Raw genomic sequence first — 89,022 nt, 5'->3', positions numbered from 1 at the left:
ACATCAGCGAGGACGCCGCCGGCCTGCTGAACAAGACCTTCGGCACCGACGCCGTCAAGCGCGGCCTGCTCGTCGGCACCGCCACCATCACCGCCCAGATCAAGTAACACCTGCCGCAACACCGCTCGACACGAAGAGTCGCTCCGCCGATCAGGGCGGAGCGGCTCTTCGTCGTTCGCGGTTCCGCCGGTGGTGCTGCTTCTCCCAGTGGCCGAGCCTACGATCGAGCGAATGCCCGCTCCTCGCTCGACCCCCACCGACGACCGACCCGGGCCGGACGACTTCATCCGCGTCCGTGGCGCCCGCGAGAACAACCTGCGCGACGTCGACGTGGACATCCCCCGCGACCGGATCGTCGCGTTCACCGGCGTCTCCGGCTCCGGCAAGTCCTCGCTCGCCTTCGGCACCGTCTTCGCCGAGGCCCAGCGGCGGTTCCTCGAGTCCGTCGCGCCGTACGCGCGCCGGCTGATCGCGCAGGGGTCCACCCCGCACGTCGACTCGATCACCGGACTGCCGCCCGCCGTCGCCCTGCAGCAGCGCCGCGGCGCCCCGAGCTCCCGCTCCACCGTCGGCACCATGACCACGCTGTCGAACTCGATGCGCATGCTCTACTCGCGCGCCGGCACCTACCCGTCCGGCGCCGACCGGCTCGAGTCGGACTCCTTCTCGCCGAACACCGTCGCCGGCGCCTGCCCCCGGTGCCACGGCATCGGGACCGCGCACGAGGTCACCGAGGCATCGGCCGTGCACGATCCGTCGCTGAGCATCCGCGACGGCGCGATCACCGCCTGGCCCGGTGCGTGGCAGGGCAAGAACCTGCGCGACGTCACCGCCGTGCTCGGCTACGACATCGACCGCCCGTGGCGCGAGCTGTCGCGCAAGGACCGCGACTGGCTGCTCTTCACCGAGGAACAACCCGTCGTGCAGGTGCAGCCGAAGCGCGACCGTGTGGCCAAGCCCTACAAGGGCCGGTTCTGGAGTGCCCGCCAGTTCGTGCTGCACACCCTCGCCGACTCGCAGAGCGAGACCCAGCGCAAGAAGGTGCTGCAGTTCGTCGAGTCCGGCCCGTGCGGGCTGTGCGGCGGCACCGGTCTGACCCGAGCCGCCCTCGCCGTCACGATCGGCGGCCACTCGATCGCCGAGCTGAACGCCCTGCCGTTGTCCGGCCTTGCCGACGTCCTGCGCCCGATCGCGGCGATCACCGACGCGGCAGCGGCGACGTCACGAGCATCGTCCGGCGAGCACACCGAGGTCGCCGTGGCGATCTCCCGCGACCTGCTCACCCGCGTCGAGGTCCTGGTCGGCCTGGGTCTCGGCTACCTCGCGCTCGACCGCGCCACCCCGACGCTCTCCCCCGGTGAGAGCCAGCGGCTGCGGATCGCGACGCAGCTGCGCTCCGGCCTGTTCGGCGTCGTCTACGTGCTCGACGAACCGAGCGCCGGGCTGCACCCCGCCGATGCCGAGTCCCTCGTCGACGTCCTCGACGACCTGCGCGCCGGCGGCAACAGCGTCTTCGTCGTCGAGCACGACATGAGCATCGTGCGGCGAGCCGACTGGATCGTCGACGTCGGCCCCCGCGCGGGCACCGGCGGCGGCACCGTCCTGTACAGCGGCCCGGTCGCCGGCCTGGCCGAGGTCGAGGCCTCGGTCACCCGGCGCTTCCTGGAACCCCGGCAGCCGACCGCCGACCGCGCCGTCCGGTCCCCGATCGGCACCCTCGAACTCCGCGACCTCACCCTGCACAACCTGCGGGGGCTCGACGTCGACCTGCCGCTCGGTGTGCTCACCGCGGTCACCGGGGTCAGCGGCTCCGGCAAGTCGTCGCTCGTCGGTGGCGTGCTGCCCGGCGTCGCGACGTCGCACCCGCTCATCGACCGCGTCGTGCAGGTCGACCAGAAGCCGATCGGCCGGACGCCCCGCTCGAACCTCGCCACCTACACCGGCCTGTTCGACGCGGTCCGGGCCGCCTTCGCCCAGACCGACGAGGCGAAGGCCCGGGGCTGGACCGCCGGACGGTTCTCGTTCAACGTCGCCGGCGGCCGGTGCGAGGTCTGCCAGGGCGAGGGGTCGGTGTCCGTCGAACTCCTCTTCCTGCCGGGCAGCTGGGCACCGTGCCCCGAGTGCCACGGCTCCCGCTACACCGCCGAGACGCTCGAGGTCCGGTGGAACGGAGCGTCCATCGCCGACGTCCTCGGCATGACCGTCGACGAAGCGGCGCCGTTCCTGGCGTCCCTGCCCGCAGCCGGGCGCGGACTCGAGACCCTCCGCGAGGTCGGCCTCGGCTACCTGCGGCTCGGCCAGCCCGCTCCGGAGCTCTCCGGCGGCGAAGCGCAGCGCATCAAGCTCGCCACGGAACTGCAGCGTGCGCGGACCGGCCACACCCTGTACCTGCTCGACGAGCCCACCACCGGCCTGCACCCGGCCGACGTCGAGCTGCTCACCGCCCAGCTCGCCCGCCTGACCGACGCGGGCAACACGGTCGTCGTGGTGGAGCACGCCATGGACGTCGTCGCGAGCGCCGACCACGTCATCGACATGGGCCCGTCGGGCGGCGACGACGGCGGTCGGGTCGTCGCCTCCGGCACGCCCGCCGAGGTCGCCGCGTCGACCACCAGCCGGACCGCGCCCTACCTGCGGGACCAGCTCGGTCGCTGACGCAGAAGTGCCCGCCAGGATCGCTCCTGGCGGGCACTTCGTGGCTGCCGCTGGTTACCGCTGGACCGCTTCCGGGGCGTCGTCGCGGAAGAAGTCGCTGCCACTGTGCGTGTAGCCGACCTCACCCGTCCGACGCCACTGCTTGCGGACGCGCTTGAAGGTGGTGATGCGTGCAGGTTCGACGTTCTCGTCGCTCGTGTAGGCGCTCATGGCTGATCTCCCTGTGTGATTGGCCGTGGTTCCTTGGCCCCCCCCGAAATGGAGGCTAGCGAGCGCCTCGGAGCCGAGTTCGCAATCCGTCCCGGAACGTCCGTGGAACGCAATTCCGGCCGTGCTGAGAGCCCGATCGCGCCCCTCCGGCACCGGGGTGCTCGTCCACGCCGAACGAGGATCCCCGCATGACCTGCTGCGATCATGGTGGCTTCGACCGGATCAGGAGGACGAGCGTGACCGCTGCGAACCGAGCCGTGATCATCGACGCAGGGGGCGACGTCACCGCCGACCTCGGCGATCGCTACGAAGCGAGCGCGCTGGTGGAATGGGCGAGTGTCACGAAGACCGTGACCGCCGCCGCCGTGCTCGTCCTCCTCGCTGAACGGGACATCCCACGGGACACCCCTGCCCGGGACCTGTTGCCGGACGTCCCCGACGACGCCACCTACACGGTCGACGACTTGATCCGACACCGCTCGGGCCTGCCCCGTGTGCACCAGGGCATGTCGGCCGGGATCGTCGGCGACCCGTACGCGGACGTGTCCGAGGCGGACGTCACGCGTGTGCTGCGCCAGACCCCGACGACGCCGGGTGAGCGGGACTACTCCAACCTCGGCTACGCGGTGCTCGGTCGGCTGCTCGAGCACGTCGCGCAGGAGGCATGGTCCACGGTCGCCGAGCGGACGGTCCTGGCTCCGCTCGGCATCACCAGCGCCACCCTCGACCCGGCACCCGAGCGACGAACGCTGCTCCGATCGTGGCGGGGCCGCCCCCGTGAACCCTGGACCATCGGATCAGGTCCCTACGCACCGGCCGGCGGGATCTGGTCGACCATGTCCGACCTCCTGCGGTTCGGCGTGGGGATCGGACGCATCGAGCCGGACTTCCTGGCGTGGGAGCACCGCGACGGGCTGATCTGGCATAGCGGGCAGACACGGGACGCCGGCGTCTGTCTGCTCCGTCACGGCGACGTCACGATCGCGTCGCACGCCCTCGGCGCAGCGCCCGGAGCCGCTGACCGGCTCGCCGTCCGACGCCTCCGTGCCGTGGGAGTCGTCGCGTGAGCGGCGGCACGCGAGCTGGAGATGTCCTGCAGGTGGCCCTGGACGACTCCCGGCAGAGCTCGTTCAAGCGTCTGGCCCGGACGACGGCGGCATTGGCCCTGGCCGCGATGGGCGGTGCCGGTGAGGACTTCCTGCCGAGCTTCGACCTGGTCGTCCGCCGTCGTGACGACGGCGCGGAGGTCCTCCGGACGCGAGCCGGAGACGCGGATCAGGCCGAACGGCTCCTCGAGACCGTGGAACGAGACCTGGACGAGAAGGACGTCACGACGTTCGTCAGCGAGTGGCGCGTCATCGAGCGCTGAGGGAGCGCGCGGGCGGACTCAGGAACGCAGGCCGAGCACCAGGTCGTGGACCACGCGCGCTGCGCGTGCCGCGGCGTCGTCCAGGTGCTCGCGGAACTCGGAGCCGTCCGGCGCGCAGAGGTCGCTGATGCACCGGACGGACACGAACGGCATGTCGTGTACGTGGGCGAACTGCGCGATGGCTGCCGACTCCATGTCGACTGCGGCCACGTCGGGGAACGCGACCCGGAGTGCGCGGGCACGGCCCTCGGTCACGAAGACCTCGCTCGAGCCGATCGTCGCCGATCGCAGCGGCCACGCGATGTCGGCGCCCATCGCGAGCTCGACGAGCCGGGCATCCGGCGCGTAGCCGGTCGGCATGCCGGGGACCTGGCCCAGGGCGTAGCCGAACGCGGTGGCGTCGGCGTTGAGGTTGACGTACCGGTCACCGACCACGACGTCACCGATGGCGACACCGTGCATGAGCCCGCCGGCGGTCCCGACGCTGATCACCGGGATGCCCGGGCCGAAGTCGTGGAAGCCGTGGGCGACCGCGGCCGTGGCGTTCGTGAAGCCGATGCCGCTGCGGCGCACGACGACCGTGGCGCCGCCGATGTCGAGCAGCTGGTGCGGGTCGTGGCCACCGACGGGGCCGTCGAGGACGGGGACGCCGCCGAAGAGGTCGGCGAAGGCCGAGACCTCTTCGCTCATGGCCGCGATGATGATCGCGACGGGTTGCTGCTGCACTGATCGATCCTCCCACGCCGGGCGCTCGCGGACGTGCAGGTCGGATCGTCGCGGTCGCTACTGGCGGGGGTCCTGGCGGGCCAGCTCGTCGGCGACGAAGGCGGCGAGTGCGTCGGCGCCGAAGTGGTCGTCGGCGGTGATCGTGACGACGGTGCCGGTGCCGGTGTCGGTGTCGGTGTCGGTGTCGGTGTCGGTCTGGTCGAACAGGAGCATCTGCCCGTACGCACCGTGCAGCCGCCAGAGCCGCCCGGGGCCACCCCACCCCGCCATCGCGTACCGCTCGTAGCCGGGGCCGGTGCCCTCGCGCTCCACCCAGCCGGTGTGCATCGCATCGCACCACCGCGCGCTGACGATCCGCTGTCCGTCGACGACCCCGCGGTCGCGGATCAGGTGCCCGATGCGGGCGAGTTCCTCGGTGCTGAGCGACAGCCCCTCGCCCGCGGCGACGAACCCGTTCGGGCAGCGCTGCCACTCGACGTCCCGGATGCCGAGCGGCGCGAACAGCCGCTCCGCGACGAACGCGCCGACGTCGCCGACCCGGGTCTCGAGCACGCGCATCGCGGTGTAGGTGCTGGCGTTCGCGTACTGGAACACCCGGCCGCGGGACGGGCGCCGCAGGAACTCGGCCGCCAGGTCCGGCCAGTCCGTCAGCTCGGTCGCCGACCAGGGCATGTCGATCCCGCTGGTCATGGTGAGCAGGTGGCGGAGGGTGACCCGGTCGACGCCGTCGCCGAGGACGAGGCCGGTCTCCGCCCCGAGGCCGGTGCCGACCAGGTACGTCGCGATCGGTTCGTCGAGGTCGACCAGGCCATCGTCGGCCGCGATGCCGGTGGCCAGGACGCAGACTCCCTTGGCGGCGGAGTGGACCTCGCGTCGGACGTCGGGGGTCCAGTGGTGCTCGGCGACGTCGTCCACGGTGCCGTTGGTGCCCGGCGCCGAAGTCCGCGTGCGCACGTGGATGCCGTGTGCGGCGAACCCCGTCGCGTCGATGTGCCGGACGACGGCGTCGAGGATGGTCGCGGCGGTGTGCACACCCCATCTTCTCGTGGCCGGGCGGCTGCGGGGACGGGCAGGGGCCGCCGCGTACCGTCCGGCTCGTGTCCGACGAACAGCCCCGCCGCCCCGATCCCACCCGCGTCGGCGACCAGCCCGCACTCCGGACGGCGTCGGGCTCGAACTGGCTCGTGTGGGGAGCCGTCACGGCCGTCATCGTCGCCGCGGTGATGGTGCTCATGGCGATCCGAGCGCCGGCGATCGGCTGGCCGGCGCTGGTGCTCGTCGTCGCGTTGTTCGTGGCGATGGTCGTGGTGCGGACGGCCGTCCGGCCGCAGCGGGCCCGACTCGTCACCCTGGCCGTGCTCGACCTCGCCATCGTGGTCGTCGGGTTGGTGGCGACCCTGGCGGTCCTGTACTCGACCCCGGTGGGCTGATGCTGCGGTAGCTTGTTGATAACGCTTCTCACTAAGATGGGGCCCAGCGACCACACGACAGTGGCCGTTCCATCGACGCAGCCGCAGCTGCTGGGAAGACCGACCCCATGCCACCACCACACCCCACCGAGACCCTCGACGCCCTCGTGGTCGGAGCCGGACCGGCCGGCGTCGGCACCGGCTTGGCACTCCACGCCGTCGACGGCCTGCTGTTCGGCGTCGTCGAACGCGGCGTCGTCGGGGACACGTTCCGGCGGTGGCCCGAGCACCAGCGGTTCCTGACGCCGTCCTTCACCGGGAACGGGTTCGGGGCCACCGACCTCAACGCGGTCCACCCGCGCACCTCACCCGCCTACAGCCTGGGGACCGACTACCCCTCGGGGCCGGAGTACGCCCGGTACCTGCGCGGCGTCGTCGCGGCCTTCCACCTGCCGACCCTGCTCGACACCGAGGTCGAGCGCATCGAGCCGGACGACGACGGCTTCCGCGTGACCACGAGCCGCGGCCCCGTCATCACCCGCAACGTGGTCTGGGCCGGCGGCGAGTTCTCCGACCCGATCCTGCCCCGTTGCGCGGGCACCTCGCTCGGGGTGCACGCGTCCGCCGAGGCAGCCTGGGTGGCGCAGTCCGGACACGTGGTGGTCGTGGGTGGCTTCGAGTCCGGCATCGACCTGGCGTGCCACCACGTCGAGCAGGGGGCGACGGTGACGGTCGTCGACCCGTCCCACCCCTGGGACGCCGGCAGCGGGTCCGACCCGTCGTTCCGCCTCGCCCCGCGGACCCGTCAGCGGCTCGCGGCCGCGCGGGCCAGCGGACGCCTCGCCGTGGTCGACGACGGACAGGTCACCGGCATCAAACGGTCCGGAGAGGGGTTCACCGTCGGCGTCGCCGGACGGACCGCCTTGGTGTCGGACGCGCCACCGATCCTCGCCACCGGGTACGGCCCGGGGCTCGGGCCGGCCGCGAGCCTGTTCGACACCCGCGCGGACGGCTGGCCGCTGCTCACCGAGGACGACGAGTCGACCACCACGCCCGGGCTGTTCCTGGCCGGCACGGCGCTCCGGCACGGTGGGCTGCAGTTCTGCTTCGTGTACAAGTTCCGGCAGCGGTTCGCCCACGTCGCCCGCGTCATCGGCGAACGAGCCGGGCGCGACTGCGGCGCCCTGCAGGAGTGGGACGACGCCGGGATGCTCACCGACGACCTGAGCTGCTGCGGTGTCGAATGCGCGTGCTGATCCCGGCACAGCGGCCCGCCCACCCCGCCGGTGCACGGCTCTGGGCCACCCCCGCGATCGTCGGCGGCGCCATCCTGGTCGGGTCGGTGATCGGCGGGGCCTCCCCCGCGAGCGGCGACGCCATGGGCTCCGTGGTGGACCCGTTGGTGATCACCCTGGTCGTCGCCCTGTTCGTCGACGTCCCGCTGCGCCGCCTCCCACGGACGACGGGCGCGTGGAAGGTCATCGGCATCGCCTGGAGCATGAACTTCCTGCTCGCCCCGCTCGTCGCCTTCCTGCTCACCCGCGTGGCCCTGCCCGGGCACCCCGCCGTCCAGCTCGGCGTGATGCTGTACTTCCTGGCACCCTGCACCGACTGGTTCCTGGCGTTCACCCGCCTGAGCGACGGGGACACCGCTGTCGGGGCCACCCTGCTGCCGATCAACATGGTCACCCAGCTGCTGCTGTTCCCGGTGTGGATCACGGTCCTGGGCGGCAACGCCGGCGTCGATGCCGTGGGGACCGTCGGCACCCTGCTGCAGTGGTTCGTCCTGCCCGCCGCGATCGCCGTGGTGATCCGCCTCGGGATCTCACTGCTGCCGGACGGCGCTCGAGCCCGCGCCGCCGCCCTGCCCGGCCGCGCGGTTCCCTGGATCGTGGGCGCGATGGTCGCCGGGCTCTTCGCCTCGCACATCGCGCTGCTGCTGGCGAACCTGCCGGTGTTCGTCGCCGTGCTGGGGTGCGCGGTGGTCTTCTTCGCCGTCATGTTCATCGCAGCCGAGTGGGCGTCACGCCTCGCCGCCCTGTCGTACCCGCGGTCGGCGCTGCTCGCGATGACGACGGCGGCCCGCAACGCGCCCCTGATGATCGGGCTGACGAGTGCCGCACTCCCCCACCAGCCACTGGTCACCACGGCGATCGTCGTCGGCATGCTCGTCGAGTTCCCGCACCTGCTCGCGGTCCGCCACCTGCTGCTGCGTCGGCGACGTGGTCAGCACGCCGAGCGACGCCTGCGCGGCACCGCAGCGTGGGGGCACCCGTGACACATCGGGTCCGACTCGTCGTCGTGCCCACCGAGCGGCGGGTGATCGAGACCGAGCACGACGACCGGCGGACGGCGCTCCTGCTCGCGCTCGGCCAGGTGCCGCTCGGGTACACGGTCACCGACGTCGACGTGCTGCCGGAACACGAGGACACAGAGGGCTGCCCGGCGGAGCCGGACGCGGTCTGAACGGGGCGCTCCGACGGCGCTGGTGCGGCCCGAGACGGTCGCGACGCCGGACCGGAGGCCCGTGACAGCCCGCACCGCGCCTCCAGTCCGGTGCAGGTCGCGACCAGTGCACGTGGCCGGCTACGCGCTGTCGGTCACCGTCGGCTGCGCCTGCCGCAGCCCGGTGACCAGGAGGGTCACGATCGTCCGGACGTCGTAGTCGGGGTCCTGGGGACTCCACGCCACCAGGTCACCCACGGCCCGGAGCAGCTGGTACGGCGGGGTCGGTGCGGCCACCTCGCCGGACGCCCGCGCGGCGTCGAGCAGCCGGCCGAGCACGGGCACGAGCTCGTCGACGAACAGCGTGTGCAGCGCCGTGAAGCCGTCGGCGTCGCCCTCCCAGACACGCGCCAGGCCGTGCTTGGTGCCGAGGAAGTCGACGAACTGGTGCACCCAGCGCAGCAGGGCGGCGAACGGCGTCGGTTCAGAGTCGAGCAGCGCCGGCCCCGCGTCGACCAGGGCCTCGATCTGGTGCCGGTAGACAGCGACGACCAGGTCCGAACGGGTCGGGAAGTGCCGGTAGAGCGTGCCCACCCCGACACCGGCGGCGGTGGCGACCTCGCGGACCGGTGCGCCGACGCCCGAGGCCGTGAAGACCGCGGCAGCGGCGTCGAGGATCGTGCGCTCGTTGCGCTCGACGTCGCGACGGCGACGCGGCACGGGGTCGGTCGACGGGCTGCTCATGCGTCGATCATCGCACGACACCGACGTGATGCGGAACAATGCTCCGCTTCCTCTTGCAATCCGGATCGCTGTTCCGTATCGTTCCGGAACGTCGCTCCGTTTCGGACGACGATCGCTCCGACCACGGGCGACACCGCATCCCGGAAAGGCCCACATGGCACCCACAGCACCTCGACCGCAGGTCATCAGCGTGCGCCCCGTCACGCTTCCCGCACCCTCGCGCGGTCCGGACCTCGAGGTCCGGATCACCGCACCGACGACCGGCACGGACCTGCCCGTCATCGTCTTCGCCCACGGCTTCGGCCAGTCCATGACCGGCGGCGACCCCCTGGTCGACCACTGGACCGCGAACGGCTTCGTCGTCGTCCAACCGACCTTCCTCGACGCGAAGGCCTACGGGCTGACGCTCGAGGACCCGCGCTACCCGACCATCTGGCAGACGCGCGTCGACGACCTCGAGCGGGTACTCGACGACCTCGACCAGATCATCGACGCGGTCCCCGGCCTGAGCGGGCGCGTCGACACCGCACGCCTCGCCGCGGTCGGACACTCGTGGGGCGGACAGTCCGTGGGCATGCTGCTCGGGGCCCGCGTCCTGGACGCCGACGGGCGGCCGGGCGAGGACCGCACCGACCACCGCGTGCGCGCCGGGGTCCTGCTGTCCACCACCGGGATCGCGCGCGGCGACCTCGCACCGTTCGCGCAGGAGCACTTCGCGTTCATGAGCCCCGACTTCAGCCAGCTGCACACCCCGTCACTGGTCGTCGCCGGCGACCACGACCAGTCCCAGCTCTCGACGCGAGGTCCGGACTGGTTCACCGACGTCTACCACCTGAGCCCCGGCGCGCGGCACCTGGTGACCGTCCACGGCGGCGAGCACCTGCTCGGCGGGATCCAGGACTACGAGTCGACCGCCACCACGGACGAGAGCCCCGAGCGTGTGGACCTCGTCCGCCACACCACGACGGCGTTCCTCCGGACCGAGCTCGGGCTCGACCCCGACGCGTGGTCGGCGATCGCCGACGCCGTCGGCACTGCCACCGCCGACGCGGCGGGCCCTGCTGCCTCAGTCGCGGCCGACCCTGCTGCCGCCGTCGGCCACATTGAATCGAAGGAGCACCAGTCGTGATCACCGACCAGCACCCCCTGCCCAGCGGTTTCACCGCCGCGTCCACCGCCGCCGACGTCCTGCACGGCGTCGACCTGACCGGCCGGAACGTCGTCGTGACCGGCGGACACAGCCGCCTCGGCCGTGAGACCAGCCGCGCCCTCGCGGCGGCCGGCGCCGACGTCACCGTCGCCTCCCGTGACGTCGACCGGGCATCCGCAGCCGTCGCCGACATCCCGGGGATCCACGTCGAGGCCCTCGACCTCACCGACCCGTCGTCGGTCGATGCCTTCGCCGCGCGCTGGTCGGCCTCCGGCCGCCCGCTGCACATGCTCGTGAACAGTGCCGCGATGCTCTTCACCCCGGACCGCCGGCTCGACGACCGCGGCAACGAACTGGCGTTCTCGACGACGCACCTCGGGCACTTCCAGCTCACGCGGGCGCTCCTCCCCGCCCTCCTGGAGGCCCGTGGTGCGCGGGTCCTGACCGTCACCTCCGGCGCGGCGCGGTTCGGGCAGATCCGGTGGGACGACCTGACGTTCGCGCACGGGTACGACCCGGTCACCGCGTACGGGCAGTCGAAGCGGGCGAACGTCCTGTTCACGGTGGAGCTCGACCGGCGGTACGCCGACCAGGGCATCCGAGCCTTCGCCGCGCACCCGGGCGTCATCATCGGACCCGGCCCGCACGACCCGGCGGTGCTCGCGTCGTACCGCGAGCAGGGACTGGTCGACGACCACGGGGTGACCGTCATCGATCCCGAGGTCGGCAAGAAGACCGTCGAGCAGGGCGCAGCGACGCTCGTGTTCGGTGCCGCGAGCCCGCTGCTCGACGGCGTCGGCGGGGTCTACCTGAAGGACAGCGACGTCGCCGTGATCGACGACCGGGTCCTGCCCCTCACCGCGGACCGGATCCCGTCGGACGCGAACTCGGCGATGCTCGACGCCGACGATGCCCGGCGCCTGTGGGAGGTCAGCGAGGGACTCCTGGCCTGATCACCGTCGGCCGGGGGCCTCGTCTGCCCACTGTTCTCGTCGTCCTCGCTACTGTGTGACGGTGCTGACCGTGCGGATCGAGAGCCCCCGGCAGGACGACGTCCTGCACCTGCTGCAGCAGGGCGACGACTACGGACTGAGCCTCTACCCGGCCGAGAACTACCACGCCCTCGACGTCGACGACCTGGACCAGCCCGACGTCACGTTCCTGGTGGCGCGCGAGGACGGCACCGCCCTCGGCACGGTGGCGCTCGTCGACGCCGGCGACGGCACCGGCGAGGTCAAGCGCATGTTCGTGAGCGACGCCGCGCGTGGGCTCGGCGTGGGGACGCGGTTGCTCGACGCCCTGCACGACCGGGCACGCGCGGTCGGCATCGGGACCGTCCGGCTCGAGACCGGTCTGCCGCAGGCCGCGGCGATCGCGCTCTACCGGAAGGCCGGGTACGCGGACATCCCCCGGTTCGGCCCGTACGTCGACGACCCGACGAGCGTGTGCATGGAGCAGCAGCTCGCCTGATCGGTGCTCGGTCCCGACGTAGGATCGCGTGTGAGCTCCGAGCACCCCGAACCCAGCGGCATCGACCCCGACGACCTGACCGTCGCGCTCCGGGTGCTCGAGCAGCTGCCGTCGATCGACGAGACGCACCCGGACTTCATCCGGGTCCGCCAGGCAACCGCGAAGATGTTCAAGGCCGTCAAGCGCGCGCACCGTCTCGAGAAGCGCGGCGTCATCGCTGAGGCCGACCGCCGTGTGATCGCCGCCACCGCCACCGGGGCCGCCGACCGGATCGACGACGAGACCCGCGGCGTCCTGATCAGCGCCTCGACCGCGTCGACCACCGCGGGCACGCTGCTGAAGTCACGGCCCTGCTACATGTGCAAGCAGCACTACACGGTCGTCGACGCGTTCTACCACCAGCTCTGCCCGGCGTGCGCGCGCATGAGCCACGCGAAGCGCGACGCCCGGACGGACCTGACCGGCAAGCGGGCGCTGCTCACCGGCGGTCGCGCGAAGATCGGCATGTACATCGCCCTCCGGCTGCTGCGCGACGGGGCCCACACCACCATCACCACGCGGTTCCCCCGCGACGCGGTGCGCCGGTTCGCGAGCCTGCCCGACTCCGCCGACTGGATGGACCGTCTGAAGGTCGTCGGCATCGACCTGCGCGACCCCGGCCAGGTGATCGGGCTCGCCGAGGACGTCGCCGCGTCCGGCCCCCTCGACATCCTGATCAACAACGCCACGCAGACCGTGCGCCGGTCGACCGGGGCCTACCAGCCGCTGGTCGACGCGGAACTCGCGCCGCTGCCCGACGGACCGTTGCCCGAACTCGTGACCTTCGGGCACACGAACGACCAGCACCCGCTGGCGCTCGCCCGCTCGGTGGCCGCGCACCCGATCCTCGCGGCCGCCGCAGCCCGAGCCGACGAGCTGACCGAACAGGCGATGGCGCCGGGGTCGAGCTCGCTCGAACGACTCGCCCTCGGCACCGCGATCGACGCCGGTGGACTGGTCCCCGACCTGCACGACGAGAACTCGTGGACCCAGCAGGTCGACGAGGTCGACCCGCTCGAGATGCTCGAGGTCCAGCTGGCCAACACCACGGCGCCGTTCATCCTCATCTCGAAGCTCCGCCCCGCGATGGCCGCGAGCACAGGACGCCGCACCTACGTGGTGAACGTCAGCGCCATGGAAGGGGTGTTCGGCCGCGCGTACAAGGGACCGGGTCACCCGCACACGAACATGGCGAAGGCCGCCGTGAACATGCTCACCCGCACGAGCGCGCAGGAGATGTTCGAGACGGACAACATCCTGATGACGAGCGTCGACACCGGGTGGATCACCGACGAACGGCCCCACCCCACGAAGGTCCGGCTCGCCGAAGAGGGCTTCCACGCGCCGCTCGACCTGGTCGACGGGGCAGCCCGTGTCTACGACCCGATCGTCCGGGGCGAAGCCGGCGAGGACGTGTTCGGCGTCTTCCTGAAGGACTACGCGCCGAGTTCGTGGTGACGAGCGGCTGACCGTTGGATCCGTCACCATCCGCACAGGATCGACATCGGATCAATCCGTTCAGTCAACGTCAGCGGAGCCAACCCCGGAGTTCTGAAATGCTGGAAGTCTTCTTCCTCTCGTCCATGGACAGCAAGCGGTTCTCGTCCGTCTTCCGGTGCGAAGTGGAACGACCGATCGAGCTACCGAACGGTCACCATGCGCTGATGGTGAGCTGCGATCCGCCGCTGAACGGTCAGGAACTCGGCCACCCGCTCGGCGTCGGAGAGTTGTTGCTCTGGAGTCGGTTCGAGGACGAAGACCTCTGGACCTTCCCCACCTTCCCGCACTTCGTGCAGATCTGTCTCCCTGACGTCGATCTGCCTGTCCATGTCATGCCTCCGAGCATCGCATGGGGCGAGATCTACAAGACCGAAGCAGACGCGCACGCCCACGAGATGAGCGCTCGCCCGCGCTCCTCGCCCGAGTGATCGAGTTGCTCGGCAAGCGCCACCAGTCACGCGAACCTCGCGACGAGGCAGCAGGAGGCGATCCGATCGAGGTCACGACCATGCCCCTGGACATGCCCGTGGCGGCCTGACCCCGGGCCCGCTCCGAACTGAACAAGCCGGCCGCAGTCGCTCGGCGCTGAAGATGCCACGGGAGGTCCGAGCACGTCCGGAGGCTCCACGGCGCGAACGCACCGAACCGATTCCGTCGATAGGCCGATCACCCTGTCGTCCGCTCCGCCTCCAGGATTCGAACCCGGACCTAACGGCACCAAAGGCCGTCGTGCTGCCATTACACCAAGGCGGAACGCACCGAGGGGTGCTCCTCCATCCTCCCACGACCGACGAGGCTGGCTGTCCGCTCCGGGTTCGGCCAAGATGGAGGGATGCCGCATGAGGACGAGGTCGATCGCATCGTCGCGGCGTGGGGTCGTGAGCGTGCCGACCTCGACTTCGGCCCGCTCGAGGTCCTGTCCCGGGTGGACCGACTCGCCCGGCACCTGGACCGTGCCAGGCGGACGGCCTTCGACGCGAGCGACATGGAACCGTGGGAGTTCGACGTCCTGTCGGCCCTGCGGCGGGCCGGTGAGCCCTACGAGCTGAGCCCGAAGACCCTGCTGCAGCAGACCCTGGTGTCGAGCGGCACGATGACGAACCGGGTGGACCGCCTGGCGGCCCGCGGCTTCGTGGGGCGACGGACCGACCCGAAGGACGGCCGCGGCATCCTCGTCTCGCTGACGAGCAAGGGCCGGGTGGCGGTGGACGCGGCGATCGCGGACCTGCTGGCCGCCGAGCGGGACATCCTGTCCGGGGTCTCCGCCGACGAGCAGGGCCAGTTGGCCGGGCTGCTCCGCCGGCTCATCCTGGGCCTCGGGGACTGACCGACAGCGTGACACGGGCCGAGTAGCCCTGGCGTAGCGTGCGGCGCATGCACGCCATCACCCTCGCCGTCGCCGACGTCGCTCGATCGGCCGAGTTCTACCGCGCCCTGCTCGGCATCGAGGGCAGCGGCGTCATCGGGACCGAGTACCCCGCCACCGAGACGCAGGCCGGCGGCACCACGGCGATGTTCACCCTCGACGACGGGCTGATCGTCAGCGTCTACGGCCGTGACGACATGGCGAAGGACTCCGGCGTGCAGCTGGCCACGGCACCGAGCAGCACGATCGGGCACTTCACGGGCAGTCAGGCCGAGGCGGAGGCGTTCCTCGAGCGGGCGCAGGCAGCGGGTGCCACGATGCTCGAACCGCCCTACACACGCCCGTGGGGCATGTGGTCCGGCTTCTTCCAGGACCCGGACGGGCACCTGTGGGAGGTCGTGGCGAACCCCGGTGGTGGGGCCCCCGAGGACGCCACACCGGCGGACAGCAGCCAGGACGCGGTCGACCCCGCGTCCGTCGAGTAGACCGGCTCAGACCCCGAGCAGCTCCGCGACCTCGAGCCAGCGCTCCTCGAGCTGCTCGACCTCGGCCTCGAGCGCACCGAGCTTCGCCTGCAGTTCGCCGAGTCCGGCGTAGTCGGACTGGTCGTGCGTCGCGAACTGGTCGAGCAGCTTCTTGCGGTCCGCGCCGACCTTCGCGATCTTGCGGTCGAGCGCCGACATCTCCTTCTCGGCCGTCCGCCGGTCCGCTCCCGACAGGGCGGACGCACCGGCGGCCTTGGACCCGGCCACGGCACCGGCCGAGCCGGTCCCGCCGACGGTGTCGGGCCTCCCGGCAGACGCGGCGGCAGCCGCAGAGGCGGTCCCGCCCCCGGTTCCGGCCTCGCGCAGACGCATGTACTCGTCGACGCCGCCGGGCAGGTGGCGCAGGTGACCGCCGAGCACGGCGTACTGCTGGTCGGTGACGCGCTCGAGCAGGTACCGGTCGTGGCTGACGACCAGCAGGGTGCCGGGCCAGGTGTCGAGCAGGTCCTCCATGGCGGCGAGCATGTCGGTGTCGAGGTCGTTGGTGGGCTCGTCGAGGATGAGCACGTTCGGCTCGTCGAGCAGGATGAGCATGAGCTGCAGGCGCCGCTTCTGCCCACCGGACAGGTCCTTGACCGGCGTGGAGAGCTGCTCCGAGGTGAAGCCGAGCCGCTCGAGCAGCTGCGACGGCGTCATCTCCTTGCCGTCGGCGACGTAGCTCGTCTTCTTGCGGGCCACCACCTCGCGCACGCGGTCGTCGGCGAACTGCTGCAGGTCGGCGAGCTGCTGGTCGAGCACCGCGACCTGCACCGTCTTGCCGGTCTTCACCCGCCCGCTCGTCGGCTGCAGCCGGCCGGAGACCAGGTTGAGGAGCGTGGACTTGCCGGCGCCGTTCGGGCCGAGGATGCCGGTCCGCTCCCCCGGAGCGATGCGCCACTCGATGCGGTCGAGGATCTGCGTGCCGTCGAACGAGACGCTCACGTCGAGCAGGTCGACGACGTCCTTGCCGAGGCGCGCGGTCGCCGTCCGGGACAGCGCGACGGTGTCGCGGATCGGCGGGACGTCGTCGATCAGGGCGTTCGCCGCGTCGATGCGGAACTTCGGCTTGCTCGTGCGGGCCGGGGCACCGCGGCGGAGCCACGCGAGCTCCTTGCGGGCCAGGTTCTGGCGGCGCTGCTCGATCGTGGCCGCCTGCCGGTCACGCTCGACGCGCTGCAGGATGTACGCGGCGTAGCCACCTTCGAAGGGATCGACGACGCCGTCGTGGACCTCCCACGTGTCGGTCGACACCGCGTCGAGGAACCACCGGTCGTGCGTCACGACGACCATGCCGCCCTGGTTCGACGACCAGCGGCGGTTGATGTGCCCGGCGAGCCACTCGATGCCCTCGACGTCCAGGTGGTTGGTCGGCTCGTCCAGGAACAGGACGTCCCAGTCGCCGACCAGCAGCCGCGCGAGGGCCACACGGCGACGCTGCCCACCGGACAGCTCGTCGACGCTGACGTCCCACGGGATGTCCGAGACCAGACCGCCGATGATGTCGCGGATCTTCGGGTCACCGGCCCACTCGTGCTCCTCGAGGTCGCCGACGACGGTGCTGCCGACGGTCGCGCCCTCGGGCAGGATGTCGCGCTGGTCCAGGTAGCCGATGGTCAGCCCTCGGCGGTGCGTGACGCGGCCGCCGTCCGGCTCGAGGCGCTGGGACAGCAGTGCGAGGAGGGTCGACTTGCCGTCGCCGTTCCGGCCGACGACGCCGATCCGGTCACCCTCGTCGATGCCGAGGGTGACGTTGTCGAAGACGACCTTGGTGGGGAACTCGAGATGCAGGTTCTCGGCGCCGAGGAGATGTGCCACGCGTCAAGGGTAGGTGGCGCGGCGGGGTGGTGGGTGCGGGGCGGGTGGTTCGGGTGTTCGGCCAGCTCTGGTCGCACGGTGCGCGCTTGTTCGAGTGGTGCGAGGTTGCCCACTCGGTGCGAGCCTGTGGCGGCACACGGAACGCGCAACCTCGCACCAGCCGACAGACCGCGCACGGTGCGTCGACGAGGCGGCGCTCCGCTCGTCGGCGCGTCGGCCTGGAGGCCCGGGTCAGCTCGCGGGGGCCGCGTCACCTTCGCCCGCGGCCTCCTTCGCACGCTTCAAGCGGGCCTGCGCCTCCCAGTACTCGATCTCGCGCTCGAGCTCGGCGAGCTCCTGCTCGGTACCGGTGACGCGCTTGGCGCCGTGGGCACTGCGGGCGTCGCCGAGGGTGGCGTACCGGTCCTCGTGGCGGGTCGGCTCGATGTAGCGACCGTGGTTCCGTTCGCCCGGAGCCCAGTCGTGGCCGATGGCGAACCAGACGATGCTGCCGACGACGGGGACCAGGATCACGAGGATCACCCACGCGATCTTCGGCAGGCCGCGGATCTGGTCATCAGTCTTCGTCAGGATGTCGATCAGGGCGAAGACCAGCAGGATGACGGTGATCCCGGGCAGCAAGACGCTCATGTTCGCGATTCTATGGATCCGCTTGGAGTCTCACCATGCCCCGAACGAGCGTCCCGGTTGCGAAGGTGCACAGGGTGGGGCCGGTCACAGCGCCGCGACCCACTCGTCCGTCCCGTCGGTGAACCGCTGGTGCTTCCAGATCGGCACGCGCTCCTTCACCAGGTTGACCAGGGCACCGCACGCGGCGAACGCCTGAGCCCGGTGCGACGACGACACCGCTGCGGCGAGCGCGACGTCCCCGATGCCGAGCGCCCCGACGCGGTGCAGCACGGCGATCCGGACGTCGGGGTGGTCCTCGGCGATGGTCCGGGCGACCTCGGTGATGACGTCGCCGGCGCTGGGGTGCCGCTCGTAGTCGAGCGCCGTGACGCCCTTGCCACCGTCGTGGTCACGGACGATGCCGGCGAAGGTCACCACGGCGCCGTCCTGCTCGGTGGCCACCACGGCTGCGACCTCGTCGACGCTGACGTCGCGGTCGACGACGTCGGCCAGCACGACCCGTGCGGCGGCCTCGGTGCTGCTCACGAGGCGCTCCGCGGGGCGTGGCCCTCGCCGTGCACCTGGGCGACGACGTGGTCGAGCACACCGTCGAGCACGGCGAGCCCGTCGGACACCCCGCCGCGCGACCCGGGCAGGGTGACGAGCAGGCACCCGGCGTTCGTGACCCCGGCGACGCCGCGGGTGAGCAGCGCGGTGGGGCCGGCACCCGCGAGTCCGCGTCGACGGATCTCCTCGGTGATGCCGGGCAGTTCGAGGTCGATCAGCCCCGCCACCGCCTCGGGGGTCCGGTCCGTCGGGGTGACCCCGGTGCCGCCGGTGGTGATCACGACCCGTGCGTCGGCCAGCAGTTCGGCGGTGACGGTCTCGGTGATCGCGCCGCCGTCGGGGACGATGATCGGGTCGCTCGTCGTGAACCCGCGGTCGCGTAGCCAGTCGACGATGACGGGTCCGGTGCGGTCGAGTGCGGGGTCGGCGGCGGCCTGCGTGGACACCACGACGACGGCGGCCCGGCCCCTGGTCGGCTCGGCGGTCATCGGTTGCTCCAGTCCCCGGAGCGCCCGCCGTGCTTCTCGAGCACGCGCACGTCCGTGATCACGGCCGCTCGGTCGACGGCCTTCACCATGTCGTACACCGTCAGGGCGGCGACGCTCGCCCCGGTCAGGGCTTCCATCTCGACGCCGGTGCGCGAGGTCGTGCGGACCGACACCTCGATCAGCACGCGGTCGTCGGTACCGGTGATGTCGACCTGCACGCCGGCGATCGGCAGCGGGTGACACAGCGGGATCAGGTCGGAGGTCTTCTTCACCGCCATGATCGCGGCGATCCGGGCGGTGCCGACGACCTCGCCCTTGGGCAGCGAGCCGTCGAGGATGCGTGCGACGACGTCGGGACGGGTGACGACGGTGGCGGTGGCGGTGGCCGACCGGTCGGTGACGTCCTTCGCGGAGACGTCGACCATGTGCGCGCTGCCGTCGGCGCGGACGTGCGACAGCTGGTCGGAGGCGGACGGGTCGGTCATCGGAGGCTCCAGACGGTCAGGGGGTCGCCGACCTCGACGGTGTCGACCCCCACGGGGACGTGCACCAGGTGGGTGGCGGCGGCGTAGTGCACGAGCAGGTGTGAACTCGGCCCTCCGACGAAGTGCACGGCCCCGTCCTGCACCCGGCCGCGACGGACCTGGTGCTTGCCGACGGGTGAGCCGGCAGCGGACGCCGCCGGCAGGACCTGCGCGGGGCGGTCCGGCACGAGTCCGACGGCGGCGGCGAGCAGGGGGCGCAGGAACACCTCGAACGAGACGAGCGCCGACACCGGGTTGCCGGGGAAGGACACGACCGGTACGGCGCGACCTTCTCCGAACACGACGCTGCCGAACGCCTGCGGCCCACCGGGTTGCATCGCGACCGGCGTCACCGCGAGCCCGCGGGGCTCGAGCGCCTGCCGGACGACCTCGTACGCCCCGGCGCTGATGCCCCCGGTGGTCAGCACGAGGTCGGCCCAGTCCCCCACGGCTGCATCGAGCGCGCGGTCGAAGGCAGCGACGTCGTCGGGCACCCGGACGGCCCGCGAGTCCGCACCGACCTGGGCGAGGGCTGCCCGCAGCGCGATGCCGTTCGCGTCGCCGATGGTCGCCGCGTCCGTGTCGGCGCCCTGCAGCTCCGAGCCGGTCGACACGACGAGGACCCGCAGCGGTCGGCGCACCGACACGGTCGTCACCCCCGCAGCAGCCAGGGCCCCGAGCAGCGCCGGCGTGACCGCGGAACCGGCCGGAGCGAGCTCGGCACCGGCGGGCAGGTCGCTGCCGGTGACCCGCACGAACGTGCCGGCGGTCAGGTCAGCGGGCACCGTCACCCGGGGCAGCTCGAGCGCCGCCGGGAACGCCCCGGGCTCGGTCGCCTCGACCGGGAACACCGCGTCGGCGCCGGTCGGGATCCGTGCACCGGTCATGATCGGCGCGGCCGTGCCGGGCTCGAGCGGTTCGGGCACCACGCCTGCGGGGATCGGTTCGACGACCCGGATCTGCTGCCCCGCCTCGGCGACCCGCACCGCGAACCCGTCCATCTGGCTGTTGTCGAAGGGCGGCAGCGGAACGGGCGACAGGACGGCGGCCGCGAGCACGCGGTGTGCGAACCCGGCACCGGCGAGCTCGTCGATCGGCAGTTCTTCTGCTCCGAGGCCCGCCACCACCGGCGCGAGCAACGCCGCCAGGTCGTCGCGGTGCTGACCGATCGTTCGCACAGGTGCCTCCGAACAGGGGGTTGGTGGCGCCGTTCCCGGTTCGCCCGGTGGCGCCGTCAGTAGCGTATCCAGCGCGCAGCCCGCGCCGACGACCAACCGGAGGACCTGTGGAGAACGACGAAGCCGTGACGATCGGTGTCATCGGAGGCTCCGGCCTCTACCAGCTGTTCGAGGAGGGCACCGCCGACGAGCTCGACGTCCCGACCCCGTTCGGCCCGACGTCGAGCCCGATCAGCATCGGCACGATGGCCGGACGACGGGTCGCGTTCCTGACCCGCCACGGCCGTGAGCACTCCGTCGCCCCGCACCGCATCAACCACCGTGCGAACGTCTGGGCGCTCCGTTCGCTCGGCGTCCGCGCGATCGTGTCCTCGAGCGCCGTCGGCGGCCTGCACCCCGACTACGCCCCGGGCACCTTCGTCGTGACGGACCAGCTCATCGACCGCACCTGGGGCCGCGCCGACACGTTCTTCGAGGACGACGTGCAGCACCTGTCCTTCGCCGACCCGTTCGACCCGACGCTCCGCCGCGCGGCGATCGACGCCGTCGCCGGACTCGACGTGCCGTTCCGTCCGACCGGCACCTGCGTCGTCATCCAGGGTCCCCGGTTCTCCACCCGCGCCGAGTCCGTCTGGCTCCGCCAGGCCGGCGGCCACACCATCAACATGACGATGACGCCCGAGGTCCCCCTGGCCGCCGAACTCGGCATCGCCACGGTGAACCTGTCGTTCGTCACCGACGCCGACGCCGGACTGGCCCCGACCGAGGACGAGGCCGCAGCTGCCGCCGCATCCGCAGCCGCCGCCAGCGGCCCCGACGTCGACGACGCCGGTGCCGTCGTCACCCACGCCCTCGTCATGGAACGTCTCGCCCGCGCCAACGAGGTCATCGTCCGCGCCATCGGCCAGATCGTCGCCGCCATCCCCGCCGACTTCACCCCGCGCGAACTCGTGCCGACCAGCGCGAGCGCCAGCATCATGCAGGCCCAGCCCACAGGCCCCACCGCCACGCAGGCCCAGCCCGCCGCCACCGCCACCACGGGCGCCACCGCATGAGCCGCCTCCTCGTCACCGGCGGCGCCGGCTTCATCGGCTCCGCGATCGTCCGCCGCGCCCTGGCCGACGGCCACGAGGTCCGCGTCCTCGACTCCCTGCGCGACGACGTGCACGGCGACCCCGCCGAGGTCGTCCGCGCCCACCAGCAGCAGGGCATCGCGTTCGTGCACGGCGACGTCCGTGACCGGGTCGCCCTCGACGCCGCCCTCGACGGCATCGACGTCGTGTGCCACCAGGCAGCCAAGGTCGGCCTCGGCGTGGACTTCCAGGACGCCCCCGACTACGTCTCGTCGAACGACGCCGGCACCGCCCACGTCCTCGCCGGCATGGACCGGCACGACATCGGCCGGCTCGTCGTCGCCAGCTCGATGGTCGTCTACGGCGAGGGCGCGTACACCACCGCCTCCGGCGAGCCGACCCGTCCGCCGGCCCGCCGCCGCGAGGACCTCGACGCCGGCCGCTTCGACCCCATCGGCCCCGACGGTCAGCCCCTGCTGCCCGGCCTGATCGACGAGTCCGCCGCGCTCGACCCCCGCAACGTGTACGCGCAGACGAAGGTCGCGCAGGAGCACCTCGCCTCCAGTTGGGCCCGTGCCACGGGCGGCCGCGCGATCGCGCTCCGGTACCACAACGTCTACGGACCGGGCATGCCGGCGAACACCCCCTACGCCGGTGTCGCGTCCCTGTTCCGCTCGGCGCTGGCCCGCGGCGAGGCACCCCGGGTCTTCGAGGACGGCGCCCAGCGACGCGACTTCGTGCACGTCGACGACGTCGCCGGCGCGAACGCCGCCTCCATCGCGGCGACCGCCGACCAGCCGTCGGACACGTTCCGCGCGTACAACGTCGGCACCGGCACCGTGCACACCATCGGCGACATGGCCGCCGCGATCGCCGGACCCGACGGCCCGCAGCCGGTCGTCACGGGCGAGTACCGCCTGGGCGACGTCCGCCACGTCACCGCGAGTTCGGCACGCATCGCCGCCGAGCTCGGCTGGCACGCCGAGGTCGACTTCGAGGCCGGCATGCGCGACTTCGCGACGGCACCGCTCCGCAGCGCCGTCCGCTAGCCGGAACGCGTGAGCGGGCCGGTCGCCGCGAGCGACGCCTGAGAGCACGGCCAGCCACCGGACGGGAGGCCCGGGACGGCCCCGCCCCGCGCCTCCCGTCCGGGGTCCCCGCCCCCACGGCCCCGCAGGACGCCGTCGTGTCGGCACCACGCCCCCTGCTGCGTGAGACGCCGCCGCATCCGGCGGCGTCTCGACGACACGACGGCGTCTTGGGCAACCACTCGCGGCACCCACGCGCGCACCCTGTCCCCCGTTCTGGGGACCGGACGCGCGCCGAGCGCGCTGAACGACCAGGACCCGGCAGTTTCCTGTACCCCGCAGCGCGTCGTCGTGTTGTGTCGAGTGCATGCCAGGACAGACCCGTCGATCCGACCGACCGCACCGAATGACGGACATGACTGTCGACGTGATCCTGCCGTGCCTCGACGAGGCGGACGCCCTGCCGAAGGTCATCGCGCGCCTCCCCACGGGTTACCGGGCCATCGTCGTCGACAACGGATCGACCGACGGATCGGCCGACGTCGCCCGTGCCCACGGTGCCCTCGTGGTGACGGAACCCGTCAAGGGGTTCGGTTCGGCCTGCGCCGCCGGGGTCGCCGCGGCGACCGCCGACTTCGTCGCCTTCTGCGACGCCGATGCCTCGATGGACCCGGCCGAGCTCCCGCCCCTGGTCGACCGCGTGGCCAGTGGCCGCGTCGACCTGGCACTCGGCCGTCGCGTCCCGACCGGCCGCGGTGCGTGGGCCCCGCACGCGCGCTTCGCGAACCGCGTCCTCGCCGTCCTCATGCACCGCGCGACCGGCTACCGACTGCGCGACCTCGGCCCGATGCGTGTGATGCGCCGCGAGGACCTCGTCTCCCTCGACCTGCGCGACCGCCGCAGCGGCTACCCGCTCGAGATGGTGCTGGCCGCGCACGCCGCCGGCTGGCGCGTCGACGAGTCCGACATCGGGTACGCGCAGCGCATCGGCGACAGCAAGGTCACCGGCACGCTCCGCGGCACGATCAACGCGGTGCGGGACATGTCCCGTCTGCTCCGTGCGTACCGCCGGGAGGCCCGTGTCCGGGTCGTCGCACCGGGGCCGCTCCGCCAGGCGGCCGAGTCCACCCCCGTGGTCGAGGAGGCCCGCTCGTGACCGCCACCCACGCCAGCGACGCTGCTCGCGCCGACGTCACCGTCGCCGTCGTGGCGAAGGAGTGCCTGCCCGGCAAGGTGAAGACCCGGCTGACGCCGGCGCTCTCCCCCGAGGGCGCCGCACGCGTCGCGTCCGCGAGCCTCGCCGACACTCTGGCCACCGTCCGCGCACTGCCCGCGGCCCGCCGGGTCCTGTTCTTCGACGGCGACGTCGTGCCCGCGTCGGCCGAGGGGTTCGAGGTGCTGCACCAGCCCGGCGGCGGCCTCGACGAGCGCCTCGGGTTCCTGTTCGACGCCGTCGACGGTCCACTGCTGCTCGTCGGCATGGACACCCCACAGGTGTCCACCGCGGACCTCGCACCGGTGTTCGACGACGCCGCCCGCGACGCCTGGTTCGGCCCGGCCGAGGACGGCGGCTTCTGGTCGCTGTACCTGCGACAGCCCACCGGCGACCTGCTGCGCGGCGTCCCGATGTCGCGCGACGACACCGGAGCCGTCCAGCTCGCACGCCTGACCGACGCCGGACTCGACGTGGGCGTGCTCGGGGAGCTGCTCGACGTCGACACGATCCCGGACGCCGAGCGGGTCGCCGACCTCGCTCCCGAGTCCGACTTCACCCGGGCACTCCGTGCCGAGACCGTGGGGAGCACCCGATGACCATGCACGCACCCGTCTCGTTCGGCGCCGGCGGCGGCGAACCGTACGCCCGTGCCCTGCGCACCGACGGCCACCTGCGCCTGACCGATGCCGACCGCCCCGACGCCGTCACCACGATGGACGTCGGCCGTTGGAGCGCCGCCGCCGACCGCGTCGACCGCTCGCTCCTCGACGACGTCGACGGCGGGGTTATCGACATCGGTTGTGGTCCGGGCCGGATGCTCGTCGCCGCACGGTCCCTGGGCATCCCGGCGCTCGGCGTCGACGTCTCCGCCGAGGCCGTGGCCATCGCGCAGCGCGCCGGCGGCACCGCTCTGCAGGGTTCCGTGTTCGACGCCGTGCCCGACGAGGGTCACTGGGACACCGCGCTGGTGATCGACGGCAACATCGGCATCGGTGGCGACCCGACGGCCCTGCTCGCCCGCTGCCGCGAGATCGTACGAGCCGGCGGCCGGGTCATCGTCGAGACGAACCCCGAAGCCTCGGCCGACCGCGTGTACACCGCGCGGGTGGTGGACGCCGACGGCAACGAGAGCGCCGGGTTCCCGTGGGCCGAGGTCGGCCTCGACGCCCTGCACCGGCACGCGGCGGACGCCGGGATGGTCCCGCGGCAGAGCTGGACGGCCGAGGGCCGGAACTTCTGCGAGCTGCTCGCCTGACCGGCCCGCGGCACGATCGACCGTGACATCCGTCACGGTCGATCGTGACACCGGGGCACATCCGCTCCGCGCCCCACGCCGTTTGACTGATCGGACCCGCCGCGCGGACCCCGCGCGGCCCGATCGAGACGAGCACCGTGCGGAAGTCCCTGCGCATCACCCTGATCACCCTCGGCGCACTGGTTGCGGTCCCGGTCCTCGCCCTGGCGACGACGACGGTCGTCAACGTCGTCGCGACCCACGTCGAAGCGTCCGAGATCGACGACTACGGCGAGCGCGTGCCCGTGGACGGCAAGCGGATGAACGTGGTCGTCCGCGGCACCGGCAACTCCGACACCGGGACGATCGTGCTCCTGCCGGGCCTCGGCACCGCCGCTCCCGGGCTCGACTTCGGGCCGCTCACCGACCAGCTCGCCCGGACGCACCGGGTCGTCGCCGTCGAACCGTTCGGCACCGGGCTCAGCGACCAGACCGACGTCCCGCGGACCGCCGCGAACATCACCCGCGAGGTCCACGAGGCCCTGCAGCACCTGCACGTCGACCGGTACGTGTTGATGGGCCACTCGGTCGCGGGCATCTACGCCCTGCCCTACACGAAGGCGTACCGCGACGAGGTGACCGCCTTCGTCGGCATCGACAGCAGTGTGCCGCGACAGTCGAGCTGGGACGAGCCGATCCCGACCGGCGCGATCGTCGCCCTCGACCGACTCGGTCTGCTGCGCGCTCTCGGTGGAGCGTCCTCGGACACGTACGGCGATGCCTACGACGACGCGACGAGGCGCCAGATGCAGCTGCTCTCGGCGAAGAACGGTGCCGCCCCGACGATCATCGACGAGATGCGGCACGCGCCGGAGAACTTCCGGTCCGTCGAGGACTCGCGGTTCCCCGCGGACCTGCCGGTGCTGTTGTTCGTGCGGACGAACGACAACGACGTGCCGAACTGGGTCCGGTTGCACGAGCGCCAGGCCGCGAGCGTGGACCACGGCCGGGTGATCGGGCTGGTCGGCGACCACTACCTGCACCACACGCTGTCCGAACGGATCGCCAGGGACACCGACGCGACCCTCGCTACCCTGGGCGCGTGACGCAACCCGGGCAGGAACAGCCCCGCGCCGACGCCGACGTCCGGGTGGTCCGCTGGTCCTCGGTCGCGTCGCTCTGGCTCGTGGTGCTGGTGGGCGGCGGCGTGCAAGTGCTCATCGGGACCGACGGCCCGACGACGGCACGAACCCCCGTACTCGTCGTGCTCACCGCCGCCGCGTCGGTGGCGGCGCTCGCATCGATCCCGCTGCTGCTCCGCCCCGCCGGCGAGGCGTCGGCACGCCACCCGGCCGTCCTCGCCCTGCTGGTGCTCGCGGCCGCCACGTGGGTGGTCGCGCTCGTCCCGTCGGCGACCGGCTCCGCGTGGTCGTTCACCCTGGCGATCGCGGGCGGCACGGTCGGCTGCCTGCTGCGCGGGTGGGCCCGGGTCACCGTGCTCGCCGGCACCGTCGTCCTGCTCGTCGCGGCGGCCGACGCCCGCGCCGAGCCCGCCGAACTGGTCCTGGTCGGGACACTCGCGCTCTTCGCCCTGATGCCGCTCAGCGTCGTCTGGATCCACCGCGTCGTGCTCCGGCTCGAAGCCGCTCGTCGCACCGCATCCGACCTCGCTGTCACCGAGGAACGACTCCGGTTCGCCACCGATCTGCACGACATCCAGGGCCATCACCTGCAGGTCATCGCGCTGAAGAGCGAGCTCGCCGAACGGCTGCTTCCCGGCGACCCCGAGCGCGCCCGAGCGGAGCTGTCGGACATCCGCATGGTGGCCCAGGCGGCGCTCGAGGACACCCGGGCGCTCGTCGGCGGCTACCGCACGGTCACCGTGGCGGTCGAGGTCCGGAACGCCGCCGCCGTCCTCCGGTCGGCGGGGATCGACTGCACGGTGCGCATCGAGACCGCCGGCATGCCCGACCCGGTCGGCGCCCTGTTCGCCGTCGCCATCCGCGAGGCCGCGACGAACACCATCCGGCACAGTCGCGCGAACACCGCGTCGATCGAGTTGCTGCGGGACGGCGACGCCTGGCGACTGACGGTGTGGAACGACGTGCCACGGCCGTCCGAGCGTCCCGGCACCGGCACCGGCACCGGCGCCGGCACCGGCACCGGCATCGACGGACTCCGACAGCGCGTCGCGCCGAACGGCGGGACGGTCGACGCCGATCGGAGCGAGGACCGTTTCACCCTCCTCGTGCGCATCCCGGTTCCCGAACGAACGGCGGTGCGCCCGTGATCAGGATCGTCGTCGCCGACGACGAGGAACTCATCCGTGGAGCACTCGTCGCACTGCTCGGCCTGGAAACCGACCTCGAGGTCGTCGCCGACGTCGCCGACGGGGCAGCAGCCGTGACCGCGGCCCGGACGCATCGGCCGGACGTCGTCCTGCTCGACCTCGAGATGCCCGTCCTCGACGGCATCGAGGCCGCCCGCGCACTGTCGGACGCGATGCCCACGGTGATCGTCACCCGCCACGCGCGGCCCGGCACCCTCCGACGTGCGCTGGCCGCCGGTGTCCGGGGCTTCGTCCCGAAGTCCACACCGGCGGCGCGGCTGGCCGAGATCATCCGCGACGTGGCGGCGGGCGAGCGGTACATCGACGCCGGTCTCGCGGCGGCCGCGCTCACCGAGGACGAGAGCCCGCTCACCCCGCGGGAGGCCGACGTCCTGCGCTGCACCCGCGACGGGCTCGCGACGAAGCAGATCGCCCGGGAGCTCTCGCTCGCACACGGCACGGTCCGGAACCACCTGTCGTCGGCGATCGCGAAACTGCACGTCGACAACCGCGTCGCAGCCGCCGCCGTGGCCTGGGACCGAGGGTGGATCTGACCGCAGAACGCACTCTTGTTTTGCACGATGCAAGACAAGTGCGTAGAGTGGTGGTCATCCAGCCGACGGCGTCGCGGTCGCCGGCTCGGTGACCTGCGGACCTCGGCACGACGACGAGGAGCACCCATGCAGAACCGTCAGAACCCCCTGGGCGGCGCCTACGTGACCGGCCTCGAGACCCGCACCGAACTCGGCGCCTTCACGGGCGACGCGACCCGCAGCCCGGTCGGCAGCTACACCGGCACCGGCATCGGCCGAGCACTCGGCCGCTTCGTCGACACGCAGTTCCGCCGTCCCGGCACCGCGACGTCCTCGACGCGCACCGTGACCGGCTCGTTCCGCACGGCGACGGGTTCGTTCCGCACCGCCTGAGGCACCTGCCTCCACAGACCGCGAGCGGTCGTCCGCCCCGGGTGTCCCCCCTCAACCCGGGTGGGGCGGCCGCTCGCTCGCGTTCCCCCGACCTCCGGTGCACTTCCCCCGAACGCGCCAGGGCGGCCGATGCCAGGATGGACGCATGAACGACCGCGCCGGCACCCCAGCGACCGCAGACGACCTCGTCGACCTCGACGAGCTCCTCGCCGCCTACCACGACCGAGTGCCCGACGTCTCGGTCCCCGAGCAGAAGGTCGTGTTCGGCACGTCCGGACACCGCGGGTCGTCGCTCGACACCGCCTTCAACGACACCCACATCGCCGCGATCACGCAGGCGATCGTGGAGTACCGCCGCGAGCAGGGCACCGACGGGCCGCTCTTCATCGGCCGCGACACCCACGCGCTCTCGGCCCCCGCCGAGCAGACGGCTCTGCAGGTCCTCGCCGCCAACGGCGTGCGCGTGCTCGCTGACAGCCAGGACGGTTTCGTGCCGACGCCCGCGCTGAGCCACGCGATCATCCGCTACAACCGCGCCGGCAACCCGGACACGGCCGACGGCATCGTCATCACGCCGAGCCACAACCCGCCCCGCGACGGCGGCTTCAAGTACAACCCGCCGCACGGTGGTCCCGCCGACAGCGACGCCACGAGCTGGATCGCGAACCGGGCGAACGCGATCATCGAGGGCGGCAACGCCGAGGTGCAGCGCACCGAGGACGCCGCGCCCGAGCGCTACGACTTCCTGAACACGTACGTCGCCGACCTCGAGAACATCATCGACATCGCCGCGATCAAGCGTGCCGGCGTGAAGATCGGTGCCGACCCGCTCGGTGGCGCCTCGCTGCCGTACTGGAACGCCATCCGCGACCACTACGGCCTCGACCTGACCGTCGTGAACCCCGAGGTCGACCCCACGTGGGCGTTCATGACGCTCGACTGGGACGGCAAGATCCGGATGGATCCGTCGAGCCCCTCGGCGATGGCCTCGGTGCTCGCGCGCAAGGACGACTTCGACGTGCTGACGGGCAACGACGCCGACTCCGACCGGCACGGCATCGTCACGCCCGACGGCGGACTGATGAACCCGAACCACTACCTCGCGGTCGCGATCGAGTACCTCTACGCGCACCGGCCCGAGTGGCGCGACGACGCCGCGATCGGCAAGACCCTGGTGTCGTCGAGCATCATCGACCGCGTCGCCGAGTCCCTGGGCCGTCGCCTGTGGGAGGTCCCGGTCGGCTTCAAGTGGTTCGTCCCCGGCCTGATCGACGGCTCCGTGGCCTTCGGCGGCGAGGAATCCGCGGGTGCGTCGTTCCTGCGCACCGACGGCACCGCGTGGACCACCGACAAGGACGGCATCATCCTGGCGCTCCTGGCGTCCGAGATCGTCGCCGTCACCGGCAAGACCCCGTCGCAGCTCTACGCCGAGCTGACCGAACGCTTCGGCGCCCCGGTCTACCAGCGCGTCGACGCCGCGGCCTCGAAGGAGCAGAAGGCCCGCCTCGGCAAGCTCGACGGCGACGCCATCACCGCGGACACCCTGGCCGGTGACCCGATCACCGCGAAGCTGTCGAAGGCCCCGGGCAACGACGCAGCCGTCGGCGGCGTGAAGGTCGTCACCGACAAGGCATGGTTCGCAGCGCGCCCGTCGGGCACCGAGGACGTCTACAAGATCTACGCGGAGAGCTTCGTCGGGCAGGAGCACCTCGAGCAGGTGCAGCGCGAGGCCAAGGAGATCGTCGACGCAGCCCTGGGCGCGTAGCGCCCTCGTCGGACGGGCTGCGGGTCTCGGACACCGCAGCCCGTCCGCCGGAACCGAGCCGGGCCTCCAGGCCGTGTGCAACCTGGGCCCACTGGGCGTACCGTGACTGCCGATCCACTCAGGAAGCCGTCTCGGTGCGACCGAGCACTTGCGGCAGTTGTAACTTTGCAGGCAGCGCAAAAATCGTTCTGCCAGCGCATCGGTACCCCGGGAGACCCTGCTCATGACCCAGACGGCGACCGCCCCCGCGGCCCCCACCACGGCGTCCAACGTCGTGATGAACCACCGACAGATCCTGTTGGTGATCTACGGCCTGATGGCCGGCATGTTCCTCGGTGCCCTCGACCAGACGATCGTCGGCACCGCGATCCGCACCATCGGTGACGACCTGCACGGACTCGACCAGCAGGCCTGGGTCACCACCGGGTACCTCATCGCGTCGACGGTGACGACCCCGATCTACGGCAAGCTCTCCGACATCTTCGGTCGCCGGCCGCTCTTCATCACCGCGATCGGCATCTTCATCGTCGGTTCGTTCGCGGCGTCGTTCTCCGACTCGATGCTCATGCTCGCCGGGTTCCGCGCGCTGCAGGGCCTGGGTGCCGGCGGTCTGATGTCCCTGCCGCTGGCGATCATGGGCGACATGCTCGCCCCACGCGAGCGGGCGAAGTACCAGGGCTACTTCCTGGCGGTCTTCGGCATCTCGTCCGTCATCGGGCCGCTCGTCGGCGGCGTCTTCGCCGGCGCGGACCAGCTGCTGTTCATCGCCGGCTGGCGCTGGGTGTTCCTGATCAACGTGCCGATCGGCATCATCGCCCTGTTCATGGTGCTGACGTTCCTGCACCTGCCGAAGTTCGGCGACCGGGGCAAGCCCCGCATCGACTGGTGGGGTGCGACGCTCGTCATCGTCACGCTCGTGCCGCTGCTGCTCATCGCCGAGCAGGGCCGCGAGTGGGGCTGGGACTCCCCCGCCGCCTTCGCCTGCTACGCCATCGGCGCCCTCGGCCTGATCGCGTTCATCATCGTCGAGCGGGCCATGGGCGACGACGCGATCCTGCCGATGAAGCTCTTCGGATCGCGGGTGTTCTCGATGTCCGCGATCCTGTCCGTGCTCGTCGGCTTCGGCATGTTCGGCGCGATGCTGACGATCCCGCTCTACCTGCAGATCGTCAAGGGCGTGACCCCGACCGAGTCCGGCTTCGCCATGCTGCCGATGGTGCTCGGCCTGATGATCTCGTCGATCGCCTCCGGCCAGATCATCTCCCGGACCGGCAACTACCAGGTCTTCCCGATCACCGGAACGGCGTTCACGGCGATCGGCTTCACGGTCCTGACGTTCCTGACCGCCGACCGGCCCCTGTGGTTCCTGATGCTCGGCATGTTCGGCATCGGGCTCGGACTCGGACAGCTCATGCAGACGCTGACCCTGGCCGCGCAGAACTCGGTGTCACCGCGGGACATCGGCGTCGCCACGAGCGCCGCGACGTTCTTCCGCCAGATCGGCGGCACGATGGGCACCGCTGTCCTGCTCTCCGTGCTGTTCACCCTAATGCCGACGAACATCAGCGCCGCGATGCAGAACGAGTCCGACTTGAAGAGCGCGCTCAACGCCGCGATGACGCCCTCGGTCGCGAACGCGTCGAAGAACCAGGGCGTGATGGACGAGATCTGGACGAAGATCGTCGACCCGGTGCAGAAGAACGTGCAGGACGGTCTCGACCAGGGCACCGCGCAGGCGAAGCAGGCCGCCGACGCCGCCGTGACCAAGCAGGTGACGGCAGCGGTGCAGCAGCAGGTCGCCGCGGGGACCGTCCCGGCCGCAGCAGCGGACACGATCATCGCCCAGCAGGTCGACGACGCCAAGCCCGCAGCCGAACAGCAGGCGCTCGAGACGGCGGCCACGAAGGCGAACGCCTCGGTCGTCGACGGCACGCTGCAGATTGACTACTCCGACAAGGGGCAGCGGGAGAACGTCGTCGACCAGGTCGCCCCGACGCTCATCAAGCAGCTCAAGAGCGGCGACTCGGCCGCGAGCTCGTCCACCGACTCGGCGACGAGCGACACGTCGTTCCTGAACGGGGCGGACCCCCGGCTCAGCCGTCCGTTCCTGGTCGGGTTCAGCGACTCGGCCGTCCGCGTCTACTACGTCGGCCTCGCGGTGATCCTGCTCGCGTTCGTGCTGACGTGGTTCTTCCGGGTGCCGCCGCTCCGCAAGACCTCGGCGCTGCAGGAGCAGGCCGATGCCGCACGCACGGCTGCCGGAGCGGGGTCGGACGGGAGCGCCGCTGCAGCCGCTGCCGCCGCCGCACCTGGAGCTGCCCCGGTGCCGACGGGGTCGTCCTCCGCCGAAGTCCCGACCTCGCCCGACGTGCCGACGTCGCCGGACGTGCAGCCTCGGTCCGCCCGGGCCACCGGGGCGTCGGACGTCTCGGTGCTGCCGCACGGGGTCGACGACACCCGCGCGCCGCTGCCGAACGCCACGACGCACGGTGCACACTCGGCGGCTGCGCCGGTCGACGAGCCCCCGACGACGACCGGTGCCATCCGGACCCGGGCTGCCCACGCCGCCCCGGTCGTGGAGCCGGACGCCCACGGGGCCGGAGCCGATGCGGCGGAGGCGAGCCGGGCCTCCCGGCCGGACGCTGACGACGCGCACGCACACGGGCGGCACTCCGCGGAGTAGTCGGCGCTGGCGCTCGCTCGCTGATGCCGAACGACGAGGTCGCTGTCGTACGACAGCGACCTCGTCGCATCTGCGCGCGTGCAACTGTTGCGGCCGCGCGGGAGCGACACCGTCGACGTCGTACGACATCGACATCGACATCGACATCGACATCGACATCGACATCGACGCTCCCGTGCGGAGGCTACGAGCGCTCTCGCTCGCGCATCTCGACGTAGTCCCCGGCAGCGCACGCCGAGGTACCACTGACCGTGTCGCCCCCGCCGAGGTCGGAGGACTGGAACCCGATGTTCGCCACGCCGTCCCCGCTGCCGTCGACGCCGCTGGAGGACGCGTCGGCATCGGAGAACCGCTTCGTGTCGAGTCCGCGCTCGCCCCACAGCTTCTCGAGCGTCCGGATCCCCTGCTCGATGTCGCCGCGATCAGCACGGGACTTGATGTACGTGTAGTTCACACCCTCACCGACGCCGCGCTCGTCCTCGCACGTGCCGAGCCGCGGCCCTTCCTGGGCCGTCCACGTCCCTCCGAGCGCATCGGTCGTGTCGTCGACGAGCTGCTGGATGCTGCGCTTCGCATCGGCCGGCTCCTGGGTCGGTCGGTTCTCCATCTGTCCTCCAGAACAGCCGGCAGTCGTGCCGACGATCGCGATCGTGGTCACAGTGACTGCGATCCACTGCCTCAGGGCGGTCATCGGTGTCGGTTCTCCGTTGGGTCGTCGGGTCGTCGGGTCGTCGGGTCGAGGGAGCCGTTGCCGTTCTCGGTGCCGCGCCTCAGACCGCCGGCGCCGCGTCCCCCGCCGCTGCCTCCGGTGCTCCAGCCACCTCGAACGACGCACCCGGCAACCGCTTCCGCATCACGTCGATCGCCGCAGGGTTGTCGTCCACCAGTACGTACCGCCGCCCCAACGCCTGTGCCACGGCGCCCGTGGTCCCACTGCCCGCGAAGAAGTCGAGCACCCAGTCCCCCTCGCGTGAGGACGCCTGCACGATCCGCCGCAACACCCCCTCGGGCTTCTGCGTGGGGTAGCCGGTCTTCTCGCGGCCGGTCGGCGAGACGATCGTGTGCCACCAGACGTCGGTGGGCAGCTTGCCGCGCTCGCGCTTCTCGGGGGTGACGAGACCCGGCGCCATGTACGGCTCGCGGTCGACGGCCTCGGAGTCGAACCAGTACCGCGACGGGTCCTTCACGTAGACCAGGATCGTGTCGTGTTTCGTGGGCCAGCGCGTCTTGGACTTGGCACCGAAGTCGTAGGCCCACACGATCTCGTTCAGGAACGACTCGCGGCCGAAGAGCGCGTCGAGCAGCACCTTGGCGTAGTGCGACTCGCGGTAGTCGAGGTGCAGGTACAGCGTGCCGTCGGCGGCGAGCAGCCGCCAGGCCTCGATGAGTCGGGGTTCGAGGAACGACCAGTAGTCCTCGAACCGGTCGTCGAAGCGCATCAGGTCGCCGCGCACCCGCTCGTAGGTCCGGCCGTGGAATCCCATCACGGGACCGTCGGCCTTCGGCACGGCGGACGTCGCGTGCCGCCGCTGGTACCGGCCGGTGTTGAACGGCGGGTCGAGGTACACCAGCGTGAAGGACCCGTCCGGGTAGGCGGGGACCACGTCGAGGGCGTCGCCGAGGACGACGCGGTCCGGGCCTCGGTCGTCTCCCCTGCGCACGGACCCATTGTCGCGCACCGAGCGAGCACGCTCGACGCGCACCGCACCGCACCGCACCGCACCGCACCGCACCGCACCGAGCGAACACGCACCGCACGCCCAGGCCCCGGCGTACGGTCGAGTGCATGGCAGCAGCACCCGAGGTCCGCAACGACACCGACAAGCAGCAGTACTCCCTGATCGAGGACGGCGAGGTCATCGGCCTCGCGGCGTACGAGATCGACGGCGACGAGATCCGCTTCGTGCACACCGAGGTCGATCCCGAGCACCGCGGGGGTGGGCACGCGTCGATCCTGGTGCAGCACGCCCTCGACGACGTGCGTGCGAGTTCGTCACGCCGGGTCGTCGCGCAGTGCAGCTACGTGCACGCGTGGATCGAGCGGCACCCGGACTACCAGGAGCTCACGACGCGCTGACGCGGGCGACGCACAGACGAGCGCGGCGCCCGTCCGCTCAGTACGAGCGGTCGTGCGTCCCCACGCGGGCCTCGTGCCGCCCGGCGCTCCGCACCGTCGGCACCCGGATGAGCACGCTGCCGCTGAGCAGGTCGTGGTCGTCGTCCGCCGGTGACGGGGCCTGTTTCGGCAGGCGCGCCTGCCGTTCGTACTCGGCTTGCGTCTCGTGCCGGGTCGGTGCGAACACCTCGTCCAGCATCCCGACCATGCCTCCGGATCCACCGCTCCGCTGGGATTTGTTCGACAGGTCGATCCACCCCATGCGATCGGCGATCCACACCACGACGGCCACGGCGGCCACCGCCCCCAGGAAGATCAACCAGTTCACGGCAGCGACGCTACGTGGGCTGCGCGGCGAGCGGATCAGCCGCGCGGGGGATTCTCATCATCCACACGTCTGGTTCATGAGGTCGAGGCGCACACTCGAGGAAGCGGCGGCCGGGACGTCCCCCCTCAGCTCCGGCCGTCGCGTCCACCGTCGATCGGAACAGGGCTCACGGCACCCGCTCGAGCCACTCCTTCGTCGCGAACTTCGTCCGCACCAGCTCCTGCGCCCGCTCGCGCTCGGCCTCGGTCACGTGCCCCTCGGTCGCCCCGTACAGGCGGGTGAAGGTGCCGATCAGCCGCTCGATGATCTCGGCGCGGGACAGCCCCGTCTGCGAGCGGAGCGGGTCGACGCGCTTCGCGGCGCTGGTGGTGCCCTTGTCGCTCATCTTCTCGCGCCCGATGCGCAGCACCTGCACCATCTTCTCGCCGTCCATGTCGTAACTCATGGTGGCGTGGTGCAGCAGCGAACCGGTACCGAGGCGCTTCTGGGCGGCACCGCCGATCTTGCCCTTGGTCGAGGTGATGTCGTTGAGCGGCTGGTAGTACGCCTCGATGCCGAGCGACTTGAGCGCCTCGATCACCCATTCGTCGAGGAACGCGTACGAGTCGGCGAAGGTCATGCCCTGCACCAGGTCGGACGGCACGTAGAGCGAGTACGAGATCACGGCGCCGGCGTCCATGAACATGGCACCGCCGCCGGAGATGCGTCGGACCACCTGCACGCCGTACTTCTCGGCGCCGGCGGGGTCGACCTCGTTCTTGAGCGATTGGAACGACCCGATCACGACGGCCGGCTGGTCCCACTCCCAGATGCGCAGCGTGGGACCGCGACGGCCTGCACCGACCTCTTCGGTCAGCACCTGGTCGAGCGCGAGGTGCTCGTTCGGGCTGATCGGCCCCTCGTGCACGATCTGCCAGTCGTGGTCGCGCCAGGTCGAGGCCCGCGACAGCGCGCGGCGCACCGCGACGCCGACGGACTCGGGCGTGAAGCCGAGCAGCACCGCATCGGTCGGCAGCGCCGCCCGCACGGCTGCGGCGATGCCCGCGGCGTCGGTGGTGGCGGGGAGCCCGTTCACGGCCGCGTCGATGAGCGGCAGCGCGTCGTCGGGTTCCAGGAAGAAGTCACCCGCCAGGCGGAACTGCTGGATCGTGCCGTCGACGACCTCGAGGTCGACGACGACCAGCTTGCCTCCGGGGACCTTGTACTCACCGTGCATGCCGCAACCCTATTCCGGACGGCCGACTACCCGGCAGTGGGCCGGCCTGGTGACGGACTGGAGGCCCGTGGCGGCGTCGCCACGGGCCTCCCGTCCGTCACCGGTCGCGTCGCAGGACGCGGCGAGCGCCGTCAGCGCGCGGTCACACGGTCGAGCCACGCGACCAGGTCGCCGATGACCTCTGCGCGGTTCGTCTCGTTGTAGACCTCGTGGCGTGCGCCCTCGTACACCTGCACGGTCACGTCGGACAGCCGGCCGCGTCGACGGTACGCCTGCGCCAGACGCTCGATCGAGCGCGGACCCCCGAGGGTGTCGTCCGAGCCGACCTGCAGCAGCATCGGCAGGTCGTGCGGGATCCCCCGCCGCGGCACCCCGAGCAGCCGGAGGGTGTCGGCGAGCCCGAACAGCCCGATGACGTCGGCCTCGACCGCCAGGGGGTCGAGCGCCATCGCGTCGATGATCGTGCGGTCGCGGGTGAGCCACTCGTACTTGGTGGGTCCCGACCCCGCGTGCCGTGCGTTGAGGTCGCCGCTGTTCATCCAGCCGGGCAGCCGGTAGGCACTCGCGGACAGGACGACGCCGTCGTAGCGGTCCGACGAGGTGTTCACGATCCGCTGCGCCATGAGCGACCCCCACGAGTGCCCGAGCAGCACGAGCGGCAGCCCGGGTTCGTCGGCCCGCGCGACCGCGCTCATCTGCTCCACCGCGGCGATCGCCGCGCGCAGCCCGCCGGGGCCGAGCCGCCCGAGCTTGGCGTGGTCGCCGTCCCACTGGGTCAAGCCGGTGCGTCCGTGCCCGCGGTGGTCGTTCGCGTGCACGGTGTAGCCGGCGCGCACCAGGTCCTGCGCGAGCGGTTCGTACCGGAGCCCGTGCTCCCCGACCCCGTGCGCGATCTGCACGACACCCTTCGGCCGTGCCGCACGCCAGGTCGAGTAGACGATCTCGACGCCGTGGGCGTCGGTGAACGAGGCGTCGCCGCGAGCGGCGGAGAAGGTGGGCACACTCGCATCCTTTCAGACACTGCCATCCTCGCAGACGCGCTCCATCCCGGACCTGTTCACCCGGCGTTCACGCAGGGGGTTCCGGGCGGGCCTAGCGTCCTGCGCATGGACGTCATCGTCATCGTCACGCTGGTGATCGTCGTGGCCCTCGTGTTCGACTTCACGAACGGCTTCCACGACACCGCGAACGCCATGGCCACGTCGGTCGCCACGGGAGCTCTCAAGCCCCGGACCGCCGTGCTCATCTCCGCCGTGCTCAACGTGGTCGGCGCGTTCCTGTCCACCGAGGTCGCCAAGACCGTCTCGCAGGGCATCATCCGTGAGGGGCAGGACGGCATCCACATCTCCCCCACGATGATCTTCGCGGGGCTCGTCGGCGCGGTGCTCTGGAACCTCGCGACCTGGTACCTCGGGCTGCCGTCGTCCTCCACGCACGCGCTCTTCGGCGGGCTCATCGGCGCCTCGATCATCGGGGCCGGTCTGAACTCCATCAGCTGGGCGACGGTGGTGTCGAAGGTCGTGCTGCCGGCGCTGCTCTCCCCGGTCATCGCCGGGGTGATCGCCCTGGTCGCGACGTACCTGGCGTACGTGCTCACGAAGAACGCGACGACGCACGGTGCGGCGACGGGGTTCCGGCACGGGCAGACGATCTCGGCGTCGCTGGTGTCGCTCGCACACGGCACGAACGACGCGCAGAAGACGATGGGCGTCATCACGCTGACCCTCATCGCCGCGAACTACCAGGCCGCCGGCACCGGTCCGGCGCTCTGGGTGATCCTGGCCTGCGGGCTCGCGATCGGCCTCGGCACGTACATGGGCGGCTGGCGGATCATGCAGACCGTCGGCAAGAAGATCTCCGACGTGCAGTCGCCGCAGGGCTTCGCCGCCGAGACGAGCTCCGCCGCGACGATCCTCATCTCGTCGCACCTGGGCTTCGCGCTCTCGACGACCCACGTGACGAGCGGCGCGGTCGTCGGTTCGGGGCTCGGCAAGAAGCTCGCCGACGTGCACTGGTCGGTCGTCGGCCGCATCGTCGTCGCGTGGGTGATCACGCTGCCCGCCGCTGCGGTGGTCGGAGCGCTCGCGACCTGGCTCGCGTCGACCTCGGCCTTCGGGCTGGTGCTCGTCGCGGTCCTCGCCCTGGCCGGCGGGCTCACCTTCTACGTCCTCGCCAAGCGCAAGCCGATCTCGCACGAGGACATCACCACCGAGTCCGGGCCGGCCGAGCAGGCCGAGCCGCAGCCGACCGGCGCGACGAACTGAGGGGAACGACGATGGACATCGACTTCACCGCGATCGGCACGGTCGCCGGCGTCGGCTTCGTGGCCGCCGTGGGCCTGGTGCTCGTGTACACGCTCGGCCTCCGACTGCTCGGCACGGGGCAGCCGGACGACGCGGGCGGCGAGCGCACGCAGTACTCCGACGAGACCCCGCGCTCCGGGCACACCCCGCCGGCGGCACTGGCGGGAGCCGTGTTGTGCTTCGCGCTGTGCATCGCCGCGGTGCTGGCGGGCATCTGGTTGACGATCCCCCAGTTCCACTGAGGACGTTCCTTCCCAGAACACCCGCGATGCCTGGTCGAATCGGGCGTGCCTGGTCAGAACTTCCGACCAGGTACGCCCGATCCGACCAGGCACGCCCGATCCGACCAGGTACGCCCGTTCCGACCAGGCACGCCCGGAACACCCGCCTGGGATGATCGACGGGTGACCACCCACCACCACCTCGACGCCACGGTCGACTCCGCCGTCGACGTCTTCACTGCCGAACGCCAGCCGGTCCTGACCGTGGAACCGGGCGACACGGTGACGGTCCGAACCCTGAGCGCCGCGGGCTACACGGAACGCCAGCCGGGCCCGGGTCTCGACGCCCCGACCCTGATCGACCCGCGCCGGGGCCACTGCCTGGTCGGGCCGATCGCCGTCGCGAGAGCACGTCCGGGGATGGTCCTGGCGGTGCACTTCGACGACCTCGTGCCCGACGACTGGGGCTACACGGCCTCGGGCGGGGTCGACTCCCCGGTGAACCGCGCACTCGGCCTGACCGATCCGGCGTCGCGCGGCCCGCTGCTCTGGGACATCGACGTGCCCGCCGGAGTCGCCGTGAACCAGCTCGGCCTCGGGGTGCGGACGGCACCGTTCCTCGGCGTCGTCGGCGTCCCACCCGAGCCCACCGGGGAGCACTCGACGATCCCGCCCCGCACGGTCGGCGGCGGCAACGTCGACTGCCGCGAGCTGATCGCCGGCTCGACCCTGTACCTGCCCGTGACGGTGCCGGACGCCCTGCTCCACGTCGGCGACGGGCACGCGGCCCAGGGCGACGGCGAGGTCTCCGGAACGGCGGTCGAGTGCGGCATGACCACGACGATGACCCTGACGCTCCTCGACCGGGCCCCGGTCGAGGGTGTGCACGCCGACACCCCCGCCGGACGCATCACCTTCGGCTTCGACGCCGATCTCAACGTCGCGACGGCCACGGCGCTCGATCGGATGGTCGACTGGATCGCCGGGCTGCACGGGATCGGCCGCGCCGAGGCACTCGCGATGGCGAGCGTGGCGGTGAGCATGCGCATCACGCAGGTCGCGAACCGCACGTGGGGCGTGCACGCGCTGCTCCCGCACGACGCGATCCTGACGGACGCGCGGCACTGAAGGACGGGAGGCCCGCCCACCGCGAGCCGACCGGCGCACGCTGGGCGGGCCTCCCGTCCGACGTTCCTTCCCATCGCACCCGCGCTGGAAAGCGGAAACGGGCGTACCTGGTCGAAAGAATCGACCAGGTACGCCCGTTTCGACCAGGCACGCCCGGAACCACCAGGTACGCCGAGGCGTCAGTGGGCGGAGTAGCCGCCGTCCACCAGGTGGTAGCTGCCCGTGATGAACGAGGCCTTGTCGCTCAGCAGGAACAGCACGAGCGCGGCGACCTCGGCGTCGGTGCCGAGCCGCTTCGAGGCGTGCTCGTCCTCGAGTGCCGCGATCGCCTCGGGCGAGAGCGACTTGCGGAGCAGCGGGGTGTCGATGAAGCCGGGGCCCACGGCGTTCGTGCGGACGCCCTGCGACGAGTACTCGAGCGCGGCGACCTTGGTCAGTCCGGCGAGCGCGTGCTTCGAGGCGACGTAGGCCGCGTTCTGCGCCATGCCGACCGTACCGAGCACCGACGCCATGTTCACGATCGCGCCACCGCCGGCAGCCACCATCGCGGGGATCTCGTAGCGCAGCCCGTAGAAGACGCCGTCCAGGTCGACCGCACGGACGCGGTCCCAGGCGGCGATGTCGTACTCGCCGATCGGCTGCGGTGCTGCGCCGATGCCGGCGTTGTTCACGGCGAGGTGCAGCGCGCCGAACGTGTCGACCGCGAACTGCACCATGCGCTCGTTGTCCGCGGCGACCGCGGAGTTCGCCTCGAACGCGCGAGCGGTGCCACCGGCCTCCGCGATCGACGCGGCGACGCGCTCGGCGCCCGCCAGGTTGATGTCGGCGACGACCACCGTGGCGCCCGCCGCTGCGAGCTCCTTCGCGACGGACTCGCCGATGCCGCTGCCACCACCGGTGACGACGGCGACCTTGCCCTCGAACTCGGACATGTTCTCCTTCTCTCTCGGCAACACATGTTGTCTAAGAGCACGGTACACCCGAAATCCAGTTCGTTCGCTGAACTAATGAGCTAGGCTAACGACCGATGACCGACGCCACCGACCTCCGCATCGCGGTGAACCGGCTGTCCCGCACACTCCGAGCCCAGAAGGCCGACTCGAGCGTCACGGACGCGCAGTTCTCCGCCCTCGCCCGACTGCACCGCGACGGCGCCATGACCCTGGCCGACCTGAGCCGACAGGACGGCGTCACCCCGCCGTCGATGACGAAGACCGTCGCGGTGCTGGTGGAGCGGGGCCTGGTGTCCAAGTGCGGGCACGGCGACGACCGCCGCAAGGTGCTGCTCGGTGCGACACCCGCCGGAGCCGCCTTCGTCGAGGAGACCCGACGCCGCCGCGACGGCTGGCTCTCCCCGCGACTCGCAGCACTCACCGCCGACGAGCGGAGCACCCTCGCCGACGCCACCGAGATCATGAGGAGGCTGGCCCAGCAGTGACCGCCATGTTCCGCTCCCTCGCCGGACGCAACTACCGCATCTGGTTCGCCGGGGCCCTGGTGTCGAACGTCGGCACGTGGATGCAGCGCACCGCCCAGGACTGGATCGTGCTGACCCAGCTCTCGGACAACAACGCCGTCGCGGTGGGCATCACGATGGCCCTGCAGTTCGGCCCCCAGCTGCTGCTCCTGCCGCTCACCGGGCTCGCCGCCGACCGGTTCGACCGCCGGAAGATGCTCATGCTCACCCAGGGCCTGATGGGACTGCTCGGGCTGGGACTCGGCGTCATGGTCCTCACGCACACCGCCACCCTGCTCGCGCTGTACGGCTTCGCCCTGGCACTCGGCGTCGTCGCCGCGTTCGACGCCCCGATCCGGCAGGCCTTCGTCTCCGACGTCGTGCAGGGCGAGGACGTCTCGAACGCCGTCGCCCTGAACTCCGCGTCGTTCAACGCCGCACGCCTGATCGGCCCCGCGGTCGCCGGTGTGCTCATCGCGGCGATCGGCTCCGGATGGGTGTTCGTCATCAACGCCGGGTCGTTCCTGGCCGTCCTGCTCGCACTCCGGTTCGTCGACCCCGCCCAGCTCGCCGAACGGGTCCGGGCGGGCCGCGGCAAGGGGCAGATCGTCGCCGGCTTCCGGTACGTCCGCACCCGACCGGACATCGTCGTCGTGCTCTGCATGATCTTCGTCGTCGGCACGTTCGGCGTGAACTTCCCGATCTTCACCTCGACGATGGCGCGGGTCGAGTTCCACCAGGGCGCCGGCGAGTTCGGGCTGCTCAACTCGGTGATGGCGATCGGCTCGGTGCTCGGCGCGCTGCTGTCCGCCCGCCGGGACAAGCCGCGGATGCGCACCCTCGTCCTCGCCGCCGGCGGGTTCGGGCTCGCGTGCACGGCCGCGGCCCTCGCTCCGACGTACTGGACCTTCGCGATCGTGCTGGTGTTCGTCGGGCTCGCGTCCCTGACCTTCATGACCACGGCGAACGCCCTGGTGCAGACCACGACGAAGCCCGCGATGCGCGGTCGCGTGATGGCGCTCTACATGGCGATCTTCGCGGGCGGCACCCCCATCGGCGCCCCGCTCGTCGGTGCCGTCGCCGACGCCTTCGGCCCGCGCTGGGCGATCGTCGTCGGCGCGGCCTCGGGCTTCGTCGCACTCGCGATCGCGCTCGTCTGGCTCGTCCGGTACCAGCGGGTCCGGCTGCGCTACGACGCCGACTCGCGGCTGCACCTGGCGATCACGCACGCCGTGCCGGTGGTCGGCTCACGCGCGGCGCTCCGCCGCGAGCTGGAACGCGACGAGGCGCTCGCCGACCGCTCCAGCGCCGTCTGACGGACCGGCGGGGCACCCTGCCCGTCGGCCGACGGCCGTGACCCACCGACCGCCGGACGGGAGGCCCGCACCGGCGCCGCCACGGGTCTCCCGTCCCACGCCACCCGGGCCCACGGCCGTGGTCACGACGCGCGGACCAGCCGCCTTCCGCCACACGCCCCCGGTCGGCTCAGAGGACGGGAGCGGACGACGCGAAGACGCGCTCGTCGAGGGCCGCGGCGACGCGGTCGGCAGCCACCGCCAGCCGTTGCCCGACGTCACCCGCCACCGCGAGCGCCGACTCCTCGGGGATGCCGTCGAGCAGGGCACGGACCTCGTCGAACCCGGCGACCTCGTCCGCGATGCAGGACGGGGCGACGTCGGCCAGGCACTCGGCTGCGCGGTGCACGGTGAAGCGCAACGACCGCGGGCTGTGGGCGTCGAGGAGCAGGAAGGCGGCGGCGGCGGACGGCACCGGTGGGTGGTCGCGTCCGCGCAGGAAGGCCTCGCCCGCGCCGCACGCCCGGAGCGCCGCCGTCCACGAGGTGACGGCGTCCGGCTCGAGCAGCCGCGACGCCAGCAGCCGTGCAGTGGAGGCGCAGCGGGTGAGTGATCGCCCGAGGGTGAAGAACTCCCACACCTCGTCACGGCTGGCGTCGCCCTCGACCACCCCGATGGCGAGGGCACTGCGCTCCCGCACCCAGCCGAGGAACTCGTGCGCACGGTCTGGGGCGATCTTCCGGGGCATCCGCGACCGCGTGACGTCGAGGCAGTCCCAGAGCTCGCTCGAGACGACCTCGCGGGCACGGCGTGCGTGGTCGCGGGCGACGGCGACCGCGGCGGCGATGGACGCGGGTTCGTGCCGGTCGAGCGCGAGGGCGTCGACGGTGGCGGCGCGGTCCGGGTCGTTCGCGGGGCCGGTGGTCCCGATGACGCTGCGGAGCTCGGTGGACACGAGCCGGTCGTCGTCGAGGGTGCCTGGTTCGCGGCGGGCGACGTAGACGTCGAGCAACCGTGCGACGACGTCGGTGCGCTCCACCGCGCTCCCCACGTGGAAGACGTTCCCCGCGAGGCGGCTCAGCACGGCTGCTCCTGCATGTCCAGAACCTAACGAGCCGGCGTTGCCGGGGTGTTACAGAACCGCGTCACGGGTGTTGCAGGTGTCCCGTCTCCGCGCTCGCTAGACAATCTAACTAGAGCGTCTAGCATTGGGGGCATGACGTCCGAGGTGGTGACCAGCACCGCGGGGTACTGGTACGAGGACTCCGCGGTCTCCGCCGTGGACGTCCTCAACGCCCTGCGGCGGTACCGAACGGCCGAGAGCGCCGCCCAGCGCCGAGCGCGCGAGGCACTGGGGATCGGCGAGAACGCACTGCTGGCGCTCCGGTTCCTGATCGACGCCGAGCACGACGGCCGCACCGTCAACGCGAAGGACCTCGCCGAGCGGCTCGAGATCACGGCGGCGTCGACGTCGGCGCTCGTCGACCGGCTCGTCCGCAGCGGTCACGTCGAACGGCACGCCGACCCGAACGACCGCCGCGGCGTGATCCTCACCGCCACCGGCACCTCGATGCGGCACGCGCTCCGGGTCATCGAGGAGCTCGACGCCCGCGCGCTCGAGGTCACCGAGCACCTGCCGAGCAACGAGATGGCCGTCGTCGTGGACTTCCTGGACGAGATGGTCCGCGTCGTGGACGAGCTCGACGGCGGGTCGGACCACCTCCGTCGCGCGTAACCTGGACCGCATGGACCCTCGCGGCGAGCACCACCCCGAGGACGACATGCCGTTCGCCGAGCTCGACTCGCGGGCCCGTGCCGACGCAGCACTCCGACGCATCCAGGCCGGGTCCGATCCGGCTCGTGAGGCGTTCGACCTCGCCAACACCATGAACGACGAGGCCGTGGGGCGGCTCACGAAGCGCCTGCGGCGGTTGTTCCGTCGGGGCTGACCGGTCGGCCATCCGTGCGTGTGCGTGTGCGTCAGAACGCGGTGCCGACCGCGGCGATGTCGTCGCCCCCGTGCCCGGCTGCGCTGGCATCGGCGTAGACGCGCCCGAGTGCCTCGAGCAGCGTGGTGGACACCCCGGCGGTCCGGGCGGCATCGGTGATGAGTCCGATGTCCTTCCGCAGCCCGTCGAGTGCGAACTGGGCGGGGAACTCGTGGGCGATCATCGCGGCACCCTTGGTGTGGGCGTAGGCGGAGTCGCTCGCGCTGCCCTCGATGGCCTGCAGGAACAGCGCGGGGTCGAGCCCGAGTGCCGCCGCCAGGGCCAGGGACTGCCCGGTCGCCGCGGTGATCGACGCGATCCAGGCGTTGGCGGCGAGCTTGAGTGCGGTGCCGTCGCCGACGTGGTCGCCGGCACGGACGGTCTTCGCGCCGATCGCGTCGAGCACGGGGTCGACACGGTCGAGCAGGTCCGCGGGGCCTGCTGCGAGCATCGTGAGCTTGCCCTGTTCGGCGGGGGCCTTCGTGCCGAGCATCATGGCCTCGACCAGGGTGATGCCGTACTTCTCGGCCAGTTGCACGACCGTCGCGGTGCCGTCGACCCCGATCGTCGAGGCCTGCACCCACACGGCGTCGGTCGGGGCGTCACCAGCGGCCTGCTCGAGGACGTCGACGACCGCATCGGTGTCGAACAGGGTGAGCAGGACGACCTCGGCGTGCTCGACGGCACTGCCCTGGTCACTCGCCACCGTTGCGCCGCGGTCCCCCAGGGGTGCGGCCTTGTCGGCACTCCGGTTCCAGACCGTCACCTGGTGGCCGTCGCGGAGCAGTGATCCAGCCACGCCGGCGCCCATCGCGCCCGTCCCCAACACCGTCACTCGCACGTGCGTCTCCGTCCTGGCGCGACTCCGTGCCGCGACCGTCCCGACGCTACGCCCGCCGCCGTCAGAGGAGGCCGCGAGCCTGCAGCCAGGCGGCCGGGTCGATCGGTGTGCCGGCCACGATGACCTCGAAGTGCAGGTGGGCGCCGGTCGAGACGCCCGTGTTGCCGACGGCCCCGAGGCGCTCCCCCGCGCGGAGGACCTGGCCGGGGCGGACGTCGATCGCCGACAGGTGCCCGTACCGGGTCGCGGTGCCGTCGGCGTGCTGCAGGAGGACCTGGTTGCCGTAGCCACCGAGCACACCCGCCGAGACGACCCGGCCGGGCAGCGCGGCGACGACCGGGGTCCCGATGGCCGCGGCGAAGTCGACCCCCTGGTGGTTCGACGAGCAGGCCGCGCAGCCGACGACCCAGCGGGAGCCGAAGCCACCGGCGTCGGGGACCGCACCGACCGTGGGGCGGACGGCTCCACCGGTCGGGCCCGAGCCACCGGGGACCCGGAGGGCTGCCGCGGCACGACCCACCGAGAAGTCGTCGCGGCCGGCGGTCGGCCCGGTCGAACCGTCGGCGACGAAGTGCTGCATGCCGGCCGATGCCGACGTGGATTCCGGAGTGGTCGGAGCGGCGACGGCGGTCTGCGGGGAGCCGACCGCGACGAACAGGCACGTGACGGCGGTCACCGCCGCGGCGGGCAGTGTCCGCCGGGCGGGGATCCGGAACGACGCGAGGCGGCGGCGCGCGGGAGCGGCGGCCTGCGTGGGCCGGGTCGGCCGCGCGGCCAGCGTGGACCGGGTCGGCCGTGCGGACTGCGCGGGCCGGGTGGAAGCCGGGGTGGCGGGAGGGGGCACCGCCACCCCGGCGGCTCGGAGGGGCCCGGGCTGTGCAGCGTGCCGTGCACGGCGCAGCGGGGGCTCGGTCGGTCGGTCGGCCGTACGGCGCTCGGCACCGCGCGGGCGCCGGGGCAGACCGTCATCGAGGGTCGTCATCTTGCGGTGACCGGCCCGGTCAGACGCGGACGACGCCGTCACGGGCGATCCGGTCGAGCTCGCACACGACGGCGTCGACGACCGCTCGGGTGATCGCGTCGGCGACGGTCTCGACCAGGACGAGGTGCTCGGGACGGATCGTGACCTCGGTCACGAGGGCCGATGCCACCCGCACCGGGATCTCGTCGATCGCGGCGACGAGGGCGGCCGGGACCAGCGTGGAGTCACCCGGGCGGACGGGCGCGGACATCGGCGAGGTCGGCACCGGGGTCACGACGGCGAGCGCCGGCGACGGGGTGGAGTGCACGGTGGAGTGTGGAGCGTCGGCCTGATCGCGACGCTGGGCGATGGAGTCGAAGAGCGGGGTGGAGGACATGCTGCGGACGGTCCGATCTGGATGTCGTGGCTGGTCGTTCTCGGGCGACCGGCGATGGCGGCGTGCCGAGCGGCACGTCCGCCATTCAACCATCGATATTTCAGATGTGCAATAGTGACCGGACAGTCGCAGCGATCAGTCCGGGTCGACGGCGGCCGCGGTCGGGTCGTCCGGCTGCAGCGCACGACGGACCCGTTCCACGATCGTCGCGGGCGGGTTGTTGTAGGCGTTCGCCGGCTCCTGGCCGCTGAGCTCCTGGATCGCCGCCATCACCGCATCGGTCGCGTGGCGCCGAGCACGACCGGACGACGCCTCGCCGAAGGACGACAGGTCGATCGGCTGCCCGAACTCGATCGTCACGCGGGCGAGCTTCGGCAGCCGGGACCCGACCGGCTGCACGTCCTCGGTGCCGGTGAGCGCGACGGGCACCACGGGGGCACCGCTCGTCAACGCCAGCCACGCCACTCCAGTTCGGCCCTTGTAGATCCGGCCGTCGAGCGAGCGCGTGCCCTCCGGGTAGATCGCGAACGCCTCGCCCTCCTGCAGGCGTGCCAGCCCGAGGTCGAGGGCCTGCTGGGCCGCCGCACCCGCGCCACGCTCGACCCCGATGGCGCCGATGCCACCGAAGAACGCCCGCGAGACGGCTCCCTTGAGACCCGAACCCGTGAAGTACTCCTGCTTCGCCAGGAACGACACCTTGCGCGGCGCCATGAGCGTGATCGCGGGCGAGTCGATGAAGGATCGGTGGTTGCTCGCGAGGATCACCGGGCCACGCTTCGGGACGTTCCGACGACCGATGATCTTCGGCCGCCACAGCAACCGGGCGAGCGGGGTCACCACCGCGCGACTGAGCACGGTGGCGAACTTCGTCGAACCGGACACCGGACCTCCTCGTGGTGACGAGCTACCGAGTGTAATGAGGCGCGCGGAGGGCACATGCCCGGAACGGCATGCAGTGGTGGCCGGGCGTCAGTCGGCAGCGGCGACGACGTCGAGGACCGCTCGCCCGTACCGCTCGAGCTTCGCTGCGCCGACGCCGGAGATCTCGCCGAGCTGGTCGACGTCGGCCGGGCGGACGGCGGAGATGCCCCGGAGCGTCGCGTCGTTGAACACCACGTACGCGGGGACGCCCTGCTCGCGGGCCTCGGCAGCACGCCAGGCACGCAGGGCCTCGAACAGGCCGACGGCTTCCTGCGGCATGTCGGTGACGACCGTTCGTCGACTGCTGCGGCCGGCCCGCGGCGCCTTGACCGGGTCGCGACGCATCCGCACCTGCACCTTGCCGGTCAGGACCTCGGCGCTCGTGGGACTGAGGACGACCGTGCCGAAGCCGTCGCCCGACACCGCCGCGTAGCCCTGGGCCAGCACCTGTCGTGCGACCGCGCGCCACTCGCCCTCGGACAGGTCGGCACCGATGCCGAAGGTCGCCAGGGTGTCGTGCTGGAGTTCCTGCACGCGGGGCGACCGCTTGCCGATCAGGATGTCGACGAGGTGCGAGACGCCGTACCGCTGGCGGCGCTCACGCTCGAGCCGCACGACGGTGGACAGCAGCTTCTGCGCGGGGACGGTGCCGTCCCACGACTCCGGCGGCGCGATGCAGGTGTCGCAGTTGCCGCACGCCGTGCTCTCCTGCCCGAAGTACGCGAGCAGCCGCACCCGGCGGCACTCGATCGTCTCGCACAGGCTGAGCATGGCGTCGAGGTGGGCGCTGAGCTGCCGCCGGTGTGCGGCGTCGCCCTCGGACTGGTCGATCATCCGCCGCTGCTGCACGACGTCGTTCAGGCCGTACGCGAGCCACGCGGTGGCCGGCAGCCCGTCACGACCCGCACGGCCGGTCTCCTGGTAGTAGCCCTCGACCGACTTCGGCAGGTCGAGGTGCGCCACGAACCGGACGTCGGGCTTGTCGATGCCCATGCCGAACGCGATGGTCGCCACCATGACGACGCCGTCCTCGCGCAGGAACGTCGACTGGTTGCGGGCACGCACCCGGGCGTCGAGTCCTGCGTGGTACGGCAGGGCGTTGATCCCCTGCTCGGCCAGGGCGGTGGCGGTGCGCTCGACGGAGTTGCGGGACAGGCAGTACACGATGCCGGCATCGCCGCTGTGCTCCGTGCGGATGAAGGTGAGCAGCTGCTGCAGCGCGCCGGTCTTCGGTTCGATGCGGTACTGGATGTTCGGCCGGTCGAAGTCGGCGACGAAGTGCGCGGCGTCGTCGAGGCCGAGCCGGGCGGAGATCTCGCGGTGGGTCTGCGGCGTCGCGGTGGCGGTGAGGGCGATGCGCGGCACCGTCGGCCACCGCTCGTGCAGGACGCTCAGCTCCAGGTAGTCCGGGCGGAAGTCGTGCCCCCACTGGGCGACGCAGTGTGCCTCGTCGATGGCGAACAGCGAGACGCGCGCCCGGTCGAGGAGCGCTCGGGTGGACTCGAGCCGGAGCCGCTCGGGCGCGAGGTAGAGCATGTCGACCTCGCCCTGCACGACCGCACGCTCGACCCGTGACCGTTCGTCGGGGCCCTGCGTGGAGTTGAGGAACGCGGCCCGGACGCCGTTCGCCGCCAGGGCGTCGACCTGGTCCTGCATGAGGGCGATGAGCGGCGACACCACGACCCCGACGCCGTCGCGGACGAGCGAGGGCACCTGGTAGCAGAGGGACTTGCCACCACCGGTCGGCATGAGCACCAGGGCGTCACCACCGGCCACCACCTGGTCGATGATGGCCGCCTGCTCACCGCGGAAGTCGTCGTAGCCCCACACGCGGTGCAGCACGTCGAGCGCAGCGGCACGGGGTGCGGACACGGCAGCGGGAGCAGGCACGGCAGCGGGCGCGGGCGTGGTGCTCATGCCACGAGCCTACGGGCGACCGGCGACACCCACCGCACTGTCCACAGCACCGTCCGTGCCGGAGTCGGCACGGTGGTCGGAACCGGCCACGTCGTCGGCGCGGGCCGGCGTGGTCGCCCAGCCTGTGCCTCCAGGCCGGATCCAGCGGACGCCGCCCGCCCAGGCCGGGGTCACACCCCGGAACCGGGGTGCCTCGTGCCCGGCGAAGCGGCGGTCCAGCCCCCGCCACGACGCCAGGAACTCGACCATGCCCCAGAACGCGAGCGACGTGACGAGGGTGACGAGGGTCCCCTGCCAGGTGCCGTTCGCGTCGGACGAGGTCAGGTCGACCTTCGACCAGCCGGGCGCCTGCAGCACGAAGATCATGATGTTGTTGAAGGCGTGCTGCAGGACCGTGGCCTCGAGCCCGCCGGTCCGGAGGACGATGATCGCCGCGATCAGGCCGAACGAGCCGACGTCGAGGATGCCCCAGACGTTGTAGCCGTTCGGGATGTGCAGCACCGCGAAGACGACCGTCGAGACCGCCACGGCGATGACCGTGCCGACGCGACGCGGGATCCACGACGCGACGGTCTGCATCAGGAAGCCGCGGAAGATGTACTCCTCGGCCGCGCCCTGGAACGGGACGAGCAGGACGACGAGGGCGATCGTCAGGGTGAGGGTGCCGAGGGAGACCGTCGACTGGCCGATCGCGTCGTGGTTCCAGGCGAAGCCGCCGTCGGTCGTGATCATCCCCCCGTCCCAGAACAGGCCGGTCTGGACGACGAACATGACCGCGGCGATGACGAGCGTCGGCAGCAGGCACCACGCTGTCCAGGCCCACCGGACCCGGAACCGCGTCGACGACAGGATGCCGGCCGGTCCGATCCGCGCGATCTTCACGGCGAGCAGGACCCCCGGCAGCAGGACCACGAGCGACACCAGGGTCAGCGAGAGGGTCAACGGATCGGTCGGGTCCAGAGCACCGCTCTGCAGGTCATCCAGCAGGCCGTAGAGCCCGGACGCACCCCCGACCGCGGCGACCGGGATGAAGTAGGCGACGGTGATCAGCACCTGCGACACGAGGTACCACCCCGCCAGGAACGCGAGGGCGACGAGCGGCCGCCACCACCTCCAGCGCGCGTCGATCCGGGGCAGGCGCTGGTAGGGAACACTCACGCACCGCAGGGTACCGGGCCGGGCAGGATGGGAGCCGTGCTCACCGTCCTGTTCGGCCTGTCCGGCGCGATCGTCTACGGGTTCGCCGACTTCCTGGGCGGACTCGCCTCGCGCCGGGTCCGCCCGGTCGTCGTCACGGCGGTGGCCGCCGCGATCGGGATCGTGCCGCTGCTCGTCGGACTGGTGGTCCTCGGCGGCGTGTTCTCGTGGCCGGCCGCGGTCTGGGGTGCGGTTGCCGGCCTCTCGGGCGGCATCGGGGTGCTGCTGCTCTACGCGGCACTCGCGATCGGCCCGATGAGCGTGCTCTCCCCCGTCACCGCCGTCTTCGCGGCCGTCGTGCCGGTACTCGTCGCGGTGTTCCGTGGCACGGTGCTGTCACCCGTGGCCACCGGCGCGCTCGTGGTCGCGGTCGTCGCGGTGGTCCTGGTCGCGGTGGTCCGGGACGCCTCGGGCGCACGGCTCACCGCCCGGGGCGTGGTCGCGGCCGCCGTCGCCGGGTGCGGCTTCGGCGGGATCGTGCTGGCCTACGACATGACGCCGTCCGACTCGGGCGCCGCACCCCTCGTGGTCGCGCGGGTGCTGCAGGCGGTGCTGCTGGGTGCGGCGGCGATCGTCGTCGTGCTCCGGACGGGAGGCCCGGTGTCCGCCCCGACGTCGGCCCGCCCCGTCAGGGCTGCCGCCGTCCGCGATCCTCGGTCGGGTCGCGCATGGGGTCCGCGGCTGCTGGTCACCGTGGCCGTGTGCGGCGTCTTCGACGCGATGGCGAACGTGTTCATCCAGGCGGGACTGCACAGCAGCGACGATCCGGCGACCCTGCCCGTCGTGAGTGTGCTCAACGCGCTCTACCCGATCGGCACGGTGGTGCTGGCCGGGGTGGTGCTGCGGGAGCGGTTGACCGCGCAGCAGTGGATCGGCATCGTGCTGGCGTTCGTCGCGTCGGTGGCGCTGGCGTTGGCGTAGCGCGCGGTCAGGCGTCGGGGATGAGGCGCTTCCCGAGCGAGACCGTGCGGTCGTCGGTGTAGCCGAGGGACGCGTAGAACCCGAGCACCTGCTCGTTGCCCGCACGCACCTGCAGGTTGAGCTTCGGGCAACCGAGGTCGGTCAGGAGCCGCTCGAACTCGGCCATCAGGGTGCGACCGAGGCCGGAGCCCTGCAGGTCGGGGCGCACGGCGAGGTAGTTCACCCAGCCGCGGTGCCCGTCGAAGCCGGCCATGCCCGCGGCGACCACGCCGGCTTCGGCGGTGGCGGTGTCGGTGTGGGTGTCGGTGTCGGTGTCGGTGTCGGTGTCGTCACCGTCGGTGGCGTCCGGCTCGGCGACCAGGAAGAGCTCGGGCTGGACCGTCAGCTTGCGGGCGATGTCACGTCGGGGGTCGTTCCAGGGTCGGACGAGCCCGCAGGATTCCCACAGGGCGACGACCGCGTCGGTGTCCTCGGTGCGGAAGGGGCGGATCCGGTACTCCATGCCCCCACGTTAACGGGGGTGGGGAGAACGTCGTCACCGGCCTGTCGTCGTGATCTGATAGACCTGTCCGACCACCCAGCCGATCAGGAGCCCCGTGACCGCACACGACACCATCCCGTCGCGCCGCAGCGCACGGGACGACGAAGCCGGCTCGCGGTCCCGGCGTTCCCCGCGCAGACGCCAGACGGTCGGCGGCGCGATCGTCTCGCTCATCGCCGAGTTGCTCATCATCGCGGGTGCCGGCACCGGCCTGTACGTGGTGTGGACGGCATGGTGGACCGACGTGGTCGCCGTGAACGAGCAGACGAAGCTCGTGCAGGGCCTCGACCAGGTCAAGACCCCGAAGGTCGAGGGCACCGAGCACCGCGGCACCGCACCCGTGCTGGACGAACCGCCGGCGCTGTCGGACGTGTTCGGGACGATGCAGATCCCCCGGTTCGGCAACGACTACAACCGGCCGATCGGCGAGGGCACGGATCGTGAGAAGGTCCTCAACACCATCGGGCTCGGGCACTACCAGGGCACCGCGATGCCCGGCGCCCCCGGCAACTTCGCCGTCGCCGGACACCGGGTCACCTACGGCAAGCCCCTCAATCAGATCGCGGAACTGCAGAAGGGCGACTCGGTCGTGGTCCGGGTCACCGACGCGAAGACGAAGTTCGACGTCTGGTACGTCTACAAGGTCACCGACAGCCAGATCGTCACGCCCGACAAGATCGAGACGATCGCGCCGGTGCCGAACAAGCCCGGCGTCGAACCGACCGCCCAGGACCGCTGGCTCACGCTGACCGCCTGCCACCCGATGTGGTCGGCGGCGGAGCGGTACGTGACGCACGCGAAGCTCGACTACTGGATGCCCGCGTCCGAGGGCACCCCGAAGGAACTCTCGGAGACCGCCAAGTGATCTTCCCCCTGGTCTGGCGGCTGCTGCCCGGCCCCACCGTCCTGAAGGTGCTCGAGCTGCTGGTCCTGCTCGCGGCGATCGTGTTCGTGCTGTTCCAGTGGGTGTTCCCGTGGATCGCAGCGGACATCCTGCCGCCGCCGGACGGCACGGTGGGGGCCACGCCGACCCCGTAGCGCCTGGTCTGGTCTGATCAGACCGTCGTCGTCACCCGCGAGCCGCCGGTCGGGGTGCGGCGCACGGCGATCCGCTCCGGGATCCGCTGCTTGAGTTCCTCGACGTGGCTGACGATCCCGACCTGTCGCCCGCCCGCGGTCAGTCGGGACAGCTGTCCGATGACGTCGTCGAGGGTCTCGGGGTCGAGCGTGCCGAACCCCTCGTCGACGAAGAGCGTGCCGAGCGAGACCCCGCCGGCCTCGGCCTGCACGACGTCGGCCAGCCCGAGCGCCAGGCACAGTGACACGGTGAACGTCTCGCCGCCCGACAGACTGCGGGGATCACGGACGGTGTCGGTCGTGTGGTCGTGCACGGCGAGGGCGAGCCCCGTCCGTCGCGACCGCGACCCGGATTCCCGCTCGTCGGAGGTCTCGAGGGTGAAGCGCCCGGCGAGCATGCCGCGCAACCGGTCGTTCGCCGCCGCCACGACGTCCTCGAAGCGCCGCATGAGCACGTAGGTGCCGAGCGTGATGCCGGTCGGGTTGACCGATGCCACGCCGTTCGCGACGTCGGCGAGGCGGACGACGGCGCGGCTGCGGGCCGAGGTCTCCTGTCGCGCACGGACGGTGCGGTGGACCTCGGTCGCACACTGCTCGACGGCCTCGGCGCGGTGCGCTGCGGTCACCGCGAGCCGGGTGGCCTCGTCGAGCTCGGCCGTCGCGCGGACCCGTTCGGCCTGTGCCGCCGGCACGTCGAGCTGCTCCGGATCGTCGTCGGCGGCCTGCACCACCGCGGGGTCGTCGAGCCCTGCCCGCACGACGGCGCGTTCGGACTCGGCTGCGCTGATGCTGCTGCGGAAGCGCGCGACGGTGTCGGGATCGAGGAGACCGGCTCGTGCGGCAGCGACGTCGGGGAAGGACTGCTCGTCGAGGACCCGGGCGACCTCGGCGCCGCGCTCGTCGCGGGCGCGGGCCGCGGTGGCCGCGCGGTCGTCGGCCTCGGCGACGGCACGGAGCACCGTCAGCCGCCCGTCGAGCTCGTCGACCACGGCCCGGAGCGAGACAGGCGAGCTGTCGCTGTCGTCGTCGCTGTCGAGCAGCGCTGCGAGCCGCTCGATCGCGTCGTGCACCGATCGCAGGTCGGCCTCGAGCCGCTCGGCATCGGAGGCCGCGGTCGACGCGAGCACCGTGCGCCGGGCGTCGAGGTCGTTCCGCTCACGCTCGAGCGCCCGGGTCGCGGTGTCGTGCGCCGTCCGCTCGCGCTCGTGCTCCAGCACCAGCGCCGCAGCCTCGTGCGCCGCTCGGACCCGCTCGTCGGCGGCCACCGCCATGGCGTCGAGGGCGACGGTGTCGACCGTGCCGACGACGGCGGTCAGCCGGAGGTGCTCCGCACGGTCGACGGCCAGGTCGGCCGCGGCGTCGGCGAGCTGCTGGTCGGCCAGACGCGTGGCGTCGCCCGCGGACTCCACCGCCTGGATCGTCGGGTGGTCGTCCTGCGGCGCGGCCACCGACGGGTGCGCCGTCGATCCGCACACCGGGCAGGGGTCGCCGGGGATCAGCGCCGCACCGAGCTCGCCGGCGAGCCCGGCGATCCGGCGCTCGCGCAGGGAGCGTTCGGCATCGAGCGCCTCGGTGGCCCGACGGCGGGCATCAGCCACGACGCGTTCGGCATCGGCGACGCGCTGTTCGGCGCGGTCGCGCGCGGCCAGGTCGGCACCGAGCGACTGCACCCGGGTGACCTCGTGCGCGGCGGCGTCGGCGTCGGCAGCGGTCGTCGAGGCGGTCCGGGCGGCCTCGACGATCCGTGCTCGTTCCGACGGCCGGGATTCGAGCGCGGTGTCGAGCGCGGCGAGGTCGTCGGTGAGCCGCGATGCGGTCGCGGTGGCCTCGGCGATCGCGGTGCGCCTGGCGTCCGCTTCGGCCTCGACCGCGACGAGGTGCCGGACGTCGGACAGGGCGTCGGTCAGCGTGTCGCGGCGCCGGGCGATCTGCTGTGCGTCGACGGCGCGGAGCGCGTGCTGGTCGCGCAACCGGGCTGCTGCCCCGGCGGTGTCGTCGGCCCGCACGGTCGCGGCGTCGAGGCCGTCGGCCACCGCGGCGACCCGGGCGGCACGCTCGGCCGTCGCGACCGCGGCCCGTGCCTGCTCGATCACCGGGGCGTCGTCGTCGAGGAGCGCCTGCCGCCGCAGCAGTGCCGCTCGTCGCTCGAGGGCGGCCGCACGGGCCGTGACCGATCGTTCGTGGTCGGTCGCCGCCGTCGCAGCGGCAGCCGCAGCCGTTCGGTCTGCCCCGGCGGCGTCGGCCGTGGCGCGGAGGGCCGCCACCGTACCGGGGACGACGGACTCGTCGGCCTCGGCGAGGTCGGCCGCCTGCGCGAACCGGGCCAGGGCGTCGCGGACGCGGTCGTCGGCGCCCTCTACCTCGGCCTGCACGGCTCGGCGGCGAGCGGCGAGCTCGTCGGCGGTGCGGTCGTAGACCTGCGTGCCGAACAACGACTGCAGGAGCTTCCGGCGGTCTTCACCCGGAGAGCGGAGGAACCGTGCGAACTCGCCCTGCGGCAGCACCACGGTCTGCAGGAACTGCGCGCGGTCGAGCCCGACGATCCGGGCGATCTCGACCCCGACCTCGGGGATGCGGGACGACAGGGGTTCGCCGGCGACGTCGGTGGGCGCGGCGAGTCGGAACAGCTGCACGGACGCCTGCTGCTTCACCGTGCCGGTTCCCCGCTGCTTCGGGCGGTCGTACTGCGGGGTGCGCCGGACCCGGAACACGCCTGCGCCGGTCTCGAACACGAGCTCGACGAACGGTTCGACCGCCGGGTCGGCGTGCTGGCTGTGCAGCCGGTCGGAGCTGGCGTCGGAACCGGCCAGTCCGCCGTACAGGGCGAACACGACGGCGTCGATGATCGTCGACTTGCCGGAACCGGTCGGCCCCTCGAGCAGGAAGACCCCGGACGCGGCCAGCGCCGCGAAGTCGATCGTCACGAGGTCGGGGTACGGCCCGATGGCGCGCAGTTCGAGTCGGTGCAGGTACATCAGCGGTCCCCCTCACGCTGCAGGGCGAGCACCGCGGCCTCGTACGCCTCGGTCAGCACCGCGCGTTCGTCGTCGTCGGGCAGCCCGCCGGTGGCGAAGGCCACGAAGTCGCCGGCGACCTCGACCGGGTCGGACGTCGCGGTGACGGCCCGCGCGGCGGTGGCGGCCGGCCGGTCCGCCGGTTCGTGCGTGATCGCCAGAGCGTGCGGGAAGTGGTCCTTCACGCGGGCGTACATGCGTTCCGGGTGCACGGTGTCGGTCACCGCGACGCGCACCCAGGCCTCGGCATCGGCCCGGAACTCCCCGGACTCGATGGCGTCGATGCTGCCCCGGACGTCGACGAGCCGCCGTGGCACCGGGGTCGGTACGAGCTCGACGGTGACGGCACCCGCCGCGTCGAGGTCGGCGATGGTCACGGACTTCCGCTGGTGCCGCTCGCCGAACGAGAACGCCAGCGGCGACCCGGCGTACCGGATCCGGTCGTCGTCGCCGACGCGCTGCGGGCCGTGCAGGTGCCCGAGGGCGACGTAGTCGAACCCGTCGAACACCGACTCGGCGACGCGGTCGACCCCGCCGACGCGGATGTCCTGCTCGCTGTCGCTCGGGTCGGCGCCCCCGACGAAGGCGTGCGCGACGACGACGCTCCGGGTGCCGGCCCGCGTCTCGAGGTCGGCGCGGATCCGTTCGGTGGCGGCGTGCACGACGGCGTGGTGCGAGCGGGCGAGGGGTTCGTCGGGGACCGCCGCCAGGGCGTACCGCGTGAGGTCGGGGTGCAGGTACGGGATGCCGTACACGGCCACCGGGCCGTCGTGGTCGGTCACGAGCACCGGATCGGCCACGTGTGCGGGCTCGGCGAGGATGCGTACGCGCTGCCCCATCACGCCGGCCCCGAAGCCGAGCCGCGCGGCCGAGTCGTGGTTGCCCGGCGTGAGGACCACCGTCGTGGTCTCGGCGAGGCGTTCCAGCGCGCGGGAGAGCATGCGGACGGCGTCCACCGGCGGGATCGCGCGGTCGTAGACGTCGCCGGCGATGACGACGAGGTCGACCGCGCACTCGCGGGCGAGGTCGACGAGCCAGTCGGTGAACGCGGCCTGGTGCTCGAGCAGGTCGGCACCCAGCAGTGTGCGGCCGAGGTGCCAGTCGCCGGTGTGCAGGATGCGCATGCGGCCACGGTAACGCCGGCCGGGGACATCCACAGGGCACCTCGCGGTGCCCTGTGGAGGGCTCAGGCGGTCGCGCAGCTCGCGGACGCCAGGCCCAGCACCGAGACGACCCGGACCCTGACCGTCGGTGTGCTCGTCGCGGTCCAGTTGTTGCCGAGGTTCGTGCGGAGGTGCAGCGTGTACGTGGTGCCGAGGTTCAGGAGCCCGGCGCCGGCGTAGGGCATCGAACGGGCACCGGCGGTGGTCGCGCTGGCCACCTGCGTCGTCCCGTTCATCAGGTCGAACGACACCGGCACGGTCGCGCCGTTGTCGTAGGTCCAGGCGATCGTCACCGTGTTCGACCCCGCCGGGGCGCAGGTCAGGGTGGGGACACCGGTCGCCGTGCCCGCCGTGAAGTTCGCGGTCGGTGCGACGGTGGTCTGTGACCACGGGGCCGCGTCCGCCGCTCCGGGCAGCAGGACGCCGGCGGCCGCAGCGAGCACGAGCACCGCGGCGCCCCCGCCGATGCGGCGCAGCCGCCGCACGCGACGTGCTCGTCGACGCAGCGCGCGACGGGTGAGGACGCTGGACGCAGCGGTCGGGAGGCTCGTGGCGGCGCCGTCCCGCGCCTCCAGGCCGTCGTCGGTACCGTCTGCCGGACCGGCGGCATCGTCCGGACCGGCGGCGTCGTCCGGACCGGCCGCGTCGTCCGGACCACCGGCCGCGCCGTCGGTGTCGTCGTCGGACTCGACGAGTCGCCGGAGCGACCCGTCGATCGTGCAGAGCGCGAGCACCGCGGTCAGGCCGAGCGCGAGCATCGCGACCAGGCCCCACTCCCCGGCGCTGATCCACCGGATCGGTGTCCCGATGAACGGGATGCGCAGGAAGGCGACCCCGTGCACGGCGGAGCGCTCGATCGGCGTGGAGTCCTGCTGGGGGTTCGCGTCGCCCTTCGTGACCATCGTGCCGCGGGGGCCGTCCTCGACGTAGCGGTGCATGCGCAGGTGGTCCGGCTGGTCCGGGTCGTCGGCGAGCAGGACCTTGCCCGTCGCGATCTCGCCCGAACCGACCGGACGCGAGACGACCACGTCACCTGGGACGATCCGCGGCTCCATCGAGCCCGTCATCACGGTGGTCGGCTGCCAGCCGATGAGCGCCGGCGCGGCCGCCCAGAGCGCGAGCCCGAGCAGCGTCGCGACCACGCCCCGGGCGAGGGTGGCGACGACGACGCGCCCCCAGTCGACGGCGTCACGGACCGCTGCGTGCGGTGCGGGACCACCGTGCACTGCGATGCTGCTCATGACTGCCTTCGACCGGGGGCGCGTTGCGGGGAGGGAACGGACGGGGCTGGTTCGGCCCCGGTCCCGGCTCAGCTGTTCTGGGCCTCCCAGGTGAAGCCGAGGGCTGCGGTGCCGCCCTGCACGGTGTTCGGAGCGGTGCTCGAGACCGTGTAGCTGACGCGGTAGACGCGCGTCTCGGACGCGGTGCCGGTCGGGGCCCAGGTGCCGATGCCGGTCGCGTAGTTGGTCGAGGCGGCGCCGAAGCCCGCGACGGTCCCGCTGTAGAGCGAGCCGCCGGTGGCGGCCGGGGTGAAGCCGGAGCAGGAGCCGAAGCCGCCGCCGGTGCCCTGCTCGATGGTCAGGTTGACGTTCGCGGCCAGGTCCTTCGTGGTCGAGACGTTCGTGCCGTAGAGCTTGACGGCCGAGGGCAGCGAACCGGTCGAGGTCACCGCGATGCAGTTCGCACCGGCCGAGCCGGGCTTCAGGTTGTTCGCCGTGAACAGCGCGGTGTTGTTGTCGTCGTCGGACAGGGCGACACTGCCGGCCGTCCAGTTGTTCGTCGGGTTGACGGTGGTCGAGGAGAACGCCGCGTACGAGGCCGTCGAGACGACGACCCCCGAGGCGACGAGGGCGGCGGGGATGGCGATCCAGGCGGCGAGGCGGGCAGCACGAGGCGTGACACGAGACATGGTTGGACTCCGTGAGGAAGAGATCTGATCGGTGGTTCGGACGGGCCCGCGGTGGTTGGTCGCGCTACGTGCCGAGGTGGTACGACGATCAAGCTACTTGGCGTTCGAGCAGCTCACAAGACCTGAGATGTCCCCACTGATGGGGGTATCTTGACGAGTGAGTTACTTGTTGACTGAAGTTCCCACCCTGTACCCGAGAAGAGCTCCCATGACGGACACCGACCCGGTCGTCCTCCCCCCGCACGCACCCGCCGTCCCCGCGGCGCGCGTCGCCCCCACCACGCCGCCGGCACCGATGTCGCCCGACGTCACGGCGCTGGACCCCGTCACCGCCGACACGGACCCCGACGCCGACCTGCCGCGACTGCTCACCGCCTTCCGGGTGCTCCAGATGCAGCACGCACGGGTCCTGCACCACGAGAGCACGATCCGCGGGCTGAACGCCACGGACACCCGCTTCGTGTTCTTCCTCAGCGCCGCCGGCGGCCACGGCGTGACCCCGAAGCAGGCCGGCGAGTACCTCGAGCTCACGACCGGGGCGATGACGTCGCTGATCGACCGGCTCGAGAAGCACGGACACCTGGAACGTCGCCCGAACCCGGAGGACCGCCGGAGCGTGCTCCTGCACCTCACACCGTCGGGCACGGCGGTCGCTCGCGAGGTCGGCGCCGTCTACTCCGACGCGTTCCGGCAGGTCGTCGCACCGTCCGACCGCGCCGTGGTCGCGGCCGCGTTCGAAGGGCTCGGTGCCGCCCTGGAGCGCCACCACCGCAGCGCCGCCGTGTGACAGCGGGTGTCACGACCCGCGCGTAGCGTGAGCGCCATGACCCCCTCTGAACTCCTCACCGAAGCGTTCTCCCGCGTCCCCGAGACGGTCGAGCGGGCCGTCGACGGGCTCTCCGAAGACCAGCTCGCGGCACGGCCGGCCGCCGGGGCGAACACCCTCGCGTGGCTCGCGTGGCACATCGCCCGCGGCCAGGACGTGCAGATCGCCGAGCTCGCCGGCTCCGAGCAGGTCTGGACGGCGGACGGCTGGTACGACCGGTTCGGGCTGCCGTTCCCGGCCGAGGCGCTCGGGTACGGCATGTCCCGCGACGACGTCGGGCGGGTGCGGGCCTCCGCCGAGCTGCTCACCGGGTACCTGCGCGCCGTGCACGAGCGCACGGTCTCGTACCTCGGCACGCTCGGCCCGGACGACCTCGACCCCGTCGTCGACGACGCGTGGGACCCGCCCGTGACGGCCGGCGCGCGCCTCGTGAGCATCCTGGACGACTGCACGCAGCACGCCGGGCAGGCCGGCTTCGTGCGCGGGCTGCTGTTCTTCAACCGCTGAGCGCGCGCGGCCGTGCGGCCGCGCCGCCGCTTCGTGAGCAGGAATGGTCGGGTCCGACGTCGCGACCCGACCATTGGTGCTCACCATGTGACGGACGGGAGGCCCGGTACCAGCTGGTACCGGGCCTCCCGTCCGTCAGAAGGTGGGTCAGACCCCGGTGGCGCGGATCAGTGACGCCCCGCGGACAGCGCGTCGGCCAGGTGCGGGAGCTCGGTGCGGAACGACCACTGCACGGTGTTCCAGTCGTGTCCGCTCCCCGGGGCGAACGCGACGCTGGTGTCCGCGCCCGCTGCCCGTGCAGCGTCGGCGAGGACGCGAGCACTGCGGCTGAACGCCCCGTCAGCCGACCCCGCGGTGAACCAGAACGCGTGCCCGCGCAGGTCGTCCGCCCGCATCTGCGCGATCGGACCGGCGGCCTTCCACGCGGTGACCGATCCGCCGAAGGCCCGGTCCGCGCTGTGCTGCGGGTTCTGGTCGATGGGCTGCAGCTCGCTGGACACCGCGAGCACGGCCCCGAACCGGTCGGGGTGCGCGGTGGCGAACTGCATCGCGCACGTCGCCCCCTGCGAGAAGCCGGTGAGGCCCCACGCACGGCGGTCCGGGGTCACCGGGAGGTGCGCCGTCAGCCAGCGCGGCACGTCCTCGGTGACGTACGTCGCTGCGTTGCCGAGGTCCGAGTCGACGCACATCGTGTTCAGGCCGGGCGCGGAGAGCTGGTCGACGGAGACGACGATCGGCGCTCGGCCGTGGTGGGCTGCGGCGTACCCGTCGAGTGCGGTGCCCATCCTGCCGGCGGTGAACAGGTCGCTCGGAGCCCCCGGTTGACCGGAGAAGGCGAGGACGACGGGCAGCGGCGCCGGATCCCTGACCAGGGCAGCGGGCGGCAGGTAGACGACGGCGGGCCGTGCGGGGAACCCCGATCGCTCCCCGGGGATCTCGACGGTGCGGACCTCGCCGGTCGTGGGCATGGTGGCGACGGGGGCTGCGGCCAGGTCGAGCTCCGGGAACGGGTCCGTCTGCACGACGGTGCCGAGCGTCGGGTACATCGCGAACTCGACGTTCACCCCGAGGGCGGACGCGAGCAGCGCGGTCGGCACGAGCAGCCCGGCGAGGACGCGGCGCCAGCGACGGCCCTGCACGAGTCCGACGACCGCCAGGGCCAGTGCAGCTGCGGCAACGACGAACCACATCCGGGTGACGGGGCTCAGCGCGACGCCGAACAGGTTCATCAGATCGCTGAGGACCCAGCACACGAGGAGCACCACCGCGGCGGCGACCACCGCGACGGCAGCGCGGACCCCGGCCCGTCGCCACGCGACGCGCGAACGCAGCGCCCCGAGCGCCGGCAGCAGGACGGCGAGACCGAGCACGGCGAACGCCACGTCCAGCGGGACGAGCTTGGACGGCGCCTGCAGCTGGGTGGCGAGCAGCCACTCGGTCGGACTCACTGCTCGGACACCACCCGCGTCGGAGCGGGCTCGCGCACGACCGAGCGGTGTGCCTGCCGCAGTGCCCAGAGGTGCTTCGGACGGAGGCCCGGTACGTACGCGCCGGCCAGGGCACGTGCGACCCGCGGCACGTGCAACGGCGTGGGGACCACGATCCAGAGCGCCTCGTGTCGGGCGCCGAACTTCTCCTTGAAGCGCTGGAGCGACCGGAACCCGTACACCGGCTCGAGGAGTCGGGCGACGAGGACCGATCCGAAGGACACGAGTGACGGTGCGCCGTCGTGGGCGGCGAGCGGCGTGCCGGAGAGGCTGATCATCTGCAGGCCTGCGTCGCGTGCCCGGATCGCGGTCCGGGCGATGAGGAACTCCATGACGCCCGGCATGCCGTCGTCGCCGCGGCGCATGACGTCGAGCGTGTAGCCGGCCAGCACGCCGTGCTCGTACACGGGCAGCCAACTCGTGACCGCGGTCACCTGCCCGTCGGCCGTCACCGCCAGCATGAGTCGGACGTCGGGGTCGTCGAGCTCGTGGAAGCCGCCGAGGGTGAACCCCATCTCCGGCAGTCTCCGGTCGCTCGCCCACCGCGTGCAGATCGCCTCGACCTCGGCACGGTGTTCGTCAGCGAGGGCGTCGAAGGTCGTCCACTCGTCGCGGACCCCCTCACGGTCCGCCCGGTTCGAGGCCGTCCGGAGGTCCTGCCGCTTCTTGCCGCGCAGGTCGAAGGTGGCGACGTCCAGCACCGACTCGACTCCCACGGGCAGCGCGGTCCACCCGTCGGCGGCGAGGATCTGCCGCACCGGGTCGTGCACGCTCGTGAACGCGGGTACCCAGCCGTTGCGGTCGCAGAAGGCCGTGAACGCGGACACGACCTCGGCGCGGTCCGCAGCGCTGCACGCCGGATCCGACACGGTGAGTGCCACGTCCCCGCAGACCCGGTACGCCACGGCCCCGCGTCCGTCCGGGTCCGTCCAGGTGGCGTTGCCGCGCCAGGTGCCCATGTGGCCGAGGGTTCCGGCATCGCCGTCGCGGAGCATCTCGACCAGGGCACCGCGGCCGTCGGTGGCGGCACGGAACCGCGAGCGGACGAGGCGTCCGCGGAGCGCCAGGACCGCCAGCAGCACCATCGCCGGCACGAGCCACGCGCCGAGCAGTGTGACCTGCCACTCGATCGCGTCCAGCCCGAGACCGCGCCACTGCACGGCGTCGTCGGTCATCGGTTCGATGAGGAACACATCGGCGAGGACAGCGGTCAGCGTCACGAGCACGCCGACGGCGAGCACGATGCCCGTCCGCCGGCCACGCTGCACGAGCCAGGCGGACACCAGCAGGAGGAGCCCGACGATGACGACCGCACGGTCGCTCATGGCGTCGGCGAACACCGAGAGCACGCCGTCCGGGTCCGGCACGACAGGGGTCACCAGGGTGCCCGCGCCGAGCGCGATGAGCGTCGCGACGACGCAGGTGCGTGCGCTGACGGTGTCACGCGCGGTCGGCGCGTCGGGACCGGAGGCCCGGCGCACCACGAACGAACCGGCTGCGGTGCCGAGCAGCGTCGCCAGGGCACGGGCGAGGTCCGATCCGTGGCCGGCGAAGAGCACGAGCGTGAGGACGACCGTCCAGAGCGCGGCTCGCGTACGCCACCGGTGCTGCGCGGGCATCGCTGCCGAAGCGGCACCGAGCAAGGCGGCGGCGACGATCGACGGGGCGAAGAGCGGCTGGCCGACGGCGAGTTCGGCGTGTGCCTCGCCGAGCGCTGACCCGATGCTGACGGTGAGCAGGGCTCCGAGGACGCCGAGCGCCGGGGCCACCACGCCGATGACCACCGTGCGGACGGAACCGAGGGACCGTTCGGCGAGCACCGTCGTCACGATCACGAGGACCATGGCGAGGCACGCGACGGGCGGGTGGTGCGGGAAGTCGGGTTCGGCGTGAGCGATCCGCGCGGTCACGAGGAGCGCGGTCGTCGCTGCGGCCACGGAGACGGAGACGGGGAACCGGCGGAGTCGTCCGACGAGCGCTGCGGGTGTCACGTGATCATTGCAGCGGTCCTGCTCGCCCGTGTCATCAGCCGGGGGCATGAGCACGGCGACTCTGGGTCCTCCGAGAGGATGACCCGGGCGCAAGTGCGGTCTTCGGTCGCACCGTGTGACGGACGGGAGGCCCGGTACCAGCTGGTACCGGGCCTCCCGTCCGTCGTGTGCTCGCGACTACCGCGCGGCGAGCTCCGACACGATGCCGTCACCGGGTGCGGCCTGCACCAGGTCCGCCTCGATCTCGGCGCGCTCGAGGATGCCCTCGATCTTGCGGATGCGGCCACGCGGGACGATGGTCACGACCGTGCCCTCCTTGCCGGCACGACCCGTGCGGCCGGAGCGGTGCATGTACGCCTTGTAGTCGTCCGGGGCGTCGGCCTGCACGACGAGCGAGACGTCGTCGACGTGGATGCCGCGGGCGGCGACGTCGGTGGCGACGAGCACGTTGACGCGGCCGCTCGTGAGCAGCTGCAGGTTGCGCGTGCGACGCGACTGGTTCAGGTCACCGTGGAGCGAGGTCGCGCGGATACCGGCGTCCTCGAACTGGTCGGCCAGACGCTCGGCGTAGGCGCGGGTCCGGGCGAAGACGATGGTCTTGCCGTCGCCGGCGACCAGCTCCTCGAGGAGACGGTCCTTCTCGCGCTGCTCGACCACGAGGACACGGTGGTCGATGGTCGAGGACGCCTGGTCCTCACCCGCGACCTCGTGCACGCTCGGCTCGTGCAGGAATTGCTCGACGAGCGCCGCGACCTGGGTGTCGAGCGTCGCGCTGAAGAGCAGCTTCTGCGCGCGGTTGCCCTGCGGGGTGACCTCGGCCGTGGCGGAGAGGATCTCCTGCACCGGCTCGAGGAACCCGAGGTCGCACATGTGGTCGGCCTCGTCGAGCACGGAGATGATGACCTCGCTGAGGTCGAGCTTCCCCTTGTTCATGAGGTCCTGCACACGACCGGGGGTGCCGACGATGATGTCGACGCCGCGCTCGAGCGCGCCCTCCTGACGGCCGTAGGGCACGCCGCCGTAGATCTGCGTCGTGAACAGGCCGACCGAACGGGCGATGGGCTGCACCGTGCGGTCGATCTGCAGGGCGAGCTCACGGGTCGGCGCGAGGATGAGCGCACGCGGGGCGCGGCCCATCTTGCGCTTGGTGCCGCCGCCGTGCTCCATGAGCTTCTCGACCAGCGGCGCACCGAAGGCGATGGTCTTGCCGGAACCGGTGCGGCCACGGCCGAGGACGTCCTTGCCGGCGAGCACGTCGGGGATCGTCGCCGCCTGGATCGGGAACGGGCTCGAGGCGCCGAGCTCCTGCAGGGCGCGGGAGATGTTGCCGCCGATGCCCAGGTCGCCGAAGGTCACGCCCTCGACGTCGGCCGCGATGGTGGCCTCGGCCTGGAGCTTCTCGAGCTTGACGTCGTCGGCCGGCACGAACTTGCCGCGCTCGGGCTCGTCGAACGAGCGGCGCGGGGCACGGTCGCTGCGGTCGTCGCGGTCGAACTTGCGCGGGGCGCGGTCGTCGCGATCGAACTTGCGCGGGGCGCGGTCATCGCGATCGAACGAGCGACGCGGGCTGGGCCCCTGCGCGCCGGTACCGGCGCGACGCGGAGCCTGCGAAGCGTCGGGACGGCCGTGCGAGTAGGGAGCGTCGTTGTCACGACGGGGCGCACGGTCGTCCCGGTCGAACGAGCGACGCGGGCGGTCGTCGCGGTCGAAACGACGGGGACGGTCGTCGTTGTCACGACGGGGCGCACGGTCGTCGCGGTTGAAGCTGCGCGGAGCGCGGTCGTCGCGGTCGAAACGACGGGGCGCACGGTCGTCACGGTCGAACGAACGACGGGGACGGTCGTCGTTGTCACGACGGGGCGCACGGTCGTCACGGTCGAACGAACGACGCGGACGGTCATCGTTGTCACGACGCGGGGCACGGTCATCGCGGTTGAAGCTGCGCGGGGCGCGGTCATCGCGGTCGAAACGACGGGGACGGTCATCGTTGTCACGACGGGGCGCGCGGTCGTCACGGTTGAAGCTGCGCGGTGCGCGGTCATCGCGGTCGAAACGACGCGGGGCACGGTCGTCGCGGTTGTAGCCACGGCCGCCACGGTCGTCACGGTCGGGGCGCCGCTGGCCGCCGCTGTCACGCGGCTCCCAGTTCGGACGGGCCGGACGCTCACCCTGCGACGCGCGGCCGCGACGCTCCTCGGCGTCCCAGCGCTGCTTCTGGCGCGGCTGCGAGGAGTCGGCGGCGCGGAACCCGCGGTGCTTGCTGCTGCGGGCGGCGGGGGTGCCGTTCGGGTGGCGGACGCGGTCGGAGGCGCGGTTGTCCGCGCCGCCCTTGTTGTACGGGGCCATGGCTGCTTTCTCGGGTGCGCAACGTACCGCAGCGCCCGACAGCGACATCGGCGGGGGCTGCTTGCGGAGAGGGGGTTCATCCCGTCGCGAGTCGACGTGATTCCAGCCCTCGAGCAACACACACCCAGCAGAATTTCCGTGATCACAATGTCACGACGTCGAAGGCCGACCGAGCGAGTCTACGCGAGCCGGTGCCTTGACGCCAGCCCCGCGCGGTCCGGCGGCGGCGTGCCGGGCGCGGGACGGGCCTCCAGGCCGGGGTCGTGCGCTCAGGACTCCGCGAGCCGACGACGCTGCTCGGCGACGTCGAAGTCCGCCTTCGGCCACGACAGGTGCATGTCCTCCAGCGCCCGGAGCAGGAGCTGCTGCACGGCGAGGCGGACGTACCACTTGCGGTTCGCGGGCACGACGTACCAGGGAGCCTGCGGGGTCGACGTGCGGTCGAGGGCGATCTGGTACGCCTGCTGGTAGCGGTCCCAGAGCAGGCGGTCGTCGATGTCGCCCGGGTTGAACTTCCAGTGCTTGTCGGGGCGGTCCAGCCGGTCGCCGAGGCGCTCGCGCTGTTCGTCCTTCGAGATGTGCAGCATGACCTTGACGATGGTCGTGCCGGCGGCGGCGAGGCCGTCCTCGAAGGCGGTGATCGCGCCGTACCGACGTTCGATCTCGTCCGGCGCGGCGAGCCCACGGACCCGCTGGGCGAGCACGTCCTCGTAGTGCGAGCGGTCGAACACGCCGAGCTGCCCGGCTGCGGGCAGCTGCTTCTCGATGCGCCAGAGGAAGTCGTGCTCGCGCTCCTCGGCCGTCGGGGCCTTGAAGCCGGCGTAGTGCACGCCGTTCGGGTCGACCGCTCCGACGACGTGCGAGACGATGCCGCCCTTGCCCGCGGTGTCCATCGCCTGCAGCACGAGCAGCACCCGCCGCTCGTCGCCGGCGGTCGACGCCGCGTACAGGCGCTCCTGCAGGGCGGCGAGACGGGAGGCTCCGGCGGCGAGGGCTTCGAGGCCGTCGATCTTGCGGCCGGGGAAGCCCGGGGTGCCGTCCGGGTCCACCTGGTCGAGGCGGAACCCGGGTTCGACGCGGAGCAGTGGTTCGGGATCGGCGTTCCAGGCCTTGCGATTGCTCACGGGTCCTCCTGCGGTGCTCCGGTCGGCGGCTGCCGTGCTCATCCTCGCACTGCCGTCCTCCGCTCGGGTGACGTGGGCGGCTGCCGGTGCGGCTAGCGTGGACGTGATGAAGTCCGGCCGCCGCTCAGTGCTCGCGCTCGTCGCCGCGGTCGTGGCGCTCGGGGCGATGGCATCCTGCAGCACGGACCCGGTCGGCGACGAGAACGCCACGGTGACCGCGGACAGCATCATCTACCCGCTGTCGCTGCGGTACCACGGAATCGACGTGGTGGCCGACGTGCCCTACGGCACCGATCCGCTGCAGCGCCTCGACGTGTGCCTGCCGGCCGACAGCGACCCCGCGACGACGGCGACCCCCACCGCGACGCCGTCCGCCTCGGCCACCGCCGACCCCGATGCCCGAGCGGTCGGGGCCGCCACCGGACGCCCGGCGGTCCTGATGATCCACGGCGGCAGCTGGTCGCACGGCGACAAGGCGACCGCCGCCTACCGGTCCGTGTGCAAGTACCTGGCGTCCGAGGGCTTCGTGACGTTCAACGTCGACTACCGGCTGGCGCCGACCGACCCGTTCCCGGCCGGGCTCGACGACGTCCGCCGTGCGCTCGACTACGTGTTCCGTCCGGCGACGCTCGAGACCTACGACGTGGACTCCCAGCGAGTGGGCGTGTTCGGCGGCAGCGCCGGCGGCAACCTCGCCGCGATGCTCGCCGTCACCGACCACGACTCCGCCGCGTACGCCGACGGCGACCGGATCCGTGCCGTCGTCGACCTGAGCGGGCCGACGAACCTGACCACCCGGTCCACCGAGCCCGACGGGGTGTCGGCGGCCTTCCAGCGCAAGCAGCTGCTCTACCTGGGGTGCCGGTCGTACGCCAGGTGCCCGGCGGCCACCAGGGCGTCGCCGGAGTTCCACGTCACCTCGGACACCGCGCCGTTCTTCATTGGGCACTCCACCGACGAGTTCATCCCGATGTGGGAGTCGCAGGAGTTCGCCGCGACGCTCCGGTCCCACGACGTCCCGGTGACGTTCGTGGCGGTCGAGGGCACGGCGCACTCGATCGCCCAGCTCGACGAGGCGATGAGCCGCCGCGTGGTCACGTTCCTGCGGACGCAGCTGGGCTGACCGCGCCGGCCGACCGGCTGATCGCCTGACCGCGCAGGGCGTCCGACCGGCCGGCCGCGCAGGGCGTCCGACCGCGTGCCCCGGGTGGGTGCCACCCGGAGTCGGGACTGCCGCTGCCGCGCGCCCGGCCGCAGACTTCGGGGGTGACCGACACCTCGACCCGCCCTGCCCGCGCCGCTGCGACCCGCTGGGACCGCCCGGCGCTGCAGACGTTCGGGGAGCTGCTGCTCGGGCTGTCGTTCGTCGCCGCGGTGTCGTTCGGTGGGTACGCCTCGGTCACCGGGCAGCTGGCCGTCGTGTCGCAGGGCGCCGCCGTGGTGTTCCTCGTGACGCTGACCCTGGTGCTCGTGTCGTGGTTCCGTGCGGTCGAGCGCGAGGAGCGGACCGAGCGCGTCGTCGTCTCGCCCCTCGCCGCCATCGACGCCGAGTACCGCCGCTAGACCGCTTCGCCCGGCTCCGTCTGCCGCGCTGCCCGCCGATCCGCGCGGCGCTCGCGAGCCCGCTCGACCACGAAGTACAGCGCCGGCAGCACCACGAGCGTCAGCAGCGTCGAGGACACCAGGCCACCGATCACGACCAGGGCCAGCGGCTGCGAGATGAAGCCGGACTTGCCGGTCAGCCCGATCGCCATCGGCAGCAGCGCGAAGATCGTCGCCATCGCCGTCATCAGGATCGGACGGAGGCGTCGTGTGGCGCCCTCGATCAACGCCTCGCGCACCCGCAAGCCGCGCCGTCGGTACTGGTTGACGAGGTCGATGAGCACGATCGCGTTCGTCACGACGATGCCGACGAGCATGAGCAGACCGATAAGCGACGCGACACCGATCGGGACGCCCGACGCGATCTGCAGCAGGATCGCGCCCGTCGCCGCGAACGGCACCGACACGAGCAGCAGCAGCGGCTGGAGCAGGCTCCGGAACGTCGCGACCATGATCACGTAGACGATCAGCACGGCGACCAGCACCGCGAGCCCGAGCTGCGAGAACGCCGACGACTGGCTGGCGGCGACGCCACCGATCGAGGCGGTCGCACCCTTCGGCAGGTCGAGCTCGTCGACGGCGGTCGTGACGGACTGCACGGCCGCACCGAGGTTCGTGGCGTCCGGCGTCACGGTGATCGTGGCGGTGCGGGCCGCGTTCGTCGTGGTGACGGTGGTCGGCCCCTCGGACTCCTCGACCGTGGCGACGTCGGACAGCGGGACCGTGCCCGTGCTCGTCGGCACGTCGAGGGCACGGAGTGCACCGATGGTGGTCGGCGGCTCCGGGTCGGCGATGTAGACGTCGAGCGTCGCGTCGTCGATCTCGATGCTGCCGGTGTCCCGCGGCGAGACCGCTGCGGCGACGAGGCCACCCACCTGGGTCTCGGTCAGGCCGAGTGACGCGGCCTTCTGGCGATCGACCCGGACGGCGAGGAACGGCTCCGCGGCGGACAGGTTGCTCGTGGCGCCCGTGGTGTCCGGGACCGACTGCATGGTCTTCAGCACCTGGCGCGACGCGGTCTCGAGCTGCGCCTGGGTCGGCGCGGTGACGTCGACCTCGATGTCGCTGCTGCCGCCGAACCCGCCGCCGGAGGACGCGATGGTGACCTCGCCGACGTTCTCGATCGACCCGATCGCCTTCCGGGCGTCGGCCTGGATCGTCGGCTGGTCGGCCTCGGCGTCGGTCGTGACGGCGTACTGCACCGAGGCGCTGCCGCCACCGCCGAACGCCGCCTGGATCGACTGGCCGCTCGTGCCGATGGTGGTCTGCGCGGTCTCGACGCCGTCGACGTCCTGCAGCGCGCGCTCGACCTTGCGGGCGGACTCGGACTGGACGGCGAGGCTGGAGCCGGCCTTCAGGTCCTGCGTGACCGTGAAGGTGTTCTGCCCCGAGTCGCCGAGGTAGTTCGTGGTGACGAACGGCAGCGTGGCGACCGTTCCGCCGAGCACGATCACGGCGAGCAGGATGACGACGACCGGCTTCCGGACGACCCACCGGAGCACCGGCAGGTAGACGCGGCGCAGACGGTCGGCGGTGCCGGCGTCGTGCAGGTCGGCGGCGGAGGCGAGCGCACCCTCGGAGCGATCGTGCTCGACGTCGGGAGCCGACGGCGCTGCGACCGCTTCCGCTTCCGCTTCCGCGTCCGTCGTCGCGTCGCCCGGCTTCGCCTTCGGCGGGCGCAGCCACCAGTACGCGAGCACCGGGACGATGGTGAGCGAGACGAACAGCGACGCGACGAGCGCCAGGGTGACGGTCACGGCGAACGGACGGAACAGCTCCCCCACGAGTTCGGCGACGAAGGCGACCGGCAGGAACACCGCGACGGTCGTCAGCGTCGACGCGGTGACCGCACCGGCGACCTCGCGCACGGCGTCCCGCACGGCACGGCCGCGGTCGACGCCGGGGAGCATGTGCCGCTTGATGTTCTCGATGACGACGATGGAGTCGTCGACCACGCGGCCGATCGCGATCGTGAGGGCCGCCAGCGTGATGATGTTGAGCGTGTACCCGGCGGCGCGCATGCCGATCGCGGCGAGGAGCACCGACGTCGGGATCGAGATCGCGGTGACGAGCGTGGAGCGCCACGACAGCAGGAACACCAGGATGACGATCACCGCGAAGGCGAGCCCGAGCAGGCCTTCCTCGGCCAGGGAGTCGATGGACTGCTGGATGTAGGGCGCCTGGTCGAAGACGACGGTGAAGCGGGGGTCACCCTCGATCTTGTCCTCGATGCCGGGCAGGGCGTCGCGCACGGTCTTGGAGACGTCGACGGTGTTGGCTTCCTGCGTCTTCGTGATCGAGATCGTCAGGGCCTGCTGGCCGTCCACGCGGCTGATCGAGGTGCGCGGCGACTCCGTGATGGCGACCTTCGCGACGTCGCCCAGGGTGGTGTCGGTGGGAGTGGCCGCGGTCGTGGACCCGCCCGTCGCGGTGTCACCGGTCGCGCCGGTGCCGGTCGTACCCGTACCGGTGGCACCCGCAGCCGTGCCGTCACCGGACGATGTCGTCCCGGCGGCACCGGCGGCACCCGACCCGTCCGACCCCGAAGAACTCGACGAGCCCGAAGAACTCGTCAGCGGCAGGGCGCGGATGTCGTCGAGCGAAGCGATCCGCTCGCCCGTCTGCACCGACAGGGTCGAGCCGTCCTCGGTGATGGTGCCGCCGGGGATCAGGGTGCCGTTGTCGTCGAGCGCGTCCGAGATCGCCGTCTGGGTCAGGCCGCGGGCGGCGAGCTCGTCCTGGTTCGGCGTGATGACGACCCGACGACCCGGGTTGCCGAAGACGTCCGCCTGCCGCACACCGTCGAGCTTCTCGAGGTCGGGGATCGCCGAGGCCTGCAGCCGGTCGACGAGCTGCTCCTGGTTTCCGGACGCCGAGACCGCGACCTGCAGCACCGGCAGGTCGTCGAAGGACCCGGTGACGATCTGCGTCTGCACCGAGTCGGGCAGCGACAGCGCGTTCACCGCCGTCTGGATCTTGTCCTCCGCGCTGGCCAGATTCGATCCGTACTGGAACGACGCCGACACCACGCTCTGCCCGGTGGACGAGGTCGCACTGGTCGACTCGAGGTCCGGGACGACCTGGATCGCCTGCTCGATCTTGGTCGAGACGTCGTTCGACACCACCTCTGGCGTGGCTCCGGGGTAGGCGCTGACGATCGCGACCTGCGGGAACTCGACGCTGGGGATCAGCTCCTGCTTGAGGCTCGAGAGCGCGATGCCGCCGAAGACCGCGACCACGATCGTGACGAGCGCGATGAGGGCCCGGTTGCGCAGGCTGAAGACCGAGAGGAGGTGCACGTCAACGATCCTCGCAGGACCGACCGACGAACGCTCGGCTGGCAGCCAGAACCCGCCGTCGGATCAGGACGGAGCGGCGAGGACCCGCCGTCGGATCAGGACCGACGGATCAGAACCCGCCGAGCACCAGGTAGGCCCCGAGCACCGCGACCGTCCCGACGACCCCGGTGCCGAGCGCCACCACGCGCGCAACGGGTGAACGGGTGCCGAGGACCCCGATGCCGAGGAGCACCACGCCGACGACGATCTCGACGACCCAGGTCACGTGCCCGGTCGTCGCGGCGACCTGCAGCAGCCCGCGGATCCCCTCACCGACGAGCACCGCGGCCGTCACACCGAGCGCCCCCGCGCGCCACCGGGCGTCGCGGGACCGCACCGCCACGGCGACCGCCCCGGCCAGCAGCCCGGCCGGCACCCCGAGCAGCACCCACGGGTTCGTGATCGACAGCACGTCCGGGAACCCGCGCAGGACCGTCGTGGCCCAGTACCCGACGTGCATGAGCTCGAGGAGCACGACCCCGAGCACCATCGCGAGCGGCAGGGCGAACCGGCCCGCTCGTGCTCCCGCCGCCAGGCACAGCAGCGCGGCGACGAGGAACCACGGTCCGGCCGAGTTCGACACGGATGCGAGTGCGGGCACCGCCTGCCCGAACGACGTCAGGACGCCGGCAAGAGCCGCCCCGCTCAGCGCGATGGTGACCCGCACCACGGCGGGGACCGGCGCGGGCGGGTCGACGGGCGTCGGCACGGCGGAGCGGGTTCCGGCGGACAGGGTCGCGTTCATGGCTCCAGCCTCGCCGGACCCCACCGCCGCCGCATCACCCCGAGGAGCGACAACCCCCGACCCGGACTCACCCCAGAGGATGACACCGAGCCCGGAGGACGCACCGCTCAGACCACCGCCGCCAACGACCCCCGCACCCCGGTCGACTCGCCACCGACCCGCTCCCACGCACGCGACAGCACGTCGACCAACCGCCCCCGGTCGGCCGGGGGCATCGTGAACGGCACCCGCAGGAACCGCTCGAACCCGCCGTCCGGCCCGAACACCCCGCCCGAGGCCAGCACCACGCCCTCGGCCCGCGCGGCGAGCACGAGCGCGCTCGACACCGGCCGGCCGAGCCCGACCCACGTCGTCAACCCGCCCGCCGGCGCCGGGACGTCCCACTCCGGGAGCCGCGCCCGGAGCGCCCCCACGACCGCGTCGCGACCTTCGCGCAGGGACGCACGCCGCGCCTCCAGGACGGCCGCCGTGCGCGGGACCAGCTCGCGCACGACCAGCTGGTCGAGCACGGGGGTGCCGAGGTCGCCCGTCGGGCGGGCGAGCAGCAGCCGCTGCAGCAGCGCCGGGTCGGCGCGGATCCAGCCGATCCGCAGCCCGCCCCAGAAGACCTTGGCGGCGGAACCGATCATCACGACCGACGCCCCCGACGGGTCCGCCGCTGCCAACGGCGGCGACGGCGAACCGTCGATGCGGAGCTCCCCCATCGTCTCGTCGGCGATGACGATCGTGCCGACCGAGGCCGCGACCGACAGCAGGAGCTGGCGGGTCGATGTGGACATGGTCGCACCGGTCGGGTTGTGGAGCTCGGGCATGACGTACGCGACGGAGGGCGCGGTGCGACGCAGCGTCGTCTCGAGCGCGGCGGCGTCCCACCCCGTCCGCGCATCGACGGGGACGCCGACCAGGCGGCCGCCGGCTTCGCGGAAGGCCTCGTGCGCGTGCGGGTAGGTCGGGGACTCGACGAGGACGGCGTCGCCACGGCGGACGAGCACGCGCGCGAGCAGGGCGATCGCGTGCTGCGCGCCGATGGTGACGATGACCTGGGCGGGCTCGGTCGGCAGTCCGCGCTCGGTGTAGCGCGCGGCGATCGCGGCGCGGAGGCCGGGGTCGCCGACGGTGTCGTAACCGATGCCGGCGAGCGCGGCGGGCACGTGCCGGACCGCCCGCTCGACCGCCTCGTCGATGCCGGGGGCCGCGTGCAGGGCCGCCTTGCGCAGGTCGAGCAGGTCCCCCTCGACGACCCCGCCCAGGCGTTCGGGGTCGGGCCGGCCGACCAGGTCACGGGGCAGGTGGACCACGCTGCCGGAGCCACGGACGGACACCAGGAACCCGTCGGAGCGCAGGCGGGCGTAGGCGTTCGCGACGGTGGTGCGTGAGACACCGAGGGCTGCGGCCAGGCCGCGCTCGGCCGGCAGTCGGACCCCCTGGGCGACCCGACCGTCGATGACGAGGACCCGGAGGGCATCGGCGAGCGCCTCGTAGGCCGGGGCGTCGGTGCTGGCGCGCCAGTCGGTCAGCAGGTGGGCGGCGGCGCGGGCACTGATCAGGACAGGGGGCACGGGTCCACGGTAGCGCGATTGGCTCTCGACCAGCAGGCCAATCTGTCGGGACGATGGCCACATGCCCCGCCGCACCGCCCTCACCCTGCGCTTCGTCCAGCTCTTCGTCGGACTGTTCCTCTACGGCGCCTCGACCGCACTGCAGGTCCGAGCGGTGGTCGGCGTGAGCTCGTGGACCGTGCTGACCCAGGGGCTCGAGAACGTCGTGCCGTGGTCGTTCGGCGTCATCACGGTCGTGTCGAGCGGCGTCATCCTGCTGCTGTGGATCCCGCTGCGTCAGAAGCCGGGCATCGGGACGCTGCTGAACGCCCTGGCGATCGGGCCGAGTGCGGACCTGGTGCTCTGGCTGGTGCCGGAGCCGTCGGGGATCGTCGCCCGGATCGCGCTGTTCGCCGCAGGACTCGTGTTGCTCGCGGTCGCGACGGCGTTCTACATCGGTGCGGGGTTCGGCACCGGGGCGCGGGACGGTCTGATGGTCGGGTTGCACCAGCGGCTCGGCTGGCCGATCTGGCTCGCACGGACCCTGGTCGAGGTCACCGTGGTGATCGTCGGGTGGGTCCTCGGCGGGGACGTCGGTGCCGGCACCGTCATCGCGGCGTTCGCGATCGGCCCGATGGTCCAGCCGCTCATGCCGCACTTCCGCCGGTTCCCGTGGAGCCCAGAGCGCACGGCCGCCGCGCGCGACGGCGCAGCACCCGCCGTCACACCCGCCCTGGAGGCCCACCCCACCCCCGCCACGCCCGCTTCGTGAGCAGGAATGGTCGGATCCACGGCGCCGACCCGACCATTCCTGCTCACGATCGCCCGGCGCTTGCTCACGATCGCCCGGCGATCGCCCGGCGATCGCCCGGCGATCGCCCGGCGATCGCGTGTGACCCCTTGCGGCCGCGAGGAACGCGATATAGCGTGACTTGCACAGACGCGATACATCGCGAGTTCCAGGAGGCAACATGGCGCAGGAGAAGTGGCTCGTCGACGAGCCCAAGGTCATCGACACCGGCATCGTGCGCACCGTGCGTGTCGGCCTCGTCGGCGGGCAGGTGGACGTCGTCGCACACGACGAACCCACGGCCCGGGTCGAGATCCACAGCGTGTCCGGCAAGCAGATGCTCATCGAGGTCGACGGCGACACCCTCACCGTCGACCACCCCCAGGTCCGGTGGGACGACCCCATCGGGTTCCTGAAGTCCTTCCGCGGCAAGGCCCACGCCGACGTCAGCATCCTGGTCCCCCGCGACGCCGGCATCACGCTCGGTGTCGTCTCGGCCGGTGCGCTGCTGTCCGGCACGAACCGCGGTGCCACCCTCAACACGGTGTCCGGCGACCTGGTCGTCGACGGCGTCGCGGGTGACGTCACGGTCAACGCCGTCTCGGGCGCCACCACGATCCGCGACCTCGACGGCGCGCTCGCGGTGCACACCGTCTCCGGTGACGTCGTGGCCACCGGCGAGATCCCGCGGTTCCAGGCTGACGGCGTCTCGGCCGATGTCGTGCTCGACCTGCACGGGGTCCCCGAGTCCGCCCGTGTCAACACGGTGTCCGGGTCGGTGAGCGTCCGCCTGGCGGACGGCGTCGCCTACAAGTGCACGGTGAACACCGCGACCGGCAAGCTGCAGTTCGACGACGCCGAGATCCGCGGAGTGCGCGGTTCGTACGTCAAGCAGGGCGGCGAACTGTCCGGCCAGTGGCTCGACCTGCGGGTGAACTCCGTCTCCGGCGACATCGCGGTGCTGCACGCCCCGCCGGTCGCCGAGCCGACGCCCCCGACGACCCCGACCACCCCGTCGACCACCCCGACGAACGAGAGCGAGGTGCCCGAATGAGCCCCGTCTTCGCCCACGGCCATCTGCGGCTCTACCTGCTCGTCCTGCTGGCCGACCACCCGATGCACGGCTACGAGCTCATCCAGGCACTCGGCGACCGCTTCGGCGGCACCTACGTGCCGAGCGCCGGCACCGTGTACCCCCGGCTCGCCAAGCTCGAGGACGACGGCCTGGTCACCAAGACCGCCGACGGCCGCAAGACCGTCTACGCGATCACGGACGCCGGTCGTGCCGAGCTCGCGGCGCGTGCCGACGAGATCGCCGCGGTCGAGTCCGGCGTGAGCGACTCGGTGAAGTCGTTGGCCGACGGCGTGCGCGCCTCGGTCGGCGAGGCCATGCGCTCGCTCCGTGCCGACCTGGCCGCCGCCGCCGAGAGCCCGGCGACGGGTTCCGCCGAGGAGCCCGTGTCAGTGCCGTCGGACAGCGCCCGCGCCCTGCGCGAGCTCGAGATGGCCCTGTCGTCGTTCCGGCAGCAGGTGCGTGCGGACCTGCGTCGTCGGGCGACCCGCGGCACGCTCGGTGCGGACACCGTGACGCGTCTGCGTGACGGTCTGGAGGCCCTGCGCAAGTCGCTCTGACGGCTGGCGGCCGACAGGCGGTCGCGACCACGGGCCTCCCGGCCGTCGTCCGCACCGACTGTCGGCCCGCCGCGTGCGGGGGGCTGCCGGCGCCTCAGGAACCGGGCAGCCGCGTCGGCGGGAAGCCGGCGAACGCGTCGGCCACCGCCAGGTCCTCCCCGTGCTCGACGCGCGCCACGGTGGTGCGCACGGCCGCGAGCTGCCGGGCCAGGCGGTCTCGTTCGTGCTCGAGCCACGTCAGGTGCGCCGTGAGCGCGGCGACGTCGTCACCCTCGTCGTCGAGCCGTCGCGCGATCTCGGGCAGTCCGAGTCCGAGCCCGCGCAGCAGCAGGATGCGCTGCAGTCGGACGAGCGCACGGTCGTCGTAGCGCCGGAGCCCACCGGCGCCGACGGCCGTGGCCGGCAGCAGCCCGACGGCCTCGTAGTGCCGCAGGGTCCGGCTCGAGACACCGGCGGAACGCGCCACCTCGGTGATGACGTGGGGAGCTTTCGCAGCTGGGTCGTCCGGGCCTGTCGATGCGCTCATGCTGGTGACTGTAATGCTTGACGCTGCGTCAACCGCATGGGGTGTACGACCCCCAGCGTGGAGCACCAGTGGGCAGCCGGGAATATGCGGCAGGCGAACCGTGTTGACTCGCGCCCGGAACTGAGTAGGTTTGCCGCTCGTGACGAACGAGATCCGGTCGTTGAAAGCACGACTGATCGGGGATCCCCTCCCCTCTGAGAAGCTCGAAGGACAGCTCCTCCCGAAGCACCTGGCCCTGCCGATCTTCGCGAGTGACCCGCTGTCCTCTGTCGCGTACGCGCCGCAGGAACTGCTGATGATCCTGCTGCTCGGCGGCATGGCCTTCCTGACGTTCGCACCATGGGTCGCCGCACTCGTCGTGCTGCTGCTCGTGGTCGTCGTCGCCTCGTACCGACAGCTCATCAAGGCGTACCCGTCGGGTGGTGGCGACTACGAGGTGGCGCACCGGAACCTCGGCGAGAAGGCCGGGCTCGTCGTCGCGAGCGCGCTGCTCGTCGACTACGTGATGACGGTGGCCGTGTCGGTCGCCTCCGGTGTCGACAACATCATCTCGGCGCTCCCGATGCTCGACCACTTCCGCGTCGAGCTCGCCCTGCTGTTCGTCGTGCTGCTCGCGGCCGCGAACCTGCGGGGTGTGCGGGAGTCGAGCAAGGCCTTCGCGATCCCGACCTACCTGTTCGTGGCGAGCGTCTTCGTGATGGTCGTGACCGGGCTCGTCCGGGTCGCCGCCGGCAACGCCCCGGTCGCCGAGTCCGCGGCGTACACCGTGCAGAACGTCGAGCACACCACGCAGGCGGCGTTCATCCTGCTGCTCCTCCGCGCCTTCGCCTCGGGCTGCTCGGCCCTGACCGGCGTCGAGGCCATCGCGAACGGCGTGCAGGCCTTCCGGCGGCCGAAGATCAAGAACGCGCAGGCCACCCTGGTCGCGATGGGCGGCATCGCGATCGTCCTGTTCATCGGGCTCATCACCCTGGCGCTCGTGTCGCACGTGCACTACGCCGAGCGTGCCTGCGACCTGCAGGGCTTCGCGAACTGCGCCACCACGCCGCAGCGCTCGCTCATCGCGCAGATCGCGGCCGCGACGTTCGGCAACAACTCGGTGCTGTTCTTCGTGATCCAGGCGACGACGGCCGCGGTCCTGCTCCTCGCGGCGAACACGGCCTTCAACGGGTTCCCGCTGCTCGGCTCGATCCTGGCGCGCGACTCGTACGCTCCGAAGGCGCTCTCGACCCGCGGCGACCGGCTCATCTACTCGAACGGCGTCATCGTCCTGGCCCTGGTCGCCGCGGCGCTGCTCGTGGTCTACCGGGCGAACGTCACGAGCCTCATCCAGCTCTACATCATCGGTGTCTTCGTGTCGTTCACGCTCGGACAGACGGGCATGGTCGTGCACTGGACACGACTGCTGCGGGCCGATCGGGACCGGGACGGGGCGCCCGCCGCCGACGGCGAGCCACCGGTGAACCGTGGGCAGGTCGTCCGCTCCCGGACGATCAACGCCATCGGTGCGACCTTCACCCTCGTGGTGCTCGTCATCGTCACGATCACGAAGTTCACCCACGGCGCCTGGCTCGTGTTCCTGATCATGCCGGTGCTGTACGTGCTCATGCTCGGCGTGAACCGCTACTACCGCGACGTCTCGCACGAGATCGAGGCCGACGTCGAGACGAAGTTCGGCGCCACCGGCGACCACGCGATCGTCCTGGTGAACAAGCTGCAGAAGCCCGTGCTCAAGGCGCTCGACTACGCGGTCGCCGCGGAGCACGCGAGCATCGAGGCGGTGCACGTCGCGATCGACGACGCCGAGTCCCAGCGCCTGCGCGACCAGTGGGCGGAGTACGGAATCCAGGTGCCGCTGACGATCGTGCCGAGCCCGTACCGCGACATCTCGATGCCCCTGATCAAGTACATCAAGGCACACCGGGCCGAGCACGGCTCCGAGGTCGTCACCGTCTACACCCCGATCTTCATCGTCGGGCACTGGTGGGAGGGCCTGCTCCACAACCACCGCGGCCGCCGCATCCGCAAGAAGCTGCTGCTCGTGCACGGCGTCACCGTCGCCCTGGTGCCGTGGCTGCTCGACTCGTCCGAGCTGCTCTACGGCCGCCGTTCCCGCCCGCTGCCCGGCCAGGAGCGCCGCGGCGAGCCCATCCGGCCCCCGCTCCGCCGCCCCGCGCAGCCCGGTTCGTCGGCCGAGGCCGCGGCCTCGGCTTCGGCTTCGGCTTCGGCCGAGGACCGCCTGCTCCGGTCCGCCGAGCGCAACAGCATCCAGCCGCGCCGCGCGACCCGTCCGGCCGGCCCCGCCGAGGGCATCGACCCCGCGCTCTGCACGGGCGAGATCCACGCCCTCGTGCCCTCGCCGCCCCGACGGGGAGCCGACGAGTCGTAGCATGTGGCCCCATGACCATCAGTGACCTGCGGACGTTCGCCACGTTCGACGGACACGGCGGTAAGGTCTCGAAGCGCGTCGAGGTGCTCGACCACGAACCGCCGGCCGGCAGCCCGCTCGAAGGGCTCGTCGCCGTGCGCGGCGAGCACCCCCTCGGCGCGCGCGACGAGCGTGCAGCCGACGAGTCCGCCGCGCTCTCCCGCGGCGTCCCGAGCGTCGGCTGGGTGGACCCGGCCGCCCTCCGCGACTGGTACCGCCCGGATCGCGTCGTCCTCACCCGGCTCGAGGCGCGGCAGTCCGGCATCGAGCCCGGTGTCTACGCCGACTCCCGTGGGCGCGGTCGCGTCCGGATCGACGGCCTGGAGGCCCACCTCGCCCCCGACGGTCGGCCCGCCTTCCGCGCACTGGCCGGCCCCACCGCCGAGCCCGTCGTCGACGTGCCGCTGCCGACCGACCAGGCCGTCCGCCTGGTGGCGGTGACCGCGGTCGACGAGGGACTCGAGGTCGTCACGGCCCCGGTGTCCCCGTTCCTGCAGCCCGGCGAACACCCGGCCTACGGCGACGACGTGGTGGGGCTGCCCCCACGTCCGGCGAGCGGGCACGTCCGGGTCACGGCGTCGGTGCTGCTCGACGGCGAGCTGCACGAGGTCGACCGGATCGACGAGCGTGCGGCGACCATCTGGATCCGGCGGGACGACCGCGTCGTGCCGATCGCCACGAGTGCCGTCGGGGCCGACCTGGTGCGGTACGCGGCGACCGCGGTCTGAGCCGCTTCGGAGCGTTTGCGTGCCGTCGTGCGCGCTGTGCCGTTGTGCGCGCTGTGCCGTTGTGCGCGCTGTGCCGGTGAGCCGCTTCGGGGGACGCCGCTGCTGCGTGTCGTGACGGGGGTGCGGCGTACCGTCGCGGACATGAGTGACGCAGACCGCGACCAGCAGCAGACCCCGGACGCACCGATCCAGGGCGAGACCCTCGGCGGCCCCCGACCCGACCCCTCCACCGACGCGAGCAAGGACCCCGAGCAGTGGGTCACCGGCGACGAGCCCATGACCGGACCGCAGCGCAGCTACCTCGACACCCTGGCCCGTGAAGCCGGCGAGGAACTCCCCGCCGACCTCACCAAGGCGCAGGCTTCGGAGCACATCGACCGCCTCCAGCAGCAGACCGGCCGCGGCGCCGATTCCTGAGAAGCGGTCCGCCCTTCGGCGGACCGCTGTCTGGGCATGCTCTGGGCATGTACTGGCGAAGCGCGGTCAGTCCCCTGTTCGAGGGCGATCGATGACGCGTCACCGGCTACCTTCGTGGCCATGCGAACGACATCGACCTCCATCGGCCTGACCGCGCTCCGCATCGTCCTCGGGGTGGTGTTCATCGCCCACGGCGCACAGAAGTTCGCCCAGGGCATCCCCAACGTGGTGCAGGGCTTCTCGGGCATGGGCGTTCCCCTCGCCGAGGTCGCAGCACCCCTCGTCGCCGGCCTCGAGCTCGTCGGCGGCATCCTGCTCGTGCTCGGTGTCGCGACCCGCGTCGTCGGCGTGCTGCTGGCCGTCGACATGGTCGTCGCCGGGTTCCTGGCCCACGGCACCGCCGGCTTCTACTCGCAGGACGGCGGGTTCGAGTACGTGCTCGTCCTTGCGGTGGCGTCCCTCGCCGTGGCGCTGACCGGGCCCGGGCGGTTCTCGCTCGATGCCCTGGTGCTCAAGTCGTCGCGCCGTCGTCGTGGCGTCGAGGAGCCCCTTCCCGCCTGAGCCGCGCGCTTCGGTCCGTCCGGTGCGAGGTTCCGTCGCCCGTGCGAGCTCACGAGGCCCGCACGGGGAACGGAACCTCGCACCGTTCACGCGGCCCCTCGCACCGTGCGAGGGGCCGCGCGGCCGTTCAGCCCGCCAGCGCGTCCATGACCTGGCGGGCGATGCGCCGTCCGGCCCGGTTCGCACCGATGGTCGACGCCTGGGGACCGTAGCCGGCCAGGAACAACCGCGGCTCCTCGCCGGACCGGCCGTCCTCGACCACCACCCCGCCCGCCGTGGTCCGCAGGTGCAGCGGCGCGAGGTGCCGCAGGTCGGCCCGGAACCCCGTCGCCCAGATCACCGCATCGGCGTGTACGTGGGCGCCGTCCGCGGTCCACACGCCGGTCTCGTCCATCCGCGTGAACATCAGCTCGTCACGCAGCACGCCACGGTCGATGCCGGCGCGGATCCGTCGCGACACCGGGACCCCGGTGCCGCTGACGATGCTCGGCAGGACCTCGCCGGCGCGGGCGGCGCGGTCCTGTTCGTCGACGGCGGCCACCGCGGACTCGACGTCGAGCGACGCGGTGCCGGCCCAGACCATCGGGCGGCGGGTGAACCACCGCGTCGAACGGGCGACGCCGTCGAGTTCGAGCAGGAACCCGATGGCGCTCGTCCCACCGCCCACCACCACGACGTCCTGGCGGGTGAACTCGGTGGCGCTGCGGTACTCGGTCGTGTCGACCTGCCGCCCACGGAACACGTCGCGCCCCGGGTACCACGGTACGAACGGGGTGCCCCACGTGCCGGACGCGTTCACCACGACCTCGGCACGGATGCGCGTGACGGTGCCGTCGGCACTCCGGGTCGTGACGCACAGGCCGCCGTCCGTCGGGGCGTCGCCCGCCACGCCGCCGTCGCCGTCGATGCGTGAGACGGACGTCACCGTGACCGGGCGCCGCACCCGTAGGTCGTAGTGCTGTTCGAACCGCCGGTAGTACTCCCCGACGACGTCCCGCGCGGGTCGTGACCGGTCGGCGTCGTCGAACTCCAGGCCCATCGCGCGCATGCCGGGCAGGTCGTGCACACGGTGCGCCGCCCCGAGCCGCAGCGCCTCCCACCGGAACTGCCACGCCCCACCGGTGCTCGGCGCGCGGTCGAGGATCGCCAGGTCGCTGCCGGGAACGAGTCCGAGGCGACGCAGGTGGTATCCCACCGAGAGCCCCGCCTGCCCCGCACCGATCACCACCACGCGGGCGTGCTGGTCGACCGGGGTCTCGAGGGGTTCCGTCATCACTTCGATTCTGCTGTGCGGGCCAGCCGTCGCGCGACGTCCAGATCGAGGTACATGGTAGAGTGATCGGCAGATTTCAAACCACGAACCGTCTGGTTCCCCGAGTGATCCTCCGTCATTCGCCAGGACCGGACCAGAGCCGAACGAGGGGGTCACGCATGGGGCGCGGCCGTCAGAAGGCGAAGCACACCAAGGTCGCCCGTGAGCTGAAGTACTTCAGCCCGCAGACGAACTACGGTGCGCTCGAGCAGGAGCTCTCCGCCGGACAACACTCCGACGAGAACTACGTCGACCGTTGGGCGGACCAGTACGGTCCGGAACCAGCGGAAGACGAAGACGAGTTCGAGACCCAGGCAGACCAGAACAAGTCCGCCTGACCTCTCTCGCAGTCACGCCGCGTAGCCCTCGGGCAGCGCGGCGTTTCCGCGTGCCCGGACAGCGGGCGCGCCCAGGCACCGAGTGCGCCCAGACACCCCTCGGCGCGCCCGGGGCCCCGGCCTCGAGTGGTCACGACCCACCGCGTGCATGACGCCGAGTGGTCAAGAACCGTCGGTTGCGGGCCCGCCAAACGACGGTTCGTGACCACTCACCGCACGCACCACGGCACGGCACGGCACCGAGCGGGTCAGCCCGCGTAGCTCCCGACGAGCCGGACCGCGCCGCCGTCGACACCCTTGGCGCCCTGCTCGAACCCGGTCAGGTCCCGCGCGGACGTGGCGATCGTGCCGACGGGCCACGTGGGCATGCCGGCGGCACCGAGCGAGGCGATGACCTCGGCAGCGGCCCCGGCCGAGACGACGGCGAACATGCCGATGCCCAGGTTCCAGGTGCCCTCGGTGTCCTCGATCGGGGTGCCGGCCATGTCGGCCAGGACCCGGAAGACCGGGAGCGGCTGCCAGGTGGAACGCTCGACCTCGACCCAGGAGCCGACGGGCAGCACGCGCGCCAGGTTCGCGGCGATGCCACCACCGGTCACGTGCGAGAGCGAGTGCACCACGCCCGGGTGCTGCTCGAGCAGGGCGAGGAGCGGTGCGGTGTACAGGCGGGTCGGCTCGAGCAGGGCTTCGCCGACGGAGACCGCGCCGCCGAAACCGACGCCGCTCAGCTCGGGCAACTGGTCCGTGAAGCCGACGCCCCGCGACGACAGGATGTGCCGCACGAGCGAGTAGCCGTTCGAGTGCAGGCCCGACGACTCGATCGCCAGGACCACGTCGCCGTCCTGCACCAGGTGCGCTCCGAGCTGTGCGTCGGCCTCGACGACACCCGTCGCCGCACCGGCCACGTCGTAGTCGTCCGGGCCGAGCAGCCCCGGGTGCTCGGCGGTCTCGCCGCCGACCAGGGCGGTGCCGGTCTCCGAGCAGCCGCGGGCGATGCCGGCGACGATGTCGGCGATCCGGCCGGGCACGACGCGACCGCAGGCGATGTAGTCGGTCATGAACAGCGGCTTCGCGCCGACCACGACGATGTCGTCGACGACCATGCCGACCAGGTCCTGCCCGATGGTGTCGTGCTTGTCGATGGCCTGCGCGATGGCGACCTTGGTGCCGACGCCGTCGGTCGAGGTCGCGAGCAACGGGTGTGAGAAGTCCTTCAGGAACGAGACGTCGTAGAGCCCGGCGAACCCGCCGACGCCACCGAGGACCGAGGCGTTGTGGGTGGCCGCGACCGCGGACTTCATCAGTTCGACGGCCAGGTCACCGGCAGCGGTGTCCACTCCGGCTTCGGCGTACGGGTTGGGCATGCGGAGTCCTTCGCGGTGACATGGCAGACTTGTTCGGTACCCCCCGATTCTACGGTCTGGAGCACACCCGCGAATGTGCGGCATCGTCGGCCTTGTTGCGCAGGGCCCCGCCAACCAATCCATCTACGACGCACTGCTCCTCCTGCAGCACCGCGGGCAGGACTCGACGGGCATCGCCACGGTCGAGGGTCACGTGCACCACATGCACAAGACCCGCGGCCACGTGCGTGAGGCGTTCCGGACCCGCGACATGCGTGCCCTCCTCGGCACCATGGGGCTCGGACACGTCCGCTACGCCACCAAGGGCGCCGCGACGAACGAGGAAGAGGCCCAGCCGTTCTACGTGAACGCGCCGTACGGCATCGTCCTCGTCCACAACGGCAACCTCACCAACACGCGGGAACTCACGCGTGAACTGTTCGACATCGACCGTCGCCACCTGAACACGACGAGCGACACCGAGCTCCTGGTGAACGTGCTGGCGCACGAGCTGCAGGGCCAGGTCCGCGGCGCGAACCTCGACCCGGGTCAGGTCTTCGACGCCGTCGAGCGCGTGCACGAGCGGGTCGAGGGCTCCTACGCCACGATCGCGACCATCGCCGGGCACGGGCTGCTGGCCTTCCGCGACCCGTTCGGCATCCGCCCGCTGATCCTCGGCCACAAGTTCGACGAGGCCGGGCAGCCGGAGTGGGTCGTCGCGAGCGAGTCGCTCGTGCTCGAGTCCGGCGGGTACGAGATCGTCCGCGACATCGCCCCGGGCGAGGCCGTCTTCATCGAGATGAACGGCCAGATGCACGCCCGCCAGTGCGCGAAGAACCCGCGCCTGGTGCCGTGCTCGTTCGAGTACGTCTACCTGGCACGTCCCGACTCGGTGATGAACGGCATCTCGGTCTACGACGCGCGTCTGCGCCTCGGCAACCGTCTCGCCGACACCATCGAGCAGTACGCGCCGACCGGGGACATCGACGTGGTCATGCCGATCCCGGACTCGAGCCGTCCGGCGGCCATGCAGGTCGCCCGGAAGCTCGGCATCGAGTACCGCGAGGGCTTCTACAAGAACCGCTACGTCGGCCGCACCTTCATCATGCCTGGGCAGGCGGAGCGCAAGCGTTCGGTGCGCCAGAAGCTCAACGCGATGTCGTCCGAGTTCAAGGGCAAGAACATCCTGATCGTCGACGACTCGATCGTCCGTGGCACCACGAGCCGCGAGATCGTCGAGATGGCCCGGGCCGCTGGCGCGAACGAGGTCACGTTCACGAGCGCCGCTCCTCCTGTCCGGTTCCCGCACGTCTACGGCATCAACATGCCGACGCGCGCGGAGCTCATCGCGCACGACCGGAAGATCCCGGAGATCAACCGCGTGCTCGGCAGCGACCACCTGATCTACCAGGAGGTCGGGGACATGCGCGACGCCATCATCGAGGGCTCGGACGTGACCGACCTCGAGATGAGCTGCTTCACGGGCGAGTACGTCACGGGCACCGTGAGCCCGGAGTACCTGTCCTGGGTCGAGGCCAACCAGCTCAGCTGAGTGGGGGTCGCGATCGCGACCACCAGACGGACTGGAGGCCCGGTGCCAGCTGGCACCGGGCCTCCAGTCCGTTGATCGGGAGCGGCTACGGCCGCTGGTCACCGTGGTCGTCGAGCTCCCCGTCGACCGTCTCGGGCGGCAGTTCGACCTCGACGCGCTCCGCCGTCAGGCGGGCGGACCGCCGGGCGTAGACCCGGTCGAACACGACGGCGACGACCGCACCGATGAAGGCGCCGATGGTGACGCCCCACAGGCTGAAGTAGCCGACCAGGCTGCCGAAGCTGGTCTGGTCCCGCTGACCACCGAGGTTCATGGTGAGGGCGACCACGACGAGGGTCGCGAGGAATCCGAGCACGGCACCGCCGACGATGAACACGCCGAACTTCGGTGCACGGCGGATGGTGACCTCGTCGGGGCTGGCGACCGCGCTGGGAGCCGGCGCCGGCGTGGGGAGCGGCTGCTCGTCGGGTTGATCGGTGTTGCTCACCCGTCCATTGTCCCCCACTGTGGGACGTCCCGCGGCCTGTGCGCGGCGACCGATCCGGGAGAGGATGGTCGCTACTGGTCGGTATCCCAAGCGGAGGAGGTGTGTCGGATGCGTGAACGAACCGCACCCGCCCGCCGACGCCGACCGACCACCCCCGCCCGCGTGGCCTGGCCCGTCGCACAGCGCGTCGAGGAGGACCGCGCCGTCGCCGTCGTCGCCGAGCACCGGTGGAGCGTCGCGCTCGTCGGTGCCCCCGGCATCGGCAAGAGCACCGCCGCGGCGCGGGTCACCGACCGCGTCGCCGGTCGCGACGGCACCGGCCGTACGGTCGTCGTGCCGATCACGGCCGTCGCCGCGAGTCGGTCGATGCCCTTCGGCGCCGTCGCCGAGCGCTTCGGCGAGCTGCCGGCGTCCATCTCGGAGCTGTCCGACGACACCGGTGCCGAACAGCGCCTCCGGGCGATCGAGGACCTCGTCGACCGCGACGTCCTGCTCCGCGTCGACGACGCCGACCACCTCGACGCGATCTCCGCGCGGTACGTCGCCTGGCTGGTCCGCCGGCAGGGCGCCCGGCTCGTCCTGACCTGCCGCGACTTCACGGCGCTCCCCGAGCCGCTCCGCGCGCTGTGGCAGGACGACCTGCTCGAGCGCATCGACCTGCAGCCCCTGGCCCTGCACGAGACCGCGGCGCTCGTCGCCGAGGCACTGGGCTCGCCGCTCGAGAACGCCTCGGCCGAGCGCGTCCACCGCGCCACCGCCGGCAACCCGCTGTACCTGCGCGAGGTGGTCCGCGCGGCGCGGGTCTCCGGTGCCCTCGACCACACCGCGACCGGGTGGTACTGGCGCGGACGGGTGACCGCGTCGGACAGCCTCGCCGACATGTACCGCACGGAGCTCGGGTCGCTGCCGGAGGACCTGCGCGACGTCGTCGACATCGTCGCCCTCGCCGACCCGATCCCGCTCGCGCGCCTGCTCGGCCTGGTCACCGGCGGGGACGTCGACCGCGTCGTCGCGCTCGGCCTGGTCCGCATCGACTCGCTCGAGGACGGCGCCGCGGTCGTCCGGCCGTCACACCCGCTCGTCGGCGAGGTCATCCGGACCCTGGTGCCGGTGGCCCGGCGCACGGCACTCTTCGCGCGCGCCAACGCGTTCCGCACCGACCGGCCCGAGGGTGCACCGCCCGCCGCACGGCTGCGTGCCGCGCTGTGGTCGCTCGAGTGCGGGGTCCTGCCGTCGGTCGACCAGCTGCTCGACGCGGCGCAGGTCGCCGTGCGGCTGCAGGAGCACGAGAGCGGGATCGCCCTGGCCTCGGCAGCGCTCCGCACGACGCTCACCCCCACCGAACAGGTCGCGGCGCACTGCCTCCGATCACTGGCGTACTCGTACTCGGACGGCCGTGAAGCCGGCCGCGCCGACGCCGAAGCCGCCTGGGGCGCGGCGAAGCGGCACGTC

Annotated in this window: 89 protein-coding genes and 1 tRNA gene (1 of these 90 only partly in view); 50 read left to right on the top strand and 40 right to left on the bottom strand. The window is 72.1% G+C overall.

Annotated elements, in window-relative coordinates:
- Positions 1-231 precede the first annotated feature (231 nt).
- Positions 232-2,655, top strand: a complete 2,424-nt coding sequence (locus DEJ00_RS07365) for an excinuclease ABC subunit UvrA (RefSeq protein ID WP_111056889.1) — start codon at positions 232-234, stop codon at positions 2,653-2,655.
- A 54-nt stretch (positions 2,656-2,709) separates the two neighbouring features.
- On the opposite strand, the gene DEJ00_RS18480 is transcribed toward DEJ00_RS07365, so the two are convergent.
- A complete protein-coding gene (locus tag DEJ00_RS18480; protein ID WP_155896774.1) occupies positions 2,710-2,865 on the bottom strand; it encodes a hypothetical protein in 156 nt (51 codons plus the stop codon).
- A 236-nt stretch (positions 2,866-3,101) separates the two neighbouring features.
- Here DEJ00_RS18480 and DEJ00_RS07360 point away from each other — a divergent pair, with 236 nt between their 5' ends.
- Together DEJ00_RS07360 and DEJ00_RS07355 are read left to right on the top strand one after the other, a co-directional pair.
- Positions 3,102-3,932: a serine hydrolase gene (locus DEJ00_RS07360; protein ID WP_181440112.1), complete on the top strand. Its 831-nt coding sequence runs from the start codon at positions 3,102-3,104 to the stop codon at positions 3,930-3,932.
- Complete coding sequence (locus DEJ00_RS07355; RefSeq protein ID WP_146247901.1) at positions 3,929-4,234, top strand: hypothetical protein; 306 nt, start codon at positions 3,929-3,931, stop codon at positions 4,232-4,234. Before DEJ00_RS07360 ends, DEJ00_RS07355 begins: the two co-directional genes overlap by 4 nt.
- An 18-nt stretch (positions 4,235-4,252) precedes the next feature.
- Here the strand turns inward: DEJ00_RS07355 and mtnN are convergent, their stop codons facing one another.
- A complete protein-coding gene (mtnN, locus tag DEJ00_RS07350) occupies positions 4,253-4,960 on the bottom strand; it encodes a 5'-methylthioadenosine/S-adenosylhomocysteine nucleosidase (RefSeq protein WP_111056886.1) in 708 nt (235 codons plus the stop codon).
- Between the two features lie 57 nt (positions 4,961-5,017).
- Positions 5,018-5,992 carry a serine hydrolase gene (locus DEJ00_RS07345; protein WP_111056885.1) on the bottom strand — a complete coding sequence of 325 codons (975 nt, stop codon included), beginning with the start codon at positions 5,990-5,992 and terminating at the stop codon, positions 5,018-5,020.
- Positions 5,993-6,057: 65 nt separating this feature from the next.
- Between DEJ00_RS07345 and DEJ00_RS07340 the strand changes: the two genes are divergently transcribed.
- The 4 genes from DEJ00_RS07340 to DEJ00_RS07325 all read left to right on the top strand — a co-directional run bounded on the left by DEJ00_RS07340 (position 6,058) and on the right by DEJ00_RS07325 (position 8,835).
- Positions 6,058-6,390 carry a hypothetical protein gene (locus tag DEJ00_RS07340; RefSeq protein WP_071248191.1) on the top strand — a complete coding sequence of 111 codons (333 nt, stop codon included), beginning with the start codon at positions 6,058-6,060 and terminating at the stop codon, positions 6,388-6,390.
- Positions 6,391-6,497: 107 nt separating this feature from the next.
- Complete coding sequence (locus DEJ00_RS07335; RefSeq protein ID WP_181440111.1) at positions 6,498-7,625, top strand: NAD(P)/FAD-dependent oxidoreductase; 1,128 nt, start codon at positions 6,498-6,500, stop codon at positions 7,623-7,625.
- Positions 7,619-8,647, top strand: a complete 1,029-nt coding sequence (locus tag DEJ00_RS07330) for an arsenic resistance protein (RefSeq protein WP_181440110.1) — start codon at positions 7,619-7,621, stop codon at positions 8,645-8,647. The genes DEJ00_RS07335 and DEJ00_RS07330 overlap by 7 nt, the downstream gene beginning before the upstream one ends.
- Positions 8,644-8,835 (top strand): hypothetical protein, encoded by a 192-nt coding sequence (locus DEJ00_RS07325; RefSeq protein WP_146247900.1) that lies wholly within the window; start codon positions 8,644-8,646, stop codon positions 8,833-8,835. The genes DEJ00_RS07330 and DEJ00_RS07325 overlap by 4 nt, the downstream gene beginning before the upstream one ends.
- A gap of 120 nt (positions 8,836-8,955) precedes the next feature.
- On the opposite strand, the gene DEJ00_RS07320 is transcribed toward DEJ00_RS07325, so the two are convergent.
- Positions 8,956-9,558 carry a TetR/AcrR family transcriptional regulator gene (locus DEJ00_RS07320; RefSeq protein WP_111056882.1) on the bottom strand — a complete coding sequence of 201 codons (603 nt, stop codon included), beginning with the start codon at positions 9,556-9,558 and terminating at the stop codon, positions 8,956-8,958.
- Between the two features lie 154 nt (positions 9,559-9,712).
- Between DEJ00_RS07320 and DEJ00_RS07315 the strand changes: the two genes are divergently transcribed.
- The 5 genes from DEJ00_RS07315 to DEJ00_RS07295 all read left to right on the top strand — a co-directional run bounded on the left by DEJ00_RS07315 (position 9,713) and on the right by DEJ00_RS07295 (position 14,145).
- On the top strand, positions 9,713-10,687 hold the full coding sequence (locus DEJ00_RS07315; protein WP_111056881.1) for a chlorophyllase: 975 nt from the start codon (positions 9,713-9,715) through the stop codon (positions 10,685-10,687).
- Entirely contained in the window at positions 10,684-11,661 is a 978-nt protein-coding gene (locus tag DEJ00_RS07310; RefSeq protein WP_111056880.1) for an SDR family NAD(P)-dependent oxidoreductase, read from the top strand. Before DEJ00_RS07315 ends, DEJ00_RS07310 begins: the two co-directional genes overlap by 4 nt.
- A gap of 61 nt (positions 11,662-11,722) precedes the next feature.
- Complete coding sequence (locus tag DEJ00_RS07305; RefSeq protein ID WP_258373577.1) at positions 11,723-12,178, top strand: GNAT family N-acetyltransferase; 456 nt, start codon at positions 11,723-11,725, stop codon at positions 12,176-12,178.
- A 30-nt stretch (positions 12,179-12,208) separates the two neighbouring features.
- Positions 12,209-13,675: an SDR family oxidoreductase gene (locus tag DEJ00_RS07300; protein ID WP_111056878.1), complete on the top strand. Its 1,467-nt coding sequence runs from the start codon at positions 12,209-12,211 to the stop codon at positions 13,673-13,675.
- Positions 13,676-13,773: 98 nt separating this feature from the next.
- Entirely contained in the window at positions 13,774-14,145 is a 372-nt protein-coding gene (locus DEJ00_RS07295) for a hypothetical protein (protein ID WP_111056877.1), read from the top strand.
- A 253-nt stretch (positions 14,146-14,398) separates the two neighbouring features.
- Here DEJ00_RS07295 and DEJ00_RS07290 read toward each other — a convergent pair.
- Positions 14,399-14,470, bottom strand: a tRNA-Gln gene (locus DEJ00_RS07290).
- A 79-nt stretch (positions 14,471-14,549) separates the two neighbouring features.
- Between DEJ00_RS07290 and DEJ00_RS07285 the strand changes: the two genes are divergently transcribed.
- Together DEJ00_RS07285 and DEJ00_RS07280 are read left to right on the top strand one after the other, a co-directional pair.
- Positions 14,550-15,044 (top strand): MarR family winged helix-turn-helix transcriptional regulator, encoded by a 495-nt coding sequence (locus DEJ00_RS07285; protein ID WP_071406000.1) that lies wholly within the window; start codon positions 14,550-14,552, stop codon positions 15,042-15,044.
- Positions 15,045-15,091: 47 nt separating this feature from the next.
- A complete protein-coding gene (locus DEJ00_RS07280) occupies positions 15,092-15,568 on the top strand; it encodes a VOC family protein (RefSeq protein WP_146247899.1) in 477 nt (158 codons plus the stop codon).
- 6 nt (positions 15,569-15,574) lie between these two features.
- Here DEJ00_RS07280 and DEJ00_RS07275 read toward each other — a convergent pair whose 3' ends face one another.
- The 6 genes from DEJ00_RS07275 to glp form a co-directional block, all read right to left on the bottom strand.
- Complete coding sequence (locus DEJ00_RS07275) at positions 15,575-17,422, bottom strand: ABC-F family ATP-binding cassette domain-containing protein (protein ID WP_071248222.1); 1,848 nt, start codon at positions 17,420-17,422, stop codon at positions 15,575-15,577.
- A 231-nt stretch (positions 17,423-17,653) separates the two neighbouring features.
- Positions 17,654-18,052 carry a PLDc N-terminal domain-containing protein gene (locus tag DEJ00_RS07270; RefSeq protein WP_051596635.1) on the bottom strand — a complete coding sequence of 133 codons (399 nt, stop codon included), beginning with the start codon at positions 18,050-18,052 and terminating at the stop codon, positions 17,654-17,656.
- An 84-nt stretch (positions 18,053-18,136) separates the two neighbouring features.
- Positions 18,137-18,577, bottom strand: a complete 441-nt coding sequence (locus tag DEJ00_RS07265) for a molybdenum cofactor biosynthesis protein MoaE (RefSeq protein ID WP_181440109.1) — start codon at positions 18,575-18,577, stop codon at positions 18,137-18,139.
- Positions 18,574-19,086 carry a molybdenum cofactor biosynthesis protein B gene (locus DEJ00_RS07260; protein WP_027465087.1) on the bottom strand — a complete coding sequence of 171 codons (513 nt, stop codon included), beginning with the start codon at positions 19,084-19,086 and terminating at the stop codon, positions 18,574-18,576. Before DEJ00_RS07260 ends, DEJ00_RS07265 begins: the two co-directional genes overlap by 4 nt.
- Entirely contained in the window at positions 19,083-19,571 is a 489-nt protein-coding gene (gene moaC, locus DEJ00_RS07255; protein ID WP_111056875.1) for a cyclic pyranopterin monophosphate synthase MoaC, read from the bottom strand. The genes DEJ00_RS07260 and moaC overlap by 4 nt, the downstream gene beginning before the upstream one ends.
- Positions 19,568-20,788, bottom strand: coding sequence for a gephyrin-like molybdotransferase Glp (gene glp / locus DEJ00_RS07250; protein ID WP_111056874.1), 1,221 nt, complete (start codon positions 20,786-20,788; stop codon positions 19,568-19,570). Before glp ends, moaC begins: the two co-directional genes overlap by 4 nt.
- 107 nt (positions 20,789-20,895) lie before the next feature.
- Between glp and DEJ00_RS07245 the strand changes: the two genes are divergently transcribed.
- From DEJ00_RS07245 to DEJ00_RS07195, 11 genes are all read left to right on the top strand, one after another.
- Positions 20,896-21,843 (top strand): MTAP family purine nucleoside phosphorylase, encoded by a 948-nt coding sequence (locus tag DEJ00_RS07245; protein ID WP_111056873.1) that lies wholly within the window; start codon positions 20,896-20,898, stop codon positions 21,841-21,843.
- Entirely contained in the window at positions 21,840-22,910 is a 1,071-nt protein-coding gene (locus DEJ00_RS07240; protein WP_111056872.1) for an NAD(P)-dependent oxidoreductase, read from the top strand. Before DEJ00_RS07245 ends, DEJ00_RS07240 begins: the two co-directional genes overlap by 4 nt.
- Positions 22,911-23,295: 385 nt before the next feature.
- Positions 23,296-24,045, top strand: a complete 750-nt coding sequence (locus tag DEJ00_RS07235; protein WP_027465082.1) for a glycosyltransferase family 2 protein — start codon at positions 23,296-23,298, stop codon at positions 24,043-24,045.
- Positions 24,042-24,701, top strand: a complete 660-nt coding sequence (locus DEJ00_RS07230) for a DUF2064 domain-containing protein (protein ID WP_111056871.1) — start codon at positions 24,042-24,044, stop codon at positions 24,699-24,701. Before DEJ00_RS07235 ends, DEJ00_RS07230 begins: the two co-directional genes overlap by 4 nt.
- On the top strand, positions 24,698-25,360 hold the full coding sequence (locus DEJ00_RS07225) for a bifunctional 2-polyprenyl-6-hydroxyphenol methylase/3-demethylubiquinol 3-O-methyltransferase UbiG (protein ID WP_111056870.1): 663 nt from the start codon (positions 24,698-24,700) through the stop codon (positions 25,358-25,360). The genes DEJ00_RS07230 and DEJ00_RS07225 overlap by 4 nt, the downstream gene beginning before the upstream one ends.
- Positions 25,361-25,497: 137 nt before the next feature.
- Positions 25,498-26,445: an alpha/beta fold hydrolase gene (locus DEJ00_RS07220; RefSeq protein ID WP_111056869.1), complete on the top strand. Its 948-nt coding sequence runs from the start codon at positions 25,498-25,500 to the stop codon at positions 26,443-26,445.
- Complete coding sequence (locus DEJ00_RS07215) at positions 26,442-27,629, top strand: sensor histidine kinase (RefSeq protein WP_111056868.1); 1,188 nt, start codon at positions 26,442-26,444, stop codon at positions 27,627-27,629. Before DEJ00_RS07220 ends, DEJ00_RS07215 begins: the two co-directional genes overlap by 4 nt.
- Entirely contained in the window at positions 27,626-28,222 is a 597-nt protein-coding gene (locus DEJ00_RS07210; protein ID WP_111056867.1) for a response regulator transcription factor, read from the top strand. Before DEJ00_RS07215 ends, DEJ00_RS07210 begins: the two co-directional genes overlap by 4 nt.
- 126 nt (positions 28,223-28,348) lie before the next feature.
- Positions 28,349-28,594, top strand: coding sequence for a hypothetical protein (locus DEJ00_RS07205; RefSeq protein WP_027465079.1), 246 nt, complete (start codon positions 28,349-28,351; stop codon positions 28,592-28,594).
- 145 nt (positions 28,595-28,739) lie between these two features.
- Positions 28,740-30,359: a phosphoglucomutase (alpha-D-glucose-1,6-bisphosphate-dependent) gene (gene pgm / locus DEJ00_RS07200; protein ID WP_027465078.1), complete on the top strand. Its 1,620-nt coding sequence runs from the start codon at positions 28,740-28,742 to the stop codon at positions 30,357-30,359.
- 223 nt (positions 30,360-30,582) lie between these two features.
- The gene (locus DEJ00_RS07195; RefSeq protein ID WP_111056866.1) at positions 30,583-33,042 is read left to right on the top strand and encodes an MDR family MFS transporter; all 2,460 of its coding nucleotides are present in this window, start codon (positions 30,583-30,585) and stop codon (positions 33,040-33,042) included.
- A gap of 184 nt (positions 33,043-33,226) precedes the next feature.
- Here the strand turns inward: DEJ00_RS07195 and DEJ00_RS07190 are convergent, their stop codons facing one another.
- Both DEJ00_RS07190 and DEJ00_RS07185 read right to left on the bottom strand, forming a co-directional pair.
- Positions 33,227-33,649, bottom strand: coding sequence for a hypothetical protein (locus DEJ00_RS07190; RefSeq protein ID WP_111056865.1), 423 nt, complete (start codon positions 33,647-33,649; stop codon positions 33,227-33,229).
- Positions 33,650-33,812: 163 nt separating this feature from the next.
- On the bottom strand, positions 33,813-34,703 hold the full coding sequence (locus DEJ00_RS07185; RefSeq protein WP_111056903.1) for a site-specific DNA-methyltransferase: 891 nt from the start codon (positions 34,701-34,703) through the stop codon (positions 33,813-33,815).
- A 125-nt stretch (positions 34,704-34,828) separates the two neighbouring features.
- On the opposite strand from DEJ00_RS07185, the gene DEJ00_RS07180 reads away from it, so the two are divergent.
- Entirely contained in the window at positions 34,829-35,119 is a 291-nt protein-coding gene (locus DEJ00_RS07180; protein ID WP_027465074.1) for a GNAT family N-acetyltransferase, read from the top strand.
- A 37-nt stretch (positions 35,120-35,156) separates the two neighbouring features.
- Here the strand turns inward: DEJ00_RS07180 and DEJ00_RS07175 are convergent, their stop codons facing one another.
- The 3 genes from DEJ00_RS07175 to DEJ00_RS07165 form a co-directional block, all read right to left on the bottom strand.
- Positions 35,157-35,486: a hypothetical protein gene (locus DEJ00_RS07175; RefSeq protein WP_051596634.1), complete on the bottom strand. Its 330-nt coding sequence runs from the start codon at positions 35,484-35,486 to the stop codon at positions 35,157-35,159.
- Positions 35,487-35,652: 166 nt separating this feature from the next.
- On the bottom strand, positions 35,653-36,702 hold the full coding sequence (locus DEJ00_RS07170; protein WP_027465073.1) for a biotin/lipoate A/B protein ligase family protein: 1,050 nt from the start codon (positions 36,700-36,702) through the stop codon (positions 35,653-35,655).
- Positions 36,703-36,833: 131 nt separating this feature from the next.
- Complete coding sequence (locus DEJ00_RS07165) at positions 36,834-37,703, bottom strand: alpha/beta hydrolase (RefSeq protein WP_027465072.1); 870 nt, start codon at positions 37,701-37,703, stop codon at positions 36,834-36,836.
- 105 nt (positions 37,704-37,808) lie between these two features.
- Between DEJ00_RS07165 and DEJ00_RS07160 the strand changes: the two genes are divergently transcribed.
- From DEJ00_RS07160 to DEJ00_RS07150, 3 genes are all read left to right on the top strand, one after another.
- On the top strand, positions 37,809-38,966 hold the full coding sequence (locus tag DEJ00_RS07160; RefSeq protein WP_027465071.1) for an inorganic phosphate transporter: 1,158 nt from the start codon (positions 37,809-37,811) through the stop codon (positions 38,964-38,966).
- Between the two features lie 11 nt (positions 38,967-38,977).
- On the top strand, positions 38,978-39,247 hold the full coding sequence (locus tag DEJ00_RS07155; RefSeq protein ID WP_071248265.1) for a hypothetical protein: 270 nt from the start codon (positions 38,978-38,980) through the stop codon (positions 39,245-39,247).
- Positions 39,248-39,409: 162 nt separating this feature from the next.
- Positions 39,410-40,354, top strand: a complete 945-nt coding sequence (locus DEJ00_RS07150) for an acetamidase/formamidase family protein (RefSeq protein WP_111056864.1) — start codon at positions 39,410-39,412, stop codon at positions 40,352-40,354.
- Between the two features lie 179 nt (positions 40,355-40,533).
- Here the strand turns inward: DEJ00_RS07150 and DEJ00_RS07145 are convergent, their stop codons facing one another.
- Positions 40,534-41,286 (bottom strand): SDR family NAD(P)-dependent oxidoreductase, encoded by a 753-nt coding sequence (locus tag DEJ00_RS07145; protein WP_111056863.1) that lies wholly within the window; start codon positions 41,284-41,286, stop codon positions 40,534-40,536.
- Positions 41,287-41,381: 95 nt separating this feature from the next.
- Between DEJ00_RS07145 and DEJ00_RS07140 the strand changes: the two genes are divergently transcribed.
- Together DEJ00_RS07140 and DEJ00_RS07135 are read left to right on the top strand one after the other, a co-directional pair.
- The gene (locus tag DEJ00_RS07140; RefSeq protein ID WP_071248270.1) at positions 41,382-41,792 is read left to right on the top strand and encodes a MarR family winged helix-turn-helix transcriptional regulator; all 411 of its coding nucleotides are present in this window, start codon (positions 41,382-41,384) and stop codon (positions 41,790-41,792) included.
- Positions 41,793-41,797: 5 nt separating this feature from the next.
- Complete coding sequence (locus DEJ00_RS07135) at positions 41,798-43,126, top strand: MFS transporter (RefSeq protein ID WP_375537590.1); 1,329 nt, start codon at positions 41,798-41,800, stop codon at positions 43,124-43,126.
- 169 nt (positions 43,127-43,295) lie between these two features.
- Here DEJ00_RS07135 and DEJ00_RS07130 read toward each other — a convergent pair whose 3' ends face one another.
- Entirely contained in the window at positions 43,296-44,189 is an 894-nt protein-coding gene (locus tag DEJ00_RS07130) for an alpha-E domain-containing protein (RefSeq protein WP_111056862.1), read from the bottom strand.
- A gap of 132 nt (positions 44,190-44,321) precedes the next feature.
- Here DEJ00_RS07130 and DEJ00_RS07125 point away from each other — a divergent pair, with 132 nt between their 5' ends.
- Complete coding sequence (locus tag DEJ00_RS07125; protein ID WP_111056861.1) at positions 44,322-44,840, top strand: MarR family winged helix-turn-helix transcriptional regulator; 519 nt, start codon at positions 44,322-44,324, stop codon at positions 44,838-44,840.
- A gap of 10 nt (positions 44,841-44,850) precedes the next feature.
- Positions 44,851-45,054 (top strand): hypothetical protein, encoded by a 204-nt coding sequence (locus DEJ00_RS07120; RefSeq protein ID WP_027465064.1) that lies wholly within the window; start codon positions 44,851-44,853, stop codon positions 45,052-45,054.
- 31 nt (positions 45,055-45,085) lie between these two features.
- Here DEJ00_RS07120 and DEJ00_RS07115 read toward each other — a convergent pair whose 3' ends face one another.
- The 6 genes from DEJ00_RS07115 to DEJ00_RS07090 all read right to left on the bottom strand — a co-directional run bounded on the left by DEJ00_RS07115 (position 45,086) and on the right by DEJ00_RS07090 (position 51,288).
- The gene (locus DEJ00_RS07115; RefSeq protein WP_258373579.1) at positions 45,086-45,922 is read right to left on the bottom strand and encodes an NAD(P)-dependent oxidoreductase; all 837 of its coding nucleotides are present in this window, start codon (positions 45,920-45,922) and stop codon (positions 45,086-45,088) included.
- A 73-nt stretch (positions 45,923-45,995) separates the two neighbouring features.
- Complete coding sequence (locus DEJ00_RS18475) at positions 45,996-46,778, bottom strand: M23 family metallopeptidase (RefSeq protein WP_220038845.1); 783 nt, start codon at positions 46,776-46,778, stop codon at positions 45,996-45,998.
- Positions 46,779-46,935: 157 nt separating this feature from the next.
- Entirely contained in the window at positions 46,936-47,292 is a 357-nt protein-coding gene (locus DEJ00_RS07105) for a hypothetical protein (RefSeq protein WP_071248283.1), read from the bottom strand.
- Positions 47,293-47,427: 135 nt separating this feature from the next.
- Positions 47,428-48,174 (bottom strand): 1-acyl-sn-glycerol-3-phosphate acyltransferase, encoded by a 747-nt coding sequence (locus tag DEJ00_RS07100; protein WP_027465061.1) that lies wholly within the window; start codon positions 48,172-48,174, stop codon positions 47,428-47,430.
- Between the two features lie 87 nt (positions 48,175-48,261).
- Positions 48,262-50,130 carry a DNA helicase RecQ gene (recQ, locus tag DEJ00_RS07095; RefSeq protein ID WP_111056859.1) on the bottom strand — a complete coding sequence of 623 codons (1,869 nt, stop codon included), beginning with the start codon at positions 50,128-50,130 and terminating at the stop codon, positions 48,262-48,264.
- 9 nt (positions 50,131-50,139) lie between these two features.
- Complete coding sequence (locus tag DEJ00_RS07090; protein ID WP_111056858.1) at positions 50,140-51,288, bottom strand: CPBP family intramembrane glutamic endopeptidase; 1,149 nt, start codon at positions 51,286-51,288, stop codon at positions 50,140-50,142.
- 36 nt (positions 51,289-51,324) lie between these two features.
- Here DEJ00_RS07090 and DEJ00_RS07085 point away from each other — a divergent pair, with 36 nt between their 5' ends.
- On the top strand, positions 51,325-52,248 hold the full coding sequence (locus DEJ00_RS07085) for an EamA family transporter (protein WP_111056857.1): 924 nt from the start codon (positions 51,325-51,327) through the stop codon (positions 52,246-52,248).
- A 7-nt stretch (positions 52,249-52,255) separates the two neighbouring features.
- Here DEJ00_RS07085 and DEJ00_RS07080 read toward each other — a convergent pair whose 3' ends face one another.
- Positions 52,256-52,750 carry a GNAT family N-acetyltransferase gene (locus tag DEJ00_RS07080; protein WP_111056856.1) on the bottom strand — a complete coding sequence of 165 codons (495 nt, stop codon included), beginning with the start codon at positions 52,748-52,750 and terminating at the stop codon, positions 52,256-52,258.
- 94 nt (positions 52,751-52,844) lie between these two features.
- Between DEJ00_RS07080 and DEJ00_RS07075 the strand changes: the two genes are divergently transcribed.
- Both DEJ00_RS07075 and DEJ00_RS18470 read left to right on the top strand, forming a co-directional pair.
- Positions 52,845-53,654, top strand: a complete 810-nt coding sequence (locus DEJ00_RS07075; protein ID WP_231495642.1) for a class E sortase — start codon at positions 52,845-52,847, stop codon at positions 53,652-53,654.
- The gene (locus tag DEJ00_RS18470) at positions 53,651-53,827 is read left to right on the top strand and encodes a hypothetical protein (RefSeq protein WP_155896771.1); all 177 of its coding nucleotides are present in this window, start codon (positions 53,651-53,653) and stop codon (positions 53,825-53,827) included. Before DEJ00_RS07075 ends, DEJ00_RS18470 begins: the two co-directional genes overlap by 4 nt.
- A 17-nt stretch (positions 53,828-53,844) precedes the next feature.
- Here DEJ00_RS18470 and DEJ00_RS07070 read toward each other — a convergent pair whose 3' ends face one another.
- From DEJ00_RS07070 to DEJ00_RS07055, 4 genes are all read right to left on the bottom strand, one after another.
- Positions 53,845-56,841: an AAA family ATPase gene (locus DEJ00_RS07070; RefSeq protein WP_111056855.1), complete on the bottom strand. Its 2,997-nt coding sequence runs from the start codon at positions 56,839-56,841 to the stop codon at positions 53,845-53,847.
- Positions 56,841-58,004, bottom strand: a complete 1,164-nt coding sequence (locus DEJ00_RS07065) for an exonuclease SbcCD subunit D (protein ID WP_111056854.1) — start codon at positions 58,002-58,004, stop codon at positions 56,841-56,843. The genes DEJ00_RS07070 and DEJ00_RS07065 overlap by 1 nt, the downstream gene beginning before the upstream one ends.
- A gap of 62 nt (positions 58,005-58,066) precedes the next feature.
- Positions 58,067-59,284, bottom strand: a complete 1,218-nt coding sequence (locus DEJ00_RS07060) for a S24/S26 family peptidase (RefSeq protein WP_111056853.1) — start codon at positions 59,282-59,284, stop codon at positions 58,067-58,069.
- Between the two features lie 68 nt (positions 59,285-59,352).
- Positions 59,353-59,952 carry a hypothetical protein gene (locus DEJ00_RS07055; RefSeq protein ID WP_111056852.1) on the bottom strand — a complete coding sequence of 200 codons (600 nt, stop codon included), beginning with the start codon at positions 59,950-59,952 and terminating at the stop codon, positions 59,353-59,355.
- A gap of 208 nt (positions 59,953-60,160) precedes the next feature.
- On the opposite strand from DEJ00_RS07055, the gene DEJ00_RS07050 reads away from it, so the two are divergent.
- Both DEJ00_RS07050 and DEJ00_RS07045 read left to right on the top strand, forming a co-directional pair.
- Positions 60,161-60,739, top strand: coding sequence for a MarR family winged helix-turn-helix transcriptional regulator (locus DEJ00_RS07050; RefSeq protein WP_111056851.1), 579 nt, complete (start codon positions 60,161-60,163; stop codon positions 60,737-60,739).
- Between the two features lie 36 nt (positions 60,740-60,775).
- Positions 60,776-61,285, top strand: coding sequence for a DinB family protein (locus DEJ00_RS07045; protein ID WP_071248315.1), 510 nt, complete (start codon positions 60,776-60,778; stop codon positions 61,283-61,285).
- 167 nt (positions 61,286-61,452) lie between these two features.
- On the opposite strand, the gene DEJ00_RS07040 is transcribed toward DEJ00_RS07045, so the two are convergent.
- The 4 genes from DEJ00_RS07040 to DEJ00_RS07025 all read right to left on the bottom strand — a co-directional run bounded on the left by DEJ00_RS07040 (position 61,453) and on the right by DEJ00_RS07025 (position 68,233).
- Positions 61,453-62,733 (bottom strand): esterase family protein, encoded by a 1,281-nt coding sequence (locus DEJ00_RS07040; protein ID WP_111056850.1) that lies wholly within the window; start codon positions 62,731-62,733, stop codon positions 61,453-61,455.
- On the bottom strand, positions 62,730-64,763 hold the full coding sequence (locus DEJ00_RS07035; protein WP_181440107.1) for a bifunctional lysylphosphatidylglycerol flippase/synthetase MprF: 2,034 nt from the start codon (positions 64,761-64,763) through the stop codon (positions 62,730-62,732). Before DEJ00_RS07035 ends, DEJ00_RS07040 begins: the two co-directional genes overlap by 4 nt.
- 177 nt (positions 64,764-64,940) lie before the next feature.
- Positions 64,941-67,109 carry a DEAD/DEAH box helicase gene (locus DEJ00_RS07030; protein WP_111056848.1) on the bottom strand — a complete coding sequence of 723 codons (2,169 nt, stop codon included), beginning with the start codon at positions 67,107-67,109 and terminating at the stop codon, positions 64,941-64,943.
- Positions 67,110-67,378: 269 nt separating this feature from the next.
- On the bottom strand, positions 67,379-68,233 hold the full coding sequence (locus DEJ00_RS07025; protein ID WP_181440106.1) for a PPK2 family polyphosphate kinase: 855 nt from the start codon (positions 68,231-68,233) through the stop codon (positions 67,379-67,381).
- Between the two features lie 106 nt (positions 68,234-68,339).
- Here DEJ00_RS07025 and DEJ00_RS07020 point away from each other — a divergent pair, with 106 nt between their 5' ends.
- Positions 68,340-69,356: an alpha/beta hydrolase gene (locus tag DEJ00_RS07020; RefSeq protein WP_139179289.1), complete on the top strand. Its 1,017-nt coding sequence runs from the start codon at positions 68,340-68,342 to the stop codon at positions 69,354-69,356.
- 143 nt (positions 69,357-69,499) lie between these two features.
- Positions 69,500-69,796 carry a hypothetical protein gene (locus DEJ00_RS07015; RefSeq protein ID WP_027465048.1) on the top strand — a complete coding sequence of 99 codons (297 nt, stop codon included), beginning with the start codon at positions 69,500-69,502 and terminating at the stop codon, positions 69,794-69,796.
- Here DEJ00_RS07015 and DEJ00_RS07010 read toward each other — a convergent pair.
- The 3 genes from DEJ00_RS07010 to DEJ00_RS07000 all read right to left on the bottom strand — a co-directional run bounded on the left by DEJ00_RS07010 (position 69,793) and on the right by DEJ00_RS07000 (position 75,477).
- Positions 69,793-73,134 (bottom strand): efflux RND transporter permease subunit, encoded by a 3,342-nt coding sequence (locus DEJ00_RS07010; RefSeq protein ID WP_258373575.1) that lies wholly within the window; start codon positions 73,132-73,134, stop codon positions 69,793-69,795. The two genes, DEJ00_RS07015 and DEJ00_RS07010, sit on opposite strands and share 4 nt — an antisense overlap.
- 109 nt (positions 73,135-73,243) lie before the next feature.
- The gene (locus tag DEJ00_RS07005; protein WP_111056846.1) at positions 73,244-73,918 is read right to left on the bottom strand and encodes a DUF6518 family protein; all 675 of its coding nucleotides are present in this window, start codon (positions 73,916-73,918) and stop codon (positions 73,244-73,246) included.
- Positions 73,919-74,025: 107 nt separating this feature from the next.
- Positions 74,026-75,477, bottom strand: a complete 1,452-nt coding sequence (locus DEJ00_RS07000; protein ID WP_258373574.1) for a PLP-dependent aminotransferase family protein — start codon at positions 75,475-75,477, stop codon at positions 74,026-74,028.
- 61 nt (positions 75,478-75,538) lie between these two features.
- On the opposite strand from DEJ00_RS07000, the gene DEJ00_RS06995 reads away from it, so the two are divergent.
- The 3 genes from DEJ00_RS06995 to DEJ00_RS06985 all read left to right on the top strand — a co-directional run bounded on the left by DEJ00_RS06995 (position 75,539) and on the right by DEJ00_RS06985 (position 77,878).
- The gene (locus tag DEJ00_RS06995) at positions 75,539-76,228 is read left to right on the top strand and encodes a YitT family protein (RefSeq protein ID WP_181440105.1); all 690 of its coding nucleotides are present in this window, start codon (positions 75,539-75,541) and stop codon (positions 76,226-76,228) included.
- Positions 76,229-76,427: 199 nt separating this feature from the next.
- Entirely contained in the window at positions 76,428-77,300 is an 873-nt protein-coding gene (locus tag DEJ00_RS06990; RefSeq protein ID WP_111056845.1) for a DUF4097 family beta strand repeat-containing protein, read from the top strand.
- Positions 77,297-77,878 carry a PadR family transcriptional regulator gene (locus tag DEJ00_RS06985; RefSeq protein ID WP_027465044.1) on the top strand — a complete coding sequence of 194 codons (582 nt, stop codon included), beginning with the start codon at positions 77,297-77,299 and terminating at the stop codon, positions 77,876-77,878. Before DEJ00_RS06990 ends, DEJ00_RS06985 begins: the two co-directional genes overlap by 4 nt.
- A 94-nt stretch (positions 77,879-77,972) precedes the next feature.
- Here DEJ00_RS06985 and DEJ00_RS06980 read toward each other — a convergent pair whose 3' ends face one another.
- A complete protein-coding gene (locus tag DEJ00_RS06980) occupies positions 77,973-78,404 on the bottom strand; it encodes a MerR family transcriptional regulator (RefSeq protein ID WP_111056844.1) in 432 nt (143 codons plus the stop codon).
- Positions 78,405-78,534: 130 nt separating this feature from the next.
- Between DEJ00_RS06980 and DEJ00_RS06975 the strand changes: the two genes are divergently transcribed.
- The 4 genes from DEJ00_RS06975 (at position 78,535) to DEJ00_RS06960 (ending at position 82,538) form a co-directional block, all read left to right on the top strand.
- On the top strand, positions 78,535-80,793 hold the full coding sequence (locus tag DEJ00_RS06975) for an APC family permease (protein ID WP_027465043.1): 2,259 nt from the start codon (positions 78,535-78,537) through the stop codon (positions 80,791-80,793).
- An 11-nt stretch (positions 80,794-80,804) separates the two neighbouring features.
- Positions 80,805-81,560 carry a hypothetical protein gene (locus tag DEJ00_RS06970; protein ID WP_110864324.1) on the top strand — a complete coding sequence of 252 codons (756 nt, stop codon included), beginning with the start codon at positions 80,805-80,807 and terminating at the stop codon, positions 81,558-81,560.
- Between the two features lie 141 nt (positions 81,561-81,701).
- Entirely contained in the window at positions 81,702-81,977 is a 276-nt protein-coding gene (locus tag DEJ00_RS06965; RefSeq protein ID WP_017886246.1) for a DUF3072 domain-containing protein, read from the top strand.
- A gap of 120 nt (positions 81,978-82,097) precedes the next feature.
- Entirely contained in the window at positions 82,098-82,538 is a 441-nt protein-coding gene (locus DEJ00_RS06960) for a DoxX family protein (protein ID WP_027465040.1), read from the top strand.
- Positions 82,539-82,665: 127 nt separating this feature from the next.
- On the opposite strand, the gene DEJ00_RS06955 is transcribed toward DEJ00_RS06960, so the two are convergent.
- Positions 82,666-83,811 (bottom strand): NAD(P)-binding domain-containing protein, encoded by a 1,146-nt coding sequence (locus DEJ00_RS06955; protein ID WP_111056843.1) that lies wholly within the window; start codon positions 83,809-83,811, stop codon positions 82,666-82,668.
- Between the two features lie 158 nt (positions 83,812-83,969).
- On the opposite strand from DEJ00_RS06955, the gene DEJ00_RS06950 reads away from it, so the two are divergent.
- The gene (locus DEJ00_RS06950) at positions 83,970-84,188 is read left to right on the top strand and encodes a DUF3073 domain-containing protein (RefSeq protein WP_017886249.1); all 219 of its coding nucleotides are present in this window, start codon (positions 83,970-83,972) and stop codon (positions 84,186-84,188) included.
- A 248-nt stretch (positions 84,189-84,436) separates the two neighbouring features.
- On the opposite strand, the gene purM is transcribed toward DEJ00_RS06950, so the two are convergent.
- Positions 84,437-85,552, bottom strand: coding sequence for a phosphoribosylformylglycinamidine cyclo-ligase (gene purM, locus DEJ00_RS06945; RefSeq protein WP_111056842.1), 1,116 nt, complete (start codon positions 85,550-85,552; stop codon positions 84,437-84,439).
- A gap of 73 nt (positions 85,553-85,625) precedes the next feature.
- Here purM and purF point away from each other — a divergent pair, with 73 nt between their 5' ends.
- Positions 85,626-87,083: an amidophosphoribosyltransferase gene (gene purF / locus DEJ00_RS06940; RefSeq protein ID WP_027465037.1), complete on the top strand. Its 1,458-nt coding sequence runs from the start codon at positions 85,626-85,628 to the stop codon at positions 87,081-87,083.
- 85 nt (positions 87,084-87,168) lie between these two features.
- Here the strand turns inward: purF and DEJ00_RS06935 are convergent, their stop codons facing one another.
- On the bottom strand, positions 87,169-87,570 hold the full coding sequence (locus tag DEJ00_RS06935; RefSeq protein ID WP_051596625.1) for a hypothetical protein: 402 nt from the start codon (positions 87,568-87,570) through the stop codon (positions 87,169-87,171).
- Positions 87,571-87,678: 108 nt separating this feature from the next.
- Here DEJ00_RS06935 and DEJ00_RS06930 point away from each other — a divergent pair, with 108 nt between their 5' ends.
- Positions 87,679-89,022, top strand: partial view of a LuxR C-terminal-related transcriptional regulator gene (locus tag DEJ00_RS06930; protein WP_146247897.1) — the 5' portion only. It continues 1,245 nt past the right edge of the window; only the first 1,344 of its 2,589 coding nucleotides appear in the window; it begins with the start codon at positions 87,679-87,681; the stop codon falls past the right edge of the window.

It is taken from the genome of Curtobacterium sp. MCLR17_039 (assembly GCF_003234745.1).
GTDB classification, from domain to species: domain Bacteria; phylum Actinomycetota; class Actinomycetes; order Actinomycetales; family Microbacteriaceae; genus Curtobacterium; species Curtobacterium flaccumfaciens.
This window is presented reverse-complemented; position numbering and strand designations above follow the sequence as displayed.

Coding starts and splice junctions, on each gene's coding strand:
- DEJ00_RS07365 (WP_111056889.1), top strand. CDS start 232: ATGCCCGCTCCTCGCTCGACCCCCACCGACGACCGACCCGGGCCGGAC.
- DEJ00_RS18480 (WP_155896774.1), bottom strand. CDS start 2,865: ATGAGCGCCTACACGAGCGACGAGAACGTCGAACCTGCACGCATCACC.
- DEJ00_RS07335 (WP_181440111.1), top strand. CDS start 6,498: ATGCCACCACCACACCCCACCGAGACCCTCGACGCCCTCGTGGTCGGA.
- DEJ00_RS07320 (WP_111056882.1), bottom strand. CDS start 9,558: ATGAGCAGCCCGTCGACCGACCCCGTGCCGCGTCGCCGTCGCGACGTC.
- DEJ00_RS07315 (WP_111056881.1), top strand. CDS start 9,713: ATGGCACCCACAGCACCTCGACCGCAGGTCATCAGCGTGCGCCCCGTC.
- DEJ00_RS07295 (WP_111056877.1), top strand. CDS start 13,774: ATGCTGGAAGTCTTCTTCCTCTCGTCCATGGACAGCAAGCGGTTCTCG.
- DEJ00_RS07285 (WP_071406000.1), top strand. CDS start 14,550: ATGCCGCATGAGGACGAGGTCGATCGCATCGTCGCGGCGTGGGGTCGT.
- DEJ00_RS07280 (WP_146247899.1), top strand. CDS start 15,092: ATGCACGCCATCACCCTCGCCGTCGCCGACGTCGCTCGATCGGCCGAG.
- DEJ00_RS07270 (WP_051596635.1), bottom strand. CDS start 18,052: ATGAGCGTCTTGCTGCCCGGGATCACCGTCATCCTGCTGGTCTTCGCC.
- DEJ00_RS07260 (WP_027465087.1), bottom strand. CDS start 19,086: ATGACCGCCGAGCCGACCAGGGGCCGGGCCGCCGTCGTCGTGGTGTCC.
- moaC (WP_111056875.1), bottom strand. CDS start 19,571: ATGACCGACCCGTCCGCCTCCGACCAGCTGTCGCACGTCCGCGCCGAC.
- DEJ00_RS07240 (WP_111056872.1), top strand. CDS start 21,840: ATGAGCCGCCTCCTCGTCACCGGCGGCGCCGGCTTCATCGGCTCCGCG.
- DEJ00_RS07235 (WP_027465082.1), top strand. CDS start 23,296: ATGACGGACATGACTGTCGACGTGATCCTGCCGTGCCTCGACGAGGCG.
- DEJ00_RS07225 (WP_111056870.1), top strand. CDS start 24,698: ATGACCATGCACGCACCCGTCTCGTTCGGCGCCGGCGGCGGCGAACCG.
- DEJ00_RS07205 (WP_027465079.1), top strand. CDS start 28,349: ATGCAGAACCGTCAGAACCCCCTGGGCGGCGCCTACGTGACCGGCCTC.
- pgm (WP_027465078.1), top strand. CDS start 28,740: ATGAACGACCGCGCCGGCACCCCAGCGACCGCAGACGACCTCGTCGAC.
- DEJ00_RS07195 (WP_111056866.1), top strand. CDS start 30,583: ATGACCCAGACGGCGACCGCCCCCGCGGCCCCCACCACGGCGTCCAAC.
- DEJ00_RS07190 (WP_111056865.1), bottom strand. CDS start 33,649: ATGGAGAACCGACCGACCCAGGAGCCGGCCGATGCGAAGCGCAGCATC.
- DEJ00_RS07180 (WP_027465074.1), top strand. CDS start 34,829: ATGGCAGCAGCACCCGAGGTCCGCAACGACACCGACAAGCAGCAGTAC.
- DEJ00_RS07170 (WP_027465073.1), bottom strand. CDS start 36,702: ATGCACGGTGAGTACAAGGTCCCCGGAGGCAAGCTGGTCGTCGTCGAC.
- DEJ00_RS07160 (WP_027465071.1), top strand. CDS start 37,809: ATGGACGTCATCGTCATCGTCACGCTGGTGATCGTCGTGGCCCTCGTG.
- DEJ00_RS07155 (WP_071248265.1), top strand. CDS start 38,978: ATGGACATCGACTTCACCGCGATCGGCACGGTCGCCGGCGTCGGCTTC.
- DEJ00_RS07145 (WP_111056863.1), bottom strand. CDS start 41,286: ATGTCCGAGTTCGAGGGCAAGGTCGCCGTCGTCACCGGTGGTGGCAGC.
- DEJ00_RS07140 (WP_071248270.1), top strand. CDS start 41,382: ATGACCGACGCCACCGACCTCCGCATCGCGGTGAACCGGCTGTCCCGC.
- DEJ00_RS07135 (WP_375537590.1), top strand. CDS start 41,798: ATGTTCCGCTCCCTCGCCGGACGCAACTACCGCATCTGGTTCGCCGGG.
- DEJ00_RS07125 (WP_111056861.1), top strand. CDS start 44,322: ATGACGTCCGAGGTGGTGACCAGCACCGCGGGGTACTGGTACGAGGAC.
- DEJ00_RS07120 (WP_027465064.1), top strand. CDS start 44,851: ATGGACCCTCGCGGCGAGCACCACCCCGAGGACGACATGCCGTTCGCC.
- DEJ00_RS07105 (WP_071248283.1), bottom strand. CDS start 47,292: ATGTCCTCCACCCCGCTCTTCGACTCCATCGCCCAGCGTCGCGATCAG.
- recQ (WP_111056859.1), bottom strand. CDS start 50,130: ATGAGCACCACGCCCGCGCCCGCTGCCGTGCCTGCTCCCGCTGCCGTG.
- DEJ00_RS07080 (WP_111056856.1), bottom strand. CDS start 52,750: ATGGAGTACCGGATCCGCCCCTTCCGCACCGAGGACACCGACGCGGTC.
- DEJ00_RS07070 (WP_111056855.1), bottom strand. CDS start 56,841: ATGTACCTGCACCGACTCGAACTGCGCGCCATCGGGCCGTACCCCGAC.
- DEJ00_RS07065 (WP_111056854.1), bottom strand. CDS start 58,004: ATGCGCATCCTGCACACCGGCGACTGGCACCTCGGCCGCACACTGCTG.
- DEJ00_RS07060 (WP_111056853.1), bottom strand. CDS start 59,284: ATGAGCAGCATCGCAGTGCACGGTGGTCCCGCACCGCACGCAGCGGTC.
- DEJ00_RS07055 (WP_111056852.1), bottom strand. CDS start 59,952: ATGTCTCGTGTCACGCCTCGTGCTGCCCGCCTCGCCGCCTGGATCGCC.
- DEJ00_RS07050 (WP_111056851.1), top strand. CDS start 60,161: ATGACGGACACCGACCCGGTCGTCCTCCCCCCGCACGCACCCGCCGTC.
- DEJ00_RS07045 (WP_071248315.1), top strand. CDS start 60,776: ATGACCCCCTCTGAACTCCTCACCGAAGCGTTCTCCCGCGTCCCCGAG.
- DEJ00_RS07030 (WP_111056848.1), bottom strand. CDS start 67,109: ATGGCCCCGTACAACAAGGGCGGCGCGGACAACCGCGCCTCCGACCGC.
- DEJ00_RS07020 (WP_139179289.1), top strand. CDS start 68,340: ATGAAGTCCGGCCGCCGCTCAGTGCTCGCGCTCGTCGCCGCGGTCGTG.
- DEJ00_RS07005 (WP_111056846.1), bottom strand. CDS start 73,918: ATGAACGCGACCCTGTCCGCCGGAACCCGCTCCGCCGTGCCGACGCCC.
- DEJ00_RS06995 (WP_181440105.1), top strand. CDS start 75,539: ATGCCCCGCCGCACCGCCCTCACCCTGCGCTTCGTCCAGCTCTTCGTC.
- DEJ00_RS06990 (WP_111056845.1), top strand. CDS start 76,428: ATGGCGCAGGAGAAGTGGCTCGTCGACGAGCCCAAGGTCATCGACACC.
- DEJ00_RS06985 (WP_027465044.1), top strand. CDS start 77,297: ATGAGCCCCGTCTTCGCCCACGGCCATCTGCGGCTCTACCTGCTCGTC.
- DEJ00_RS06980 (WP_111056844.1), bottom strand. CDS start 78,404: ATGAGCGCATCGACAGGCCCGGACGACCCAGCTGCGAAAGCTCCCCAC.
- DEJ00_RS06970 (WP_110864324.1), top strand. CDS start 80,805: ATGACCATCAGTGACCTGCGGACGTTCGCCACGTTCGACGGACACGGC.
- DEJ00_RS06965 (WP_017886246.1), top strand. CDS start 81,702: ATGAGTGACGCAGACCGCGACCAGCAGCAGACCCCGGACGCACCGATC.
- DEJ00_RS06960 (WP_027465040.1), top strand. CDS start 82,098: ATGCGAACGACATCGACCTCCATCGGCCTGACCGCGCTCCGCATCGTC.
- DEJ00_RS06955 (WP_111056843.1), bottom strand. CDS start 83,811: ATGACGGAACCCCTCGAGACCCCGGTCGACCAGCACGCCCGCGTGGTG.
- DEJ00_RS06950 (WP_017886249.1), top strand. CDS start 83,970: ATGGGGCGCGGCCGTCAGAAGGCGAAGCACACCAAGGTCGCCCGTGAG.
- purM (WP_111056842.1), bottom strand. CDS start 85,552: ATGCCCAACCCGTACGCCGAAGCCGGAGTGGACACCGCTGCCGGTGAC.
- purF (WP_027465037.1), top strand. CDS start 85,626: ATGTGCGGCATCGTCGGCCTTGTTGCGCAGGGCCCCGCCAACCAATCC.